The sequence below is a fragment of the Brevibacillus sp. FSL K6-6036 genome (genome assembly GCF_037964015.1).
Lineage (GTDB): Bacteria > Bacillota > Bacilli > Brevibacillales > Brevibacillaceae > Brevibacillus > Brevibacillus borstelensis.
The window spans coordinates 1,067,501-1,182,843 of sequence record NZ_CP150173.1 but is presented as its reverse complement, the minus strand read 5'-3'; the positions used below and the strand labels follow the sequence as shown (position 1 = coordinate 1,182,843).

Here is a 115,343-nt window from a genome sequence, read left to right as displayed (position 1 = left end):
ATTTATACGTTCCCTTTTTATATGCTTTGATCATGGTAATTCTCCTTGTCATTTCGCTTTTGTTGGTCGTACCCCAAAAATACAGCAGTTGGGGCTGAGCGGATTTGGACGCAAACCGCTTCAAACATTCAATCATCGTCAAGCCATAAGGAGTCGCTGCTTGTTCTCCGAGAACCTCCAGAACGCAGGCATCGCAGGCGATCTCCCTGGCCGCTTTCATTCTTTTTACACAGATCCACACGAGCGGATTCATCCAGTGAATCGCCAGGACAAAGCTGCTGAGCGTATTCCACCACATGTCTTTTCTTTTGCAGTGGGCCAGCTCGTGTGACAAAATATGTAGTAGCTGGGAGGGGGCCAACTCTTTCACGACCGCTTCCGGGACGAAGATCCACGGATGAATCAATCCGGCGATAAACGGGCTTTTTGCATAGTCCCCTGTGTACAGCGGGATTGGCTTCTTTATACCGAATTTCCTTTGACATTCATCCATGACAGACAAGATCTGCGGGTCTGTTACAGGCGTGAGCGTTTTGCGTCGATTTCTCAACCGGAACAGGCAGGCAAACAAATAGCCTATGAACACAATGGCCCCGGCAAACCAGATCGCCGATACGACTTGTACTCCCAGCGGATAGCCAACCTGCGAGAATTGACGTGCTTGCGTTTCATCCTGCAGCGCGATCGCTACAGGCTGCACATGATTTTTTTCAAGAGCCGTGCTATGATTGTTTTGTGGTATTTTATTCTCTTCGCTGTTTCGAGAAATGTCATGGGACAGGCTGCTGCCTTCCACATGAATCATCGAAACGGCATTTTTTATCGTTGCGGCAACATTAAATATGCTTGCCGGGCTGCTTGGCAAATCAGGCAAAAGCAGTCTGACCAACACGAGCAGCCACAGCGCATGCTGAAGGCGGGGACTCAGACGATGCCGAAACAATTTTTGAATGGCCATCACCAGCAGGACCACTGCGCTCGCCGCTAGTGTGGAATCGAAAAACCATAAAAAAACGTCGCATAGGATCTCCATGTGTTTGTACCTCAACGATGGCCTCCGGCATTTCGCCTTCTGTCGCTATCGTTTTTCTCCCTTTTTTTCCTCAAGTATCTTCTGCAGCTGCTCAATCTCCTTCTCGGACCAATCGCCCTCTTCCAAAAAGTTGGTCACCATCAGCTTTGCCGCTCCGCCAAACACTCTGTTTACAAACGATTTGCTTTCCGCTTTGACGCATTCTTTTTCGGTAACCGCCGGGTAGTACAGATAGCTTCTACCCGCCTTCTCGAATCCGATCGCCTTTTTTTTCACTAGCCTGTTCAGAAAGGTGCGAACCGTCTGATCGCTCCATTCGATTTCGGCCGGCAGTTGAGCTGCGATTTGCTCCGCGGTGAGCGGACTTTGCTTCCAAATCACCTTCATGATTTCCCACTCGGATTCGGATATTCTCGGAATGTTGGTCATATGCTTCACCTCCTATCGATTGGAAACCATTATTTACAAATGTAAATATAACAGCCGACTTCAAGTTTTACAAGCGTAAATTCATTTTGTTCAGGTCAGCAGCATCATGAAACAAGCTTGCGCAACAAAAAGCGGAGATGGCGTTCGAGGTGCTTCTCTTTAAACGAAAAAGCAGTAGCTGCGGCTTGAGCAGAACAATGGGATGGCAGTGCGGCTGATGTCCATTCTGTCTGGAACAAAAAAAGGGGCTGATCGCCCCATCTGCACTTTTTGCTTTCCCGTGAAAAAAATGTTCTTGTGATCTTCCCGTACTCTTACAAAAACCGCCGATGCACCTTTTTCCCGTCATACGTAAACTGTACAGGCCGATCCTCGATCACCGTTTCAAGATGGACATTTTTCCCCCACATGCGATAAATGTAAGGAATCGTCTTCTCCACGTATTTGACATCCAGCTCCAGTCCTTCAAAATGGTGCTTCAGGTACAGCTCGCCAGCCCGCAGGTAGTCGCCGTCGTGGACCATGACATACGGGAAGCCGCCATTGACGCGGGTAACGGCGAGACCATCCCGGACATCCTCCCATGCCTTGTCAGTCACGACCCACTCGTTCCCCTGCTTGCCAAACATGTACAGATCGAGCTTGCCGACCAAATCCTTGGTCAAGTAGTTGCGGATAAAGCTGATGTCAGACTCCAGCTCGCGGACTTCAAAAATTTTGGCGCGTCCCTGCCCCGGCTTCCGTCCGAAACGCTCCTGCTCCTCCTTGGTCGGATTGTCCCAGCGGCGTTCAATGTCTTCGAAAATTTTCAACCCCAAATGATACGGATTAATGCTCGTCGGCGAAGGCTGAATGACAGAGGAATGCAGCTTGGCAAATTCAATCGTCTCCGCTTCGGTCAGGTCCATTTCGCGCAAAATCCGCATGTGCCAGTAGGAGGCCCAGCCTTCGTTCATAATCTTCGTCTCCAACTGCGGCCAGAAATAGAGCATCTCATCCCGGACGATCGTCAGGACATCACGCTGCCAATCGTCGAGAATCTGGCTATGCTCCATAAGAAAGAGCAGCAGGTCTTTCTCCGGTTCTGGCGGAAATTTGCGCGCCGGCTTCTCCGGCTCCATCTTCTCTTCTGCACGGTCCAGCCGCCACAAATCGTCGTATGGGGTGCTGCGCTCCGCTTTGGCTGCCGGTTTATTCCCCGCCTCCTCTACCTCCCGCTTCCATCTCAGCTTGGGACGCAAGAGGCTCGGGTCGATGTGCTCCTGAACGGCCAGGCAAGCATCGAGCAAGGATTCGACCGCTTCCTTGCCGTGCTCGATTTCGTATTGGCGGATGCGCTCCGAGCTCGCTGCCATGCTCTCGACCATGTCCCGGTTGGTGTTGGAGAAGCGGGCGTTGTTTTTGAAAAAGTCGCAATGCGCCAGGACGTGGGCGACGATCAGCTTGTTTTGGATCAGGGTGTTGCCGTCAAGAAGAAAGGCGTAGCACGGATTGGAGTTGATCACCAGCTCGTAAATTTTGCTCAGGTTGAGGTCGTACTGCAGCTTCATTTTGTAAAAGGACTTTCCAAAGCTCCAGTGCGAGAAACGGGTCGGCATCCCGTACGCGCCGAACGTGTAAATGATGTCCGCCGGGCAAATTTCGTACCGCATCGGGTAAAAATCAAGGCCGAAGCCTTTGGCAATCTCCGTAATTTCGTCTATGGCACGCTCAAGTTCTTTGCGCTCTTCATTGGTCATTGTTGTCCCCCCAAGTCTTTCCGTCCTTATCTTATGTATATGGGGAGTGCTTGGGATTAGATGAGGGTTGCTGAGCAATTTTTGTGTGGGTAATTCGTTCGTTGTTTTATGAAGGCGTCACGTGAAAAAAAACTGTTGGTGATATTCTTCTGCTCTTACAGGCTTTCATCGAGGAATGAATCTAACTGAGTAATGAAATCTACGAAAGGATTGGAACCTTCATGAAAATCAGCATGGGAGAGAAAGGTACTGTTTATGCTGTATCCGTTTTTTTCAAACCCGTATTGATATACATTAATGGCCGGGAACATGCTGGAGTAATACTCCCTAAGATCATTTTCAGGCGAATTGTATCTGGCATCGCTGTAGCAGATACTGTGCTGCCACTGTGGGTGCTGAGGCCCGAGACGGGTACTTATGCTCAGCAGTACGATTGTTCCATCTGCTTTGTTTTTATATATGTAGTTTTTTTGCCGTCCGAATATGGATGTAGCGATGTCCTCTTGCTGCGGCCCCAGGATACTGTCTGGAACGGTTAATAGGTTATTGCTGCCTTTTACTACCTCTTCATAGTTGGCTCGTCTGAAGTCCTCTGCCAGCTTCTCTGTTAGTCTTTGAAAACGTTCACTGCTTTCCTCTGTAAAGACGTTCCCCGCATCAACCATATGAACTTTTGCAACGATGCTATAAGCAAATCCTCCTAAAATAAAGGCCGATATGTACCCAGCAATAAGCAGTATCACCTTGTATTTTTTCATGTAGTACCACCTCTAGTCTCGATCTTTTGGCGAAATAGTATATAAAACTATTAAAGCATGGTTTCTATTTTTGTATATAATTACCTGTAGGGCATCGATAGAATCCCCCCTACTACCATAACGTTGTTCTGGCACAACGAATTTTAATGAGAAAGCGAGTTTTGCCCAAATGGAAACCGACCGCGAGCCCCTTGTGAACAGATCGGTAGAAGCAATCCGCCGTTCATGTCCTGACTTGCCCATCACAAGCGCTGTCCCCATCAATCTCGGCCAAAACAACGACGTGCTGCTGGTAAACGACGAACTGATCTTTCGCTTTCCCAAATATGCAGAGGGGATCAGGAAGCTTCGCCTGGAGGTACGGATTCTGGAAAAGATTCAAAGCCGGGTCTCTCTGGACGTCCCCTGTCCGCTCTATCATTGCCTCGATTCCAATCAGGTCGGTCGGGCATTTGCCGGATATAAAAGGATTGGAGGAGAGCCGCTCTGGAAACGCCTCATCCACGCGGAAAACGCCCCTCGACTGGCAGGACAGCTCTCCCGATTCCTCGATAAGCTGCACAACTTGACTGTGGACGTTCTGGATATAGACGGTCTTGGGGCGGAAAATGGCGCTGCTGTTTGGTCAGACCTCTACGAGCGCATCAGAGAAAAGCTGTTCCCCTTTATGCGGCTGGATGCACAGAAATGGGTAGAGCAGCATTTCGAGACCTTTTTGCAGGATGAGACCAACTTTGCCACGCAGCCTGTACTGATCCACGGTGACGTCGGACCCGGGAATATTTTGTACGACAAAAATGATGACCGCATCACGGGAATAATCGACTTCGGGTCTTCCGGATTGGGCGATCCTGCCATTGATTATGCTGGTCTGATCGCCTCATATGGCGAGCCGTTTTTCAATGAACTGTTGAGGCATTCCCCGGACATCGAGGCACATTGGACAAGGGCCAAATTTTATAGGGGAACCTTTGCTCTGCAAGAGGCGCTGTTCGGACTGGAAAACAACGATCAGGCTGCGTTTCAAAACGGAATAAAAGGCTATACGTAGCGAACCGAAGCTCGTCCCGCTCTCGCCGAGAAAAACGGCGTCCTTCCCCCGGACGCCGCCATCGGCACAAGAACCCGTATCCCCGTTTTGTTGCAATTACCTCTGGATGATGTCGCGTACACCTGTATAGATAAGTGCAGCGGAAAATACCAGTATCGAGATAATGCCCAGTCCATCCACGACAGGGTTCAGGCCGGAGAGGAAGGAACCTTCCAGAGGCGTTTTCAGAAAAGCATAGCCTCCGACCAAGCCGCCAAGAAGCGAGAGCCATTTGTTCATCTGTGCGTCACCTCCCGTTCACCCAGCTCTAACTTCTGCTGGATTTACTACACCCTATGCGAGAGGTGGCCAAGCGGTTTAGACAGAAGTACAAGGCGTGTTCATCAATTTGCAATTGGGCATTGCTCTTCCTGTAAGGTACAATAGAAGCAGCGAGTCAGTTGAATTGACCATTTCCTCTTCAAAGGAGCGATATACGTTGCGTACCTTCTTATTGCTTGGCGCGATCAACGGTTTTTTGTCCGTTGCACTCGGCGCGTTTGCAGCCCATGGCTTGAAGCAAAAGCTGGATGAGTATTTGCTGGGCGTCTTTCAGACCGGCGTTACCTACCAGGCCACACATGCTCTCGCCTTGATCGCGGTTGCCTTGCTCATCAAGTTTTTCCCCGGTTCCTCCACATTGACCTGGGCAGGCTGGTGCTTCTTTTTCGGCATTGTCCTGTTTTCCGGCAGTCTCTATGCCCTCAGCTTGACCAACATCAAGGTGCTGGGTGCGATTACCCCGTTCGGGGGCGTGCTTTTCCTGGTCGGCTGGGCGCTGCTTGCCATCCAGGCGTGGAAAACAGCTTCTTAACCTACTCATTGTCTTTACACCATGCGGCTTCTTCTTCGACGGAGAAGCCGTTTTCCATTCTGCAACAGAATTCGGACTGCCGCGCCTCCCTGTTCGCCAGGCTGCCGCGATTTTGAGCAGACGCGGAATTGACATCTTCAGCGAAAATGCCTAGCACGGCACCCGGGCCTTTGCCATATCCTGTAGGTGAGTTTCCCCGAAGGAGCGAACCGGATGGCAAAACACCCGTTTTCTCATCAGCCGCCTTACTTTTACGGCATGACAGATATGTACATGCAAATGGGCTTTTACCCCTATCCAGGACAGACAGCCGAAGAACATCCCGATGCGAACGTTGGCATCCCTTTGCCCATGGCCATGGCCATGCAATGCAAATACTACCTCGGCCAGACCGAACCATTGACAGCGGGGGGCGGCACTTCTGCCTGGGCGGCGCTGGTCAATCCGCTCCGCTCTGAAGTCCATCTGTTCGTAAATGAGTATGTAATCACGAACCGCTCTGCCGCCTATCCGGCTGAAGCACAGCTTTGGTTCGGCAAAGCCGCTTCTCTCGGCAATCCTACCGTATCCCAGTTCGTCACACCCGGATTTGTGCAGCTCTCCCCCTGTCCACAGCCCCAAGGTCAGATCGTCTACGATACCGGCCCGCTTCCCATGAACGGCACTGCCTCGGCTACGCGGGTCGTCTCTCCCAGCTCATCCGTCGCCGCCGAAAAAACCGGCCATTGGATACTGGGTCCCGGTACAGCTCTGCTATTTTATTTTCCCGGGGAGGGAGAAGCTGTCGATTTGATCGTTTCGCTCGGATGGTGGGAGCAGCCGATGTACCGATAAAAACCGCTACACGTTGGCGGTTTTTTCGCGTCTTCATGCACATCCCAATCCAAGTCGCAGAACAGTCGGGAGGCCTTTGAAACGATAAAAGCTGTTGCCAGAAAACGACTCATTAGTCCGTTGCTATCCGCGGCTTCTGCCTTCGACCACCCAGGTAGAGAGTTGTCGCCAGCAGCACCAGATCAAGCTCATACCCGCTTTTGCCTCCGCTTCCTATCAAGCCGTTTTGCCATTTTACCGTAACAATGGCACCGATCATGATGGCTGCCAGCGCCCATGCCGCATAGCGGGTGGCGATACCGAGGATCAACGCCATTCCTCCGAGCAGTTCCACGGCCAGAACAGGATAAGCCAGCCATTCCGGCAAACCGTAGCTGACAAACGATTCTCCGACCGGCTCCATCCCCTTTTTCAGCTTCGCAAGGCCATGCGCCCAGAATATCAGTCCGGTTACGAACCGCAAAAATAGAAACGACGCCTGCTCGATCCCCTTTCCCCAAGAAACGGCTGCTGTGTCGTCTTCCTCCATCCGTTTCTGCATCTTTGCGACCTCCTTTTCTCTTTTTCTACTACTCTATGCTCCCTGTCGGACAAACAGGAAAAACCCGAACAGAAAAAGTCCGGGCTTTCGTGACGGATTCGGTGCTGCATATGGCTCTGATTCGGCTTCGACTCTGCATACCGTACTGCGTTCGTAATCTATTTGGCACTGCATACGATATTACACCAATATCTCACGTTGGCATCGTTCGTCCGGCTCAGCCTGCAGATACTGGACTGGCCAACCTGCGTTGCTTCTTTTCGTAAAGACTGCGCCCCGCTCCGTAAAACACGAGACTGATGACGGCGAGTGCCGCCATGACGAGGAACATGACCGGTCCCCCATAAGAGGATAAAATCATGCCGCCGGCCCACGGGCCCAAAAAATTGCCCAACTCACTAAAGCTTTGCGCTCCATAATAGGTTCCCCTCATGTGTGCGGGAGAAATCTGATCGATCTGGGCGTATTCTGCTGGAACGATCAGTATTTCACCAAGAGTAAATACAATCATCGCAATGATGAATGAGCTCCATTCCTGGGAAAAGGCAAAGCCAACCTCGCCTGCAGCCATCAAGAGCACTCCCCCGACCATCCGGCGAAACAGCGTTAAGCGCTCTGCCCATCTGGTCAAAGGGGCCTGCAGCAGCAGAACAGTCACTCCGTTGACGCTCATCATCACGCTGAATAAAGCCACGCCCTCCTTGATGTTCTGCTGCAGATACTGAGAGAGTGTGACGGACATCTGGCCATGTACCGTAACCAAGAGTACGCCTCCGAGCACAAACATCAGCAGGACGACATCGCGGCCAAGCACCTGCCACATCTTTGCAACTTGCGGTTTTTCCGCCAACTGGCCGGGCGCGTCCCCTACCCGGTACTTTTTGCAAACATACGAGAGCAATATGGCGAACAGCAAATAGGTCATGGCAGTCAGCACAAACGTGAAGCCGCTGCCCGCGATTCCGAGAAAAGCCCCCAGCATCGGCCCGATGGAGAAGCCCAGGTTGATCGCCAAATACCGGTTGGCGAAGACGCGAAACCGCTTGTCCTCCGGTGTCAAATCTCCCATCAGCGCTTTGGATACGGTACCGAAGAAGGCGCTGGCCAATCCCCTCAAAATACTGTTGAGAAGGAGTATGAACGGGTCGTTGGTGACGACAAATCCGGCGAAAGCGACTGCCATCAAAAGCATGGACAGAAGCATCAGCTTTCTGCGACCGAACAAGTCGGACAGCAGGCCGCCCAGAAATCCTCCGACCATTCCGGCCAAGGGACCGGCACCGATAATCACGCCGATCTCTGCAGGCGACAGCGACGTCGTCTCGCTCAGCATAATCGCCAAAAACGGCATGCTCATCGACTGCGTCAGCATGACGAATACGGTGCCTGCCATCAGCAGATGGACAACGGGATGTTGGGCGGCCCACGCTTCTTTCAGCCTGTTCATCGCTCGCTTCCTCCATCGTAGAAGTATTGCGACAACATGTCAGGCAGTTTGGCAAAGACCGCGTCCCGTATGCTATAGCCCTGCACCGTTGTACTGTCAGCGTAGTGGGCGCGGATCAGGCCTGCCCTGCGCAAAGCCGTGACATGGTGATGAACGGTGCTTTTGGCGAGCCCGACTGCTGCCTGCAATTCGCTCAATGTGCATGTTTTCTGGGCAAGCGTACGAAGGATGAGGAGGCGCTTCTCGTCAGCCAGGCATTGGGTAGTCGCCAATAGCTGCCTCACTGGGTTTTGTTTCACAATTTCTCCGTCAATGACCGGGTACAAGACCGTCGCCATGCCGCGATAAAAGTCAAGAATCGTGGTCGGTGTACAGTGAGCCTGAGGAACAAGCACGACGCGTTTGAGACTCTCTGTCGGCTCGATCCAGATGCCATTTGTCGCTTCATCGATCAAGAACGGCGCCTCGATGCTCTTTGCCCGCTCCCGCAAGTATCCCGCGCTTTCTTTCAAAGAAGCCAAAACAGCCTGCTCCTGACGGGAAAAGTAATGCTCATTCCAGCTAGACAAAAGCCTCAAGGAGCGATCACGAATTTCTCCCAAATTGAGTGGAATGGAGTCGACCCAGGGTGCCATCCGCTCATACATCTCTCCGGCAGGCAGCGAGCCCAGCCAGTCAAGGAATTCGCCGACCGTCTCCTTTCGGGGTGACTGTGCAGCCAAAAGAACGATCCGGTGGAGCACCTCCCAGCGCTCATCCTCCAGTTCTGCAGCAAAGGACGCTGGCAGCAGTTGTTTTGTTTTTTCTCTCCAGGCAGGTTCGAGAAAATAGCTTTTCACTTCCTTTTGATGGGTGTATGCATAAAAGCTGGTTATACATTCGTACACAGGAGAGAATTCGATATCTATAGAATACATATTTTTCATTCGATCACCATCGAATATTTATTTGATGATTCAACTTTACCCCTCCTGTTTGTTTTTTGTCAATAGGAGCACTGGATCCCTGGCGTCCTTCCCGTTTTGCATCTGGCATTACAAGGACGTGATGCGACTGGTTATCTGCTAATTTTTAAAATGTGAGTGCGTTTTTCATGTTGACGAATGTGAACAGGAAAATATATACTAAACACGATATTGATAATGATAATCGTTATCATATATTTACTTTGGAGGTCTCATATGAAATCTACAGTTATCAAACGTCTTTACAGTACAACCTTGATCACCGCTTTCCTGTCGGGATCGCACATCGCTCTTGGTGTTCCGTTTGCTGCACATGCCGAACAAGCTAGCGCAGACAAAGCAGCGCTTAGCGAGGTTAAACAGACGGATGCAGCGCCGTCAACGGTAAACCAGGCAAAACAGGCTGAGGCAGCGGCATTCACACGAAACCAGACTGAACAGGCAAAAGCAGCAGCATTGACGCTTGCTCAGGCTGAAGACATAGCGCTAAACAACAGCATCGATCTGGCCATGCTGCGGCTTGATGCCGATTCAACCTATTACAAGACACGCCAGACTTTGCAAGAAAAAGGCGCCATCAAGAGCGGCTCGATAAAAACGCTTGATCAGGCAAAAAAGAAGTACGAGGAAATGGCGAAGGCACGCAAGGACCTCGTCCATAGCCAGGCTGCGATGAAAGCACAAGAAAACACTTTGCGCCTGCAAGTGCAAAAAGCTTACCTTGACGCGCTGTTTGGCAAAGCACAGCTCGACTTGCAAAAGAAAAGCATCAAGCGACAATTCTGGTCTTCCGCTCCAAGTGAAGAAACGCAAAAAAACATCGAAAATCTCGAAACCAACCATAAACAAGCTTTAGCCAAGCTAAACGAACTGTTGAATGAGAATCCGTCCAAAGAGTGGAAGCTGGAGGCAGCCGATGACTTGACGAATGACAAACTGCCCGTTCTTGAGGAAATCCAGAAAGCCGCGTACGAAAAACGCCCGGACATCGTAAAAGCGATAGCCGAGAAAACATTTGCCCAGGAAAAAATCGATTACCTCAAAGATTATTCCGCTTTGAGTACATACCTCGGCAAAATGGCTAGAAACGACGGAAAAAAAGCGGAGCTTCTTTTGCAGCGAGCAAAAGCAAAGGCGGATCAGGAAATCGCGGAAAGCTACAAGAAAGCAGTTGCGGCCAGACAAGCTATGGAGGAAAGCGCTGAAAGCAGAAAATCGGCAGAGAAGCGTTATCGCGCCGTTCTGTCAAACTATCACAACGGGAAGGCGGCTCTTTCGGAGTTGGCCCAGCAGGAGAGCGAATTGTTGGAGCTGGAGACAAGGCATGTTGAATCCATCTACCAGTACAACACAGCGGTAGCTACCTTAAAACATTCGATCGGGTATTCATCGTATTAATCGTCCAACCAGCTATAAATACTCCCAACCTTTTTTAACGAACAGGTTGGGAGTTTCACATTCTCCCTCACAAACATCAATCAATGACAAAAAGGCTCCGGCAATTAGCCAAGGAGGATGGAAACAACACGGAAAAAAACACGGGACAGCTCCCGTGCACCAAGTCACACAAACGGCGGATTCCACATTTTCTTCCGCCAGCCCATTTTCAGAGAAACGACGTTTAGCTCCCGGTCCAGACGAACATCCACGCCAAAGGGAAGCTTGCGATCGTACCAGAACCGCACGTCGCTCCAGGTCACTTCATAACCGTCGTGAATCTCTTTCCACGTCACATGGACCCGCTGGGCAAACCCGAGAAAGGCCCTGACCCCGTCGACTCCCATCGTGGCCCGAATAATCTCATTCCTCTGCTCCTTCAGGTAAACCTCCTCTACATATATGTGCTGATACTCCACTTTTCCCGTATAGAAGTGGCGGTCCGTTTCCACGACAAACCTCCAGAAAAACGGATGAAAGCTGGGGATCACATGATACACCCCGTCCAGGCCAAACCGGCCTTTCACACGGCGAATCAGCAGCTGATGCTGGCAAGCCCGGACGGCAATATAGCCAAATGATGCCAGATAGACAATCGCGAAAATCGTTCCCGGCTCTCCGTGAAAGAAAATCCACCATACCAGCCCACCCGCATGCAGCACAAACAGGAACGGCTCGAAAATGGCCAGAATGTCGAGGTGGACCCAGCGCTGTGACAACGGACGCAGGCACTGGACGCCGTACGTATTCAGCATATCGAGAAAAACGTGGAGGATGACCGCAGCCAAAGCCCACCCATACAAGAGCCAGAGATGACCCCACAAACCGTAACCGGCAGACACCAGCAAGGAAATAACAGCCGGCCACAGGAACAATGCCGGGATTGAATGCGTAACCCCCCGGTGATAGCGGATGTAGGTTGTCTGTCCCTTGACCCGGACCACCGTGTCAAAGTCGGGTGCATTTGAACCAATCACAGTCGCAGCCATGACCGCTTGCGCCAATACCGGATCGCTCGCGACGCCCGGACTCAGGTGGGCAAGGCCCCCCAAAGTAACTCCCAGCAACAGATGACTTCCCGTATCCATGACGATCCCTCCCAAACGTTTTTTGCTGTACGCATAGCCTCCTGCAACAGCGCTCTCCCTATTTCCTTTCTCTTTCTCCCTCTCCCTCAACTGTACGGAACATTCGTAACTCCTGAATCAATGCAAGGTAAAGGTTTCTTTAAGAAAGCGAGGGGCTGTCCGATTTACGAGCGACAAAAAAACCGCCGGGGCATATACCCTGACGGTTCCTTTACTAGTAGCTGATCAACGCTGCCAGCAGCAGCCCCGCCGCAATGCTCAAGCGGGAAGCAAAGATGCCGACTGATACGTTTCCGTTTGGAATTTCCGAAACGACTTTAAATGGAGTGAGCCATTCAAACAGGTAAAAGACGAGAACCTGAAAAACGACCCCGACAATCCCCCAGAGCAAAAGGTCCAGCAGGTTTACGGAATGGTAAACCGCAGATCCGAGCACGATCGCAAGCCCGATGATTTTTCCCCCGAGATCATGGGCCGCCGCTTTGGCTGCAGCCATTTTTTTCGGATCGTCTGTCTGCGATCCATTCTTGATCAGTTCAAATTCCTTGTACGGAGTCGTAAAAGTAAATACAAAAATACCTACTCCCAAAATGGGAATGGTGACAGCCAAATAAGAAAGAAAGTTTAATAGATACCCCACTTGTGAGTCCATGTCGCTCTCTTCTCCCTCCTTTATTCTTGTAGGCCTACCGGCAAATAGTAGGACATGTTGTTGGTGATCGGCCCTCCGACACGGGCGATGATCGCGGATGCCTCTCCGCCAATCAAAAACGAGCCCCAGAGCAGCCGCCCTTCGCGTTGTCCTTCAGATGTTCTTACCGTAACGACGGGAAGCTCCACGCGCTTTTGGTAGATCATCTGCTGGTCCCAGTAAAACTCCTCCTGGTCCTTCTCTACGACGCTGCCTTCCGCATCGAACAGCACGACCCCGCCTCCTTCCCGCCCAAAGACAGGCTTGGTGACGTAATCGGCAACGCCCGCGAACCGGTTTTCAAAATAGGTCGGCAGCATATACGTTGCAACAATGTCATGCTCTTCCTGCGAAAAAAACTCGCCCGCTTCATGCAAATTCCAGATCAGGGCCTGAACAGCCTTGGACTGGAGCAAAAAGGCCGAAGGCGGATTGATAATCGCCAGCTTTTTATCTGCGATCAGCTGCAGCACATGCTCGCCGGTCGGGTAGCCGTCCTCGTCTCTCTCCTCTGCGAGCTTTTCCAGGGCATGCAGCCGGTATAGCACGTCAACAGGTGTCAGGTCCTCGCCCTCGAGCACGTACAGCCGGTCCTCAAAGACGCGCAGCTGCTCGAGTCCGGCAAAGCGGGCTGGCAACCCGGACTTTTCCAGAAGGTATTGCGTCGTCCCTTTGTCTTCTTCATGCCAGTCAAGCGCGCTGAACCAGATGTGCTTCGTCCGGTACCCCCGTTCTTTGTAAGCTTCCAGTATGTTCTGAAATGACGGAGCAAATCTCTTCTCCATCCCCCGGTTTGGGTTATTTACTCCAAAAGCATGGCAGACGTGCTCATTGACGCAAAAAGCCTCCACAATCCCCGTTGGGGTATCGCTGTTGTACTCCAGCATTTTCAACCCTTCTGCTGTCTGGGCAAAGTCGAAACGGCCTACGACCGTCGCAGGAATCTGCGGGATGGCGGTTCGCACAGCTCGCAGTGCCGGTTGCGGCACACCCAGCTCAAGCAACAGAGAGTCGTCTGCCTTTTGCAGCACGGGCACCGTTTTTGCGAAAATTACGGCCAATTGCTTCGTCGCCAAAGCCAATTCCTCGCGAAAGGAGCCTGTGATCAGATGAATGTCGGCCAACGCGTATTCTTCGCCGTACATCCAATCCCATGTAAACACGCCTTCCGTCCTCAGAGGACCGTATAAACGTTCCCGATCAATGTTGTGCGGCGCTGTCATCTCTCACCCCGAACTGGACGTTCCGGAGCTGCCGATGCCGCCCTTGGAACCGCTGCTGATGCCTGATGAGCTGCTCTTGTCTTTACTGCTGCTGGAATGGTAATAGTGAGAGGAGCTCGATCTCGAACCGCCCCCGCCATCATCACAATATCCATCATTGTCCGCGTCATAGCAATCGTCGTCATATCCCCCCGACGAGCAGCCGCTGATCGTCAATGCCGCAGCCACGAACAGTCCGACTACTTTAGCCGTCTTGGTTTGTGTCATCATCTTTCCTCCTACGCTGACGGCCGTGCGTAATAAACATACACGCGCCGATCTTCATCCACCTCTGCAGATGTCTTTTCCCATTCGCGACCGTTCAAAGTAATATAGTCGCTTTGCAACAGCAATAGAACATCGTCGTCATCCTTGAAGGAGTACGTATGTATAAGCGGGTATACATTGGTTCCTTCCTTGTACTCGCGCAACTCAATCTGAATGCTGCCCCAGCGTGCTGCCGCTGTATCGACGTAGTCCACGGCCTGCTCCTCCGCAGAATACCGGACATAAATGACGTAGCACCCCGGCTCAGTCGCGCAGGACGTCTTTTCAAACACGACGTGACCCTTGACCAGGTAATCGCAGGCAAACCGCAAGGAAATCTCGTCCTTGTCAATCCCGTCGTAATAGTACAAAACCGGATAATCCTTTTCCTCGTCAAGCAGACGGTATTCCAGTCGAGCCATCCTTTTCACCTCCACGTAACAGAATATCAATATTTACGGATATGGAAATGATTTGTTTCTCCTATTTTTGATAAAAAATGGTTTGGCAGCAGGACATTTTTGATGTCTCTGTACGCTCAAGCTGGCCCTTCCCATCGAAGGAAAACGTTCCGCACCAAAAAAGATCCGACCATTCACCGGCCGGATCTTGCTATTGGGACGTTTCCTACACCGTCTCTTTTTCCGTCAACCGCAGGAATTCATCGATGTCGGCTACCGCCAGATCGACGGCTGTCTGCCAGAACTCCACAGTCGTAATGTCCTCGCCCAGGTGGCGCATAGCCAGCTCCTCGACGGTCATCCGCCCCGTATCGCGCAGCAGGGCGTCGTACATGTCGGCAAAGCCGGGCCCTTCCTGCAGCGCGCGTGCATATACGCTCAGGCTGAACAGATAGCCGAAGGTGTACGGGAAATTGTAGAACGGATAGGTGGTGATATAGAAATGCAGCTTGGACGCCCAGAAATGCGGCTCGTACTCGGAGAGCGCATCGCAGTAGGCTTCTTTCTGCGCTTCGACCATCAGGCGATTCAGCTCGCCGACGCTGACCAGTCCTTTTTTCCGCTGCTCGTAAAAACGCGTCTCGAACAGGAAGCGAGCGTGGATGTTCATAAAGAAAGCGACGGTCTGCTGCAGTTTGTCCTCCAAAAGGGAGATGCGTTCCTTGTCGCTGGCAGCGTTTTTCACAGCCGCATCGGCGACGATCATTTCCGCAAAGGTGGACGCCGTCTCCGCCACGTTCATCGCGTAATTTTGCGCCAATTGCGGCAAACCGCTCATGACCTGCTGATGATAAGCATGACCGAGCTCGTGCGCCAGGGTCGATACGTTTTTCGCAGTTCCAGCGTAAGTCATGAATACGCGGGATTGGTTTCTCACCGGGAAGCTGGTGCAGAAACCCCCGGGACGTTTGCCTGCGCGATCCTCTGCCTCGATCCAGCCTTCCTCGAATGCACGGCGGGAAAATTCAGCCATCGCCGGGTGGAAACGGCCGAACTGCTCGAGGATAAAGGCAGCCGCTTCATCATAAGAAACCTGTTTATGTTCTTTGGAGATCGGTGCGGACACATCGTACCAGCTCACTTTTTCCACACCGAGCAGCTTCGCTTTCCGCTCCAGGTACGCAACCAGGCGGTCCTTGCGGTTGTTGATCGCCTGCCACATCGCATCGAGCGTTTTTTCCTGCATTCTGCCGATGTCAAGCGGCTCGCGCAGAACGGATTCCCAGCCGCGATGGCGGTACAGCGCGAGACGGAAGCCTGCCAAATGGTTGATCGCTTTGGCAAACAATTCTGCTTCTTTCGCCCAAGCTTCTTCCCACTTGGCAAATACGAGAGCGCGGACGGAACGATCCGGATGGTTCATCAGATTGGCCGCTTGACCGACTGACAGTTGTTTCGTCTCCCCGTCGATCTCCACTTCAATCGTCATGCGTCCTACGACTGCATTGGACAAATCCTGCCAGGCATGATATCCGTCGACAGCCAGATCGGTAGCCAGCATCTCCTGTTCAGGAGTCAGCTTTTCCTGAGCCCGTCTGCGCCGTTCGTTCAACGGAAAGGCGATCGGCTCCACATCCGGTAGCTGCAGGATCGCATTCCATGATTGCTCGTCAATGTTCAGCAGGTGAACATCCCATGTCGTCAAAACGGAGGCAAACGCAGCGGACAGACTTTTGACCCGTCCCCCGAGAAGCGTAGCCTGCTCGTCCCGGACGTTCTGGGCTGTCAGGCAGGAAATAAACGCCCCCGCTTCTTTCAGGCGAACCGCAATGCTTTGCACAGTAGCGAGTACGGCTTGAAACGGTGACGGCTCAGAAAGGGAAAGTCCTTTCTGTGTTAACTGAGCGCGCAGTGCGGCAACCTCGTCTTCCAGTTGGCCCAAAAATGTACGAAACGCTTCCGAGGCGCTTCCGCCTGGAAAAAACACATCCAAATCCCAACGCTGTGGTAATTGCTTTGTCATTATGTACCCCTCCCCCTGTCATTGTAACCCAATGGTTTCACCATGTGCAGAGTATTTCCAAATTTTTGTAGAAGCAAGGATGTCTTCATTTGCTGTCTCTATATTATAGGAAGAAAATATTTTGGGATGGAAGAAAAAATTTGATAAGAGAGCAAACATATCCGCCTCACGTCAGGAATGCGCCTGTCAAATGCGCAAGCTGTATCTATTAGGAAACGCTCACCACTGGGGATCGGGCGGAATGAAACAAAGAAAAGCCGTTTTCCCAAGTGGCAGGACAACGGCTTTTTGAAAACGATTTTTTAAGAACGGCTTTTTAAGTACGCCTTTTTGTACAGCAACCCATTTTCATTCGAAGGATTGCCCGTAGTAAAAGGTAGCAATCAGCCCGTCCCTTTTTTTCTAGCCTCGTAATAATCCAGCACAAACCGGGCGACCCGATCCCGGTCATTCACCGAAAACACAGGCACCTCTGGATGTGCAAAAGCATCCCAGCTGATCACAGCGACCACACCCGATACGAGCGAGAGCAGCTGCTGATCCTCCGGACGGCGCAGGACGACCATTTTCGGGTAGTTCTCCCGCTTGAAGCCTTCGACCAGCACCAGCTCGGCACCTGCTGCTGCCATCCGCTCGATCAGCTCTGACAAAGGCAGCGGCCGCTGCTCCAGCATCGCCGTTTTTGTCCGCGATGTGATCGTCACCAGCGAGGCTCCCGCTTCTCTGTACTTCCACGTATCCTTGCCCGGCTGATCCCATTCAAAGTCATGCCCGCCGTCGTGCTTGATGACGCCTACACGAATGCCAGACTCCTCGATAAGCGAGATCAGCTTGGCCATCAATGTCGTTTTGCCCGAATCGGAGTAGCCCACGATCTGCAGGACGACCGCTTCCCTCGCCATTCGTCACTCCTCCCTCGACCAGCCCGGCATGACATGACAGATGACCTCGACGACCTCTCCGGCCAGCTTGCCTCTGCCTCCTGGCGGAATAATGGCAAAGCATTCGCTTTTTGACATGGTGCAAAGGTTTCCCGCTTTGTCGTTCCAATCAGGCCATACGTACAAGCTTCCCTTTTCCTCCGTCAACTTCCCCCGCAAATACCGGGGATACGGGCAGGGCTTGTCGTACGTCTCGCCCAAAAAGGCTTTGATCCGCTTCGTTTGGACCTTGCCCTCACCCAAAAGCGACCGCAAAACAGGGAGCAGGAAAAGGTGGGCGCCCAGAAAACAAGCGCCCGGGTTGCCCGAAAGCGCGCAGATGAGCTTGTTTTGGTAGAGCAGCGCCGTGGTCGGACTGCCGGGACGGATCGCCACTCTGTTAAACAAAAGGCTCACATCCGGCTCGTCTGTCAGATAAGCCATGACATCGTAATCCCCCACGGAAACGCCTCCGGACGTGACCAACAAATCGACCTGCTCCAGGCACTCTCCGATGCGCTTCTTGGCGAGCGGCAATTCATCGGGAAGCCCTTCGAACAGGACCGGTATCCCGCCTGTCTCCGCGATCATGGCAGACAGCATGATGGCATTGCTGTTGCGAATTTTTCCCGGCACGAGCGGCTCGTCTACCTCCAAAAGTTCCGTGCCGGTCGACAGCAGGCCGACCCGGGGCTTGCGGACCACCGGCACCCGGGCGTAGCCGAATGTAGCCAGGATGGCAAGCGTACCTGCATTGATGCGCTCGCCCGCTTTGGCTACAACGCTGCCCTGCTGCATTTCCTCCCCCTGGCGCGAGAGGTTTTCACCCGGCGCAAGCTGGCGCTTGATTCTGACCTCCCGCGACATTTCACCCGGCTGCTCTGTCTGCTCGAACATGATGACTGCATTGGCCCCGGGCGGCAGCATCGCCCCGGTCATGATCCGGCTCGCCGTCCCCGGTGTCACTTCCTTTGCCGGTACATCGCCGGCCGCAATCGTTTCCACTACCTGCAGCGGGACGGGCTGCTCCACGGTAGCACCTGCTGTATCCTCCGCTCTCACGGCAAATCCGTCCAACGGGGAGCGGTCAAATGGAGGCAGATCGCTCGTAGCCGTAATATCTCTGGCCAAAATGCGTCCGTATGATTCGTATATGTCGACCTGTTCTTCCTCCAGCCTGCCCAGGTCGGTCAGCAGCCTGCCGACCGCTTCCTCCACGCTGATCGTTTGTCGCTGAAAGCGCATGGTTTGTTCCTCCTCCTAGATGTTCCCTGCCTCGCGTATCGCAAGCCCGATTAGCCGACGTCCACTTCCAGATCCTCCACCCGCTTTTCCGCGTACTTCAAATCCTTGCCTGCTGTAAATCGGTCCGCTTTTTCCACTTTCACAGTCGTATTGTATTCGGGAATGCCCGCGTACTTTTCGTAAACGCCTTTGGGAATGAGCACATTTCCCTCTGGCCAATACACCTGGATATTTCCCTGAAGCGTATCTGCATACTTCGCCTTGCCCTGAAACGTTCCAAACTGATTATACACGACGATCGGCTCCCCCTCCCGAATATGCAAGCTTTTGGCATCTTCCGGATGGATCAGAACGTCGTAGCGATCCGCGTCGTTAAAGGGGTCTCTCTCACTATATACCATGGAATTGAACTGCTTGCCTCTGCGGGTCGTGACGAAAAATTGACCATTCGGCCTCTGCAGCTCAGGCAGCTCGATCGGAATCAGATTGGCCCGCCCGTCGGGAGTCGGACAGACGCCGTCCTCGCACAACCACGCCCCTCCCCATTGGAAGACATCGCCCCGCTTTTTGAGATGCTGGATGCCGTCGTAATTCGGATTGGCCAGGGCGATCTCCTCCCGTATCTCCTGCGCGCTGGAAAACTGGATCAAGTGCTTGCGCTTGGGGTCTACACGGCAGGCCAGATCGACATAAATCTCCCATTCCGCCCGGGCCTCCCCGATCCGCGGCCCCTCTACCTCGGCGCTGAAATAGACCATCCGCTCCGTACTGGTCGAGGTGCCTCCCCCCGGCTGTTCATAGCGGGTCATCGCCGGCAGGACGATGACCTCCTCCTTGGCGTCCACCAGCGTAGAAGTGTTGAAAATGATGTCCTGATGCACCCGCAGCTCGACGTTCTCCAGACATTTCTTCATATAAGAAGGATCAGGCATCGTCTCGAGAAAGTTTCCTCCGCTGGTGTAAAACAGCCTCGTTTTCCGCTCGTGGCCGTTTGGGAGCAAAGCATTTTCCAGCGAGACGCCGACGATGTCCCCCTGCCACTTCGGAATCGAAAAGCCCCATATCTTCTCGAGCCGGCTCCAGCTTTTTTCATCAAAATCTCCTCCGGGCAGACTGAACGGGTCGGCTCCCATCTCGCCCGAGCCCTGTACCCCGGAATGCCCGCGGATCGGCATCACGCCGCAGTGCTTCCGTCCAATGAAGCCGCGCAGGATTGCCAGATTGGCCACCTGGGAGATGTTGTCCGTGCCAAAACGGTGCTGCGTCAAGCCCATCGACCAGACGAACACTCCTGATTTCGCGCGTGCCAGCAAGACGGCGAACTCCTTCATCCGCTCCCGGCTCGTTCCCGCCGATTTCTCCAGCGCCGCCCAGTCCTGAGCCAAGACATGCGCCTTCAATTCATCCAGTCCGTTTGCATGATGGGCCAAAAAGTCGTGATCGAGCGCCGCTCCCCGCTCGGCCTCCTCCATCTCAAACCAAATCTTCATGACTCCGTTCATGAAGGCGATGTCGCCGCCTATATTGACCTGATAAAAATCGTCGACGATTTTGGTGCCGAACAGAGCGCTGTCAGGGATGGACGGAATCCAGTACTTCTCCATCGCCGGCTCCCGGTACGGGTTGATCAGGATGATCTTCGTCCCCGCTTTCTTGGCCGCATACATATACTTGGTGGATACAGGCTGGTTGTTCGCTGGCACCGAGCCCCAAAAGACGAGCACATCTGTCCCGATCCAGTCCTGATAGTTGCAACTGGACGCTCCGATGCCCAGTGAGCGTTTCAATGCCGTTTTGCTCGGAGAGTGGCAGATTCGGGAGGAATTGTCGATATTGTTCGTTCCGAGGAAACGGGCCACTTTTGCTGCCGTATAGTACACTTCGTTGGTTATGCCGCGGGAGGTCAGAAAAAACGCCAGCTGCTTGGGAGAAATGCCTCTGATCTTGGAGGCGATGCGGTTTAAGGCTTCGTTCCAACTGATGCGGGCAAAGCGATTTTCACCAGGCTTGCGGGAGAGCGGGTAGGGGATGCGGCCCAGCTTGCGCAAATCTGCGCTGGACAGCTTCCTCATTTCTTCTACATTTTCAAGCCATTTCGGATCGATGGCGGGCATCGTATTGAGCCGCAGCACGTTCAGGCGCGTCGTGCACAGATGAGCGCCCTTCAGCGTCTGATCGGACAAGCCTGAGACACCGAGCGCACAGCCGTCGCACACTCCCTGCGTCAGGATGCGGTATGCGTATGCGAGGTTATCCCGATTCTCGTAGATGACCTTCACCGTATCTCGGATGTGATGCGGCTTTACCTTGCCAAGTCCCATTGGAACCAGAGATGCCCACATAGAAGGTTTCCAGGATGTATCAAGCTTGATGGGACCGTTGTGCTTCGTCTTTCCCATGACACTCGCTCCTTTCTTTTTAACGATTATTCCGCCGAAACAATCGTATTCCTTCCTATCCATCATCCGAAAAAAAGCGTTTTCATTATTTGCAAGAAAATAACCACCGCGAAACAGTCCCATCAAAGCGAAAGGAATGTCCACGGTGGTTCTTCGGCAGGAGCGCTACCAAGTACCTTGCGTGTGTGAGGCGATACTCCGTCTTGTCCAAACGCTCACAGGATCGCTGCTGCGCTCAGGCTTACGGCTCGTTTTTGAACTTTTTTTCGATGTCTTGGTCAAACACGAAGATGGACATCCCAAAATCGCGTTCAATGTCAATATCGACGAATAAATCCACGAGGGCCGCACCTAGAAATGCCTCCATGTCGATCGGACGGTTTTTCCGGTACATTTCCTTTACCATTTCCGTCCGGGCCGCACGGAGCATCTGTTTCCCTTCATCAGCAGTCGCAATGAACTTTTCTACCGGAGAGAGGTTCCCCTCCATCTCGCAAATCGCCCAATTTTTGCAAAACGTCGTGACGATTTTGCTCGGTCCCTTGCCCATGTGTCGCTTTCGGAAGGTTCTGACCAGATTGCTGAACTCAGCTTCATATTTATTCATCGATGCAAGTCACCTTTAACTAATTGATCTTACCTAAAACTTTACCACTTATCAGCTAGCCAGTTCAACAGCGTTTTCTTTGCGCTTCGCTTCTTCTTTCAGCTTTTTGATGTCGAGACGGACGATCAGCGAGATGACGAGAGCTACCACAAACATTGCCACAAATACGCTCAGCGTGCCGGTGTAGCTGCCAGTCTTTTCACGTACCCAGGCTGCAAAGATCGGACCAGCCAGTCCCGCTGCCGCCCATGCTGTCAGGATGTAGCCGTGAATAGCGCCCAATTGCTTCGTGCCGAACAGGTCGCCGATGTAGGCCGGGATCGAGGAGAAGCCGCCGCCATAGCAGGTCATGATGATGAACATCGCGATCATGAACAGCGTCTGGATCGTCAAATTCGGCAAAAGGAAGAACAGGACGATCTGGATCGCGAAGAAGGCGGTGTAGGTATTGGCACGGCCGATATAGTCAGACAGGGATGCCCAGCCGATGCGGCCGGCTCCGTTGAACAAGCCGTTCAAGCCAACCATGGTTGCCGCCATGCCGACAGACATTCCGGCAATCTCTTGCGCCATCGGAGACGCAACCGAGATGATCGCGATACCACAGGTCACGTTGATAAAAAGCATCAGCCACAGCCAGTAGAATCGGCGCGTTTTCACCGCTTCGTTGGCGGTCAGCTGGCACAGGTCCTTCTTAATCTGCTTTTGTCCCTCGCTTGCTTGTGCGGAATATCCTGCCGGCACCCATCCTTGTGGCGGCGGAGCCAGGTATTGAGCGGAAGCAAACATAACGACGAAATAAATGATGCCGAGAATAAAGAATGTATTCGCGATTCCTACGCTTTCGATCAGTGCTTGAATAATCGGTCCCGCAATCATCGATGCAAAGCCAAATCCCATGATCGCCAGTCCTGTTGCCAAACCGCGGCGGTCAGGGAACCATTTGACCAGCGTGGAAACCGGAGTAATATACCCGACGCCCAGTCCGATTCCGCCCAATACGCCGTAGCATATGTACAAAAGCGGCAGGCTTTCCATGCTGATGGCCAGACCCGAACCGGTAATACCTACGCCAAAAAAGATTGAAGAAAGAATGCCTGCCTTGCGCGGTCCGTGCTTCTCCACATAGTGCCCGAGGAATGCCGCGGACAGCCCCAGGAACAAAATTGCGATGCTAAACGTCAGCTGTACACTGGACAGCTCCCAGCCAAATTGGCTGGTGATCGGCTTGGTGAATACGCTCCACGCGTAAACAGAACCGATCGAGAGGTGGATTCCCACCGCAGCCGCTGCAATCAACCAGCGGTTTTTCACTTTCTGCTGCATGCCAATTCATCTCCTTCATCATCAACTTGAGAGGCGATACCGAAGCACGCCCCGAAAACAAGAAAAACTGCCGGTCCATCCTCGCTACTGGAAGCCGGAAACCGGCACATGGGCGAAAAGATGAAACACGACAGTTAATCATCAGCAGGGTCGCTACTTCAGCATCAACAGCTAGTGTTTGGTATTCACTTACAGGCAGTCCGACAAAAGAACCGGCGACAGGTACGCTATCCCGCGTCAATTTGTGAACTGTTTCGTAAAAAGGTGAAAATTCTGTGACAACCAAAACCTCAAATAGTATACTACCATGTGAGCGCTTACTCTACAATACGTTCCTTAAATTTTTTTTGATATAACGGTTCAAAAGGAGGCCAAGGCCAGTATGTCCGATTTGTCCAAAACAATTACGCGCCCTGTCCTGAAGGTACAGGTGGGCAAGTCCGAGTGGGAAGACGACGAGGTTGTCACCGAATACCCGTTGACGATTTTTCTCGGGGACGAGGAGTTTGCCACCATCGTCTGCACGCCCGCCGATCTGGAGGAAATGGTAATCGGCTTTCTTGCCGCAGAAGGCGCGATCCGCTCCTATGCGGACATCAAGCAAGTCACCATCGACGAGGGAAAAGGGTTCGCGTACGTCGACACCCATCAGAAGACCATGCTGTCCCAGAGCTTTTACTCCAAGCGCCGCATCACCTCCTGCTGCGGCAAAAGCAGGCAGTCGTTTTATTTCTTCAGCGACGCGCGTACTGCCAAACCGGCTGAAGACGGCGTCACCGTCACACCGGAGCAATGCTTGCAGCTCATGAATGTGCTGCAAGCCTCGTCCGACATTCACCGCAAGACGGGCGGCGTGCACAACGCCGCGCTGTGCACGCCGGACCAGGTGCTGCTCCAGTATTCCGACATCGGCAGGCACAATGCGCTGGACAAGATCTACGGGTACTGCCTGCGGGAAAATATTTCGACCGCCGATAAAATTCTCACCTTCAGCGGCCGGATCTCCTCAGAGGTTTTGCTGAAGGCGGCAAAGATCGGAGCGGGCATCATTTTGTCCAAATCGGCCCCGACCGACCTCGCCCTGCAACTGGCGGAGGAGCTGAACATTACGGCGATCGGCTTTATCCGCAATGACAGGATGAACGTGTACACGAATCCTCATAGGGTCATCGTACCGACAGCTTGAGCTTTGTGTAAAGAGAAAGACCGGGCCGTTACGGCTGCCCGGTCTCTCTTTTTTGCTTTTCCTGCAGGGCGATGCGGTATTCCTCCGGCGTATTGGCATTAAAAGCCGCCCAAGGGTCGAGCAAGCCGGGCGGAGTCGTCACCACTTGAAGCCCGCAAAGCACCTCCATCAAGCGATGCTGCTTCATTTGCAGCGCCTCCTCCCACCTCGGCTGAGACCTCCTGTGGTACAGCGCAAACAGCGGGTGCAGCCGCTCCTCCTTTACCACAATCGCATCCCATTCGCTTACCTCTCCAGCGTATTGAATCAAACGTTCGAGCTGTGTCCGGTCCGCAAACGGCAAATCGCAAGAAAGCACCAGCAATGCCTCCTCGCTGCGCAAACGAAACGCGCTGACGATCCCGCTGATCGGTCCCGCTGACGGCACCAGGTCGCGTGTGACCTCTACCTCTACCGCTGCTTCCGCTACCTCCGCTCCCTGGCCCTTCTCCCCTTCCCTCTGCAGGGCTTCCGGCGTATTGGACACGATCAGACAGGGCAATCCAGCCGCGTTCACTTCCTGCCGCAAATATTGGATCAGCGTACTCCCCTGCCATGCCAACAGCTCTTTGGGCTGGCCCATTCGGCTGCTTTTTCCTCCTGCCAGAATGACTCCGGCTATCGATTTCTTCCGCACGCGATCAATTCCTTTACCCAAAATATTCAACTCTATTATATTTTCACAGAGAAAAAAAGAATTAACTTTATTGTCGGTTTCTCGATACTATCAATATACTTCGAAGATAGCAAAGAAAGGAGCGGTCACATGCCATTTCTCAACAAATTATCCCTCGGAGCGAAAATGAATTTGCTATTCGTAGCCGCTCTGCTGCTGGTTTCCGCCGTTGTCCTGATAACGGCTCAAACACAGCTGGAGAGCGGCATCAAGACTGCTGCTCTGAATAAGGCCAAGTCGGATTTGGCGCTGGGCTATGGTTACCTGGATCAAAAAATTCCCGGAGCATGGTCGGTGCAGAACGGGGTCCTTTACAAGGGGGAGACGCGGATCAACGACAATTTCGAGCTGGTAGACGAGCTCGGCAAATTGACAGGCGGCGATACGGTCACGATCTTTTTGGGCGATACGCGGGTCACGACCAATGTCATGAAGGACGGACAGCGCGCAGTCGGCACAAAGGCATCGGACGTTGTCATTCAGACCGTCCTGACCAATGGCGAGATCTACCTGGGAGAAGCAAACGTCGTCGGCCATCGCTACCAGTCCGCCTATCAGCCGATTACAGACAGCAGCGGAAAGGTCATCGGCATTTGGTATGTCGGCGCTTCCCAGGAGTTGATCGACAGCACCCAGAAAAAGTTTATGGCGATTTTTGCCGGGGCATTGATCGTCGTGCTGCTCATTGTCCAAGCTGCGCTCTTCTTGTTTACCCGCCGCCTGAAAAAAAGATTCGGCACGATCACGGAAGTCCTGGAAAATGCCGGGAATGGCGATTTTACCCGAAAACTAAGCGACCCATCTGGCGATGAAATCGGCCGGATCGCAGTCTCCTACAATCACATGAGCGCCAAATTGAAAGAATTGCTCGACACCGTCGCGCTGACTTCGCGTGAGGTTGCCGCCTCCTCGGAAAATCTTTCTTCCAGCGCAGCACAGATTAGCGAAGCCTCACGCCAGATTGCGGAGCATGTGTCAGAAGTCGCGATCGGCTCCGAGGAGCAGGTGCAAAAAGTAAATAACGGCCTTCTGGCGATCACGGATATTTCCTCGAATGCCCGGTTGATCGCCGCGCAGTCAGAGGAAATATCCGCCGCGGCCATCCACACCGGCGCAAAGAGCGAAGAAGGCGATATCGCGATCCAGCAAGCTGTAAAGCAGATGGGGAACATCTTCCATACCATGAACCAGCTTTCGCTTGTCGTGCAGGAGCTCGGGCAGCGCTCCCAGGAGATCGGGCAGATTACCGACGTGATTACAGAGCTCGCCGGTCAGACCAACCTGCTTTCCTTGAATGCCGCGATTGAAGCAGCCCGGGCAGGTGAACACGGGCGCGGATTTGCTGTCGTTGCGGACGAGGTGCGCAAGCTTGCCGAACAGTCTGCGCGTTCAGCCGAACAAATCGAGCAATTGATCGTCAGCATTCAGGCTGAAGCGGAGCAGGCCGTACAGACGATGGCCTCCGGCAGCGCCGAGGTCGCCGAGGGAATCGAAACCGTCAACAATGCCGGCGCTTCCTTCGCCGAAATTCGCCAGTCGATCCTCTCGCTGACTGAGATGATTCGGGAAGTGTCAGGACGCGCCCAAAACATGTCGAGCACGACTGAATCCGTTCTCGATGCCGTGTCAGGGATCGCCGAAATTGCCAGCCTTTCTGCGAAAAAGACGCAGGCTGTTTCGGCCGCCTCGGAGGAGCAAACGGCTGCTATGCAGGAGGTGACCGCCTCGGCTCTCACACTAGCGGAGCTGTCGGAACAACTAAAGGTTCTGGTGAACCGTTTTCGCACGTAAATATCAAGCAACCGGGTGCTCGCCCGGTTTTTTATTATAAATATTCCCAAAATTGAGAGGATTCTATCTGCTGTTGTCGAAGTGGGTTTTGCATCTGTTTTTCTGCTTCCGTCTTGTGAATAAAACCCCGTCTACAAGGATTGGGGACCTCGTATTGCAACTGTTTTGCCTGCAGACAGGAGGAGAAATGCAAATGAGTTTATTGCGGGAATTCCAGGAGATCACGCAGCAGGTGGCCGAAGCCATCTCAGCCGCTTTGCAGATCGAGACGGAGATCGTCGATGACACGATGACGATTATCGCCGGGACGGGAAAGTACAAAGACCGCATCAACACCAAGGAGGAGGGCGGCGAAGTGAACGCCGGCTATTTGTACGGCCGGGTTCTGACCACCAACCAGCCGTTCTTCATCGAGGACGCCCGCAGCGATCCCTCCTACGATCCGTCCGTCCTGCAGGGGGTCACCGAAGAGCTGGCGGAGCTGTGCACGCCGATCCATTACAAAGGCGAGGTGATCGGCGTGATCGGCCTGATCGCCTTCACCGAAACCCAGAGGAGGCTGCTCATCCACAATCGGCTGCCGTACCTTACCTTTTTGCAGCGGATGACCGAGCTGCTCACCGGCAAGATCGCCGAGCAGGAAGCCTGGAACGAGTGGAAGAAGACGTTCACCCAGTTGGAAACCTTGATCGAATCCATCCATGAGGGCATTATCGCCATCGACGAGCGCGGATTGATCAGCAATTGCAACAAAACGGCCCAGCAGCTTATTCAAAAGAACAAACAGGAGCTCATCGGCACTCCCCTGCAAACGATTTGGGCCGACTCGCCGATGCTGCAAGTGCTTGAAACCGGCGTCGGCTATGTCGAGCAGGAGGAGATTTACCGCCTCGGGGAGCATGACATGCACTTCATCGTAACAGCCCGTCCCATCCGCGTGGCCGACCGGGTAGCGGGGGTTGTCGCCTCGTTTCGCCGGATGGCGGACATGCGTCGCCTCGCCTACGTCCTGACCAACGAGCACAAGGACCTGTACTTTTCGGAAATCATCGGCAAAAGCCGCTCCAAGTCGCTCGTGATCAAACAGGCGGAGCAAGTCGCACGCGGTACCTCCAACATTTTGATCACCGGCGAGAGCGGCACCGGCAAAGGCATGATAGCCGCCGCCATCCACTCCGCAAGCAACCGGCGGGACGGTCCGTTCATTATCGTCAACTGCGGGGCGATTCCCGAGGCGCTGCTGGAAAGCGAGCTGTTCGGCTATGTGGCGGGCGCATTTACCGGAGCCAAGCGGGAAGGCAAGGCGGGCAAGTTCGAGCTGGCCGACGGCGGCACCATTTTTCTCGACGAGATCGGCGATTTGCCGCTGCATCTCCAGGTGAAGCTGCTCCACGTCCTGCAGAGCAAGCAGGTCGAACGGGTCGGGTCCAACCAGCTAATCCCTGTCAACATCCGGGTCATCTCCGCCACGAACAAAAACCTCGAGGAAATGGTGCGAAACCGTGAATTCCGCGAAGATCTCTACTTCCGGCTGAACGTCATCCCCCTGCACATGCCGCCTCTGCGCGAGCGGGTAGAAGACATCCCGCTGCTCATGGATCACTTCCTGGCGAAGTACCGGGAGCTTTTAGGCCACCCGATTCTCGATTTCACCCCAGAGGTTCGGGCACTGTTCATGCATTATCACTGGCCCGGGAATGTCCGCGAGCTGGAAAATGCCATCGAGTACGCCGTCAACATGGAGGTCTCGCCGTACATCGGACTGGACAGCGTTCCGGTGCGCATCCGCCAGCACCACAGCGTCAGCGGCATCACCGGTCCCGGCGAAGCCGATCAGCCGTTGAAGGAGCGACTCCAGCGCCACGAGCGGCAAATCCTGTACAGCATGCTGCAGCAATACGGATATTCTCTGGAAGCCAAAAAGCTGGTGGCAGAAAAACTGGACATCGGCCTGGCGACTCTATACAGAAAACTGGAGGGACATAAACTTCTCAATGATGAGAAAGTATTCTAATTTCTAGGAAGCAACGGGCGATGATTTTCCTGCCTTCTGCTTCTTTTTTCGTGTCTGATCGACCTATATGTTGGAATATTCAAAATTGGCATTATTTTTGCTTGTAACAAGAGGTGCGAAAAGAAAAAACGAGGGGGGTTCCCATGCTTGGTCCTATGGTGGAGCTTCAAAACGTCGTCAAACGCTTTGGTCAACATACAGTCGTACACGATCTGTCCCTCCACATCCAGAAAGGTGAATTTCTCACTTTGCTCGGCCCCAGCGGCTGCGGCAAAACCACTACGCTCAGAATGATTGCCGGATTTGAACATCCGACATCCGGCAAGGTAAAGCTGGATGGCGAGTTCGTGCAGGATTTGCCTGCCTACTCCCGCGATGTCAACACCGTCTTTCAAAGCTATGCCCTCTTCCCCCACCTGAACGCTTACGAAAACGTAGCGTTCGGTTTGCGTGTCAAAAAAGTCGCCAGGGAAGAGATCGACCAGCGGGTCAAACAGGCTCTTCGCCTCGTTCAATTGGAAGAGTACGCCAGCCGCAAGCCGGAGCAGCTGAGCGGCGGCCAGCGGCAGCGGATTGCCATCGCCCGGGCGCTGGTAAACAATCCAAAGGTGCTGCTGCTCGACGAGCCGCTGGGCGCCCTGGATCAAAAGCTGCGCAAGCAGATGCAGGTCGAGCTGAAGCATCTGCAAAAGCAGCTCGGGGTCACGTTTGTCTTCGTCACGCACGACCAGGAAGAAGCGTTGACCATGTCTGACCGCATCGCGGTTATGAACAAGGGTGTCCTCGAACAGGTCGGCACCCCTGCCGACATCTACGACCGGCCTGCGACGCGATTTGTCGCGGAATTTATCGGCGAGACCAACCTGTTGACCGGAACAGTCAAACTGCGGGATTCCCGCCGGATGCTGATTGACTGCGGGGGCATGGAGGTAGCCGCGGCTTCTCTGCAGCTTCCCGAGAATGAGAAGGTGACCGTCGCGATCCGCCCGGAAAAATCGGCTCTCAGTCTTGCACCGGTAGAAACCGGGATTGACCAGCTCGTACAGCTTCCCGGCCGATTGACAGAGCGAATCTACTGCGGCGGAATAACGCGGACTGTCGTCACCTTGCCCGGGGGAATTCCCTTTGTCGCCGTGGAAAAAACGGATCAGCTCCTGCCGGTAAACGAAGGCGACGAACTATTCGTCAACTGGCAGCCGGAGCACGGGGTGGTGTTAACCCGATGAAGGCCCCTGTAATCGGCTCCGCCACCTCCAGCAGACCTGCAGCCACGACCCCGAACCGGCCTGTCCGCGATTACGGAAAGACCTGGACAATCGGGCCCATCCTGATCTGGATGAGTGCCCTTTTCCTGCTGCCGCTCATCTTGATTCTCGGCGTCAGCTTCTTTACCCGCAGCTCATTTGGCGGGATTGAACTGCCTTTGACAGTGGAGAACTACGTCCGTTTTTTCGACCCGCTCTACTTTAAAATTTTGTGGATTTCCTGTGTGCTGGCCTTTTTTACGACGGCGATTTGCCTCGTTCTCGGCTATCCGTTCGCCTATATCGTCGCCCGCTCTCCGATCAACTACCGCAACATTCTGATGCTGCTGATCATTGTTCCCTTTTGGACAAACTCGCTCATCCGAACCTACGCCTGGATCGTCCTTTTGCGGACCGAAGGGGTCATCAATACAATCCTCATGCAGCTCGGGATCATCAGTCAGCCCCTGCCGCTTCTGTACAACGAGACTGCCGTTCTGATCGGGCTTGTTTACACCATGCTGCCGTTTATGGTGCTGCCGCTGTACGCCTCGATCGAAAAGCTGGACAAATCGCTGCTGGAGGCGTCCTCGGACTTGGGCGCCAAGCCCGTCCATACCTTCTGGAAGGTGACCCTGCCTCTCACCGCGCCAGGGATCATGGCCGGTTCCCTGCTCGTCTTCATTCCGTCGCTGGGCCTCTTTTTCATCCCGGACCTGATGGGAGGAAGCAAGACCGTCCTGATCGGAAACCTGATCAAAAATCAGTTTCTCACCGCCCGCGACTGGCCATTCGGCTCGGCAAGCTCCATTATCCTGATGGGACTGACGCTGTTGTTTATCACAGCCTACATCCTGATCACCAAAGACAAAGAGGGAAAGGAGCTGCTCTAGGATGCGCTACTCGCTCGGCCGCAAATTCTCCGTTTTCTACGCTTCGCTTATCTACCTGTTTTTGTATATGCCCATTGCCATTTTGATTCTGTATTCCTTTAACCAATCCAAGCTGAATGCGGTCTGGACCGGTTTTACTTTCGACTGGTACGTAAAGCTGATGCAGAACAGCGACGTGCTGGAAGCGATGAAGACCTCTCTGATCGTAGCGCTGATCAGCACGCTGGCCGCGACGATGATCGGCACGCTGGCGGCCGTCGGGATGTACCGCTACCACTTCCGCGGAAAAACGGCTCTGGACGCGATGCTGTACCTGCCCATCGTCATCCCGGAAATCGTCATGGGGATCTCGATGCTCGCGCTGTTCGCCCAGTTGAAGGTGCCGCTCGGCTATTTCACCCTGATCGCAGCGCACATCACCTTTTCCGTTCCCTTCGTCGTTGTCGTGGTGCGGGCCCGGTTGGCCGGATTTGACAAAAGCATCGAGGAGGCGGCGATGGATTTGGGGGCTACGCCCTGGCAGACGTTTGTCAAAGTGACGATGCCGGTCATCGCTCCGGGCATTTTGGCCAGCGCGATGCTTGCTTTTACGCTGTCTCTTGACGACGTGATCATCAGCTTTTTCGTGGCAGGGCCTGCGAGCGCGACGCTGCCCCTGAAGATTTTCTCCATGGTCAAATTCGGCGTGACTCCGGAAATCAACGCTCTGTCTACTTTGATGCTCGTCGTCACACTGGCTATCGTCATCTTTGCCGAACGCATCCGGATGCGCAAGGAGTAGTTCAAACGCTCAGCTCTTGAGTTTCCATATTATTACAAAGGGGGATTTGATATGAAGCAAGGCTTTCGGAAAATAGTGGCGGCCGGCTTTCTGACGATCGCATTGACAGCGGCTGGCTGCAGCTCCACGCCGTCATCGCAAGGCGGAGAAAACGGTCTGGACAAAGAACTCAATGTGTTTAACTGGTCTGAGTACCTGCCCGACTCGGTCATCAAAAAATTTGAAGAGAGATACGGGGTAAAAGTAAACTACAGTACGTTTTCCTCCAATGAAGAGATGCTGGCCAAGGTTTCCGCAGGGGGCGGCATTTACGATCTGACGGTAGCGAGCGACTATTTTATCCAGCCGATGGCCAATCAAGGACTGATCGAGCCGCTCGATCTGAACAATATTCCCAATTTCAAGAATCTGGAGCCCGACCTCGTAAACAAAGAGCATGATCCCGGCAACAAATACAGCGTCCCCTACATGGGCAATACGGTCTCGCTCGCCTACAACCCCGACAATATCAAGACGAGCATCACCAGCTTTGCGGACCTGTGGAAACCCGAATTGAAGAGCCAGATCGTGATGGTGGACGATCAGCGGTTCATCCTCGGCATGGTGTTGAAAACGCTGGGCTACTCCGGCAACGACACCGATCCTGCCCACCTCGAGGAGGCCAAGCAAAAAATGCTCCAGCTGATGCCCAATATCAAGGCCTTTGACAGCGACAGCCCGAAGACGCTGATGATCAACGGCGAAGTGAACGTCGCCCTCGTCTGGGGACCGGAAATCGCGCTGGCACAGCGGGAAAAGCCGCAAATCACGACAGTCCTGCCCAAAGAGGGACTGATGATAACATTTGACAACTTCGTCATACCTGCAGGTGCGAAACACAAGAAAACGGCGGAGGCCTTCATCAATTTCTTGCTCGAACCGGAAATCAGCGCGGAAATCGCCAAGGATTTTCCCTATATCAATCCGAATACCGAGGCCCGCAAGCTGATCGACAAGGAGACGCTGGAAAATATCGCCATCTATCCCCCGCCCGAAGAGATGAAGCGGGTGGAAAGCCTGAAGGATATCGGCGATTCGGTTAAACTGTACGACCGCATCTGGTCCGAAGTAAAAAGCTCGCAGTGAGCTGGCGGCAGTGTCGCTATACGAATTGCTCCGCCCTCGCACATTAGTTGCCCGAGGCCGTGGCATATTGCGAAACGTCTCGACCAATTGCCCGAGGCCGTGCCACATAGGCGAAACGTCTCGACCAATTGCCCGAGGCCGTGCCGCATGGCGAAACGTCCCGGCTAATTGCCCCAGACCGTGCCACATAGCGAAACGTCCCGGCTAATTGCCCCAGACCGTGCTACATTGCGAAACGTCCCGGCCAATTGTCTAAAGGCCGAACCACATTTCAAAACGCCCAGCCTTGGATATAACCTTTCCTGAAGTGCACCCCTTAGAATGGACATTGGATTAAACCCCTGGTAAATCCGATGAAATTTAAGGGGTGCATTTTTTATGGTGAAAAAGGGGCAAACGTTTAGAAGTTATTCTCACGAATTAAAGGTGGAAGCCATACGACTGCATATCGAAGAAGGATGGACATACCGTCGAATCATGGAGCATCTGGGGATTCCGGACCGCCACCGGCTTAAAGTATGGATGAAAAAATATAAACAGTTAGGCGAATTTGGGTTGATGGATCAACGAGGTAGACGTGAAGAATATGTTGATCAAGATCGATATGTTAAAAAGCTAAAACGAGAGAACTCGATGCTAAAAAAGTGTTTGAAAATCTGGATGCGGGAGGTGCAGCCCATAAGTATGAGGCGATCAAGCAAGTAGCTGGTGAGTATACGACTAGTGAACTTTGCAAGCTGTTTGGAGTCTCAAGAAGTGGATACTATGCATACTTGAAACGGCAACAAGCGGACCGGGACAAGCCCGTGAAAGACCTCATCAAAGTAGTTTATAAGAAGTATGATGGTAAATATGGGTATCGACAAACCCAGCTGTTTCTCTTACGAGATCACGGGGTATGGGTCAACCATAAGAAGGTACTACGTCTGATGCAAGAAATGAAGCTCCGTTCTCGAATACGCCGCAAATATCGAGGTCACTATGCTTCAACCGAAGGTGGACGAGTCGCTGAGAATGTGATGCAGCGGAATTTCAAAGCGGATGCACCTAATCGAAAATGGGTAACCGATGTCACACAGTATCGTGTCGCGGATACGTGGCTCTACCTGTCTGCTATTAAGGATTTGTTTAATAATGAGATTGTGGCTTACCACATTGGAGTTCGCAACGACAATCAGTTGGTCCTACGGACCTTTGAGAAAGCCTTTAAAAAGACGAAAGACGTGACTGGACTGATCGTTCACAGCGATCAGGGATTCCAGTACACGTCCTACGCTTACCACGACATGTTGCCGAAGGTTGGCGCCCAAATCAGCATGTCTCGGAGAGGCAACTGTTATGATAATGCCTCGATGGAGAGCTTCTTCTCGCATCTCAAAACGGAAGGGCTCTACCCTTATGATATCCGAAGTGTGGATGAGGCACAAAGGCGAATTGAGGAATATATTCAATTCTACAACCAAAGTCGACCACAACGAAAATTAAAAAGGCTGACGCCTGTTGAATTCAGACGTCAGCTGTCGGTCTAACGGTCGGGTTTTTTCTTACTGTCCACTAAATGGGGTCTTGACCATCCAAGGCTGGGGCGTTTGTTATTTTCCGTGTGTCAACCTCACTCGAAAATCGCTTGCTTTGCTTCTTCTTTTCGGAAGATCTCCCGCGGATAGTAATTGGCGAGGGGAGGAATCCCGTTTTCTTGAAAATACCCGAGCTCGCACATTTCGTCGTTTTCCGGGTGAAGAGCGCCTCCGACAACCGCGCACTCAAAAACAACCGTCAAGTATTCCACCTGATGTCCGTTCGGGTATGTAAATCTGTGCTTTTCCCCGCCAAACACTCCGATGATTCTCTCCGGCTTTACCTCCAAACCGGTCTCCTCCAGCACTTCTCTACGTACGGCCTCCGCTGGTGTTTCTCCGATCTCGATCGCCCCGGCGATCAGGCCCCAATTCTCCTCGTTATGTTTGCGTCCAAACAGAATTTCATCTTTTTCATTGCGGATCATTGCAGCGACGCAAGGCATGAAAATCAGGCCGGGCCCGAACGCTTCTCTCAAATCTTTATAGTATTGAGACATCGCCATAACGGTCAGCTCCTTCTTTATTGGCATCTTTATCGATTGTCTGCCGCTCTAACAGTTCCTTGCGACGCCCCCGCTCTCCTGCCTATAAAGATCCGCCAACCGAATGAAAAAAGGAAGGGAGCATCCATAAACCGCTCCCTTCCTTTTTGCCAAACTACCGCGCCACTTTCATTTCTTTGGAAAGCTGGGCGATCCCCTCTTCAATGCAAGCCAACACGTAATCGATCTGTTCGTACGAAATGACTGCAGGCGGCTCGATGCGAATCACCGTCGCGTTGTTGATCGTACCGCCGACGAGGATTTTCTTGCCGAACAGCATTTTGGCCAGCGTATAGCCAAGGTTGTTGGTGGCGAACTCCATCCCGATCAACAGGCCCCGTCCGCGTACGTCGACCATGACCTCCGGGTACTGCTCCTTGATCTCGTTCAGGCGCAGCATGATGTAATCGCCCTTTTCCTTGGCCATCTGCGGGATGTTGTCGGCAAGAATCGTGTGAATGCCCGCGATAGCCCCCGCGCAGCAGAGCGGGTTGCCGCCGAAGGTGGAGGAGCCCAGCAGGAACGGATTTTCCTCCATTTTTCCCCACCATTTCTTCTTGGCGACCATGGCAGCGATCGGCATGACACCACCGCCGAAAGCTTTGCCCAGTGTCATGATATCCGGTACGACATCCCAGTGATCGACGCCAAACAGAGTGCCGGTCCGCCCCATGCCGGTCTGCACCTCGTCAACGATCAACAGACACTCGTATTTGTCACAGATTTGGCGCAGCCGCGGCAGGTAGTCATCCGGCGGAATATTCACGCCGCCCTCTCCCTGGATCGGTTCGACGATCACGCCAGCCACCGTTTCGCCAGTAGCGATCAGCATGCGAATCGCCTGCTCCACCGCGTCCGCATCCCCGAACGGAACGTGCTGAAAACCGGGAACGAGCGGCATGTACGGCTCGCGGAATGTAGATTTCCCCGACGCCGAAAGGGAAAAGAGCGTCTTGCCGTGGAAGCCTCTTTCCGTTGAAATGAAGCATTTTTTCCCCGTGGCCAGCCTCGCCAGCTTCAGGGCCATTTCGTTTGCCTCGGTACCGCAGTTTACGAGGTAGGAGTGCTGCAAATCTCCTGGTGTAATGTACGCCACCAGCTTGGAAAGATAGCCCCGCAGCGGGTCCACCATCTCTTGGCTGTGCAGAGCGTAGCGCTTCAACTGGGCCTCTACCGCCTTGACCACTTTCGGGTGGCGGTGGCCGAGCAGGTATACACCGTAGCCTCCCAGGCAATCAATGTATTCATCCCCCATCGTGTCGCGGAAAATGGCTCCTTCATCTTCCCACTCCACGACCGAATAGTCGGTCGAAACAGACTTGCGGTGCGCAAGTATAGCCTTGGTCACATGGTTGGTAAAGTTCTCGACCGAATCGCTTACAATTTTCTTTTTCTGTTCGACTGTCAGTGTCTCGCTTTCGATGAATGAAAGAATTTCACTGGCAAGCTCAAGAGATTCTTTCCGTGATTTGCGTTCCATGCACCTCATCCTTTCCGGTTTGGTTTTTCACCTTGGAGAAGTTGCAAGAACAATGCCAGCCGAAACAGAGAGAAATGCCCCCGATCTCCCTTCTTTTCATACAGAAATGCATAGTGAAATGAGAAATCGGCTTCTCATATTCAAGAATGACGCGCAATCATTCGCTTGATGATTGGCTCAATCCTTTCTTCGTTTCCTGTTCTTGAGAACTTTCGTGCGGAAAGGAGAAAGGCGGTTGACAATACTGTTTTTTATATTATAATAGATATCAAATAATAATTATTATAAATAAGGAGCGGATGAACAATGGAAAACCTGTATTCTGTACTAAATAAACAAGTAGCCAACTGGACGATCCTGCGCATGAAGCTGCAAAACTACCACTGGAATGTCAAAGGACCTGCATTCTTTACCCTGCACGACAAATTCGAAGAGCTGTACAACGAAGCTTCCGAACACATCGATACTCTCGCTGAGCGCATCCTGGCCCGTAACGGAAAACCCGTTGCCACATTGGGAGAGTGCATTCGAGACGCCAGCATCGAAGAAGCAAGCGACCGCGAGACTGCTGAAGAAATGGTTCAAACACTGATCGAGGATTTTACCACTGTAATCGATGAATTAAAAGACGGCATCAAGAAAGTGGAGGAACTCGGCGATGAGGGCACCGCAGACATGCTCCTGTCCATCCAGACCAGTCTCGAAAAGCATGTGTGGATGCTGAAAGCCTTCCAAGGCTAATCTTGCTGCAAGTGTGTTTTATTTCCTAATAGAGGAAGTTTATTTCCTGATAAAGGAAAAGAGGGCTTTTGTGCCGGAATGCACAACTGCCCTCTTTTTTGCTGCCCGTCTATGTCGCCAAAGAAAAAACAAGTTTTCTTCCGTCCTTTTGAACCTTGACCTGCGGCAAATGCTTGATCGTCTTGTGAATGCCAATGTACGGGCTGGCAAATTCGACTCCGCTCCGTCTTTTCAACTCATCACAGAGCTCATTCAACGTTAATGCCGACATCTCCCGCAAGATTGTTTCTACATGATTGGCTACAGTTTCATAGTCATGACGGGTATGCGTTTTTCGCCCTTTCAGCCGTTCCATCACTTCCACGTTCATGCCGACGGTTCCGTTCTCTGCTTCTTCCGCCAGCAGCGGTTCTTCATTGCCTTCCGCTTGGTCAAGCTCTCTTACTCGCGCCAAAATCTGCTTGATGTCAAGCCCGAGCTGTTTGTCTTGATCCACATATTGTCGGCGCAGCAAAGCCCGCTGTTCCAAAAGCGACTGCAGAGTCATTTGCAAAGCCTTACGTTCCGTGAAATATTCCGCCATAGCCTTCCCCTTTTTCACAATTATTTTGATATCCTTAATAATAATAGAATTATATGTAGTTGAAAACGGGTGATTTGTCAAACAATCAAACAGTGAATTAGGCGCGGCGCTGCCCAATTTAGGCGCACGATATCCGGGCATCTGCTTATCCTGATGATAGGCATGCATACTAGAAATACAGAGGATGGTTGCTTGATGGATTTTCACTTGACAGTCGTCGGCCTCCTGGTGGGATTTCTGGTCGGCCTGACCGGTGTAGGGGGCGCCGCGCTATTGACCCCGATCCTGCTCCTGCTGGGGATACAGCCCGCCATCGCTGTCGGAACTGATCTGGTCTACAACTCCATCACCAAGATTTTCGGGACCTGGCAGCATTGGCGGCAAAAAACCGTTCACTTTCCCATCGTGCTCTACCTTGCGATCGGCAGCATCCCGAGCGGCATTATCGCCGTGAATTTGATGAACTGGGTGCACCAGCATGTCCAAGGGGCAGACCTCATCCTGAAAAAAATACTCGGCTTTGTCCTCATCCTGATCCCCCTGGCCATCCTGGCCAAAAGCTGGCTCAGCCGCAAAAGTCCTTCCTGGAATAAATGGCAAAGCATGAGCACGCGCGAAAAGCGTACCCCGCTCATCATCATCGGCGCTTTTCTCGGCTTTCTGGTCGGCTTGACGTCCATCGGCAGCGGCTCGCTCTTTGCCATCGCACTCATGTATTTCTTTCAGCTCTCCGGCAAAGAAGTAGTCGGCACCGACATCGCCCATGCCTTTTTGCTGACCACGGCCGCTGGTCTGGCGCACATGAGCTTCGGCACTGTTCATTTGGCAACTGTCTTTTGGCTCCTGCTCGGCTCGGTGCCCGGCGTCTTGCTGGGAAGCCGCTTGTCCTGCAAGGTCCCCACCGTTTTCCTGCGCTATGCGATCTCGGTTCTCATCATCATCAGCGGAATCAAAATTATCCAAATATGACAAAAACCCTTCCCATACTGCAATCGGGAAGGGTTTCTTTTCTGTTATCGGCAGTTATTTCCCTTGTTCCAGCTCTTCGATCAAGGCGGACAGTTCGGCCCAGCGCTCGATCGCAGCCTCCAGGTCTGCCGCAACCTGCTGCTCTTCCGCGTACAGCTTCTCCACTTTGCCGTAATCGCTGCCTGCCGAGGCAATCTCCTGCTTGAGCTGCACGCTTCTCGCCTCCAGCGCGGCGATCTTGTCCTCGATTGTCTCCCATTCCTTCTGGTCCTTGTAGGAGAGCTTGCGCGTGCGGTTGTTTCCGCGTCCGGAGGCGCTTTTCTCGTCGGCTGCAGCCGCTTTGGCTTCCGCCTGCGCCTTCCCGGCTTTTCGCTTGTCCGCAGCTTCCTGCTCCAGCTCTCTGCGCCGGACCTCGAGGTACTCCGAGTAGTTTCCGGTAAACTGGCGTATCCGCCCCTCGCCTTCAAACGCAAACAGATGGTCCACGGTCCGGTCGAGGAAATATCGGTCGTGGGACACGGTAATGACAGCCCCCGGGAACTGCTCCAAATAGTCTTCCAAAATGCTCAGCGTCTGGATGTCCAGATCGTTCGTCGGCTCGTCCAAAAAGAGAACGTTGGGCTCTCCCATCAGCGTGCGGAGCAGATAGAGGCGGCGCTTTTCCCCGCCGGACAGGCGAGAGATCGGCGTCCACTGCAAATGCGGCGGAAACAGAAAGCGCTCCAGCATTTGCGAAGCGGTAATCACTTCCCCGTCACTCGTGTGCACGACCTCCGCCGCTTCCTTGATGTACTCGATCACCCGCAGCTTCTCATCCATCTCTACGTTTTCCTGCGTGTAATAGGCCAGCTTCACGGTCTGGCCCGTTTCCACCGTTCCGGCATCAGGGGCAAGCCGGCCGGCCAGAATGTTCAGCAGCGTCGATTTTCCGCTGCCGTTGGGACCGATGATCCCGACACGGTCTTGCGGCAGGACGATGTAGCTGAAATCGTCGATGAGCTGCCTAGGGCCGTAGCCTTTGCGAATGTGCTCAATCTCCAGCACCTTTTTCCCCAGGCGGCTCGCTCCCAACGCCATTTCCAGCTTGTCCGCCGGTCCGTCTACCTGTCTGTCCCGCAGCTCTTCCGCCCGCTGGACGCGAGCCTTCTGCTTGGTCGTGCGGGCCTTGGCCCCCCTGCGCAGCCAGGCCAGCTCCCGTCTGAGCAGATTCTGCCGTTTGCTCTCCGCAGCCGCTTCATTCTCTTCGCGTTCCGCCTTTTTTTCCAAGAAGGTCGCGTAATTGCCCTCGTAGCTGTAAAGCTTGCCGCGGTCAAGCTCAAAGATCCGGTTCGTGACGCGGTCCAGGAAGTAGCGGTCGTGGGTTACAAGCAAAAGGGCTCCCTGGTAGCGGGAAAGGTATTCCTCCAGCCACTCCACCGTTTCGTTGTCGATATGGTTCGTCGGCTCATCCAGGATGAGCAGGTCCGCCGGCTGGATCAGCGCGCGTGCCATCGCCACCCGCTTGCGCTGCCCGCCGGACAGCTCCTGGACCTGCTGGGAAAAATCGTGGATGCCGAGCTGCGTCAGGATCGTTTTTGCGAGCGTGCTCGCCTCCCATGCGTTCGCTGTATCCATCCGGCCTTGCAGGCTGAGCATCCGGGCCTGTTTCTGTTCATCGGCAGGATCTGCCTGCAGCTCCCCCAGCGCCTGCTCATATTCGCGCAGCAGCTGCATCAGCGGCGAGTCGCCGTAAAATACTTGTTCGAGGACGCTGGAGTTTTCCGCAAAGCTCGGGTTTTGCGGCAGGTACTCGACGCGGAAGTGATTGGCGTGGATTACTTTCCCGCTGTCTGCCGTGTCGAGTCCCGCGATTATTTTCAGGAGCGAGGATTTGCCTGTACCGTTAACGCCGATCAGGCCAATCCGCTGGCCTTCCGCGATGTGAAAGGAAATCCCGTCGAACAGGACCTTCTCGCCGTAGCCTTTGGAAAGGTTTTCTACTGATAAGATATGCATATTGTTCACCTGTGCTTTTAATAGGATAGGAGATGAATCGGTCCGAAATGGCTGCCTTCTGCATGTGCATGGCAGGCTGCCATCATTGCTTCGACCTGACTTCGCCATGTTTTTAGCCTGCTTTTTGCAGGCGCGAATGCCATTCCATTGCGAAAAGCAAAACAGCTAAGCGCGTCAGGATGATGCTACTTGCAAATCGTAACACGTTTTTCGCCGTTGTCCCAGAGACATGCCTGCTCATGCGAAGGCAGTACAGTACAGTACAGCCCCGCCGCTTCGTTTACGAGATCGAAGGAGACTGGCGAATGACAGCCACGCTCGACTCCCTCACGATCAGCCGAGGCTCGAACTGCACGCGTTCATATTCCCCGGCCCCGTTGTCGCGAATCCGCTTCAGCAAAAGCTCGGTTGCCAGGCGAGCCACTTCGCCCCCCATGATCGACACCGAGCTGATTTGCGGGCTTGTGACCGTCGTCCACAGGTTGTTGTCGATGCCCACGACCGCCACATCCTCCGGGACGCGAACTCCCAGCTCCTTGAACCGGTTCACGATCCCGATCGCCACCATGTCGTTTACCGCATAGATCGCATCCGGCATATGTTTCAGGCTGTAAAAGTAATCAGCCGCACGCACGCCTGTTTCAAACGAGAAGTCCTCGCCGAAATAGACGAGGGAAGGATCGACCTGCGGCAAAGACTGTTCATAGGCAAAGTAACGCTCCTCGATTTTGTTCTTGGGAGCACCCGCGTAAGCGATCCGGGTCCGCCCGATTTTGATCAGATGCTCCATGACCAGGCGGCCTTCCTGACTGGCCAGACCGACAACATCCGCTTTCACATTGTCATCGAGCTTTTTTCCGTAGTTGATGATCGAGACAGGTACGGTTGTTTTATTGATCAAGTCGACCAGCGTTTTGGGATAAGCCAGCGGCATGATAATCAGCCCGTCCACATGCAGCTTTTTCACCTCGCGCACGATCTCCAGCTCGGCCCGGGCGTTCCCGGAGGTATTGATCTGCACGACACGGTAACCGTGCTGCTTGGCAGTCTGCTCCACAGACCAGGCGATATCAGGAATGATTGCATTGCGGATATCCGGCACGGCCAAAGCAATTTGATTCGTTTGCCGCACCTTCAGGCTTTGCGCTGACGTATTCGGAACAAAGCCCATTTCTTCGATTATTTGCAGGATCAGCGCCTTTGTTTTCGGGCTGATCCCGCCGCTATTGTTAATGGCCCGGGATACGGTGGCAATCCCTACCCCTGCCTTCTTTGCTACATCTTCAATCGTTACTTTTTTCTTTGTGGCCAAGAGAGATGTCCCTTCCTTATTGGAATCGTTTTCTGCGATACGAACCAACGTCAGTCGCCTCGTTCTATTATATCATAGGAGGCGATGCTTTGACGGGAGGCGGGCTGCACACCGGGGCCTCGGACCCTGCTGCCGCAAAAAAGATCGACGCACGCAAAAGCATCCGTGATCAAGCTTTTCAGGAAGGTATTTTATTCCAACACTTTCATTCAAAAAGCACTTTGACAATGTATCAAACTTATGACATATTAATTTTCGGAAACGTTTCCTATTTTTCTTGCTGGACTCTATTTTTATGATCCGAACTGACAAGGAGATGGAAGATATGAAAGCGTTGCGCTGGCATGGCGTAAAAGACTTGCGTTTGGAAACGATTACGGAACCTCAAGCGCTCAAAGGGAAAGTCAAAATCAGAGTGGAATGGTGCGGCATTTGCGGAAGCGACCTGCACGAATATGTGGCAGGCCCGATTTTCATCCCGGAAGGCACCGCCCACCCGCTGACAAACGAAAAAGCCCCTATTGTAATGGGACATGAATTTTCCGGACAAGTCGTAGAGGTCGGAGAAGGTGTCACCTCCATCAAAGCAGGCGACCGCGTCGTCGTCGAGCCCGTCTTCGCGTGCGGGACATGCCCGGCGTGCAAGCAAGGCAAATACAACCTTTGCGACAAAATGGGCTTCCTCGGCCTCGCCGGCGGTGGCGGCGGGTTTTCGGAATACGTAGCCGTCGATGAGCACATGGTCCATAAAATTCCCGACAGCGTCTCTTATGAACAAGGCGCTCTGGTCGAACCGTCCGCTGTCGCGCTTTACGCTGTCCGCTCCAGCCAGTTGAAGGTCGGAGACAAGGCTGTCGTGTTCGGTACCGGACCGATCGGCTTGCTCGTCATCGAAGCACTGAAGGCTTCCGGGGCCTCGGACATTTACGCCGTCGAGCTGTCGCCGGAACGCAAGCTCAAAGCAGCAGAGCTGGGCGCGATCGTCCTCGATCCGAAAGAGTGCGATGTCGTCCAAGAAATTCACAAACGGACAGGCGGCGGAGCCGACGTCGCCTTCGAGGTGACCGGCGTTCCTCCTGTTCTCACCCAGGCGATCGAGTCGACCAAAATCGGCGGACAGATCATGATTGTCAGCATTTTCGAAAGAGAAGCGCCTATCAAACCGAACCACATCGTCATGAAGGAGCGGACCATGACAGGCATCATCGGGTACCGCGATGTATTCCCGGCCGTCATCAGCTTGATGGAAAAAGGGTTCTTCCCTGCCGAGAAGCTGGTTACCCAGCGAATCAAGCTGGATGATGTCGTGGAGCAAGGCTTTGAGGCTTTGTTGAAAGAGAAAAATCAGGTGAAGATTCTGGTGAGTCCTAGGTTGTAGGTGCAGGTGTTTTCGGGAAAGGTGCCCTTGGATCGGACTCAGGGGCACTTTATCCTGCTACATAGAAGCTTGTTAGCAAAAAAGGAGTTTCTTGATGTATGACGACCAGCAGAAGAAATTTTACAATTGAGGAAAAATGTTGAACCGTATTGAAAATTCCGAAAGAAGAAAATCCAATGAAGGTCGGCTGGATGTATCTGTACACCGTTATGGACTGGCATTCCCCCTATATCATCGATTGCAGCTATACCAGAGTCTGGGTTGGTTTCGTTGGGAGACCGTGAAACGGGCCTTATCGAGACGCAAGGCCGAAATTATCCGCAGTGATCAAAAACCATACCCGGTTGTTGTGTATAACCGAGATGCAATTCTGCAATCCACCAGACAATATGTAAAAGAAAACTAATTGCCGGGCAGTCGGATGTCACGCCAACCGCTTACATCACATTGACCGTATTGATTATTGCCCACAGCAACTACCGTGCCGTCCGTTTTAAGCCCGATCGTATGAGCGCAACCCGCCGCTACCGCCACAATATCGCGCCAGCCGCTTACATTGCATTGGCCATGCTCATTCCACCCCACAGCCGCCACCGTACCGTCCGCTTTCAGCCTGATTGTATGAGCATTGCCCGTATGAGCATTACCCGCCGCAACCGCCACCATGTCGCACCAGCCGCTTACATCGCATTGGCCATATCTATTATCACCCACAGCCGTCACCGTGCCGTCCACTTTAAGGACGACGGTATGACGATAACCCGCCGCTATGGTATCTTTAGGCAACCGTTTCACCTTTAACGCCGCTTCTTTCGGTAAAATTTTATCCATGTTTTACCTCCTTGAAAACAAGAGCTATAAACGGCTCTACTTCGAGCGGATGCCGTGAAATTCGGCTTCTCGGCGATCCACGCCTCCACCGCGGGCATTGCATCTCCTCCTTTCCTTGATCATAGCGATTCGGACACGGGCTTTCAACACACTAGCGATTTTGCATGGAGGTATTTCAATGGGGGAGATCTCTATTTCAACACGGTGCTACGAGTACCCAAAAGAAAAGCTTTCTCTGTGCTTACTCTTTGGCTACGTCCTCCATATGTGGACATTAACAAAGTGGTAGTATATGTGATATGCCATTAATTCCGCTTCATTTTATCAACAACTGATCAATTTCAATTAGGGGTAACAAAAAAGAGCGATGTGCAATACTTCACACCTAATATTTAAAAAACTGTCTTCACCTCTTGTAGCACTTTTCTTTTTTTCGCGAGGTCAAATAAAGAAAACCCCAGACGAGCGCGGATTACTCGTTTGGGGTAATAATCAATTAATTTCCCCTTTCCCCGTTTGGATCCGAAGAAATAAGGGACTAACTCCTCATAGACTGTTTTTTAGAACTACACAAATGCCCTAACATCTACATTCTCATCCCATTTTTAAAGGGAGACCTTTAAATAATTCGGGTCTGTCAAACTCAATCAACCAATATATGAAAAGGTTTCATCCCCCTAATTGGGCCATTTTTCGAAACCAATAGAGTCAAGGGCGAAAGGCGAAGCGAACCCTTGACGCGTTGGTGGAGAGAAAGATAATCCCTTCGGGGATGAAGCCTTTCATTTGTTAACGGATGTACGGCTGTACCCGATCTTCAAAGAAAACGGATAGCTGTAAGAGAATCTGGCCCCAGTTCTGAACTCGTCCCGTCCACTTTCGTAGAACATCCATGGTTACGAGATATAACATCTTCAAAAGGGCATCATCTGTGGGAAACATGGCTTTTCCTTTTGTCACCTTTCGAAGCTGTCGATGATAACTCTCGATCACGTTAGTTGTATAAATCAGCTTTCGAATCTCTGGAGGATATTTAAAGAAAGTGGCAATCTCGTCCCAGTTATTCCGCCAGGAACGAACCATCAAGGGATATCTACTGCCCCAGGTTTGTTCAAACTGATCGAGTTCTTCCAACGCGGCTTGCTCCGTTGGAGCCTTATAGATAGGTTTTAGCTCGGACGTGATCTTTTTGAGATCCTTATAGGAAACATACTTGATGGAATTTCGGATTTGATGGATAACACATTTCTGAATCTCCGTCTTCGGATAACATGCAGAGATGGCTTCTGTAAAGCCACGAAGATTATCGACGCTTGTAATGAGAATATCCTGGACTCCACGATTTTTCAGTTCGTTGAGGACATGCAGCCAGAATTTTGCCGATTCATTCTCCCCAATCCAGATCCCAAGCACATCTTTATGACCGTCAAGGTCAATACCAATGACCATATAGGCGGCTTTATTGACGATAGCTCCGTCCTGTTTTACCTTAAAGTGAATGGCGTCAAGGAAAACAACAGCATAAACCGCTTGCAAGGGGCGATTTTGCCACTCTTTGATCATCGGTACAATCTTATTCGTTACATTTGATATGAGCGTTGGTGAGACTTCGATGCCATAGAGCTGCTGCAGATGGTCTTGGATATCGCGTGTGGATACGCCTTTGGCATAGAGAGCAAGAATTTGATCTTCGATCCCTGTAACATTGGATTGATGTTTCTTTACAATGTTTGGTTCAAAATCACCCTCTCGATCCCGAGGGACTTGGATGTCAACATCCCCGTACTCAGAACGGACGGTTTTCTTGCTATACCCATTGCGGCTGTTGGTTGTCCGCTTGTTTTTCATGTCATGCTTGGCGTATCCAAGAGAGGACTCGATTTCAGCTTCCAGCATTTCTTGGATTGTGTCTGCGAATAGATCCTTTAACGCTGACTGTACGTCGTCCACTGACTTCATGTTTTTCTCTTTGATCCACTGCTTGATCTGCTCTTTTGACATCATAAAAATCTCCCAACCTTTCTACTCCTAATTGTAGTTTAGAGGTTGAGAGTTTACACAAAATATTTTACAGACTCTATTTAAAGAAAGTGCCTCAATAACTTCTCCCCTTCGTAGGCGGCTACAAGGGCAAAAAAGAAACCCCAGACGAGTTTGGATTACTCGTTTGGGGTTAAAAGTTGTTATTTTGCTTTGTAGTTTAACTCAATTCCTATTTTAGATAATACTCCCGATTCCACTAAATCAAATACAAAACGAACACCTTTTTCCGAAATATAATTTTCTTGATATTCATCTGACATAATACTATCGAGAGTCCACTTTACACCTTTATCTACTAATATCTTCCTGATAAAGTCCGTCTTTAGCATTTGCCTCTCAGGTATATTTTCTATTACCATTCTATTTGGTAGATTTAACTCTTCTTCATTAAAAGTGATTACAACTGTCTCTAATTTATTCTCTCGGAGACGAAATTCTAAACATCCATAAATCATAAATGTTGGGTAGGATTTTCTCTCGAGAGTATAGATTTCTGGTTCGCCTAGTAATTCGATAATTTTTTCTTCTGATTCACTTCCCTTAAAAATCCTCTCTATTCCAATTGTAACTAACTCCCAAAAATCAATTGTTATTTTCATTTCATCTTCTCCAGCGCTTTTATTAAGATTTTAAATTCTGCTCCCTTCATCCGTATGGAGAGTCTAGTAACGCCGACTTTTACATAGAATCTTAAATAAACCGCAAAAATTCCCCAGACGAATATCAAAATTATTCGTCTGGGGTTCCAATACTAGTCTTCAATTCCGCTACCCTTTACAACAAAATGCGAGTTCAGTTCTCCAGGGACAAAGAATCTCCAGAACTCCTCCTCTGATGAACTATCAGGGAATAATTCTAACAAATATCGATCACTAAAATAAACCTTTATACCACCAAGATCATCAGCTTCAATTTTATCCACTAATATATTTAAAGCCTTGAATTTTATAATTCGCTCATCATACCGATTCATCCCCGGTTTATCCCATACAAATTCTTCATCCTTTCCCACCCATTCCTTGTTGGGTATATATATGTCTTTCGAAGCAACAATTATTTCATGTTCTTTTGTGATCCTCCATGAGCATTGAACATTTAGGGTATGCTCTCCCACTCTTTTTTCAATACCTCTTAGAGAGGTTATTTTTTTTGTTTTACCGAAACTAAACCACGTTAGGTTCCCCGATCTTCCTGCATTCTCAACCGGTAATCCAATCAAAACCTGTAATTTTTTCTCAATTATTTTTTTCATTTTACACCTTTCTTTCAAAAATTTAAAATCTCCCTGCTTTTATTTCTTTTGCAATTTCTTCAATAGTATGGAAATCATAATTTTGTCCTGAAATTTCATCGTGTAATTTTCTTTGTTGATCTTTATTTAATTTATATTTGGTGACAATGTCTCTTACCTGTTTATTTTGAGCTTGATTATTTCTAGGGGTACCTTTGTATTGCTTCCCTATATTTCCTCCTTTTTTTGCAAAACTTAAGACGATTCCTGATCCAGATCTAACATTTTTTGCAAAATCAAGACCTGCTATAAAATCAGGAAACCCCATTTCAATCTGTTCTTTCATATAGCCTGACAGTAGCTTGTACTTGAGTCTCTGCTGTGTAGAACTTTCTAGACTATAGTAATAATCATTGTCACCACTTACCCATCTAACATAGCTGTAATCATCTTTGTAAGTAGACCAATAATCCGCTGAACCATTTCCTGGTCCAGATACGCCAATATATCCTTTGATCTTACCATTATCCAAAATTGGTCGACCTACAAAGTCCCTGTCTTCACCTAAATATATACTGCTGTCTGAATTACAATCTCCTCCGTGAGCATTTTTACCATTTGCGGAAACACAGTAGTTACCGGTTGGGTCAATATTAACTAACGGATTATTATGCACATACGTATACCGATTCAGTGTGAGCGGATTATCCACTTGCCCTTTATACGTATCCTCCGAAATAAACCGCCCCACCGTCGGGTCGTAGTACCTCGCCCGCAGATAGTAGAACCCGGTCTCGCCATCCAAGATCTCCCCGCTATAGGTAAACGGGTTGGACATCCCCTCCGTTTTCGCCGTGAGATTCCCCCACGTATCATACTCGTAGCGGTTTAGTTCCTCGCCGTTCTCCCCAACGACCTTCACGACATCCCCGTGGCTGTTGTACAGATAGTAGCCGCGCTTGTTCGCCGCAACGTCCTTTCGGGAGAGCAGCTCATTCCCCCAAATATTCTGGGCTTTCAGCTGGCCGTTTTTGTCCAGCTCCTCGATGACTCTGCCGTTCAGGTACACGTAGCGGGTTTCGCCGCCATCTGCTGTCTTCGTTGCACGGAGCCCATCCGGATAGTACGTATATTCCGCCTTGGCTCCCGTCTTTTCATTGGTGACGCCTCTCAGGCGGTTGCGCTCGTCAAAGGTGTAGGTGGCTGTACTTGGCATCGCCGGCAGCGTGCCTTCAAAGGTCATTCGGCTGCCTCGGCCGTTATACGAATAACGATTCTCCCCCGCTGGCACATTTTCCTTCGTCAAGCGGTCCACTTTGTCGTACTCGTAGCGGTAGGTCGTGCCGTTTCGCTCAATGCTTGTCACGTTGCCAAAAGAGTAGTTGTTCTTCTCTTGCCATACAGACGTGCCGCTCTTGAAGTGCTTCAGCGTGTCGACCTGGCCGAACGAATCCCGCTTGCGTACCAGGCTCACGCCGTTTGGATAGGTCAGGGTGTAGGTGTCTCCCGCGTCGCTGAGCTGGTAGTCATTGCGGACAGTTTGAGAGGAACCATTCGATCCCGGAATCGTCACCTCTTTTACCCGCATCGCGTCATCGTAGACGTAGGAAACCGCTGTATTTCCAGGGTAGATCAACTGATCCATCTGGTCGTCGGCGTCCGTATGGCGAATCTGATAGAGTCTGCCAAACGCCGTGAAGCTGTTCATCCGCAGGAACGGATCATAGGTGTAGAACAACTCGCGATATAGCGGGCTGCTGGACTGGATGTTTGGTCCGTTGCTGTTGGTTTCTTTCTTTACCAAAGACGTATTCGGGTAATACTCTTTGGTTTCCCGGTTTTTCACCGTACCGGCCTTGTCTTTCGTCGTCAGCTCGGACAGCTCGTAAAACGGCGTGTACGCGTACTCGTGGCGGTTGCCCGCTTTGTCCGTGAACACCGATACTTTGCCGTTCGGGGTGTAGCCGAATGTCTCCGTCGCCCCGGATGGAACGTCCGTTTCGCTGATTTTCCAGGAAAGCGCATTGTAGTGGTACTTGGTCGTCAGGGTGTTGTTTTCCGTTACCTGCACGAGATTGCCATATGGGTCGTAGCCGTAGCGGTATTCGTTCTTTTCAGGGTCGAGCAAATAGACGAGCTTGTCGCTTGGATTGTAGCGGTATGACCAGGAGCGCGACGCTCCGCTCTGTTCCTGCTCTGTCTTGCGCGAGGGCTGTCCGAATGCATTATAGCTATAGGCGGTGGTGCGTTTTTGCCCGCTTACCCACGCCTCATTCACTTCTTTTTCCAGCTGGCCGTGCCTGTCGTAAAACTGGATCGTTTCTAGGCCGTTTGGACCCAGGGTTTTGATCGTCTCTACCGGCAGATATTGGTTATTGAGCGAATCGACGAAAGTGTTTGCCCGCAGGTAGATCGTCGTGCCGATGGGCTCCTGTTTTTGCCAAAGCGTGCCGTCTTTATTGTAGACATACGTGGTCGCCCGGTTGTCCATGGCGTAGGGGGCACTGGACAGCAAGCGCTCTCCATCCGGCGAATACGTGTTGTACTGTAGTGGACGGATTTGGCCGTTGGTCCCGATCTGTCCTTCGTATTCGACTTCGCCGCCCGGGGTAAAATGGGTGAACCTCTTCGTGCCGTCCGGCAGGGTCATTGTCACCTTGCGTTGGTCGTCGTCGTAGCTGTAGGTGATCGCGCGGGTTTCTCCTTTATTGGCAAACTGTTCACGCTTCAGCCGTCCGAGGAAGTCGTATTCGTAAGTGGCCTGGCTTTGATCCGGATAGGTTCGCTGTGTGACTCTGCCCAGCTCGTCGTAGGCGAAGCGGTACGTCAGCCTTGTTTTGACGCCGGGGGAAGTTTCGACTTGCATGTTGATTTCGGTTGGTTTCAGGTCGTACCGGTCGTAGGCTGGAAAATTTTGGACCATGTTTTTATTGTCCAAACCGATCGTCATATGCTGAATAGAGGATATCCGCTTGTTCTCGTAGGTGTAAAAACGTCCGATTGCCTCGGTTTTGATGTCGGCACCATCCGGGTACGAATCGAGGATCGATTCTCCCTCAAGCAGCTTGTCGCTGTTGTACGTAAACGATTCCTTGTGAAAATGCTTCGGGTTGTCTGCGGCGGTGCGGCTCATCTCCGAAAGCAGGCGCAAGTAATATGTTGTGGGCGGCAAATACGTCCAGCTGGTCGTATTTCCTTTCGGATCGACGAGCTTTACCAGATCGCCGTAACTGTTGTATCTGTATTCCGTCACCTGAGCGTAGTCGGCCAGTCTGTTTTTCACCTGTTCCAGATTCTTCGCTTCCGGCGCGAGCAGGTACTGATACACGTCGGCGTCTTTCGTCATGGAAGCGGGCCTTCCCAAAAATTCGTAGGAGTAGCTGGGCTTGGTTTCCCTGCCGCGATACATGTGGCTTACGTACGATACCGGGTGGTAGCTGTACTTGTTCCCGTCTGCGGTCAAGTTGAGGCGGCCTTCGATTCTGTCTGTGTCTGCACCCGTCCCGATATAGGTTTCGACCGAACGGAGCAAGAAGTTTTTATCCGAATTGACGGCAAACGTCTTTTCCTGGCTGGGCAAGCCATCCTGTTCGATCCGGGAGACTGCGACCGTTCCGTCTCGTATCGTCTGATTTTTCAATCGAACAGAGGTGTCTTTCTTCGTTTTCCAAATCTCTTTACTGGTCATTGGATAGTAGATCGTTTTCAAATACGTTTCTGTGGACGGACGGTCTGGGTGTGGTGTCTTGGCAAAACGGATATTTACCGAAGTGACCGGATGGTATGTGACATAGGTCAGCTTTTCCTCATCGTAATAATTCCGAACAACGCCTCGGTTCAGAAAATCAGTTGCGCTAGAGAAATAGGGGCTGTAGGCATAGGTCATGGTCAAGCCTTCCACCGGATACTTCACCTGATGGAGAAGCTCGTAATTGACGTACCCCCGCTCATTCCAGTCCATATCCAGATACTCGGAACTCTCTATACCTTTATAGTCCAGTGGAATCTCTTTATTCTGCGCGGAAAAATAGTAGTTGGGACGAAGGTTAAACTCAGCTTTCCCAAAGACTTCGGAATCAAGGTAAGAGTATTCGGCAATGACCTTGCTTCCCCCTCCGTTGACATCGTGCTCGATGACACGGTCTGGAGTCGTGCCTGTTCCCCATGCGTACTCGATATGCTTCAGCAGCTTGCTTTTGGAGGTATCGGCATACACCTTCAGGCTTTTTCTCGTTAACTCGATATACCGTCCGACGCTATCGGTAATCTGTATCGGATCATTGTTATACGGAATTTTGTAGACAATGGTATCGCCGTATGCATTCCTTTTGGTGATGACATCAACAGGGGAAGGATCGTAAACGCCCTCCCTGGTGAAGCTGTAGTGGTAGCCGTTGTAATCGACCCAAGCGATCGACTTGACGCCATTTGTTGGATTTTGGTCTTTGGAATAGAAATGCATCGACGCTCCTTTGTAGGGATAATTCACCCAATCTTCACCGGAGCGTGAGGAAGATTCAAGCACCGTGCCATCATCCAGGGTGAAAACATAACGAAATTTCCCGGATGTTCTTCCGCATACGTAAGGTGGATTATTCTTATCAACGTAGTTGCACGCGATTCCATCTTCGTACATTTCTTCAGCCATCGGGATGTTCAGTCTCCAACCGAGCGGCATGTTGTACTTTTCCCAATGATTGTTGTTATAACTGGTTTTGTTGCCGCGTGTGCTGTAGTAGAAACGCTGTTCAATGGAATCAAACTGCGAATAGGTCCTCTCCAGCCTCAGATCCATCCCGTGCTTGCCTTCGAGAACCAGGTCCGTCTCCGTGATAGTGGACGTTCGGTAGACATCATCTACCGGCGAATCAATCGAACGCTTGTATTGATAGGTCAGCCCTGTCGGATCGTACACGGCATCCGGCAGGTCGGAGCTGAGCAGCCCGGCGTTTGCCGCTTTCGTTGTCGATGTCTCGCTTTCTTGCTTTGAAACGGCCATTTTTTCTTTCGGCTGTTTCGGTTCGGCCTGCTTTGCCTGCACGCTTTTCCACTTGCTGTAGTGCTCTGCGATAACCGGAACTTCCTTTGCCAGCCGGTTGTACGCATCAGCCGGAAGCTTCGCGATCTTGGCCATCACATCCCGATCGGTCCAGCCGTACTTCTCTACCTTTTCATTGTGGGACAGCAGCCGGTCCACCTGGGGATAAAACCAGGCGGCTACCTGCAGGCTGGTGCGATCCAGCTCAGCCTTCATGCGGATGATCGCGTCGGCGGCAAACGGGTCCCACTCCATTGCCCTGATCTCCTCGTCCTTATAGGAAGGAATTTCTGCCGGTTCGAGCGTCGTTTCGGCTGTCTCCTGGGCAGCCTTGGTGAATTGCGCCAGCCATTCCTTTGTGCTCGGCAGCTTCGTTGCGTCAGGGGCTGCATTCGCCTTGCCGCTATGGAGCAGCCCGTTTTGCACCGCCCCCTGGGCCTGAACGACGCTTGGAATCAGCAAAGCCGCCGACAAAAGCAGCTTGAAGCCGATGCCGATTGACTTGTTTCGTCTCATAGTTTGCCTCCTTTTCGTTCTTCTAGCGAACGACTTTTCGTATCAAATTTCCGTTATTGTCGTAGTAGAAATCGACGAGGACTTTGCCGTCCTGCTTCATCTGGACAAGCAGCCCTTTTTCGTTGTACACGTACTCGACGCCGAGGTAGCGGACAGCGAGCCTGGCGTGAACTGCTTTCCCGTTCCAGCCTGACACGCTGAGGAAGTAGTTCTGTCCTCCGTTCAGAAGCAGGGTGACACTGGAAAAGGGCGGCTTCTTGCCGTCGTCATTGGTCGCCAGATGGCGGGTCCGCTCGTAGTCCTCGTAGACCGAGAGGATCGTATCGCTGGTGCCCTCCGCGGGATTTCCCAGAAAATAGTCGGTGTAAATCTCATAGGTACCCGTCGCGGGCGGGGTAAATTTTATGAGCTGATACTGCGAGGCAGCGACGTCCAGATCCCTGGGTGCCTGCAGGGTGACAGCAGGCGTGTCGGTAAACGCAAAGGAGAACGGATTCGTCGTCACATCCTCCAGAGCCCCGACAATCGCCTCCTTGTAGATAGTCACGGATGCTTCGCCGGAATCCTTGTTTTCATGCGAGAGCGCTTTTCCGCTGAAACGGATTGCCAGCTGTTTATCGTTCAGTCTGACCACCTGGGTCTCCAAGCCTTCTGGAAGGTTGTTGAAGCTGACCCGGCGCGAGGAGACAGTTGGAGCAAATACGCTTCCCTCCAGTGTGATGATCTGCTGCTCCGCCACGCTGCCGTCGTTGGCTTCGGTTTCGTGCAGAATCGGGACTTCTGCGGACACATTCGGCTTGGATGCAGCCGTCAGCCTGGCGTGGACCTGGCCGTCGTTTGCCGAAGGAGCCACGTACAGGTAGTAGGTCAAGCCTTTTGTCAGATTGACGTCAAGCTCTGAAAAGACGGTATCTTCTGACGCATTGTCATTTCCGCCCAACAGTTTTTGCATAAGCTCATCCTCGAAAAGCAAAAGCAGCGTGTCGTTGGGCAATCCCGTCCCCGCATAAGGAGATGTGAAAAAGCGGAAATTTCCCGTCGCCGGAGCCGTAATCCGATAACCCGGCACCACGCCTTCCGGAACATCGATATCTACCGGCGTTCCCCATGCGAGCTCGGACGGGTTGCCGACAATGAGGTTGTATCGGTCCGTCGTGCTGAAGTGCTGATCCATGCTGAAGACGACAAAATAATACGTTGTCCCGGCTTTAGCCTCGAAGGCAACCTTCTCCGCCGCCCCCGGTTCGCGCCCGAGACTTGAGCCGACGTTTTTGCTGGTCCCTTCCATGACGATCAGGTCGTAGTTCTTGTCTTTCGGGACGGTAAGCTTGACCGTCAACATGCCGGAGTAGGTTCCGGAGTCATAGCGGTAATAATCGAAATCGGACTCTGTCGAAAGCAATGACAAGTAAGAATACCCGTTTTTTGCCGGGTAGGCTTCCGGATAGTCGTCATTCGGTTCAAACGTATCGCGGACCGCAGCCGCACCAGCTTGAGGCTGCCGTGCCGCACTAGCGCTTGTGTGTGACATCCTGTCCTTTTTTCTCTTGGAAATGTAATCAAGCGCTTGTTGCGTCCTTTCGGGGCTTTCCGGCTCAGGATTCGGATTGTAGCTCCTCTGAAACAATTCAATGATTTCATGCGCGTGGGCCGTCTGGCTAAAGCCGGGCATCGTCATGACCACCAGGATCAGGCACCCCCAAACAGCCAGACGCCTCCACTTTCCTATGCGTGTTGGTTTCACGTTACTCACCTACCTTTTCTTTGATATCGCGCAGCTCGCCGATAATCACGTCGTATTTTTCGCTGAACTTGTCCAGCAGGTCTTGCAAGCGGTTTTCCCGCTCCCGGTTGGCTCTCATCACATAAAACAAGAGCCAAACAAAAAGAGCCGCGAACGGCCCCTGCTGCAAGATCGACTCCAGATGCAATTCCTCCATCACTCATCCCTCCTTTCACACAATGTCACACTGCCATCGTAACAAGCAGAGGAAAAACATGTGTGCCGCATCCGTTTCGAAATCGTTTCACGCGGGACTCTCCTCTTCGTGATATACTTCCATGCCAAGCCCCCCGGCCAGCTTGCGAAACGCACTGCTGCGGGTCCGGTAGTACGATGAATGCGTCATATTCAGCATGATGTAGGCCTCTATATCCGTCCGGTCCTCGCCGTCAAACCAGCGCGTCCAGATCAGCTCCCGTTCCCGGGAAGACAGGCGATTGACCGCTGCGAGGATTCGCTCGACGTACTCCCGCCGCTCCTGTTCGATCGTCGCGTTGCGGACGGCTGCGTCCTCTGTGCTGCTGCGAAACTTGTTCGTGACCGTAGAGGGTGTTGAGTGCCAGCCCGCTGTCGTCCGTGCCTCGATCCCCGGATGAAATCCCATGCGAATAAAATCGCGCGCCAGATCGAGCGCTTTTTTCACTCTCCGCTGTGTAGCCGGCCAATTTACTTTTGCTGTAGAAAATGCAAACCATGTTTCCATCATCTCACTCCTCACTTACAGGATATTTGTACTTTTTCCACATTCATACAGGACAATCCGATCATAAAGTACAAGTATCTTGTTAGTCAATACATTTATCACAATTTTTTCATACACACTTCCCTAAATATCTCCAATCATGTACAATATAGTTGTACTCACTAACAGGAAGGACTGGTTCGTTCATGCTCTCCCAGCGCTTACGAACAGCCCGCAAGGCAAAAGGACTGACGCAGGAAGAACTGGCGGAAAAAGTCCAGACAACCAAAGGCACGATCAGCAACTACGAAAACAACCACAGTTCACCGCCAAATGAGATGCTGGCGCAGCTGGCAGACATCCTTCAGGTCTCCACAGACTGGCTGCTTGGCCGCGTGGACGATGAGCTTGCTTCCTCCTCTGCTGCCGCGGTCCAGAGCCACAACCGATCATTGGAGGATTTGCTGCAGGAAAAAATCGACGACCCGGATGACTATTATTTTCTCGACGGTTATCTGGAAGCGTCCGAAGAAGAGAAAAAAGAGATTCGCCGATACTGGTATGATTTGAAAAAACAGATGCGGGTTCATCAGGTGAAAGAATCCCGCACTCCATCCCTGTATGCGATTACGGAAAAAATAAAAAGAGAAAAATAAAAATAGCCCCTCTTAACAGGGGCATTCTTTCCGCCACAAAAACGAACAAACGTTCCCGAATCAAGGAGGTCGTCACTCATGTTCTCACTAGTCTCCGACGTCTTCGAGCCGCAGACCTGGCTAGAGTCGCGCGTCTATGATTTATTGGAGCTTCATGACATCAAGCAGCCGGAAGAGATTCACCTGACCGAGCTTTGTGCAGCGTACGGGATCGAGCTGTGGAACATCACCGGACGCAGTCGGGCGCATCCGCATCCCTATCTGCCCAACCGCTACGTGATCGCTGTAGACGAGCGCCTCCCTCTGCCTTCGAGACGGGAAAAAATCGCCCATGAGCTTGGACATCTGCTGCTGCATGAAGGAATCCAGCCGATAGGGAGCACATCGATGATCCATTGGCAGGAAGCGCAAGCGAATCACTTTGCCGAGCATCTGCTCATGCCGTTTCCGATGTTTGTGCCACTGCTGGAAAACTGCAACCGCTATGAGGCTCCCTTTTTGCTGGCCCGAATCTTTCGCGTTCCTCTCGCCCTGGCCCAAAAAAGATTCGACCGCTTGCTGGGCAGGCTTTACGCAAAAGGCCACCCCATCAATTGGTAATAAACCGATAAAAAGGAAAAAGGAGTTCGGAATGAAAAAAGTATTTTTGGCCGGAGACGCTTACAGCTCCCGCTTTTTTGACTTGTCTTTGGATGACGAAGAGCTTTCCTTGATGCCCTGGATTGCCGCAGCGAGCTATCATGTAGCCCGCTTTGCCTTGCTGATGCAGGACGACGGTCTTGCCGGACTCGGCATTTCCAGCGGAGATGCCCTGCTCATCTCTGATTTTTCCATGGAACCGATCACAGGCAGGCCCGTCCTCGTACGTCAAGAGGGACAGTATATCGTTCGTATTGCCAAAGAAGTCAATCCGGTAGAATGCGTTTTTACCTGCACGAACGATCTTCCGCCTCTGATCCTGCCCTCCGAAAACATACGCATTACAGGGGTGGTTTCCGGGATCATCTCTGAGCCGGCGATACACCGCGGAATCGACAGGCAATGAGACGGCTGTCATTTCATTTTCGATCCAATCCGGCGACCGTCGATTTCATCCATTCCTTCAGCACAGCGGCGGTCTGCTGCCACTGGTCTCCCGGGGGAATTGCGGCGGGCTGGTCTCCTTTTTGGGCCCCATAGCTTCCGAATTGAGCATGATTGCCCCCGGGAATCTTCAAGTAGACCGTATTGTCAGGGAGATACTGACGGGCCATTTCATAGGCCGAGCTGTTCACCACACCGTCTCTTGATCCGATCAGAGACAGCACCGGAATGGTTTTTTCCTTCAAGCTCCCTTTTTGATCGGGATACGATGCCAGAAAAAAAGTCCCCAAGACACGCTCGGGATGACTGGCTGCATACCGTGAGGCCATCGTCCCGCCGAGTGAATGCCCGCCGATCACGAACGGTTCCTCCGGATAAGCCAGCAGCACATCATTCGCACGGTCAACCCCGGTAAAGGCAAGATTCAGCGGCATTTTCACAATAACGGTCCGATGGCCGGACATAGCCATCAGCCTGGCAAGAGGCGCATAGCTCTCCGGACCGACCAATCCGCCCGGATACAGGATGATCCCGGGAGGAATATTTTCACCGCCTTCAAAGACGATCAGCCCCCCTCGTTCAGTTACGTTGACGCCATCCCCGTCGCGCATAGCCTGCATCGCGGCATCATCCGGCTGATACGGATCGAGATACCAGGCGGCAATCGCTACCAGTACAGCCACGGCCACAAATACATAGATCAAGTAGCGGATAAAGTTTTTCCTCATCACTGTTCCCCCCTCTCGCATTGACTCATTTTTCCTATCAGTAGTATGCACTTTCATTGAAATCGTTTTCTCGATTTTTATTGACAATGAGATTCGACTATTTTTATAATGAATTCAGAGAATACGAAATAGGAACACTGTTCCTTATTATGGAACAATCAGGAGGTGGAGAAAGATCAAGACTCCAAGAGATACCTCTTCGGTTCAATCCGTCGATAGAGCTCTGCACATTTTAAACCTGCTCAAGGAAAATGTGGACGGCTTGGGTATTACTGAATTATCCAACCGGATGGAACTCGCGAAAAGCACTGTACACCGCTTGCTCTCTTCCCTGAAAAACCAGGGATTCGTCAGACAAGACCCGCTTAGCGAGCGTTATCTTCTCGGTCTGAAGCTGATTGAACTGGGGTCGATCGTATCACAATCATTGGAAATACGAAAAATTGCCAACCCGATCATGAGCCGGCTGGTGCAGGAAACGGGCGAAACCTCCCATTTGGTCGTGCTGGAGGATGGAGAAGTGGTCTATATTGAAAAAATTGAAAGCCCTTACACCATCCGCATGTATTCGCTGATCGGCAAACGTGCCCCCGTTCATTGCACGGGTGTCGGAAAAGCGATCATTGCCCATATTCCGGAGAGTGACGTCAGAAAAATCGTCGAGCAGAAGGGTCTGAAGAAGTTTACCGAAAACACGATCACCACGATCGATGATCTGTTCGCGAATCTCCAGGAAATCCGAGAAAAAGGCTACTCGCTTGACAAAGAAGAGCATGAGCCCGGCATATACTGTGTCGCAGCTCCCATTCTCAACCACAATGGCGAGTCCGTCGCCGGTCTCAGCGTATCCGGCCCAACGATGCGCATGGATGAAGAGAAAGTGAAGTTTTGCATGGATCGCGTCGTCTTTTACGCTCGTGAAATCTCCAAACACCTTGGATTCCGAGGGTAATTTTTTTCACAGTATTTAGGAACAATGTTCCGCATTAAGGAACAAATGACTTATAAACAAATTGTCTACGCACTGCCCATGTACTGCTTTCAAAGGAACACTATGAACACATTCCTTAATTATTGGAGGATGACATCATGAAATTGAAAAGCATTTTCTCTGGTCTCGCCGCTACCGCTCTTATCGCATCTCTCGTCGGATGCGGTTCTGGCAACTCCTCTGCTCCCTCTGGCGATCAAGCAGCAGGAGAGGCAGAAGCGTATCCGAAAAAGCAAATCGAACTGATCGTTCCTTACGCAGCCGGCGGCGGAACCGATGCAGTCGCCCGGGCATTTGCGGACTCTGCGAACAAAGTTCTGCCCCAATCCATCGGCGTCGTGAACAAGACAGGCGGCGGCGGTGCCGTAGGCATGAGCGAGGGAGCCAAGGCAAAGCCGGACGGCTACAAGCTGACGCTGGTCACAGTGGAAATGACAACGCTTCCTCCACTCGGTTTGGCCACCTTCAAGCCGGATGACTTCAAACCGGTTGCCCGCCTGAATGCGGACCCGGCAGCCATTACGGTCAGTGCAGACGCTCCTTGGAACACGATCGAGGAATTTGTCGCCTACGCCAAGGAAAACCCGGGCAAGGTGCGTATCGGAAACTCCGGTACAGGCGCGATCTGGCATCTGGCTGCAACCGCGCTGGAACAGAAAATTGATACCAAATTCAACCACATTCCTTTTGACGGGGCCAATCCTGCTGTGACAGCTCTGCTCGGCGGGCACATCGAAGCTGTTTCCGTCAGCCCGGCAGAAGTAGCTGCACAGGTGGAAGCGGGCAAGCTGAAAATGCTGGCCGTCATGGCTGACGAGCGCCTGCCGAAGTTCAAAGACGTACCGACGATGAAAGAAAAAGGAATCGATCTGTCCATCGGTACATGGAGAGGAATCGCGGTTCCGAAAGATACACCGGACAACGTCGTCACCGTATTGAAAGACGCCGCGAAAAAAGTAACGGAAGACAAGGCGTTTACAGATGTACTGGAAAAAATGAACCTGGGCGTATCCTATGCTGACGATGCAGCCTTTTCAGAAGCTGTGAAAAAAGACAGTGAGCTGTTTACGAAACTCGTCTCCGATCTGGGGTTGAAAAAGTAAGAAGCGCTGGACACGGGCGATGCTGTAGTGCACTCCCCGTGTCCTCCGTTTTAGGGAGGGTAGCTCGTGAAGAAGACTGATCTGTTTGTCGGTATTGCTCTCATTCTTTTGTCCGTAGCGGTCTGGATCACGTCGGGGCAATTTCCGTCGGTCGGCGATACAGATGTCGGCCCCGGATTCTTTCCCCGCCTGATCGCCGGCGGCCTGATCCTGATGTCGCTGGTGCTGATCGCAGCCGCATTCCGTCCCGGACAGGCGGCCGAAGAAGCCGGGCCTCCTACGTCCTGGAGACGGACCATTCTTGGTTTTGTCTGTATGTTCGTATTTTTGGCACTCGTCTACCTCGGCGGTTTCCATCTGGCGACACCAGTGTTTTTGCTCGGTTTCATGTGGCTGTTCGGCTATCGGAAGCCGTTTGCGTCGATTCTCGTAGCCGTCCTGGTTACGCTGTTTATCTACCTCATCTTTGAAACAGTGCTGCAGGTTCCCCTTCCTGCAGGCGTCTTGTTCGAGTAGAGAATAAGGAGGGAACCGCATGTTTGATCTATTTGTAAACGGGTTAACGAACATCCTGACTGACCCCTTTGCCCTGCTGATGGCTGTCGTCGGCGTCATTATCGGGATCGTGGTAGGGGCTCTTCCCGGACTCACCGCCACCATGGGAGTCGCACTGATCTTGCCGATGACGTTTGGAATGGAGCCTGTCGCAGGTCTTTTGCTGCTGTCCGGCGTATATTTCGGCGGCGTCTACGGCGGCTCGATTACAGCGATTTTGTTGAAAACACCAGGAACTCCCGCAGCCGCGGCTACCGCTTTGGACGGCTATGCCCTGGCACAAAAAGGGATGGCGGGAAAAGCACTCGGTGCCGCGACTCTCTCCTCCTCTATCGGAGGCACGATCAGCATCATCATCCTGATGTTTCTCTCCCCTGTTCTGGCTACGATCGCTCTCGAATTCAGCGCACCGGAGACCTTTGCTCTGGCTGTATTCGGTCTTAGCATCATTGCCAGCATTTCCGGCAAATCGCTGGTCAAAGGACTGATTGCCGGTCTGGTCGGGCTTTTGCTCGCCACGGTCGGACTTGATCCGATCCTCGGCTTCCCGCGTTTCACCGGCGGCAGCGAACAGCTTTTGAACGGCGTCCCGTTCATTCCGATCATGATCGGCCTATTCGCCGCCTCGGAGGCGTTCAAGTCGCTCTCTGACATGAATGTAAAAGAAAAGGTCAAAGTGAAAATCGAAAAAATCGTACCGAGCTGGGGCGAATTCCGCGGCATTATCCCGACGATCCTCCGTTCGACCGGGCTTGGAACCTTTATCGGAATTATTCCGGGAGCGGGCGCCGATATCGCAGCCTTCGTGGCGTACAACGAAACGAAACGGTTCAACAAAGACAAAGAGCCTACGGACAAAAGCAGGATGGCTGGCGTTGCCGCATGCGAATCAGGTGCCAATGCATGTACCGGCGGCGCTCTGGTGCCGCTTTTGACACTGGGAATTCCCGGAGATGCCGTTACTGCTGTCATGCTCGGCGCTCTGATGGTCCAGGGACTGCAGCCAGGTCCGCTTCTGTTTAAAAACAACGGCGACCTCGTCTACACCCTGTTTATCGGGATGATCATCTGCTACGTGGTCATGTGCTTGCTCGGATTGTTCACGGCTCGCTACTTTGCCAAGGTTGTGCAAATTCCGAAAGAGATTTTGACCCCAGTCATCCTGGTTCTATGCATTGTCGGATCATATGCGATCAACAACAGCTTCTTTGATGTGTTGATCATGGCGGTAGCGGGTGTGATCGGCTTCTTTATGCAAAAACACGACTTCCCGGCTTCGCCGATCGTGCTGGCTCTGATTCTCGGCCCGATGGCAGAAAGCCAGTTCCGCAGAGCGCTAGCGCTTTCCAGCGGCAGCTACGATATTTTTTATACGCGGCCCATTCCGCTCATTCTTTTGCTGCTGTCGGTCATTACCCTGCTCACTCCGATCGTAAAAGCCATTTGGCAGCAGAGAAAACGCGCTCATCAATAACGCAGCCTGGAGGAAATCATGATGGACGTAGTCACTTTTGGAGAAACGATGGTACTGTTTACTCCGGAGAGCACTGGACTGATGCGCTATGCGCACACCTATACGAGAAAATTTGGAGGCTCGGAAACCAATTTTGCCATTGGGCTTGCCCGCCTCGGCCATTCTGTCGGCTGGATCAGCAGGGTAGGCAACGATGAGCTGGGCAAAGCGATGCTCTCGTTTGTCCGGGGAGAAGGGGTGGACACGAGCTGCGTCCGCCTTGATCCCGATGCGCCTACCGGCCTTTATTTCAAGGAAATCCGCAACGCCAGCGATGTCAACGTGTACTATTACCGCAAGGGCTCCGCTGCCAGCCGGATGACCGCTGCCGACCTCGACGAAGCCTATCTCGCGCAAGCCCGCTATTTGTTCGTGTCGGGGATCACGCCTGCGCTGAGCGAATCGTGCCGCGAGATGGTATTTGAAGCGATTCGCATGGCAAAAGCAAGCGGATTGACTGTCGTCTTCGACCCGAACCTGCGGAAAAAGCTGTGGACGGAAGAACAGGCCCGCGAAACGCTGCTTGCCATCGCCGCCCAGTCCGACATTATTTTGCCCGGACTGTCCGAAGGGACGTTTCTCTTTGGAGAAACCGATCCTGTCAAACTGGGAGAGCGATTCCTCAGCCTTGGTGCCAAAATTGTCGTTTTGAAGCTGGGCGAAAAAGGAGCCCACTACTTTACGCCAGAGGAAAACCTGCACATTCCCGGCTTTCATGTCGAGCAGATGGTTGACCCTGTCGGTGCCGGTGACGGATTCGCGGCCGGGTTTGTCTCCGGTCTGCTGGATGGCCTTCCGCTTCCCGAAGCGGTCAAACGGGCCAATGCTGTCGGTGCCATCGTCACGATGGTGAACGGCGATGTCGAAGGCCTGCCGGAACGCTCCGATTTGAAACGGTTCGTCGAATCGCCCGGCGAAGAAGTGATGCGCTAAAAGCTCGTTTTCGATAATGGGAAGGAGAATGTGAGATGACCAAACTAGAGAAAATCCTCGACAGCGGTGTCGTAGCTGTGATTCGCGGAGCGAAGCCGGAGAAGATCATGGCGGTGGCAAAAGCGCTCTACGAAGGGGGCGTGACTACACTGGAGATTACGGTGGAAACGCCGAAAGTGCTCTCTTTGATCGAACAGGTTGCCAGCGAGTACGGAGACAAGCTGGTTATCGGTGCGGGAACAGTGTTGGACCCGGAAACAGCCCGCGCCGCCATCATGGCCGGGGCCCAGTTCATCTTTTCCCCGACCGTGAATCCGCAAACGATCCAGATGGCCAAGCGCTACGGTGTCGTGAGCATTCCCGGCGCCCTGACACCGACCGAGATTTTGACGGCGTATGAGCACGGCGCAGACGTGATCAAAGTATTTCCGGCCAACGTATTTGGCCCCGGCTACTTGAAAGACGTGCACGGTCCGCTTCCGCACATTCCGCTGATGCCGACCGGAGGCGTCGATCTCTCCAATGCAGCCTCCTATATCAAGGCCGGCGCGGTCGCCGTTGGCGTAGGAAGCTCTCTCGTCAGCTTCAAGGGAGCGGTGGACGAGGCGTATCTGAACAGTCTGACCCAAACAGCGCGCCAATTCGTCGAGATCGTCAAGGCAGCGCGATCCTAGAGAGGAGTCGAAACAGATGACAAAACCGCTTGTTTTTGTCCCTCACCGCATCGCTGAATCAGCGCTTGCCCTGCTACGCGAGCGCTGCGAAGTGGATTATCGCGACATCGAGGAAAAGCTGGACGACGCATCGTTTGCAGCCGGTCTGCAGCGGGCCGACGGGTTGATGATCTACTCCCGGCACAAAATCAATGCCTCCGTCCTGGAAAAGGCTCCCCGTCTGCGGGTCGTCAGCAATATCGCGGTCGGTTACGACAATCTGGACCTTCCCGCATTGACAGCCCGCGGCATCCTCGCGACGAATACCCCGGACGTCTTGACCGAGACAACCGCCGATCTGACCTTTGCCCTGCTGATGGCGGCTGCCAGACGTGTACCGGAGGCTGACCGGTTTGTGAAAAACGGCCAATGGAATGAATGGCTCCCCAGTCTGATGCTCGGAAAAGACGTGCACGGCGCGACCATCGGGATCGTCGGGATGGGCAGGATCGGAGAAGCTGTCGCCCGGCGAGCCAAAGGCTTTGACATGAACATTCTGTACTTCAACCGCTCCCGCAAGCCGGAAGCGGAAAAAGCTCTGGGGGTACAGTTCACCTCGCTTGACGATCTGTTGTCCCGGTCCGACTACGTGGTGGTGATGACGCCATTGACCCCGGAAACAGAGGGCCTCATCGGAGAACGCGAGCTGGCTCTGATGAAAAGCGACGCCATTTTGATCAATACCTCCCGGGGACGTGTCGTCGATGAACAGGCCTTGATCCGTTCTCTGACGGAGCGCCGGATAGGCGGAGCCGGCCTGGACGTCTTCCAGATGGAGCCAACGCCAAAAGACAATCCGCTGCTTTCCTTGCCCCACGTGGTCACACTCCCTCATATTGGCAGCGCCACGAGGGAAACCCGGGAGAAGATGGCGCTCAAGGCCGCGCGCAACATGCTTGCAGGTCTTTTTGGGAAACGTCCGGAAAATTTGTTAAATCCTTCTTGACTCCGCTTTTTCAGCGTGATAATATCTAACCCATACGAAATCGGAAGGGTGACTTATGAACAATGGACATCTAATCCTGTCTCCATGAAAACAACCGTTTGAAAATAACCATGTCTGTGGGAAACGAAACGGTTTCTGGATAGGATTGGTATGGATGTTCATAGTCGCATGCATCTTTTTTCGGTGTCGACAGCTTGCTTGTTGTCGGTACGAGGATGCACTCCTGAAGGGTGAACTTGCTTCCCAGAATCTCAGAAGCATGGCACATTCCTTTGGATAGAAGGAAGCCCCTTTGAGCTGTTTTTGGGCTTATGTTTTGTCTTCCTTGCGATCACGATCTCTTCGCCTCCTGTCCAGGAACTTGGATGAGGAGGTTTTTTTATGCGAGAAAAAGGAATCTTTCGCAATAAAGTCATACAAACGATCCTGCTGTCTGCGCTGTTTTTGCAAATCGGCGTATGGGTCCGCAACTTCGCGATCCTGCTGTTTGTCATGCAGCAAACAAACGGCGATCCTTTGGCTGTCTCGATGATTTACGTGGCGGAATACGCTCCGATCTTTATTTTTTCCTTTATTGGCGGGACGTTCGCTGACCGTTGGCGCCCCAAGCGAACGATGGTCTGGTGTGATATTTTAAGTGCGCTGTCTATCTTCGGAGTCCTGCTTGCTTTTGTGTTCGGAACCTGGAAAGCGGTCTTCTTCGCGACGCTGATCTCGGCCATTTTGTCCCAGTTTTCGCAGCCGTCCGGCATGAAGCTGTTCAAAATGCACCTTCCTGCCGAGCAGATGCAAGCGGGTATGTCCATCTATCAAACGCTTTTTGCCATTTTCATGATCCTTGGCCCTGCCCTCGGGACGTTTGTGTTTCAGACATTTGGGATCGGTGTAGCAATCGCGGTGACCGGTGTCGCTTTCCTGCTCTCCGGCGCCGTTCTTGCGCGGCTGCCCGCCGACCACGTAGAGGAAAACGGGCAGCAGCCGACAACTCTATGGCAGGAAATGGTCGACGGCATCCGTTATGTGTTGAAAAGCAACATTCTGACAAAGCTGGGCTTATGCTTTTTGGCAGCGGGCCTAAGCATCGGACTCATCCAGCCTCTGAGCATTTTTCTCGTGACGGAGCGATTGGGCTTGCCTATGGAATCCCTCAAATGGCTGATGACAGTCAACGGGATCGGCATGATTGTCGGGGGTGCGCTGACCATGACCGTTGCCAAAAAAGCCTCTCCGCAAAAGCTGTTGGTCATCGGCATGCTGGTCAATGCAGTAGCCATGAGCATCGCGGGCTTATCGACCAACCTCTGGCTGACGTTGACGGCCCAGTTGTTCAACGGCCTGTTTATGCCTTGCATTCAGATCGGGATCAATACGATGATCTTGAAGCATACCGAGGGCGCTTTTGTCGGCCGCGTGATGGGAATCCTGAGCCCTCTCTTCACCGGAGCCATGGTTTTGACGATGAGTATCGCGGGTCCATTGAAAAAACTGCTCTCACTCGTCTCTGTTTTCGAGATGGCTGCGCTTCTGTTCATTGTCGGCCTGCTCTTCATCGTACCGCTTTTGCGGTCGCAAGCAGGTTCGGAACAAGAAGCTTCCGGTTGAACCTGTTGAATGACAAAATGAAACCACGCGGGAGAATTGCACCTGCGTGGTTTTTTGTATCCTGCCGGAAGAGTTCCGGTTTTTGGGTTTTTGGTTTTCGGGTTTCGGTTTTCGGGTTTCAGCTTTTCGTTTCTCCTCTATCGGAATATGCCGGCTAACCTGCTTTCCTGCTTTCTTGCTTTCTGGCTTTCCCGCTTCCAGCCTTTCCCCTACCCGAACGCCTGTGCAGCAATTGCGTACAAGTGGCCGTTCCTCTCCGGCAGCTTTTCCGCATTCCTGATCATGATCGGAGGCTGGCTCGCCTTTTGAAATCCGCACTGCTCCAGAAAAACCAGGAATTCTTCATGTCCAGACGGTACATCGATCCGCAGCTTGCCTTGATATCCACTCGCAAGCTGTTCCACGATTTGTTTCGCTCCCTGCAGGTCAAAAGCGACGATCGGGCCGAGAATCAGGTTGACCGGCCCCTCTACAGACAGGCCATAGCCAATGACAGCTCCATCCTGCTGCTTCAAGACGACGCCATTTTGCGCCTGCTGGATGCGATGAATCAAAAATCTTCTGCGGTCCGCGCCGACTGCGGCCTTGTCCAGCTCCACGATTTGCTCCAGATGCTCCCCGGTCAGCTTCTCTACAAATGTATCTCCTGTATCAAACGATGCTCGATGCCGCTGGTACGCTTCGCATAAGTATTTGTGCACGCAATCTACGGACACAAAGCCCATGCTTTCGTACATCGGCTTTCCCTCCGGTGTGGCGATCAGCATCAGGGCTGTATCCGCTGAAGTCGAGGCGGCATCGATACAAGCCTGTGTTACTTGTTTCCCCAGCCCCATCCCTCTGCATTCAGGATGAACGATGACCATGCCGATGGAGGCAAGCGTTTCGCCGTATGGAACAATCGCGGCGCTTGAGTACACTTTTCCCTGGTCATCACGGTGTCCGAATACTCTCCCTGCAGCAATGAGGGTTGCCAGCTCTGCTTCATGGTAATCCCAGCCTACCGAGGCAGACAGCTCGATCAGCCCCGGAATATCCCCGCTGGCAAGCTCGTCCAACCTCAATTCGTGCCGTTTGCTGACAGTCATGTTCTTTTCTTCTCCCTTTCTCCCGATCTTCCTGGATTTATGTGTCTTTCCTCTCCTTTTTTTGCCGCTCGCGAAAGCGCCGCACTTTCATCAGGTTGCCGCACGCCTTATCGTCGCACCAACGGCTGGAGCGGTTGCGGCTCTCGTCGTAATACACCCAGAGGCAATTGGCGTTTTCGCAGATCTTCAATCGCCGCAAATCGGTACCAGCCAGAAGCTCGGCGAAGGAAAGTGCGATTTTCCCTATGACCAGGTCCCATTCTTCGCCTCGTACAACCTCCTCTATTTGAAAGCCATCCGGCCGATGAACGATGCGGCGGCAGCTAGGCACAGCCGCAAGCACCTGATTGATGCCGACCAGATCGCTTGGATCAGGTGCTTGTCCTGTTGCCACCGCTTCCGTGACATTTCGCATCTGCTGCCGCAGTTCTCTCAAGCTCTGGAGCAGCATAGGGTCTGTAGGAAGGGGGACTTTCAGCTCCCACTTCGTCGAAAAATACTGCCACCATTCAGGCTTGCCAAGCCGGTCATCCCGCTGTCCGGACCCTCGCCAGTCTCTGCAATCGCTGTTGATAAAATCAAGACATATCCACTCCACGGAGTTTTTTCTCCTCTCTTGAACCACTCGCCAAAATATGGTAAGGTATTGTTTGTAACCACCAAAATGTATTTAAGTAGTTACAGGCGGTATTCTTCTCCAGATTCTACCTTCATTATACCGCCGTCAATCACTCTTTCCCAGATGAGGAGGACTTGCATGAACCGTATGGAGTTGCTGTTGCACGAGTGGGATTGTACATTCGCCAAAGAAGATTGGTATCCCCCCTTGAAAGACGCCTTGGCAGGACTCACCGCAGCCGAAGCAAGCTGGCGGCCGCCTGGCGAAGCTGCCAACACCATTTGGGAGAATCTGAGCCACTTGCTGTTTTACAAGGAACGGCTGCTTCACCGTTTGAAGGGCACCGAACAGCCTTCTACAGCTTCCACCAACGACGACACCTTTGCCCCATCCGGAGGACCAGAGGACGAGGAGGCCTGGCAAGCGGACGTCAAGCGGATGGAGACTCTCCACTATGAACTGAGAGACGTGCTCGCTTCCATTCCGGAGACCTCCTTCGATCAGCCGTCGCCTTCCAAGCCGTTGGGGCTGAGCGTATTCAGCATCATCATGCACGATGCGTTTCATACCGGACAGATTGTGCAGATCCGCAAACTGCAAGGCACCTGGCCCGCACGCAGGTCTTTTGATTAAGAATCCGCTTCCTAGACAAAAACCCAAACCCGCCCGGCTATGCCCTCATACATTGTAGGGAAGTTCATCGGAGCGAGGCGATTCCATGAGTCAAAAGTCCGAAGGTATGTCTGCTGACGATCTTGCTTTATTGGCGGCTGTGATTGTATTAATCGGAGACTTTCTGGCGCTATTGGCCTTGGTGCGGGAGCGGCAGGAAAAGACTAAGAAATGAAGAAAAGCCGTTGCTCGCGACAGCAACGGCTTTCATTCGTAAATGAAGGAATTCGCCCTCTGCTTTTAGTAAGGCGATCCTTCTTTGCTTTCATTGATCGGATCACCGGGCTTCGGTGTGATTCCATACTGAAACGGGTTGCCTTTGCCCGATGGAGCCTCTACCTCAACGGCCGGAAGCTTGTCGACTACCTGCTTGAATTCAGGCGCGTAATAGCTGGTCAGCTTGATTGTCGCCGTCATCCTGCTGTCTTTGGGGACGGTAAATTCATCCTTCTCCGCCGCAGCGACAGTGAATTCATCTACCCGCAAATATCGGGACAATCCCTGTACCTCCTTGAGGAAGAGGTACAGCTCATCGTATCCTCCCTTTACAGAAAGCGTGATCTCCACGCTTCCCAATGCGGTTTCCGGCAGCAGTCTCCTGAGCGTGTCTGCCGTGGGCATGGCAAGTGCAGCGCTGCGGTCCTTGGCATTGGGTTCAGATGCTATTCCTATTGCTTCCGCTGTACCTGTTTCCTTTTTGTCCGTATCTGAGTTTGTTTTCGGCTCTTTGGCTCCAGTTGACTCTTCGGCTGCTGTATCCGCCCCCTGCTCTTCTTTCGAAATGATCTGCTCCACCATGTCTTTCGTCGACAGCACTTTTGGCTGGGTAAAGCTGGCCGTAAGGATCTCGACCTTGCTGATCGTCTGGAGCTTGCCCAAATCCTTCACGAGCTGATCTGTATAGGGAGAGACGGGGATTGCCTCCGTAACCTTTGCCAATGCTTCCTCGGAAACGGTATCATCCTTCTTTTTCTCTGTATTCCTGCTGCTCAGCCCTTGCACCGTCGCTTGCAGCTGAGCCAGTTCTACCGTTAGCTTGCTCTTTTTTGCCTGCAACGGCGTGAGATAGATATAGTAGAAGACAGCGAGCAGGGCAAACAGCAAAGCAACAAACAAGAACAGGTATTGACGTGTTTTCTCAGCCATGTTCACTCTCCTACTTCTTCTGCTCTTGTGTACGTGCAGCAAGCTGCTTGTTCAGCACGCCCAGGTCCAGGGTGAGTACCTTCACTTCAAATGTAGCCGTGTAGCGGGGCAGGATGTCTCCGCCCACCGCACTCAACGCTGCCGAATGGGGCCTGCCTTTCTCGTCCACCGGCCCGGTCCACTTCACGGGTACGGAAGCGATTGTTTTTATCTGCGCTTCCCGTACGTATGGCGAAGCCTGCAAATTGTGCAGATAGGCGGCCACATCGTCATATTGCTCAAAGCGGCCGGTGAGCTGCACCGTGCCATCCAGGGCATAACTGATTTTCAGCAGCTTTCCCATCTCCGGCAGGTTTTCGGAAAAATTGTCGAGCAGGAGCGTTGTCGGGTAGAACAGATGCTGCATCTTCTCCGACAGCTCTACATAGTCTTGCAAAGTCGCTGTATTTGCTTTCAAGCCGATCCGCTTTTCCGCTGCCTGGACCATTTGTTTTTGCTGCGCGATTTCCTGCTGCAATCTTTCCACCGTTGCCTGATCGGCATAGTAGGCAAAGCCCATCCAAGCCGCCCCGATAAGCCAAAGCAGCCCTGTCGCGGAGAGCAACAGGACTCCGCCTCTAACCTTTTTCTTTTTTGGTAATAGGTTAATGGTTACCACTTGCGTCAACCTCTCAAGGTTAGTCCCGCCGCTGCCGTAAAGGCCTGAACATTCAGCGGTTGCGTATGCTGAAGGCGGATATGGTGGATGGGCAGAGGAACGATCTCAAAGCTCGTCATGCGATTTTTAAGAAGCTGGATGGTGTGCTCCAAATCGTCATCTTCACCGGTTACATAGATCGTCTGAATACGGGTCCCGTCATTTTTCATGCTGAACTGATAGAAGTTGATCACGCGGTCGACTTCCCTGACCAGATCAGCTACAAATAATGCATGGACGGCAGCAGCACCGTCTGTCCCCCCGGATGCGGAAGCCTGCTCATAATGGGCGAGATGGATCGGAATGTTTCGCAAAAACTCCGGAATATCGCTTTGAAAAATGCTGACGTTGACCGAATGCCGTCCGAGCTGCAGGAACATGAAGTCGGTTTTGTGGACTTCCCCGCTCTCCTCCAGCAGCCGGTACAGAGCAAGCGGTTCGATATCAACAGCCGTTACTTCGATATCGAGTACCTTCAACAATTCGATATATTGGTCGATCAAATCACCAGGAGCGGCAATCACCAAGTATTCATCCTCCGGCTGCGGCTCCTCCGCGAGGCTGTACTCTCCCAGCTCGTCCATCTCCAGCGACGGCGGCACTTCTCTGATCTTGTGAAAGTCAAAATAGGGCCTTGCAAAAGGAAGGTGAATGGTCGTCCCCAGCTCGATTTCGAGCAAAGAACGAATATCGTCCGTCGTCAGCTTGGGCTGAATGGTTTTTCGAATCACCACGGTTGACGTCGGAACGGAGAGAACCGCCTTCTTTTTGGAAAGCCGCAGCTCCTTCTTGGCTAGAGTCAGCTGTATTTTTACCCGCTCGATATCCGTGATCCGCCCGTTCTCGAAGGTTCCTTCCTCCAGCGGGATCAGACCTGCCTGCCGTATCTCCACGCCTGTGTCCGTTCGCCGTGCTTCTGTAAAGCGAAGCCCGTCTTCTTCCACGGCAATGCCGATACGAACGGGATTCGTCATAAAAGGGATGCGCAGTTTCATCCGCCTCTTTTCCTTTCTGTCAGCCCCAGAGCTGATGCAATTCCAGTTCCTGTGTTTGGGAAATCCGGTTCCTTAATGCATGCGCAAGCTTTCGCCCTGTCGATGATTATTGTGTTATAGGAAGCTTGCCACTTGACGAAATTCTTCATTTTTCGACACATTTCTTCTATCACTCACTTATTTTTCGACACACCTTCCCGGTCAACCTGCTGCTTAGCGGAAAAGGAAATTGCTATTTCATTTGCTGTCAGAAGAACACATCCACATACCAGCCGATGATCGCATCTCCTTTGAGATAGGCAAGCAGTGACCCGGCAGCGATGAATGGTCCAAATGGCACCTGCGTTTTCCTCACCGCCCCTCGAAAGAGCATAAGTATGATGCCAAACAGCGTTCCCAACAGAGCTGACAAAAAGATGGAAAGCGCCAGCAAAGGCAGGCCCAGAAACAGACCCACTACGGCAAACAGCTTGATGTCGCCTCCCCCTACACCGCCGCGGGACAGTACGGTGAGCAGGAAGAACAGGCCAAATCCGACTGCCATGGCGATCAAGTGCATCCAGTAGGGCTGTGTCGGGTGGACGAGCAGCCGGAGTATGAGAAACAGAGCCAGCGCAGGCAGAGTCACCTTGTCCGGGATAAGCCGATAGGCGAGGTCAGCCACGCTCACAATGACGAGCAGCGAGACAAACAGCAAACCCATAAACATTTCGGCGCTCCAGCCGTATGTGAGGTAGACAAGGGCAAATGAGATACCGCAGATGCCTTCCATGACTGGATAAAGCAGCGAGACTTTTGTCCGACAATAGCGGCATGCCCCCCTATTCAGCAAATAGGAAAGAACAGGGATCAGATCGAGGGGACGCAGCCTGGTGTTGCAGCTTTTGCAATGAGACAGCGGTTGGACAATGGATTCCCCCTGCGGGACTCGCAGACCGACGACGTTGAAAAATGAACCGAATACGAGGCCGAATACAAACAGGACGGCCGTAATCAGGTACTCCATGGCTTCTCTCCTAGTTGGTGGAACGGGTATAGTTTGCTTTGATTCAGGAAAAAACTTCCTGCACCGCATTGGGATGTAGGAAGTTTTTATTGGTTCATTTTGTTGCCCGTGTTTTAAAAAGCGCTCGTAGCCGTGGCTGTAGTGGAAGAAGCCTGTTTCCAGGCTCCCTCCGGTTCCGCCCTGCATAGAAGCGGGGCCTGTACGCGCCGAGGCGATTCGGGTGGGAGCGTCAAAGTCGGACAGCTTTAGGGTCAGGGTCACTCAGAGGTGACGCTCCTGTTTCCTGCGACTCGCTGCTCTGCTGAGCCAGGCTGGACAAGTCGTACATCAGGAAACAGGCTTCTTCGGCGAGCGTTTGTTTTCTCAATAGATATATATTCTCTTATAAATCTTGAGTTGATTTTTTACTTTTTACCATCAAGGTATACTTTGTCTCGATCCAAGGCACTAATATCTTCATCTACAAAAACCCTATCTCCTTCCTGCAACTTTACTTCAATTACTTGCTTCGTAATTTTTGTATCATTGTCCTCTTTAGCGGTAATTGTGACTTCGCTTTTCTTAACATCGTAAGTTTTATCTTCCCCTGGAACCTGAATGTCACTAATAAATCCTTCTTTTTGCAACTCTTCCAAGGTATAATCCCCAGTCGCTTTCCCTTCAGCAGTAGCTGCCATTCTCGCCGCATTTGCCAACATTTGCGCATTCGCGATGTGCGCATCCTTGCGGCTATTTTCAATGATATTTCCTACTGACGGAATCGCAATCGCCGCAATAATCCCCAAAATCACCACAACGGCGAGCAGTTCGACCAGCGTAAGGCCTCGTTGATCCTTCAAATAACGTGTAAACATATAAGTTCCTCCCCACAATATCCTTCATGCCTAGCGTACTTTACCAAAAATCTCAAACATCGGAATCATGATGGCAAGTACAATCGTACCCACAATCGCCGCAAGCAGGACGATCATCAATGGTTCGATCAGCGACTTGATTTTGTCAACGGCACTGTCCACCTCCGCCTCGTAGAAATCAGCTACCTTTTCCAGCATCTGATCCAGCGATCCGGTCTCTTCTCCGATGGCGATCATGCGTGAGACGAGCGGCGGGATTACCCACGCACGCTTTAGCGGCTCGGATAGCGGCCTGCCCTCGCGCAAGCTGGTTTTTGATTCATGCACGGCTTGACTGATAATCTTGTTGCCAACGACGTCTTCTACAATCGTGAGTGCTTGCAAAATCGGCACCGAGCTGGAAAATAGCGTACTCAGCGTCCGGCTCATGCGGGCCAATGCGCCTTTTTGCATAAGTTTGCCAAATATCGGCAATCTCAGTGTAGCATAATCCACAAAATATCGTCCATAAGAAGTATTGACAATAATGCGAAATACAAAATATATGCCAATTAGACCTATTGCATATAGGTACCAAGAACTAACTACGCTTTCACTAGCTGCCATGACCATCTGGGTCATCGCGGGAAGCTCGGCGTGAAAGCTGGCGAACATCGAGACAAAGGTAGGCACGATGTTGATCAAAAGGTACATCGTTACGGCAATAGACAAAATCCCGACTGTGATCGGGTACATCATCGCCGACTTGATTTTTTCCCGCGTGTAGTGCGACTTTTCGTAGTAGGTAGCAAGCCTGTCCAGGACGATTTCCAGACTTCCCGACGCTTCCCCGGCCCGAATCATGCTGAGAAACATTGCTTCAAAGACCTTCGGATGCTTGCCGAACGCCTCAGACAGCTGTCCGCCCTTGCGAATCTCCGCTTCTACCTCCTCCAGTATCTTGCGCAAGACTTTACTCTCGCTTTGCTGGGCAAGAATATGGACGGAATCGACAATCCCGATCCCCGCCCTGATCAGGGTGGCAAGCTGGCGCAGAAATACGACGAACTCCTGCGACTTCACCGGCTTGCCGAAATGGATTTCGCGCTGCAGGAAGCCTTTCGCTTCCTGTTCAATCGAAAGCGGGGCCAGCCCTTGACGCTTCAGCTCAACGATGGCGACTGGCTTGGCGGCAGCCTCGATCTTCCCGCGCTTGCGCCTGCCTGTGCGGTCCTTCGCTTCGTAAATAAACGTCGGCATCTACTCTAGCGCCCTTTCATTCAAATAGTGTTGCGCGGCTTCGGGAGTAATCTGTCCCTTGTCCACTAGCTCTTTGACGGAGCTTTCCATCGTGTGCATTCCCAGTTCGCGTCCCGTCTGCATCAAGCTTTTGATTTGATGATTCTTCTCGCTGCGTATCAGGTTGGCGACAGCATGTGTATGAACGAGAATCTCAGTGGCGACTGCCCGGCCGCCCCCGACCTTCGGAAACAGGCGCTGCGAGACGATCCCGACCAGAACGGAAGACAACTGCATCCGAATCTGGGATTGCTTGTCGCCCGGAAAGACATCGATAATCCGGTCGATGGTCTTGGGCGCATCGGTTGTATGCAGCGTCGCGAGCACCAAATGTCCCGTCTCCGCCGCTGTGACTGCTGTCGAGATCGTCTCCAGATCCCGCATCTCGCCGACCAATATGACGTCAGGGTCCTGCCGCAGCGAAGCCCGCAGTCCGCTGGCAAAATCTTTGGTATCAAAGCCGATCTCCCGCTGATTGACCATGGAGAGCTGATGCTTGTGCAAATACTCGATCGGGTCTTCCAGCGTAACGATATGCTTTCTCATCGTCCTGTTCATGTAGTCGATCATCGCCGCCAATGTAGTCGACTTGCCGCTTCCCGTCGGCCCTGTAACGAGCAGTAACCCTTGGGGCTTGTGGCAAAGCTTCCGGATTACCTCCGGCAGTCCCAGCTCTTCCAGTGACGGGATGCCTGTCGGAATGACCCGGGCGACAAGCCCGATGCACCCGCGCTGGTGGTACGCATTGACGCGGAAGCGCGAGATGCCCGGCAGTCCGTAGGAGAAATCCAATTCTCCCTTTTCCAGAAAGGACGGATACAAATGCTGCGGGATCAGCTCCTTGGCCATTTCCTCGGTGTCGCTTGGCGCAAGCGGAGAAATGTCGAGCCGGCGCAGTTCCCCGTCAATCCGGAATACGGGAGAGGTGCCTACTGTCACATGCAGGTCCGATGCCTTTTTTTCAAAAGCGTATCTGAGCAGCTTTTTGATTTCGACGCCAGCCATCCGTTCTTACCCTCCTTGGCATTGATCCGGCCACTATTCCGGCAGTGCGATCCGGTAGATTTCTTCCAGGGTGGTCAACCCCTGTCTTACCTTCAACAGGGCATCGTCAAACATCAGCACCATCCCGTTTTTTACGGCGTGTCGCTTGTATTCGACAGCGGGGAGACGCTGAATAATCATCTGCCGAAACGCATCGTCCATGACGAAGCTTTCGTGGACCGCCAGCCTGCCGCGATACCCTGTCATGCTGCAACTGCCGCATCCCACGCCGCGCCAAATCGTCTCAATGCGCAGTCCGCGCTGGGAAAAGATCGCTTTTTCCTGCTCGGTGGCCGGCATCTCTTTTTTGCATTCCTTGCAGATACGCCGGACGAGTCGCTGGGCTACGACTCCGTTGAGCGAAGAAGCCAGCAAAAACGGAGGAATGCCCATATCCAGCAAGCGCGTAACGCTGCTCACGGCGTCGTTGGTATGCAGCGTGCTTAGCACCTGATGCCCTGTCAATGCTGCCCGGATCGCGATCTCGGCCGTATCTTTGTCGCGAATCTCCCCGACCATGATAATATCCGGGTCCTGACGCAGGATGGAGCGCAGCACGGATGCGAAGCTCATGCCGATTCCGTCGTTTACGTGCACTTGATTGATTCCGTCCAACTGATACTCGACCGGGTCTTCCACCGTAATGATATTGACATCCTCCTGGTTGAGGTGGTTGAGTGCCGCATACAGCGTGGTCGTCTTCCCGCTTCCCGTCGGTCCCGTCACCAGCATGATGCCGTTTGGCCGGTTGATCAAATTCCGGAAATAGGAGAGATTTCGATTGGTCAAGCCCAGCTTGTCTATTTCGATCAAGGCATTGGACACATCCAGGAGGCGCATGACGATTTTCTCGCCGTAAATGGTCGGAAGTGTAGATACCCGAACGTCGATCTCCTTGTAGTCCACATGCATCTGAATCCGGCCGTCCTGGGGAGTGCGCCGCTCCGCGATGTTGAGGTTGGACATGATTTTGATCCGCGCTGTCAAAATGCCGATCATGTGGCGCGGCAGCACGCGCTCGGTCCGCAAGACGCCGTCTACCCGATAGCGGATGCGGACCCCGTCCTCCTGCGGATCGATATGGATGTCGCTGGCACGCAGTTGGACTGCCTGTTCAAACATCTGGTTGACCAGGCGAACGATCGGGGAATCTTCATCGACGATGCGAGATTCTTCAATCTCGTCCGCCTCGATCTTTTCCATCAGCTCCTTCACCGAACCCTGCATGCTGTACATCCGGGAAATCGCACGCTGGACCTCGTCCCGGGTAGCAATGACCGGCTCGATGACAAAGCCTGTGCTGAGCCGCAGCTCATCGATCGCAAAGTAGTCGAGCGGATCGATCATCGCCACGGTCAGCTTGTTTCCCTCTTTTTTCAACGGAATGAGAGAATATCGTTTCGCCACCTCTTCCGAAACGATGCTGGACAAGGACGGGTCTATTTTGACGCGATACAGGCTGACGTGAGGGATTCCCAACTGGAATTCCAGAATCTCGATCAGCTGCTGCTCCGTAATGTAGCCCTGCTGCAGCAAATGATCCCCCAGCTTCAGCTTCGACTTTTTCTGCTCGACCAGCGCCTCCTGTAGCTGCTCTTCGCTGATCAGGCCGCTCTCGACGAGGATGTCCCCCAGCCGTTTCCTACCCATGCCCGTCACCTCTCAGGCGCGTCATGCAAAATAATGACGCCGTTGTTTTTCTCGACCTTTACCGCTGCTCCCGCACCAACCGAAGCTGAGCCTTGAGGAACGGCAGCCCCTGTATTTTCCGGCAAAGGGGCTATATCGGGAGGTCTTGCGCTGCTGCCTGTATCGGCAGGCGCGTAGCTATCCCCGTATGGCTTCACGCTTCCGTAGATGATTTCCGGCGGCAATTCCTCTTCCGCTTCGCTGCCGACCCATGGCTCCGCTTCCGCTTCTGTCGGCCAGTCTTCCTCCCGGCTTTTCGTTCCGACCGCTCCCACTTCTCTCGGACCGACAGCGATCACGTTCGGGACAGGCTGATACAGGTTGTCCGAGACGAGCACCTTTTGATTCAAACCTGGATCGTAGAGGAACACCTTTGCCCGCAGCCCTTTTTCCCCGACGCGCACGATCCGCTCCTGATTCGGTTTCATATCGCGGTCTACCCGAACGATCGTATCGGGGCTAAAGGTTTCGGTTGTTTCCGTCATGAGCTGCGGCTTGCCCTTCTCCGATGACTGACCGCTTCCGTAAAGAGCGACCCGTAGACGGCCCTGCTCAACCGCTGCATGGATATAGACCGGCGTCTTCATTCGATTGGCCAAGCGCAAATCCATATCCCGTCCGTTTACGAATGCTTCCAGTCCGATCCTTTGAAAATCGACCGGGCGTTTCGGGCTGTGCCGCTCCACCACGCTCAGAGAGCTGGTGAGCGCCGTTTCGTACAACGCAGAGGCTACCTGTACGGCGCTTCCGCCAAGGCCGTCGGGTATTGCCTGCCGTTCATCTATAAGCTGGTAGCCTTTTGCTGTCGTAAACGGCCCGGCAGCTTCATTGAAGGAAAACACCTGGTCCGGCATCAGGATGGTGCCATTAAGCAGGTCGGCAGCCCTTTTCACGTTCACCAGGCGAGAAGGTCCCTCCGTGCCAATCGTCCCGTTCCACTCGCCCAGCAAATCCACGCTTTTCTCCAGATCCTTTCGTGTGATTGCCGGCTCGTCCTTTTTCGCCTTGATCGGTATGCGCAGACCGTAGCGCAGGGTGCGAAACTCTGTTTCGACAGCCGAAACAGTCTCTTCCACATCGACCTGATAACCAGCCTGATCCGGTATCACGACTGCTTTATTGTTTTCGATTCGGAGTGTAGCCGCGACCGCTTTCCGGTCAATTTCGCCGGCGATGCGCTCCACCTGCCGAACCAGCTCGGAGCGGTCGTAGTGAACGGCCAGCGGTACTGTGCCGTCCGCTTGTTTCCCTGCCAGCCGCTGAAACCATCCTGCCAATCCCGCAGAATCGCGAGAGCGCTCAACGGCTTGCCGGATCGTCTCTTCTGCCTCGAAACGCAATCCCAGCTTTTCCTTGTCAAGTAAATAGGTGCGATCTTCGAGGGTAAGCACGGCGGGCATTCCGGAGAGGTCCTCAACCTTTCGTTTCACGCTGGCCCGCGCTTCTTCTATCGTCAGCCCGGCTAGCGAAAGGCCGGCTACCTGTACATCGGACAGCCTCCCGCCCGCCTCCGAATCCGGTTGGTCCCACAAGCCGGAGGCGAGCAGGGAGACCGCCCCGAACACACATGATTGGATAAGCAGGAGCGCAAAGGCCCCGCCAAACAACTTGTACTGTTTTTTTTCCAACACGATCCCGCTCACTTCCGATTTGATGTGTCCTGCTCATGCTTTGCTCCCGAGGCATGGCCCGGCGATGTTCCAGTGCCTGTCAATGTTCCGGCACCTGTCAAAGAAGGATCATCCACACGGTCCAGTTCTTCCTCGAACCGGCTCAACAGCCTGCCGGATTCATCATGCAAAGACCCGACCAGGGAGAGCTCCTCCCAAAAACGTTGTCCATCAGGGGACGTCGGCGGCTCCCCTGGCTCCGTTCCGGGTGAATCTGCGTCCTGCGAAAAGAAATCAGCGTTTATCGGCTCATCCGAAAATCTCCACCCAAAATCGTCCAAGTCCTGCTCCGCCGATTCTGCCGTCATTTCAGAACCTGCTTTTATCTCTGCCATTTCTATCTTCTCGATCTTCTCTATCTTCTCTGCCTTCGCTATCCTCTCTATCTTTCCGCTTCCCGTGTCCTCCTCCTCAAACTCAAAGAACGGCAAGGGTGATAAGCAATCCGCTTTCGTTTCATCCGCTGCATCATCCGTTTTCAAACCGGATTGTCTTCTCGTATCTATTCCCGTGTCTTCGAAGCTGCCAAACTCCGCAAAAGCTGGATCAGCAGCGTGGTAGTACGGGAACGCTTCAGCGGGGCTTCCCTGTTTTTCGGCCCATTCAGATTCATCTGCCGGTTTACGTTCCGGTTCAGGCCACGGTTTAAGCTCTGATTCAGGCTCTAATGCAGTCTGCGATTCGGTCCACCGCCCAGCCTCGACGCCGTCCGCTTCCTGCTCCATGGCAGCCGCAATCTCCTGGAACGCTATGCTCTGTCCCTGCTCATACCAGTAAAGCCGCTCTCCACGCTGATCAGGAGCAGTCAAATCTTTGGAAGCAGCAGCGTTTCCGCCACCAGGCAGCCCCTGCTGAGCAGCAGTATCGGCAAATACTTGAGCAGCGAGAATCCCGGTGTTTTCCGTAAAGTCATTTTTGGCAAAGTCTCTCGCAATGAAATAGGAAAGGAGCAGCGTGATCAGGATGGTTGCAACAGCCGTTTCCAACCTCCCGAAAAGAGACAGGGAAAATGGCAGGAGCGCTCCGAGCAGGAAGGCACCCCCGGAAGCTGTCATCACGGACAGCCGTTTACGAGAAAAGAGGCGGCGACGGAGCAGCAGGTACAACAGAAGGGTTAGAAGCAGGTACACAATGTAATAGCCGCTTAAACCTGATAGAAGCATAGGATCACCTGTTTTATAGCCAAAAGGCGTAGATCATAGTACATTAGTAGTAGATTAGCATAGTTCTTTGGTTGCATCCATTTTTATGCAATAACTTAATTTCGACAGGTTTCATGCATCTCCTCTAAAATTTTGTCGAAAAATATTCTCCCTCCCTCGAAATGTCACCTTTTATCCATATTGGAATACGCTTTCAACCGATTATCATGAAATACGAGAATTAGTAAGAAAGGAGGAATTGCGATCGTGTGGGAACAAAGCAGAAATGAAAACGGGATGACGCTGATCGAAGTGCTCGCTTCCATTGTCATACTCTCCATCGCTTTCCTATTGCTGAGCAATTTTCTCTTGCGCGGTCTGGAGCTTTCCGGAAAAGAGGACAGCAAGCTGGTTGCGATGAATCTGGCAAGGCAGTTGGCAGAAAGCTGGCGATCAGGGAACGGAGACTTGAAGACTGCAGCGCTCCCGGATGATTCCCTCCGAGACTATGCCTCCGACAAGCTTACTTATCCAAAGCTTGCGGCATTAACCGACCACCTGAAGAACAAGGAGATTTCCTTTCCCGATGTGGAGGTCAACGAAAGAATCTATCAGCCAAAGCTCTCTCTTTCTTTTCTGGACAAGCACAACGGCGGGTACAGGCTTGACGATCAAACGATGATCCTCATCACAGTTCGCGTCACTTCTCCCGAGGGACAGCAGCTTGCCATGCTGCAGACCGCCGTCGCCGATCCCCGGACAGGAGGAACAACGCCATGAAGCTGAGGACTCGAATCTCTCGCCTCCTGCGTGATCAATCGGGGATGACGCTGCTGGAAACGCTCGCCTCCCTGTTCATCTTTCTGATCATCCTGATCCCGTTAACCTCTGTCTACGTCTCAGGCGTCCAGGTCTTCAACCAGACGCGGGAACAGACCGACCTGCGCAATGTCGCTGACTTTGCCATCGGTGAAGTGATGCGGACTGTGCAGGGAGCGACTTATTTTGAACTGGAAAAAGACGGCGGTTCACTCGATTCCGAAAACGAGGAAATGGACACTTTGCGCCAGATCATGCAGAGCAAAAAGGCCGGCGAGCTGCTTTTGGCCGAACAGGGAGGAGCGGGAGCGGGGAGTAACGGAGCAATAGACGCGGAAGAAGGCACCCGAGAAATCGGCGTATCGCCCCAGTTCTCTACTGGCCTTGTCGTTTTCACCAGCTCGACTGTCTATGTCCCTTCCGATCAAGACTCTTCCGATGCCGAGTCCGGCAGCACGCAATCCTTTGTAAAACGAAATGTCTACCGCTTTACTCCCTCTGATCCTTCAGACGGGCTGGTCAAGTCATTTCGCTTTGAACCGGGTTATCTCGTCCGCGGACTCTTTTCGACCTCGGCGGACAACAAGACCTTGTCTCTCTATCTGGTGGTCGCACCGTACGGAGAAAGGGTTGTCGACCGCGACGGGCAGCAGATGAGGTTTCCAAATCTGGAGGAGGTCAGGGCCGAGCTGGAGCGAACAGAAGCATCCGGCAAAGTCAACAGCTACATTCGCCTGGTCAAAACGGAATTCGCCGTCTCCAATCTGCAGAGGAGTGAGTAGATGAACCGCCTCAACAACGAACGCGGAAGCGCGCTCTTGATCGTCCTGTTTATCGTCGTGCTGTTTACGGTGCTCGGGCTGTCCATCCTCAGCTACGTCGCGCAAAGCTCCCGGCAGCACGTATTCTCCGAAGACGAGATTCAAGGGAAAATGCTGGCTGACATGGGCCTGGCCTACTTTCAAAAATACGCCGAGCAAAACCTTTCCTTTGACGATGAGGAACTTGCACAAGCGCTGGAAGATGGGAGCGGCCAGGAAAAAATCAAGAACGTCCTAAGCAATATCGCCGCTGAAATGAACGACACCGACTGGGAGAAGGGCCCTTACAAGCAAACCATGCTCCCTCCCCTGCCGGACGGGACAGCCCAAGGCTTCGCCATCGGTTACCGCATTCTGGACGAAATCCGTTTGCAGAAAGATCCCGGACAGCCATACGTGCTGAAGCTGAAGGTCTCCGTGATCGGCATTCCGGCTCGCGGAAGCGAAGACCTGTCTGTAGTGAAAAGCCGGGTTCGCCTGAATTCTACCGTGTACATAAACACGATCGCCGCACCGTTTCATTATGCAGTCAGCACTCCCGGAGAGCTGCGCCTGTTCGGCGGCTCCAACATCATCGGCAATGTGACGGCTCACCATGTGGTCACTGCGACACACTACCGGTACAGCGAGGAGACCCCCGATGGGCAAGGCGCCGAGTGGACATCAGGCTCTTTTGAAAAGAACCTTCCATATTTGGAAGGCGTACTGTCACTTTCACAGAATGCGAATCGTTCCGGCGGACTGGTTAGCGGACTGTATCAGCTTGAGAGACTGGAGGAGGAGGCTCCTTCCGCTGCAACGCTCGCAGACGAAGCCGACCAGGCACTCATCTCTGACCGGCAAAGCCTGGCGTCGCTTTTTTCTCCCAAGACGCTGCCCAAAGACAGCAAAGAGACGCTTCTCTCCGCGCCATCGGACAGGCCGTACGAGCCCGGCTATGAGCCGCCCGTCGTGCAAAATACAATCGATTCGGCCAGGTCTCTGTCCTTCCCTGGAGGAGAGTCGACGAAACAATACATCTCTCAAATGATACGTGAGGGAAAAGCAAGCTCGCACGAAGAAAGAGTAGCAGCAGACGAGTCCGTTCAATTGGAAGAGCACAGCGGGGACTACGCGTATCTGAATGAAGGGTTCCGCCTCATCGACATTCCTACCGGAAGCGAATCCATCGCGATTCTGGCCGAAGACAGCAAGGAAGGCTTGGACGGCTCCTCCGCCGTATCCCTGACCGCCCGCTTGACCGGGGATGAATTGGCCGGGGGATCTGTGCGCAAGCTGTATATCGCACCTGCCTCTTCGGACGAGGATTCTTTGGCTACGGTTGAAATGGGCAGACTGGGCTCCTTCATCCCGGATGCGGACGCCTCCGAGAGAAACAGCGGAGAGCCCTTCACCTTTGAGGGAACGATCTATATCAAAGGAAATCTGGACATCGTCGGTGACATCCGCATCAACGGCACCATTTTTGTCGATGGCGATGTGCTGATCCGGGAGATTACCAACCTGGACGACAAGAATCTGGCGATCGTCGCAACCGGCAAGATCAGCCTGACCTCCCGTTACACCGAGGAGACCGATCATACGAGCAGCGTCGATGCGTGGAAATCGCTTCCGCCCATCTCGGCCTTTCTCTATTCGGAAAAGTCAATGGAAATCTACTCGGTTGCCTCCTTTAACCGCATCCAGGGCGGCATTGCGACTGGCGGCCCGTCCTCCTACATCGAGCTGAACACCAAACGAAACGAGGACGACCGTCTCGCCTCCCGTCTGGCCATTCAGTTCAACCGCAGGATTTTCGAGCAGGAGACCCCCGGCCTGCCTGTTGCCGAGGAGTTCTTCGTCGATCTGTACGATCTTCAGTACAGTCCCCACCCCGACGAGGTGGAGCTCGTTCCGTAAACGTTCAGTGATATCCTGAGCGAGTCCGGGGATGCTCGGCTTTTTCGGCCTTCCCCCTCGTCTCGCCCCTCCCCGTACGGGCCAAAAATAGAAACGACCCTATCAAGCCAAAAAGAACCTGAAGCCTTTCACAGCTCCAGGTTCTTTTTGCTAGTTCAAGTTGTTTTTCGCTTTGACGGTGACCGTTTCGATCTTCTGATACGGCCTGCTCTCCAATAGCTCGCCTGTTAAAGAGTGATAAATATTCACCTTCACAAAGATCGCGATCTGATACGTTTGACTTTGACCGGAGCTTGTCTTCAGGTTTTTGACGATTTTGTTTTGCTTCCCGTTCAGAATACTGGTTCCTTTACCCGCAACGATTTCTCTCAGCAAGTCCGCATCCCCATCGGAATCGCCAATCGCATATCTCGCTGCAGCCAGCTCCAGATCCTTCTCTGCTCGGAACGAATACCCGATCTCCACTTGAACAGCCCTGTTTTCCAAAGCTGCTGTACCGTTGTTCACTCTAACGTAAAGGTTGGGCAAATCATCATAATCCGGGTCACCCCCACCGCCGCCGCTTCCCGGTTTGGGCACTTCTATGATCGCCGTTTTTACGGTGGGAATCCCCAAATGGATGTCGCCATTCAGCGGATTTACCGCCTTTACAGCAACCGGCGTATCCACGTATTTGCCGTTCACTTTTACGTAATCGACCAAAAACTCTCCTCTTGCCTTCCCCTTGTCGTTCTTGTCGAAAGCCACCGGGAAAGACTGCCACTCGCCCGTCCCTACTCTGTAAAACCATTGCGTATGCTCGTCAACGGTATCCATGACAGGGGTGACAATGACTTTTGCGCTGTCCGGCAGCGTCAAGCCCTGGCTCAGTTCAAAATCAGGCGGAACGATAGGTTGTCCCAATGACACCTCGCGAACGACAATTTCATTTTCATCCGGTGTCCCATCCGGTTGGGCATAGTTTCCATCGCGGTTAAAGTCCTGAAACATCCCGACGACAAGCGTGGTCGGACCGGAGGGATTCAAGGGAATGCCGGTCGCCTTGTTGCCCAGATTAAAAGGAACCCACGGGGAGGATGCGCCCACCTCCGAAAGGTCGACACCGGGCATCCAGAAAAACTTCACGTCTTCCATGACCAGCGTTGTCGGCTCTGCCTTCAAGCTGCCCTTTTGATTCAATGGCGAACCCTCTCGCTCCAGTGTCGCTGCAAATGCCGTTACGGGATTAAACAGCAAGGTATTGCTCACAGGATCGGCCGATTTGCCGCTGGCGTTTTTCGCCTCTGCCTGGACAGGCGTCGGTCCCACTCTCAGCACTTCGCCGATTTCCTCGCCGCTTTTCTTGCGAGCCGCTTCCACTTCAAATGTATAGGTGACCTTTTGTCGCCCATCTCCCAAAGAAGACGGCTTTGCTTCATACAGCGCTGAGGCGGGGAGCTCAGCACCGCCAACCTTGACTGTCAGCTTCATCGGGAACGACTCTGGAAAATCGATGACTTCCGCCGTTACAACCGCTTTTTCCGGATACATCGCATCCCAGCCATTGTTCGCAGCAAGGTCGAGGACTGGCTTGCTCGTTACCGTAATCTCACTTGAGGAGGAGAATTTGCCGTCCGGTGTTCTGGCGGTAATGACCGCACGCCCTGGCTTCACCCCCGTGACGATGCCGTTGGAGGAGACTGTAGCGACCTTGCTGTCAGCAGACGTCCAGATCACGCTTTGATCGGCGTTGTCAGGCGTAATTCTGGCCTTCAAGCCGACCGTCTCCCCTACGAGGATCGAGGCTTTTTCCGGGGTGACCTTCAGTCCTGTCACTGGCGGAATATTCGTATCCACCTGCAGTGTCAAATTGTTGAAGAAACGGCTGTTGACCGCGTTTCCTTCCCGGTACGTCAGCTGCGAGTCGGACAGCAGGTACGTGCCGGTCCTGGTCGGCTTCACGGTTATGCCAAACGAAACGGGCGCAGCCTGATACACATCCCCTTTGCGCTCGTAGATGATGTCCGGAAGCTTCAGCTTCAGCGTCCCATTGTCGCTTCGCTTGCTCCACGACTTATCGATGCTCTCGATTGGCACCTCCGCAGGGAACGGCTCGGTCAGCGTAACGTCCGTGACGGCGAATGTCTCCGGCAGCGGACCATAGCCCGCAAAATTAGCGATTACCCTGTTGTTGACTACAGACAACCCAAAAGTGGCAAAGGCGTTGACCGTGACCGAATCGCGGCCCTTCAGCATATCGGCGAGCTGGCTTTCGTCTACCAGGGGAATGGTGATTTCCTTGACTCCCGAGCGGATCAAATCTTTCAGCGTGTCCAAAATGTCATCCTGCTTTGCGCTCGGTTCCGTAGTGAGCTGTTGGTTGACAGACACTTCGCCGCTATAGCCCGATCTCATCACACTGAGAAAATGGCTTTTTCCTCTTCCACCCAAAGCAAGTCCGCCGTTGTTCGAATTCCCCTTTCCGTTCACCTTCACTTTGTCCAGTTCATAACCGATGTCATAGCCTTTTGAGTAGACAAACGGCTGATTCAGCAAAAAGAACGGACGAATCCCCGTTGCTCTGCCGGCGGGTTTGTCGGCCAATCCCTCAGTCGAAAAGGACTTGGGCGTGACCGTGTAGCGGATTACACTCGTTTCCCCCAGCTTGATCGCCGATTTGGACAGGGAACGGGCGAGGTCCACCGATGTGAGCGGCGTATGGACCGTCACCTCGTATGTGCGTTTCGTCTTTCCGTCCTGCGCCGTGACGACGATCGTGACCTTGGTCGCACCCGGCTTGACCGGGATCACCTTGGGGGTGCCGCTCTGATGACCCTCTCCGTTTACGGTCATGCTCGCCCTGCTGTCTTCGAGCGTGGGGGTGATCGCAACAGTTTGGACATGGCTGTTCAAATGAACGTCATAGCTGCCTTGCGACCTGTCAAAGCCGGGCTCAAGCGGGACCAGTGTCTCCCCTTTTACCGTCAGATTTTGCAGGTAGGCGTTGTCGCTTGGCTGCGGGGCGAGCTGAAAGTCCAGTATAGCGGTGTCTCCTGCCTCAAAGTTTTCAATCAGCTTGAGCTGCGGGATGTACCCGTCCTTGGCCGCTTCCACAGAGACCAGACCTGCGGGGACATCCTGGAGGATGTACTCGCCTTTCGCATTCGTCACTGCCGAAACAATTCCCCCGGCAGATACGACAGCACCCGCGAGCGGCTTGGGAGGCGAGCCCGAATCCGTAACCTTGCCTTTGATCGTACCGGTGTGCTTGTACTCTCCGAGATTGATCAGCAGCTTGACAAAATCGATGGCTGCGCCGTCTCCGTACGGATTTCGCGTCGTCTTGTCATCGAGAAGGATGGTCAGGCTTCCGTCCTTCAAGAGCGGCAGGTATTCATCCGGAATTTGGACGCTGATCAGCTTTCCGATCGGCCCATGCTGGTTGAGCGAGTTGATAACGTTCTCCAGAAACGGCGCCCGGACGCCGTTCAGCTCGGCTGTATATTTGACCCGCCCCGGATACTTCCGCGGCTGATAGTCATTGATGAACATCTGGAGAATGGCCCCTTCGATCGGGGTGTTTTTCGTGTCAAAGGTTACCTTGATGGGAACGACCGGATTGGCTGTCTTGCTGTAATTGTTTCGGGTATAGCCGTCCGCCACATGATCATTGGCATCATTTTTGGGGTTCCGCAAATCCGGATATTGAAAGGAGCTGATCACCATCAGCTGGTCCGTTCCTGCCGGATCGGTCGGCTGGTGAGTTACTTTCGGATATGGGGCCCCTGTGCTTTTTCCCGAAAATGGATCGTAGCCGTTCGGCCAGCCTCCGCCCAGATTGTCGATATCCCCGACCCGGACCATCAGATCGGCCTCTGTCGTATCGTACTTTACGGCATACGGCTTGGACCAATCCCCGTTTAACGGATCGTTCGTGCGATTTACCGCCGACGCAGCCATAGCAGGACTGCTTGTCCATTCCAGCGAAAAACCGGTAAAGCAGATCAGAAATGCGAGGCACATCAAAAACAGTCGATGCAGACTCCGCTTCATGAAAACGGCTCACCTCTTTCCTTTATTTGCGTTCGAGCTGTGCAGTGTCTTTGAAGGGAAGACATCTAACATTCCTAATTATGGTACTATTTTACCATGAATAAAGACTCAGATGACTAGATGGTTTTTGTAGCATCTGTTACACATTTTTTTGCAGCCTGCGATCCCATTAGCTGTCATATCCACACCATAATCTTCATACTGTCAGAGCATGGCCCTCTTTTCCTTCGTACCCTTCTCCAGCTTCGATAAACCAAAAATAATAGACCGTCGCGATGTCCCGGACCTCACTGCCACAAAATCACACTTGATTTTAAAGGAAAAACCCATATACTTGAACCATAACATAATCTCATAGCAATTATCCTCATCAGACACGATGAGGATAGAGGTCGCGGCTTTTATATTATTCTGTACGAGATCCAGAGAAGATTGATGACTCCAGAAGAAGGAAAAGCTGCCGAAGTCTGCCGTGTATTCTCTGTACACACAGGCTGGGGCTGTACCCGACAAGGGACAGAACTGTCACGTTTGCCAGCCGAGCAAGCGTGGTGTGCTATCTTCCGTGAAGGCTTGGTGGGGATTGGATCATACCGCCCTTTTGCCGTTTTTGGCTTGTGGTGGTATTTTTATTTCCGGCCTTCCTTCCCGCAAATCAAGAGAAAGGTCGTGTTTTTATTTTATGTCTTCCAATCAATTGCAACGCGGATTGAAAGCCCGTCACTTGACGATGATCGCCATCGGCGGATCGATCGGTACCGGACTTTTCCTGGCGAGCGGCGGCTCCATTCACTCTGCCGGTCCGGGCGGTGCTTTGGTTGCCTATATAGCGATCAGCCTGATGGTCTTTTTCCTGATGACGAGCCTCGGTGAGATGGCGGCGTTCATGCCGGTATCCGGCTCCTTCAGCACTTATGCGTCCAAATTTGTCGATCCGTCCCTCGGCTTCGCGCTCGGATGGAATTACTGGTACAACTGGGCGATCACGATTGCCGTCGAGCTTTCAGCCGGTGCGCTCATCATGAAATACTGGTTCCCGGACACGCCGTCCATTCTCTGGAGCGCGCTTTTCCTCGTCCTTATGTTTGGCTTAAATATGTTATCAGTAAAAGGATACGGCGAATCCGAATATTGGTTTTCCTTGATCAAAGTAAGTACGGTCATCATCTTTATCATCGTCGGCGTATTGATGATTTTTGGCATTATGGGCGGCGAAGCAGTCGGCTTCCACAACTTTACCAAGGGAGATGCGCCGTTCAGCGGCGGCTTTATGGCGATGCTCGGCGTCTTCATGATCGCCGGCTTTTCCTTCCAGGGAACCGAGCTGGTCGGGATTGCCGCAGGCGAGAGCGAGGACCCGGCCCGCAACATTCCGAAAGCCATCAAGCAAATCTTTTGGCGCATCCTGCTGTTCTATATTTTTGCGATCTTCGTCATCGGGATGCTGATCCCGTACGACAATCCGAATCTCATAAACAGCGACATTACGGACATTGCAGTCAGCCCGTTCACGCTGGTGTTTGAAAAAGCGGGGTTTGCCTTTGCCGCTTCTGTCATGAACGCCGTCATTTTGACATCCGTCCTCTCGGCGGGCAACTCCGGGATGTACGCGTCTACGCGGATGCTGTATGTTCTCGCCAAAGAAGGAAGAGCTCCCAAGCTTTTTGCCAAAGTGAACAGCCGTGGCGTGCCGACCAACGCCCTCCTGCTGACAACGCTTATCGGGATGTTTGCCTTTCTGTCCTCGCTGTTCGGGGATGGCACCGTCTACGTCTGGCTCTTGAATGCTTCCGGGATGTCCGGCTTTATCGCCTGGCTCGGGATTGCGGTGAGCCACTACCGCTTCCGCAAGGCGTATCTGGCACAAGGCTACGATCTGAAGCAACTGCCTTACCGGGCGAAATGGTTCCCGTTTGGACCGATCCTCGCCTTCATCATCTGCCTCATCGTCGTGCTTGGCCAAAACTACACCGCCTTTACCGGCGAGACGATCGACTGGGGCGGCGCACTTGTATCGTACATCGGCCTGCCGCTCTTCATCCTCGTCTGGCTGGGCTACAAATACACGAAAAAAACCAAGGTCGTTCCGCTGCACAAAGTGGATTTGACCAACGAGCAATCATAAGCGGCGGCTCTCCTGCTCTCCTGCAATGATGTGCTCACCATCCAACAGGCAAGGCCGGGATCAGCTCCCGGCCTTTTTCCATGCACGCCAATCTTATTTGGCAGAAACCTTTTGGACAAAACGTCCCATCCGCTCCAGCGCCTTTTGCAGCTGTTCCAGCGAAGTCGCATAGGAGCAGCGAATATGGCCCTTGCCGCAGTCGCCAAACACATCACCCGGCACCACTGCCACCTTTTCCTCCATCAGCAGGCGTTCGGCAAATTCGGCTGCCTCCAGGCCCGTAGAGCGAATGGAAGGAAACGCGTAGAAGGCTCCCTCCGGCTCATGGCAGGCCAGGCCGATGTCCTGAAACCCTTGAACGACGAAATTGCGGCGCTGACGGTAGCTCTCCACCATCCGCTCCATGTCTGCCTGTCCGTGACGCAGCGCTTCCAAGGCAGCCATTTGAGCCATTACCGGCGCGCACAGCATCGTGTACTGATGGATTTTCAGCATCCCCGCAAGCAGGTCGGGAGAAGCGCAGACATAGCCGAGCCGCCATCCCGTCATCGCAAATGCCTTGGAAAAGCCGGAAATCAAGATCGTCCGGTCCTTCATCCCCGGCAGAGCCGCGATGCTGTCGTGCATTCTTCCATAGGTCAGCTCGGCGTAAATCTCGTCGGAGATGACCAGCAGATCCTGCTTTTCAATCACCGGAAGCAGCTTGCTCCACTCCTCGGCAGTCATCGTGCTGCCCGTCGGGTTGTTCGGGTAGCAGAAGATAATCGCTTTGGTCCGCGGGCTGATGTGGGCTTCCAGCTCCTCCGGCGTCAGCTTGAATTGCTGCTCAGCGTTCGTCCGCAGGAAGACAGGCTCCCCGCCAGCCAGCCGGATAACCGGCTCGTATGATACGTAGCAGGGCTCGACCACCAGCACCTCGTCGCCCGGGTCGATGATGGCGCGCAGCGCGATGTCAATCGCTTCACTGGCCCCGACAGTGATCAGCATTTCTGTCTCCGGATGATACGAAACAAAGAAGCGCTCCTCCAGGTATTTGTGAATTTCTTTTCTGAGCTCCAACAGCCCGGCATTGGACGTGTAGGCCGTATAGCCCCGCTCCAGCGATGAGATGCATGCTTCCCGGACACGCCAAGGAGTGACAAAGTCCGGCTCCCCTACGCCGAGCGAGATGACGCCCTCCATCGAAGCCGCCAGATCAAAGAAGCGGCGGATGCCGGACGGCTTGAGCGAAGCAACAGTTTGCGACAGGCGGTTTCGTAACACAGTGTGCTGACTCATGGGGTGACCACCATCCTGCGGTCCTCATCCCGGTCCTCAAACTGGATGCCGTCATGCTTGTATCTTTTCAAAATAAAGTGCGTCGCTGTCGATACGACCGAATCCATCGTCGCCAGCTTCTGCGAAACGAATGCAGCCACTTCCCGCATCGTTTTGCCCTCCAGCACGACAGACAAATCGTAGCTGGCTCCGGACATCAGGTAGACAGCCTGGACCTCAGGAAAGCGACAGATGCGATCCGCCACCTCGTCAAAGCCGACATCGCGCTTCGGCGTTACCTTGACATCGATCATAGCCGTGACGTACGGATGGTCCTCGACCAGCTCCCAGTTGATCAGCGCCGGGTATTTCACGATCACTTTTTCGTTTTCCAGCGCGGCGATGGCCTCTTCCACCTCCGCCTGCGATACTCCCATCAATCTGGCGATCTGTTCGGCGCTGCGACGGCTGTCCTCTTCCAGGAGCCGCAGCAGCTCGCGTTGCTTCTGTCGATCCATTTCCTTTCCACTCCATTCCATTCATGTTGTGTGCCCGTGAATAAAAAACGCCCCGGCAACCGACCCGGCTTTATCCGGATTGTCGGTTGCTGAGGCGATCTGTTCGCGGTACCACTCAGCTTTCTGTTTTCCTCACGAAAAACAGACTCATGAAGTCTTCCATAGACTTGCGACTGATAACGGAGTCCTGTCCGCTGCTTTCTACTGAACGGTTCAAAAGCAGAGCTCCAAGGCGGCTTCAAAGAGAGGTGACGGCCGCCTTCACAGCATTCAGGCAGGCTCTCTGGGCGTCAGTGCCCTCTTTTACTCTTCCTTTTCCAAGCGATATGTGGTGTTCATCTTTGCATTTCGGGAATGTCTCAGATTATAAAAAGTTCTCGGGCTGTTGTCAACAAAGGGTTGCCTGGGAGTCTCTTCCATCCCCCTTCACATCCCTTTGTTTATAAGCATTGAACAAGCTTCCGTTTTTTTCAACAATGCATAGGGCCAACCAAAAATCGCTTGCAGTGAATTGTTGCTGGACGTGGGACAAATCCGGCGCATATGCAACAAAAAACCAAATCAGCAACTGATTTGGCTCTCATGAACTATGAAAAATATCTTTTTATGAGCTTCCCTGGGAAAGCAAAATATTGGCGTACCAGGTGGAATGCCGCTGCTCATCCTCTGCTGCCCGCTGAAAAGCCCTTCTGATGCGGGGATCGGTAGCTCGCTCAACGATATCCCGATAAGAATCGACCGCCTCCAGCTCGTCGCGGATGGCCAGCTCTACGCCTCGTTGAAATGACTCGGGCGCCGGGACAGGCTCACGCAAAAGCTGCGGTTCCCGACCGGTCAACCGAGAATATAACTGCGAAAAGTTTTGCAGATGCTTGAGCCGTTCGTCCTTGATGATCGTAATCAAAACTTTCACATTTTCCGTAGGGGCTAGTTCTGCCAGGCGCGTGTAGAAATTTCCAGCCCGCTCCTCCCGATGGACTGCCTGCAGGATTTCCGCAGCCAGCGAGCGATCTGTTGTATCAACAGCCCTGCGTCTTCCGCCATCCTGGACAGGCAAGGGCCAATGAACATAGTTGACGGGGTATCCGTACATGCCTTCTACCTCCAGACGGTATAGGTGTTTATACCATAGCTTATGTCGCGCCCAAGAGGTGGTGCGCCCAACTATGCTCTCGCGAAAGGATTGCGTTCCCTACGCTTCCGCCCCCTTTAGCCATCCTGTCCGCTGCGTCCCTTCCAAGAGCCAGTCAGTTGTTTTGAACAGCAAGCAAGTAATGTTCAAAATCCCGCGTCGGCAGAGGCTTGCTGAACAAATAGCCCTGACCTTGATCACACCCGTTCTCGCTTAGCGCCGCTACCTGATCGAGCAGCTCGACACCTTCGGCGATGACGTTGAGATTGAGGCTTTCCGCAATCGTCACGATGGCTTTCACAATCGCCTGGCTTTCCTGATTTTGATGGATATCCTGAATAAATGAAGCATCGATTTTAATCGTATCGATTGGCAAATGTTTAATATAACTAAAAGAATTATAGCCTGTTCCGAAATCATCAATGGAAATTTGAACGCCTGATTCGCGTATCGCATGCAAAATGGTGATGGCTTCTTCCAATTTGACCAGTACACTTTCCGTGATCTCCAGCTCCAGCCACTGCGGATCAAGACCTGTTTCCTGAAGGATGGCTTCGATCACCTCGACCAGATTTTTCTGGTGAAGCTGGCGGGCCGACAGGTTTACCGATACTTTTAGCGGAGGAAATCCTTCCTCCTGCCAGCGTTTATTTTGCTGACAGGCACGGCGCAAAATCCATTCGCCCAGCTCGATAATCATACCCGTTTCTTCAGCGATCGGGATAAAGCGGTTGGGCGGAATCACACCCAGTTCAGGATGAATCCAGCGCACGAGCGCCTCCATCCCGGTCAGCTTCCCTGTAGACAAGTCTTTTTTCGGCTGGTAATAGATTTCAAAATGCTCCTGCGCTATCGCTTTGCGCAGTTCATTTTCCATCAGAATTCGCTCCAGCGTCTTAACCTCCATCGTCGGATCGAAGAACTCGTACCCATTTCGTCCCCTCGATTTCACTACGTAGAGAGCAGTGTCCGAGCGCTTCAGGAGATCATCCGTCTGTTCCCCGTCTTCCGGGAACATGGCGATCCCGATGCTCATGGACAAGGTAAAGCTCTGACCGGCTACCTCCAGAGGCTTGCGCAGCTCGCTTTGCAGTCGAAAGACAATCCCTTCCACCTCATCGCGCCCCGTGATATTGGGCAGGACAATCGTGAACTCGTCACCGCCCAGGCGGGCCACCATGTCATGCTTGCGTGTACAGCTTTTCAGCCGTTTCGACGCCTCCAGCAAAATCAAATCGCCGACGTCGTGCCCCCATGTGTCATTGATGTCCTTCAATCGATCCAAATCCAGGAACAGCACTGCGAGCTTGGAGCCGACCCGTTTGGCTTGGTTCAGCTCCTTGCTGAGATACTGCACAAACAGTCTGCGATTCGGCAAGTCAGTCAACGTATCATGGTAAGCCAGGTGATGAATCGTCTGTTCCGACTTCTTTCTCTCCGTAATTTCACGGCAAACCAAAACCAGTTTTCTTACATTTCCTGACTCGCTCATTACGGGAGTGATCGTCGTTTCGACCCAGATACATTTCTGCTCGAGCGTGCGGAGGCGGTATTCAATCTGCCTGCTCTTTCGGGCCGAAAACGTATGTTGAATGGCTTCGACCATAATCTCGCGGTCTTCTTCTTCGATCCAGGCGAGCAGATTGTTGACCCCGACATTACGGATATCGTAGCCGAGCACCGTTTCATGCGAGGGGGACAGGTATAGAAAATTTCCTTCCCGATCAATCACGGAGATCATGTCAGTCGTATTCTCCGTGATCAGCCGGTACTTTTCCTCACTCTGTCGGACTTCCTCCTCCATTTTTTTGCGTGCGGTAATGTCGTTTCGAATGGAGACGTACTGATACGGTTTGCCCTCTTCATCCAGAAACGGAACAATCGTCGTATCTACCCAGTAGAACGAGCCGTCCTTGGCCCGATTTTGAATCTCTCCGCGCCAGATCTCACCCGATCCGATGGTTGCCCACATGTCTTTGAAAAATTCCTTGGGGTGAAAACCCGCGTTCAGGATGCGATGATCCTGGCCGATCAATTCCTCCCGCAAATAACCGGAAATCTTGCAAAATTGATCATTCGCGTGAAGAATCGTTCCCCGGCGATCTGTAATCGCAACGATCGAGGACTGGTCGAGAGCGTACTTCACATCGGCAAGCTCTCGCTCCACCTCTTTCAGTTTGTCGGTTTGTTCCCGTGAAAGCTCCTTTGGCTCCCCCTGTTTCACAGAAAATGCGTCCGTACTCATGTTTTATCACCGATTCTTTTTATTGGATGCGCCAGCGCAAAAACGAATGCTCCGGCGGGTATACAAGAGCAATTTATTGAGATGCTTCATTTTACCTTACCATATCTATACAGGTTGACAACCAAATCGGAGGTAAGTTACGAAAAGTGTACGAATTGACAAAAGTTATTATCGTCATACCTCTCTTTTCAGCAGCTCCATTTTGACAACGCCGGAATTGGCATACAAGGCATGACCCGCCTCTTCTCTCCTTGTTTCATTAGAGCTTCAATCCAAATTCTTCTGACAGCCCGCTGATGCCTGCAGCCGTCACGCGAACAGCCCGCCCATCCGGAAGTCGCTCGATCCAGCCCAGCTCAAACAGCCGTTTGGTCAGCGAAGCCCCCAAGCTTCCTGCTACGTGATGGCGGCGTTCACTCCAGTCCAGGCATTGACGGGCAAAATGGCGGCGGCTTTTTGGGGGAGGATCGACCTCAACCCCCAGGGCCTGCAGCTTTGCTTTGCCTTCTGCACTCAACAGAAAGTCCTTTCCCGACTCCTGGATCAACCCCAATTCGAGAAGCCTGTCCGTCAAGGCCACGCCGATCTTGCCCGCGAGGTGATCGTAGCAAGTGCGTGCGTATTGCAAGGCCTTCATCTGGTCCGATTCCCGCAGCGAGCGTACCGGTTTCGGCACGGCAATTGCTTGCAACGCTTCCAGTGCATGCGCCACCTCGGGATTGGCGAGCCGGTAATAACGATGGCGCCCATAAGACTCCTGGCTCAGAAGACCGCCTTCTACCAGCTTGGCAAGATGAGAGCTGGCTGTCTGCGGAGTAATTCGGGCTATGCGGGCCAATTCGCTGGCAGGCAATGCTTTTCCCCCGATCAGACTGATCAGGATCGCTACACGGGACGGTTCTCCGATCAGCGAAGCGACTTCGACAATATCCGGACTTGAATTCACTTCTGCACTCCTCCTTCACATTGCATGCACACTTCGACATGAACCGAAGCGATTTTATACTATTCTAAAAGCAAGCTGCAGAGACATCCGCATCCTGCATTCATAGTTCGATAGTAATCAAAATGTAAAATCAATACAATACTGAAAAAATTGCTGCCTGATTTATCCATAAAATGGAAAAGCTGTTCTTTATCTCACCGGTTCCGGCCAGGCATCACAGTTTGAACTGATCACGGTCCGGGAGCAAATCTGCACCGTAAAATAAAATACACCTCCTAAAGCAGCATTGGATTTCATTTGCGATCTCCAATGCCTGCTTTAAGAGGCGCGCTTTCATAGCTGCAAGGCAGGTTCCTATTACTATCTTTGAGGTTCGCGATTTCTGTTTCTGCCCATTAAGCCTGCAAGACCAGCCAGGCCCAGCAAACCAATCCAGCCCCAGTCCGTATCATTGTCGGCAGCGGCTGTTCTGTACGTGCCCTGGTTTACATTATTGACGCCCGCATTACCGGGCCCACCTGCTCCGGTCATATTCCCGGGAGCATTGGTTCCCCCTACATTCCCTGTGCCTCCGGTTTCCGCGTTAGCGGTCAGTCCCATAGTTGCTGCCAGGACCAAAGCCAGTGCCAAAACGTTCATCTTTTTAAACATGAAGAGCCCCCCAAACTTTTTGTTGACTTGCTATTAGCCATATTTTCCATTGGAGGGGAAAAATATTCACTCCGCGACTGTCCGCTTCTGCTGAAGAATGCAATCAACCTGATGCGCAGAATCCAGTTTTTCTTGCTGTCGTTCCTCGGACTGTTTATGTAAATTCAGGCAAGGTTCATATGACTCCTATTTTATGGTATTATTACATCTGATTAAAAAAATTTTGATGGGAGGCTTTCTGTCCCTTGAATAATCGCTCGATCAATTTTTACATCATTGCCGTGTTGATCCTGTTGGCGTGTGCCATACCGACCATTGCCAAAACTTTTATCGACGTGCACCCACTGCGCTATCTGTTTGTCGTGATATTCGTTATTGGCATAATCGTCGGATACTTGCGCTATCTGATGAAGCTGAAAAAAGAGAGCATGCAAAATAAGAGCAAATGGCTGCGATACGGGTTTGTACTTCTCTTTGTCTTAGCCTACATGGCAATAAGGTATGGAGTACGGACTGTTGTCAGTTACGAGGTTTCCGGCGATGACTACGGCATCGTCATGGCTTTCTTTATTCTAGGCCTGTTTATTTCTTATTATGGTCTGAATCTGGTGCAGTTGTGGAAAGCAAAGAAGCAATAGGTCTCTCTTGAACGACAAGTTTTAAAAACCTAAGGAAGCTATGCTCATGAGAAAAATACGTCAATCCTGTTTGACAATGTCCTTAGCTCTCCTGCTGATTTCAGGCTGTGCTCCCGATGCTGGTGAACCTTTCAATCAGGCAACCATCCAAAACCCACTCAACGACTACCTCCATCAGGTTGATCAAACGGGGCGGGAAATTGAATTCAAACGCGTACAGACACATTCATTCACGTAAAAATCCGGGGATATCTACGCAGATATTCGCTACTCCTGCGGTGCAAAGCTTTGTGACCACGCATTGGTCCAGATTAAAAACGATGAACAGAAGGTTATCCACTTGCATTCCGGCAGCATTTTTCAGAGACATATTTTTTCCCCCGACGGCAACTATGTAGCTGTCCTATTGGGGAGAAATGAAGGGACGGAGGTTGTCAGAAACAGTGTCATGGTGATTCGCACAGAGCCATTTACCTTGGCAGAATTTCAAGGCAAAAACGAATTGGCCAGCATGTTGACTGCACCGGAGTTTACAATCCCGATCATTTCGCTGGATTGGGCAAATGACACAACGTTGAAAGCCGAGATACCCGGCACAGCAGATTACACATTTGAAACGTTGGCAACATGGGATCAGCATAGAAGCAAGACGATGGATGTTAGGTTGACAGTCAAGTAACGGAATGGATGTTGATGTATATTTCTCTCCATGTAAAAACGCCTCTCTCGAATTGAGAAAAGGCGTTTTTATTGCTTCTTGGAGCGATGTGAATATTTCGTGTTCACTGACGGTGGCCTCCGGAATTTCCAGATATTGGGGATAAATTTCATCAAAAGCTGCAAAACGAACGGTCAGGATAAAGAAATCGAAATGTGCCAAGGCACGATACTCTCATACGAAAACTAAGCAATTCAAAAGAAATGAGAACACAATCTGTGTGCTAGTATATTACACATAGTAATTTACTGACCATGACATCTAAAAAAGGAGGTTGAAAGCAGTGACAACCCCATCGAGCAAGAGGAGAACCGACACTGCTTCGAGAATCATCAAGGCATCCCCAAGCAAAATCTATGAGGCCCTCGTGGACCCGGTGGCTCTGATTTCGTGGCTGCCCCCAAAGGGGATGAGTGGCCAAATCTTAAAGTTTGAGGCTCGTGTCGGTGGATCTTATCAAATGTCTCTAACCTATCTCGATAAAGACCATTCAACCCGTGGTAAAACCTCGGAACATGCCGATGTCGTCAATGGTAAATTTTTAGAGCTTACCCCAGATGAGCGAATTGTACAAGCAGTAATTTTTCAGTCCGACGACCCCCAATTTTCAGGGGAGATGATCATGACATGGACTTTAGCAGCCGTTCCAGAAGGCACTGCTGTTACCATTCAATGTGAGAACGTACCTGAAGGTATTCGAAAGGAAGATCACGACGTTGGTTTAAGGTCTAGCCTGGAGAACCTCGCCGAATACATTGAATAATTCACTCAAGAAATACATCATTCATGCAGACGAGAACGACCGTTTAACGGGACAAACGGCATTCTAGGACGTCATTCTTACTCCTAGCTGCCGCTCTTTTTTGTCCAGTCATCGCTTAACGTCGTCCCCGATCAGGTTCGAGGCCGGCTCATCGTCCTGGCGTTAATAAATGCCGCCGGGACTTCCCGAGGGCCGTTGATGGATTACATGACAGTGTGAGTAATCACATTTGATTCACCTTCGTTCTTTCCACCTGTAATGACAACCTACACCGTGCGGGCGACTTTCATCGCACACAGCGTTCTATCAACGGATCAGAAGACAATGTACAACGGGCAAAACAAAGCATACAACAGCATGGAATCCGCGTCTGCTATCGAAGGTTGACTGCCTACCCGTTCTGGGAAAAAGGGAGCCGAAACAGCAGCTCCCCATGAAAAAACGCCTCCCCCCATTTGAGAAAAGGCGTTTTTATTACCTCTTGCAGAGATGCATTTACTTTGGATACCTTGACGTATTACTTCTCCCGCTACCTCACAATCTCTTCCTTCTTCCCAAAAAACGTCCGCAGCGCTTTGTATACCTCGCCTTTTTCCCTGATCACGCAATGCATGAACTTCGGGTCCTTGATGTGCCGATAAGCGGACATCAAAGTGGAGTGCCTGTTGTATTGGTTGACCTCCCCATACCCGAACATATTGCACCGCTCCATCAATTCCTTGACCAGCTTGACGCAGCGTTCATTGTCTGAAGTCAGGTTGTCGCCGTCGGAAAAGTGAAACGGATATATGTTGTACTGTGAGGGCGGGTAGCGGCTGTCGATGATTTCCAGCGCCTTTCTGTAGGCCGACGAACAAATCGTTCCCCCGCTTTCGCCCTTGGAGAAAAACACTTCTTCCGGCACTTCCTTGGCATCTGTATGATGGGCGATAAAAGCAATGTCCACCTTCTCGTACTTGGTCCGCAGAAAGCGAACCATCCAGAAAAAGAAGCTGCGGGCGATGTACTTTTCAAAAACCCCCATACTTCCCGACGTATCCATCATCGCAATGATCACAGCATTGGAGTGCGGCTTGATGATCTCCTCCCACGTTTTGAATCGCAGGTCGTCGTCGCTGATCCCCAGCTCCATGTCGCTGTACCCGGCCAGCGCATTGCGACGAATCGCCGCGATCAATGTCCGCTTTTTGTCAATATTGCCCATCAAGCCTTTTTTGCGAACGTCGTTAAACCGCGTCTCTTCGATCACGATCTGGTCTTCGTCCTTGCGCTGGAGATTCGGCAGCTCCAGCTCCGAAAAGAGCATTTCCTCAAGCTCTTCCACGGTGATTTCCGCTTCGAAATAGTCGACGCCCGGCTGGTCGCCGGCGCCCTGGCCCTTCCCGGCCCCTTGGGCGGGATCGCCGTCCTTGGCAATGACATCCCCTACTTTGGTGTCCCCTTTTCCTTGCCCGGCATGCTTTCCTTTTTGGAAGTTGTACCGCAGCCGGTATTCATCCAGAGAGCGAATCGGAATTTTAATCACGTCACGCCCGTTTGACATGATGATATTTTCTTCGCTGACCAGGTCAGGCAAGTTCTTCTTGATCGCTTCCTTCACCTTTTCCTGGTGGCGGGTTTGGTCCTGGTACCCTTTGCGGTGCAGCGACCAGTCTTCCCTGGAGACGACAAACGGTACCGAATCCTCCATAGGGTCCCCTCCTACTGGCGCAGCTGCGCCGAATTACTTCATCGTCAAGCCAGATCCAAAAGTGCCCTTTGGGTGCCCCCTTTTACCTATTCAGCAGACTGCCTACATATCGCAGCAGCTCGTTGGCACAAACAGGGCAATAGTGATGCTCATCGATCAACCTTCGCGTTACTTCATTGATCTTTTTCAATTGATGTTCATCCGGCGTTTTGTTGGAGGTCGTAATTTTGACGACGTCCTTCAAATCGGTAAACAGCTTTTTCTCGATCGCTTCGCGGAGCCGGTCATGCGTGCTGTAGTCAAATCGCTTTCCTTTGCGGGCGTATGCGGAAATCCGGATCAAAATTTCTTCACGGAATGCCCGCTTCGCATTTTCCGAGATGCCGATCTGCTCTTCAATGGAACGCATCAAGCGCTCATCCGGGTCCATCTCCTCGCCGGTGACCGGGTCGCGGAGCTTATTCATGTTGGCGTAGGCTTCCACATTGTCGAGGTAATTGTCCATCAGCGTTTTGGCGGACTCCTCGTAGCTGTAGACGAACGCCTTCTGAACCTCTTTTTTGGCCAATTCGTCGTATTCCTTGCGAGCCATGGAAATAAAGTTGAGATAACGCTCCCGCTGCTCCTTGGTGATGGACGGATGCTGGTCAAAGCCTTCCTTCAGCGCGCGCAGAATATCGAGCGCGTTGATGCACTCCGTATCCCGTCGGATCAGCGCGCTGGAGATACGGTTGATCACGTAGCGGGGATCGATGCCTGACATCCCTTCGTCAGCATGCTCGTTTCTCAGTTCGTCCAGATCGGAACCCTTGAAGCCCTCCACCGACTCGCCATCGTAGAGACGCATCTTTTTCAGCAGATCGGCTCCTTGTTTCTTTGACTCCTTCAGGCGGGTCAAAATGGAGAAGGTTGCCGCCGACCGCAGCGCGTGCGGAGCGATATGCACGTGTCCCAGATCAGACTGCTTGATCAGCTTTGCATATATTTTTTCCTCGTCGCTCACCCGCAAATTGTAGGGGATCGGCATGACGATGATGCGGGATTGCAGCGCTTCGTTCTTTTTATTGGCGATAAAAGCTTTGTACTCTGACTCGTTCGTATGCGCGACGATTAGCTCATCGGCAGAAATCAAGGCAAAGCGTCCAGCCTTGAAATTGCCTTCCTGTGTGAGCGAGAGCAGGTGCCAAAGAAATTTTTCATCGCACTTCAGCATTTCCTGGAATTCCATAAGGCCCCGGTTGGCCTTGTTCAGCTCGCCATCGAAGCGGTAGGCGCGGGGGTCCGATTCCGAGCCGTATTTCGTGATGGTGGAAAAATCGATGCTTCCCGTCAAATCAGCAATATCCTGAGACTTGGGGTCAGATGGACTGAAGGTTCCGATCCCGACACGCTCCGCCTCCGAGAAAAAGATTCGCCTGACGGGGAAGTCTTCAATACGCCCTCCGAACTCGGTTTCCAGACGCATGCGATTATAAGGAGTCAATTCCCCTTCGATCTTGATCCCCAGCTCTTCCTCAATTTCCGGTCTCAATTCATGCGGAATCAGATGGAGCGGCTCTTCCTGCATCGGGCATCCGTCCAGTGCATAAACGGCTCCCTCATCTGTCCGGGAATACTCCTCCAATCCCTTTTTGAGCATCGTCACAATCGTCGATTTCCCGCCGCTGACCGGGCCCATCAATAGCAAAATCCGCTTGCGTACATCCAATCGGCGGGCGGCAGAGTGAAAGTATTCCTCCACCAATCGTTCAATCGCGCGATCCAGACCAAAAATCTCCCGACTAAAAAAACGATAGGAGCGGCTATCGTCCTCGTTTTCCTCTACGCCGGCACTCTTGATCATATTATAGACGCGTGAGTGAGCAGTCTGGGCAATCTGCGGATTTTTACGAACCAGTTCCAGATATTCAGCAAATGTGCCTTTCCACATCATCTTTTCTTCTCGGGCCCGATGCTCGGCGATGCGCTTTAAAATGTCCATGCTCGTCTCTCCTCCCTCTTAAGCCCTCTCTCTTCGCGAACGACCATGTACTTTCATGTATATGTCCGCCAGCGGCCACGCATTCTTATCGAAGCTGCTCTCAACCAAAGACACGACATTTTTGCTGTCTTTTCCTATCTGTATGCGCGAAGACGACACATGTTTCAGCGAACTTGATGATCGGATAAGCGTTTTGGCATGGGCCTGTATCGCTGCCCGTTCCCTCTGGAAAACGGCGCCAAAAAATTCATCAGAATGACAGAAAGCGCTCTCCGTATTTCCCTTGCAAACAGGGAAGGCTAGGTTATAATGGGAGTAGTTTGGTAACGAAAGGAGCAGTCCAACATGGGTACGTTTATCGTAGGATTGGTCTTTGCCGCATTTCTGTTTTTCATTCTGACGGCAGGATATAACGAAGACAAGACCTGGAATCTGTAAGGCCAAGCCTTATTGAGGCTTTCCTTTTCACATCGCTCCCAGGAAAAAAACAGGCTGCCTTTGACAGGCATCCTGTTTTTTTTGATCGCGAAACTTGGATAGGCCAAGCTTTTCGCCGAAGCCTTCGCTCCCTTATCCTTTTGATCGAAAAAAAGGAGCCATCGAAACACGATGACTCCATTCCCCAAGACCCACTACGAGGGTTGTTACACCTGATTCTGTTGCTGAGCTGCTTGTTTTGGTGCTTGTTTTTCCTGTTGCCTTGCTTCTTGCTTCGCCTTTTGCTTTGCCTCTTTGCTCGCTTGCTTCTCTGCTTGTTTCTCAGCCTTTTTTTCGGCTTTATTCGCTGCTTTCATTTCGGCCTTTTTCGCTTTGATCGCTTCCTTCAGCTCTTTTGCTGTTTTTCCAGTTGCATCGGTCCCCAGCTGAGCCGCCTTTTCCTGCAGCTTGGCAATATGCTCTGCCTGTTTGGCTTGACGCTGCTGTTTGGTTTCGGCCTTTTTGGCCTGGATCATCTGTTTGATTTCCTTCGGAGTCTGGCCAGCAGATGTTTCTACCCCCGCTTTTCCGGCCTTTTCCACAAGCTTGGCCAGCTGCTGCTCGTGCTTTTCCGCTTGTTTTGCCTTTATGGCTGCCTTCACTTCTTTAGCCGTCTTTCCATCGAGCTGTATGCCCCACTTTTGGGCCTTTTCCTTGAGCTTGGCCAATTTCTCCGCGTTCAATTCCGCACGCTTCGCTTTGTAGGCCTCTTTCATTTGCTCGACTGTCATGTTCGTGGTATCAATGCCCCATTTTTCTGCGAGCGCTTTGATTTTGTCCAGATGCTGCTGGCGCGCTTCAGCCTTTGCCTGTTTCCCGGTGTTTGCAGGTTTGCTCGCTTTTGCATGAGCTGCCTTGTCCACGGATGGCACTTCCGCTGCGTTGACAACGGATACGCCTCCCAAAAGCAGGCTCAATGACAAAATGGAAGACACACATTTTTTCATCAAAACCCTCTCCTTCACTCTTGCCATCTCCAGATTTCCTGGTGCAGGAATAGAGTAGCCAAGAACTATGTGAAAATGATGGGATAACAATGAAAGATTGTGGCTTGTCTGCTGCAGCAGCAATATACGCAATCTGAGCATGCGCTTCTCCTACGGCGTACGTCGCTGGGTGAAAACCGTACGTGTGTCTCTCGGATTTTCTCGCCATGCGATCTGAACATGCGTCCCTTCCGACCTACGTCGCCGGCGCAATCTGAACGTGCTCCAATTCTGAGTTAAATTGCGGCGCAGTATGGCGGTGGTCCAACCACAAAAAGAGCAGGCACCTGGTACCTGCTCAATCTTTCAGTATAAATCGCTGCCTTCAGCATTACTTGGCAAACAGGCCTGTCCGCTCCGTGATCGCCGTATAAAGCTCCTCGAGCGTTCCCTGTTGATCGACTGGATATTGCGGCTCTCCGCGATCCTCCAGCCAATTTGTCACGAGGAACGTCTTCATCCCCACTTTGCTGGCGACCATATCTTCCTGCATGTGGTTGCCGACCATGACGCATTCCTCAGGCTTGACTCCCAGCTTGCTGCAGATCTCCTGGAAGTAGCCCGGATTCGGCTTGGTAAAATGGGACTCCTCGTAGACTGTGACCAGCTCAAAATCGTCCGGAGACAGTTCAATCCAGGCCAACCGGCTATGAATGGCATCACGCGGAAAAACCGGATTCGTGGCGACAGCTACACGATACCCTTGCTCTTTTGCCGCTTCAATAATTTTTTTCGCCCAAGGGGACGGATGCGTCAGATGGGAGAGCGATGGGAACACTTCTTGATAAAACTTGTCGAACAGCGGCCACAGCTCTTCCTTTGACCAAGGGCTGTGCTCTGCAAAGTATTCGATGAAGACTTGCTCATTCGTTTTTTCGGGGTCCTGGTTCATGATCATCGTTTTGGTCGCTTCCCAAATGATCCCGAGCAGCGCCTGACTATCGTAGTTATCCCCCATATACTGCCCCAGTTCCTTCAGGTATCCTTTTACGAACGGGTCCGTCCTCATTTCCAGCAGTGTTCCATCGAGGTCAAATAGGATCGTTGTCGTGTTCATGTACGTTCTCTCCCTTGTTTGGATGATTGTCAGGCTACGGGTCATGCTCGTTATTTGAGTCCGGGGAAGCCCAGCTGTCTGAGCCCTTCAAACAGGACAATGGCAGCGCAATTGGACAAATTGACGGATCGGGTGGCGCCGCTCATCGGAATGCGAATCGTCTGTTCCCGGTATCGGTCTGTCAACTCCTCCGGAAGACCGGTTGTTTCCTTGCCCAAAATGATATAATCGCCATCACGGAAGGAAACCTCCGTGTAAAGCTTTTCTCCCCACGTTTCCACGAAGTAAAACGTACCGGCGTTTTCCCCCTGCTCGCGGACGAAATGGTCGAAATCATCGTAGTGATGCACCTGTACCGCGTGCCAGTAATCAAGACCTGCCCGCTTTAAATAGCGGTCGTCTGTGGAAAAGCCGAGCGGATGAATCAAGTGCAAATGCGCACCCGTAGCAGCACAGGAACGGGCAATATTTCCCGTGTTGGCAGGGATGAGCGGCTCATGAAGGACGATGTGTAACGGCATAATCAAAAATCTCCTTGGTTACCGGACTTTCAAACATCCTCTATTATACATAAACAGACATAGGGAAGGCCACCCGCTTGCCCCGTTGGAATGGCTTTGTAACAGGCTCCGCGTTTAACACTGATTCGCTTCATCCGTTTTGTATCGTATCGCCTTTTTCATAAAACAAGTTTTTCTTATCATCCCTTTTTCATAAAATCCGCTATTCATCTCATCCTCTTAGGAGATCATCTTCTTATCGGATCATTCCTATCCAGCCGATTCTGAAGGAGGAAATCCGCCCACTCTTGCAATCGCAATAACCTTCACTTTCCAACAAGCGTGTAACGAACATTGCTTTTGAAGACGCCACTTCCTGTAACAAATCAGAGGTGTCCTGCATCAAAAAGAAAACGGGTATCGCACCGAAAGGGAGTGGCCTTGCAAATGCGTTTGTTTCGTTTCCTTGCCTTTATCGTCAGTCTGCTTTTTCTCCTTGCTTTATTTTGGATCAAGTGGCCGCAATTTTCTTTTTTCCGCACGCCTGAAGCCCTGAGTATGATTTCCGGATATTTGGCATTCCTGCTGATCAGCCTCACTTTGCTGCTCGGTCCAATCAAACAGTGGCTTGCGCGCTTTGCCCCCCAGCTTTTGTTGCTCCGAAGAGACTTGGGCATTATCGGCGGCGTGTGTGCACTGGTCCACGTCGCACTCGTCCTGTTTATTTTCGAAAAAGGGCCTCAGCTGCATTTTTTGCAAAGCGATATAACCGCAAAAGGGTGGCTCGGTCTTTTCTTCCTGGACGCCAGTGTCTACGGCGGCGGACTGTCTCCCAATTTTACTTTTACCGGCATAGCCAACTACATGGGTCTGATTGCCTTTATCCTCCTGTTCTGTCTCTGGATTACGTCTTCCCGCTATGCAGAGAAGCTGCTTGGCGGCTCCAGCTGGAAACGCATCCACATGAGCAATTTCCTGTTATTTGTCCTGGTCGTGTTTCACGCCCTCATCTATGTGAATTCGATAAAAGGCGAACCGCATACTCCGGGCGATTTTTTGTGGATAGCCGGAATTGTCGTCGCCATTCGTCTCATTGCCTTTGTAAAAACCGTCTTCTTGCGCCGGACAAAATGAATAAGGCCTCTCGCACAGAGAGGCCCTGTCTTGTTTATGGATAGCCAACAGACTCCGCATCCGATCACGTTCCACGGATGCGAAAAAAAGCGTACCGGATTTGCGGGGTATAGGCCGTCGAATCGCGGTAGTCCCAGTAACGCAGGCGGCTGTTGGTTGTATTTGCATTGACCAGAGGCATGTTGTTCGCGTCTTTTGCCACGACGATGGTATTGTGCTGGAATCGTCCGTCGCCGTTAAAATCATAGCAGATGATATCTCCCGGCTCCAACTGCTCGACAGAGGGCACTGCCACTGCCCGCATCGGCGGCCGGCCAGACTTTAAGAGCAAATATAAACTATGTGCCACCGTCCAGCTGTAGCTCCAGTTGGCACCTTTTCCGCTGCCCCGCATCCACCAGCCCTTCCCCTGTTCCCGGGAAAAAAGCATCGGAATCCCGCCTGCATGCAAGCATTGCGAGATAAAGTTCGTACAGTTATCAGTAAAGAGCGGATAGGCAGGATTGGCTGTATTCCAGTATCTCTCCGCATACGCGATAGCCCGACCCGAATTGTATCCTCCTGCTCCGTGCACGAAAAGAGTAGGGAGGAGATTATCCTCGGGTTCTTCTAGAGTTGACAGCGTTTCTTTCGTTTCGTCAGACAAGGCTCCGTCACCTTTGATTTCTTCGATATGATCGACATGCCATCCTCCGTCTGCGCGGTTCAGGATGACACGCAAAATTCTCTCTGCTTCCTCTACTCTGCTCTCTCCCTTTAATGTGTACCATCGCTGGACGTTCCAGCTCATGCAAAGCTGAATTTCTCTGCCCTTTTCCATCCAGAAGAGGGGGATGGCACGCCCGTGAACAGCGGTAGTAACCGCCCCTCTCTCCTGAAGCTGATCTTCCCAGCGCTGCCACTGTCTCCAAAAGAGCGATTCCCGTATTTTCCCTTCTTTCCAAAACGGCCAGATGCGTTCGTAACCCTGATCAACTCCGTAGCGGTGAACGTCATCCAGATAGTCCTTTAGAAACTGCTGCCATTCTTCTTGATTCACAGCCGCCGCTGAATCCTGCCGGTTCACCAATGCACTTCCTCCCCTCTTTCTAGTCTGTCCTGCCGGGCTCCTGTGCGTCCTGTCAGGCTCCTGTGTCTCCTGCCGGGCTCCTGGGTGTTCTGTAAAGCTACTGTGTGCCTGTAAAGCTACTGTGTGCCTGTAAAGCTACTGTCTGCCTGTAAAGCTACTGTCTGCCTGTAAAGCTACTGTCTGCCTGTAAAGCTACTGTCTGCCTGTAAAGCTACTGTGTGCCTGTAAAGCTACTGTGTGCCTGTAAAGCTACTGTGTGCCTGTAAAGCTACTGTGTGCCTGTAAAGCTACTGTCTGCCTGTAAAGCTACTGTCTGCCTGTAAAGCTACTGTGTGTCCTGTCAGGTAGCCTGTATCTCTCGTCAGGCGTCTGTTGTCTCTTCAGGCTCAGGCTCCAATGCGTCTTGTCACAAACCTGTACGTCCTGCCACATACCTTTTATTTCATGCATGCCTTCCATGCTGATAAAATATGATCCGACACATTGATTCAGAAGAAAAAGATACCAGCAGGAGCCCTCCTCCGCGGCTGTTTTTGGAACAGCCGGAAAGCCGAGTCACACTTGGATCTTTCTATTCTCGATGTTCCAGATGCTCGCAAAACCAATAAAAAAGCTATCCGGACTAGCGGATAGCTTTTGCTGATTCGATGGAAGGAGCGGGGTTTCCTGCTCCTTCCAAAGCTAATAGTTGCTCTTTAATGGATAAGCCGCCTCCGTAACCGACAAGCGCTCCATTTGAACCGATTACCCGATGGCAAGGAACGATGATCGGAATCGGGTTGCGGTTATTCGCCCCGCCAATCGCCCGGACCGCTTTTGCCTGCCCGATGGCCAAAGCGATCTCCTTGTACGATCTTGTTTCCCCATACCCGATCCGGGTAAGCTCATTCCACACAGCTTTTTGAAATGGGGTCCCGAACAGTACAATCGGAACGTCAAACCGCGTCCGCTTTCCGGCAAAATACTCTTCCAGCTCAGTTTGCACAGCCTGATTCAACGTAGCATCTTTCTCCAGATTTGCGCCGAGAAAGGTTTTGCGAGCCCACCGCTGCAGCAGAGGAAGCGCGGATTCCTCGTCTCCAAATTCAATATAGCACAGCCCTTCCTTTGTAGAAGCTAATAACAACGGTCCGATCGGTGAGTCCATGGTGGTGTAACCTATCGTTTGTCCCACTTTATCATTCCTCCCTTGCCGTTTTTTCTTCTCCTGTAAACGTGTGCTAACTGATCTCTTCCGTTTTTTCCCGGGAAACAGTCCCTTTCCGCAGAGAATGGACCTGCTGCAGCATCGAGATTCCCTTCCGAATCTCGGCCATAACTTCTTCCGATTGTTCCTGTTCTGCTGCCTTGTAAAGAGCCTCTGCTGCTGCTTCACCGCCAATTTTCCCAAGAGCCCATGCCGCTGTACCTCTGATCACTTCCCGCGGATCGCTTTGCATCAATCGGATCAGATCCGGTACAGCGGATTGATCCCGAAAGTGAGCCAAGGCGAGAATCGCATTTCGCTGAATAGGCTTTTTCCCTCGCCATGAAGAGGAGGAGTTGCCGAACTTTTGCTTGAATTCCTTGTTGCTCATCTGCAGCAGGGGCAGCAGCAATGGTTTGGCCAGCTCCGGGTCCGGCTGAAACTCGGGATGATGCTCAAAATGCAGGCCCCGGTTTTTGGGACAAACCGTCTGGCAAGTATCGCAGCCATACAATCGATTGCCGATCTTGCTTCGGTACTGATCGGGAATAAAACCCTTTACCTGTGTCAAAAAGGCTACGCATTTCTGCGAGTCCAGTTGTCCTCCCTGAACAAGCGCCCCGGTCGGGCACGCCTCCACACAAAGATTGCAGTCGCCGCAGCCTTCTTCTACCGGTGTATCCGGTGGCAGCGGAAGATTGGTCAGCATCTCGCCTAGATAAACCCAAGAACCGAATTCAGGGGTAATGAGCGCACAGTTTTTTCCCACCCAGCCGAGGCCGGCTCTTTCGGCGACCGCCCGATCCGAAAGCGCTCCGGTATCGACCATGGACTCAAGCCGGGCATGCGGCTCCAGTTGTCTGATGTAATCAGCAAGCTTGTCCAGCTTCTCCCGGAGGACATGGTGGTAGTCGGTCCCCCAGGCTGCTCGGCACATAATTCCTCGATACGCCCCCGGCTCAGACTTGGGCGGATTCTTCAGCTTGGATGGATAAGCCAGTGCGATCGAGATGATGGAACGAGCCCCTTCCAAACTCAGCGAAGGCTCGGTTCGTTTGTCCAAATCCGGCTCTTCAAAGCCGGATTCATAGCCTTTTTCCCGGTGCTCTACGAGACGCTGCTTCAAGGTAAGAAACGGGTCAGCGCTGGCAAAACCGATCTTGTCTATCCCCATTTCCTTGGCATAGCGGATGATGGCCTGCTTTGTGTCTTCCCAGTATTGGCGCTCGTTCACAGCTTCTTGATCGCTCCTGTTGCCAGCTCATCGCAGCGGTTGTTCCATTCATTGTCTGCATGCCCTTTTACCTTGACGTACTGAACGGTATGAATCTCCATCAGCCGCAGCAATTCCTTCCACAAATCCTGGTTTTCCACTGGCTGGTTCTTGCTGTTCTTCCATCCGTTTCGCAGCCATCCCTTGTACCAGCCTTGCTGAAAGCAATTTACCAAATAAGCGCTATCGCTATATAGAGTGACCTTGCAAGGCTCCTTGAGGACGGACAATGCCTCGATCGCGGCCTTCAGCTCCATCCGGTTGTTGGTCGTTCCCTGCTCGGCACCGGACATCTCCTTTTTATGTTCACCATACATCAACACGGCTCCCCAGCCTCCTGGGCCGGGATTGCCGGAACATGCTCCGTCGGTATATATCGTAACTTCACGCATCGTCAGGGAATCCCTCCTGTCTTCTTCTTATTGTATCGAAGGATAGTCGCGATCACAAAATTTTTTTGCTATACTACCAAAAAATGCTGTACGCAGGGAGTGATCGCCATGAAGGTACGGCTTGCCAAAGAGGTAGCCGGGATTCTTCCTTCGTTTTCGCTGGGAGTTATTCATTATACAGACGTTACCGTAAGCACTTCTCCAAAAATGCTTCAGGGACGGATTAATCTATTTGTGGAGTCGCTGCGTCTGGAGCACGAGCTGTCGCAAATTACGGAAATCGCAGGGGTTCAGCACTGGCGCTCGGCATTTAAACGCCTCGGCATAGATCCGGGCCGCTATCGCCCCTCCTCGGAAGCGCTGCTGCGCAGACTCCTCCAAGGGAATGCCTTCTTTTGGATCAACAGCGCTGTCGACGTAAACAATTTTTTCTCCATTCTGCAAGCCCTGCCTTACGGTATATATGATGAAGCACAGATACAGGGAGACGTCGTCTGCCGCTTGGGACAGGCCGCGGATGTTTACCAGGGCTTAAACGGCAGAGAAGTACATATGGAAGGCAAATTGGTTCTGGCCGACGAGCTGGGGGCATTCGGCAGTCCGATCGTTGACTCAAAGCGCACCCCGGTTTCCGAAGAAAGCAAGCAGCTGATGCAGGTCATCTTTTTCCATGAACAGCTTACACTTCCCGAGCGCGAGGAAATCATGGGGACGACAGCCAGAATGTTCACGGAAATCAACGGAGGCCTCGTTTCATCCTCGTACATCGTCACCGGCTGATCTGAAGCAACATCCCACGATATGTTCCCCGCAACTCTCAGGAAAAAGACGGCTCGTCACTCGGACTGGCCGTCTTTTTCCGCTATTTCTTCTGGTTTTTGCCGAAACACGACATGCTCCAGAACCAGGCTGACCAACACGCCAAGCAGTAATCCGTTTCCAAACAGGAAGCTGGCCAGGGAAGGAAGATGCTGCCAAGCTGTCGTCGGAACGAACATAACGCCGATCCCGACGAGGATTGAACTGCCTGCCACGGTAATTGCCCGAGTGTCCAGCTTGACGGAGGCGATGTCCTTCAAGCCGAAGCCAAGGAGCTGCGTGTAGGTAATAAACATGCCAGCATATGCGACAGGCGTAGGCAATGCAGCCAGGAACTGAGATACGGCCGGCAAAAGGCCGATCAGCATCATCCCTGCCATCGCTACCAAAAACGGGAGACGAGCTGCCATTTTGGTCGTTTCGATCACTGCTGCGGCGATCGAAAGCGGAATCATTCCGACAACACCGGATACACCGGACAACATGTGGGAAACGCCCGTAAATACCCCGCCACGGTTGTACTGGCTCACTGTCGGAGGTGTTTGGGTTGCTTTGCCCATCACATTCATGCTTGTTACCAGGTTGGTAAGCAGAACGAAGCCTGTCAACAGACTGGTCAACACCACGCCCCAGTCCCACCTCGGTTCACCCCAGAAAAACAGGGTTGGCATCACGATCCATTGATCCGTATGGCGTACCGGTTCCGTCCAGCCTAGCACAGCAAACAAGATCCAGCCGGCCGCCATCCCGAGCAGCACGGCAAAGCTGGCAAACCGCTTCGTTCGCAAAAATATCAGGACCAGAGCAACGATTAATACGGAAACCAGGGCGATCCCGGGACTTACTTCTTTCGCGTGCTGATAGCCAATACCCAGCATGCCCGATACGATGCTGCTGCATAAGGACACTGCCAGAAGCACCATGTATGTGCCTGAAACAAGAGGAGTAAACCAGCGTTGGATTTTTCCGATCCACCCGAGCAGGCCAAACAAAAAGAACATCGCACCGGCCAACAGCAGCCCAAGCTGGAACGACTGCCCGATTTCCCGCGGAGCGATACCCACACTGGTTCCGATTTGCGCCAAAATGATAAAGATTCCCCACCATAGCCCTGCCGGCCCTTCGATCATCGGATATCGATGGCCGATCCATACTTGCAGGAAGGACGCCAGTCCGACGAAAAACATGGTCTGCTGCATCAGGAGGCCGACCTCATCAGGGGTAAGTCCGTAAATGTCTCCAATCGCCAACGGTACGGCGACACTGCTGGAGACAGTGACGATCATCCATTGCAAAGCTGACAGAATGGTCGTTCCAAATGGAGGCTTCTCATGTAACCCATATCCCACTTCTCACACCTCTACTCTCGATTCCCATCTGCTGAATCACATCGCAGAATCCTACTCTTACGGCGTCGACGATCCTTCAAAAGAAAAGAGAAAGCACGCCATGGTAAGCGTGCGTTTTGTCTATGCCTTCAATAAGGATAGCATTCACTGAAGAGCGTCAGGGAATCCTTTTCGTGACCTAGTTATTTTAACATAAGAGGACGAAATGTGTATCTGTGAATCTGCTCCCGACCACATTTTGCAGAAAGGCGATTATGCTCATTTGCTTGGCTTTATTCTAACAAGGAAGCGGCTGAAGCACCTGTAGTCACAAATAAATCGAGAATATCTTTTGCCGTTTTTGCTTGTTCCGCTTGGCAGGAAATTTCCATTTTCAAAAACCTCTGGCTTCCTTCTTGGGAAAGGTGATGCGCCACACCAGAGATGTGATAACCGTCTGGAGAATCGGCGAGGAGATATTGTACGGTTGTTGGGGAGACCAGCGTCCTTTCTTTAAATGCAACTTTCGCAGAGATCGGAAATCCTTGTTCCTCTGCCCACTTCTCCTTGTCCGGGAAGTATGTTCCAATCGAGGTAATCGCGCATCCTTGGCATCCTCCGGCGTTGTCGGAGTAGTTGAGCTTCTGGTTCGGATCATGCGGATTAACCAGTTCGATGCCAATCGATCCATTTGCGCCAATACCAGCTTGCCCTAAGGTCCAATCCCGCGGTCCGATAAAAAATACGCTTCCTCCCCCCAACACATCCATCCAATACGCACCAAGCTCATCCTTGCTTGATTGCGGAATCGATAATGGAATCACCGGGTATGGCTTTTTGGGCCCAACAGTCTGCGGCTGGTCCCCATCGATGTAAAATTCAGCCTTAATCACTTTTAGCGGAAGCGAAGTGATCGTCTCTCCAGTTTTGCCTTGAAACGATACTTGGCCTGCTTCAATCATAAACGAAGCGGGCAGTTTTTCAGCTGCGTCCTCCTTTTGAACAGGTGAATCATTCAAAATAGCTGCTGCAGCTGCGGTAATCTCGCCAGGCTTTTCCGTATGCAATGCTGCCTGTGGCCCAGTGGAACATCCCACTGCTGCGAGAGACAAACCAACCATGAGCAGGTTCTTGAAACGTAACGCGCTTCTCTTTTCTTTCCCCATGTGTTACCCCATTCTTTTCCTATTTCGTATTCATTTTAAAGACGGTTCCCTTTGCTGTTTCGTTACGCAAAGTAAAGTGTGTAAAAATACTTTTGTATCGGAGTGTACGGTTTCCGCTCTGCCGCAGGTTTTGTTATCAGGTGATAGTTATCATGAAACATAAAAAAGAGGAACCCATAATGGATTCCTCCTTGGTCAAGCATATGGTGCCGGTAGAGGGACTTGAACCCCCACGGTTTCCCTCACGATTTTGAGTCGCGCGCGTCTGCCAATTCCGCCATACCGGCACTGTTCTATGGAGGAGGCACCCGGATTTGAACCGGGGATAAGGGTTTTGCAGACCCGTGCCTTACCACTTGGCTATGCCTCCGTATTATGCATCAAAATGATGCTTCATAAATAAAATTCTGTTATGGTTTCAATGGAGCGGACGACGGGGCTCGAACCCGCGACCTTCGCCTTGGCAAGGCGACGCTCTACCAATTGAGCTACGTCCGCAAAGTGGCTGGGGCACTAGGATTCGAACCTAGGCATGACGGAGTCAAAGTCCGTTGCCTTACCGCTTGGCTATGCCCCAATATGTGATTGAAAATGGGGCGATCGATGGGAATCGAACCCACGAGTGTCGGAGCCACAATCCGATGCGTTAACCACTTCGCCACGACCGCCACATAGTTGGCAGGGGCAGTAGGAATCGAACCCACACCAAAGGTTTTGGAGACCTTCGTTCTACCGTTAAACTATGCCCCTACATGGTGGCTCGGGACGGAATCGAACCGCCGACACGAGGATTTTCAGTCCTCTGCTCTACCGACTGAGCTACCGAGCCAAATTATATTTGCCATTATAACAAAAATGGCGGAGCTGACGGGACTCGAACCCGCGACCTCCGGTGTGACAGACCGGCGTGAACTCCAACTTCACCACAGCTCCATGCATTATAAGATTACATTTGGCTGCACTTGAAAAACTGCTGCCAATCTACTTGAGCAATGGTATGTACAAACGAGGATCAAGTAGAAAATTTGGTTGCGGGAGCAGGATTTGAACCTGCGACCTTCGGGTTATGAGCCCGACGAGCTGCCAGACTGCTCCATCCCGCGACGATGAGGGTGAACCGGTACGGAGAGATCCCCGTAGCCGATGCCTATGAACGAAGTATATGGTGGAGGCTGACGGGATCGAACCGCCGACCCTCTGCTTGTAAGGCAGATGCTCTCCCAGCTGAG

At 52.4% G+C, this 115,343-nt stretch carries 101 protein-coding genes, 10 tRNA genes, 1 pseudogene, 1 riboswitch and 1 other annotated feature (2 of these 114 running past the window's edge); of the genes and pseudogenes, 38 read left to right on the top strand and 74 right to left on the bottom strand.

The window, feature by feature from the left end:
• From NST37_RS06080 to NST37_RS06065, 4 genes are all read right to left on the bottom strand, one after another.
• Nucleotides 1-1,033, bottom strand: partial view of a M56 family metallopeptidase gene (locus NST37_RS06080; protein WP_003388169.1) — the 5' end (the start) only. 1,121 nt of this gene lie to the left of the window's left edge; only the first 1,033 of its 2,154 coding nucleotides appear in the window; its start codon is at nt 1,031-1,033; the stop codon falls past the left edge of the window.
• Between the two features lie 45 nt (nt 1,034-1,078).
• Nucleotides 1,079-1,462 carry a BlaI/MecI/CopY family transcriptional regulator gene (locus NST37_RS06075; protein WP_003388170.1) on the bottom strand — a complete coding sequence of 128 codons (384 nt, stop codon included), beginning with the start codon at nt 1,460-1,462 and terminating at the stop codon, nt 1,079-1,081.
• 314 nt (nt 1,463-1,776) lie between these two features.
• Entirely contained in the window at nt 1,777-3,201 is a 1,425-nt protein-coding gene (locus NST37_RS06070; protein WP_327970071.1) for a SpoVR family protein, read from the bottom strand.
• 155 nt (nt 3,202-3,356) lie between these two features.
• Nucleotides 3,357-3,959, bottom strand: a complete 603-nt coding sequence (locus NST37_RS06065; protein ID WP_339186426.1) for a hypothetical protein — start codon at nt 3,957-3,959, stop codon at nt 3,357-3,359.
• A gap of 169 nt (nt 3,960-4,128) precedes the next feature.
• Here NST37_RS06065 and NST37_RS06060 point away from each other — a divergent pair, with 169 nt between their 5' ends.
• A complete protein-coding gene (locus NST37_RS06060) occupies nt 4,129-5,010 on the top strand; it encodes a phosphotransferase (protein WP_339186424.1) in 882 nt (293 codons plus the stop codon).
• A 96-nt stretch (nt 5,011-5,106) separates the two neighbouring features.
• Here the strand turns inward: NST37_RS06060 and NST37_RS06055 are convergent, their stop codons facing one another.
• Entirely contained in the window at nt 5,107-5,289 is a 183-nt protein-coding gene (locus NST37_RS06055) for a hypothetical protein (protein ID WP_003388175.1), read from the bottom strand.
• Between the two features lie 199 nt (nt 5,290-5,488).
• On the opposite strand from NST37_RS06055, the gene NST37_RS06050 reads away from it, so the two are divergent.
• Nucleotides 5,489-5,863 (top strand): DUF423 domain-containing protein, encoded by a 375-nt coding sequence (locus NST37_RS06050; RefSeq protein WP_024983513.1) that lies wholly within the window; start codon nt 5,489-5,491, stop codon nt 5,861-5,863.
• Between the two features lie 213 nt (nt 5,864-6,076).
• Nucleotides 6,077-6,697, top strand: coding sequence for a DUF6143 family protein (locus NST37_RS06045; RefSeq protein WP_003388177.1), 621 nt, complete (start codon nt 6,077-6,079; stop codon nt 6,695-6,697).
• 112 nt (nt 6,698-6,809) lie between these two features.
• Here the strand turns inward: NST37_RS06045 and NST37_RS06040 are convergent, their stop codons facing one another.
• The 3 genes from NST37_RS06040 to NST37_RS06030 form a co-directional block, all read right to left on the bottom strand.
• Nucleotides 6,810-7,238: a DoxX family protein gene (locus NST37_RS06040; protein WP_003388178.1), complete on the bottom strand. Its 429-nt coding sequence runs from the start codon at nt 7,236-7,238 to the stop codon at nt 6,810-6,812.
• 217 nt (nt 7,239-7,455) lie between these two features.
• Nucleotides 7,456-8,685, bottom strand: a complete 1,230-nt coding sequence (locus NST37_RS06035; RefSeq protein WP_171505780.1) for an MFS transporter — start codon at nt 8,683-8,685, stop codon at nt 7,456-7,458.
• A complete protein-coding gene (locus tag NST37_RS06030; RefSeq protein ID WP_003388180.1) occupies nt 8,682-9,611 on the bottom strand; it encodes a winged helix-turn-helix domain-containing protein in 930 nt (309 codons plus the stop codon). The genes NST37_RS06035 and NST37_RS06030 overlap by 4 nt, the downstream gene beginning before the upstream one ends.
• 255 nt (nt 9,612-9,866) lie before the next feature.
• Between NST37_RS06030 and NST37_RS06025 the strand changes: the two genes are divergently transcribed.
• Nucleotides 9,867-11,048 (top strand): TolC family protein, encoded by a 1,182-nt coding sequence (locus tag NST37_RS06025; protein WP_003388181.1) that lies wholly within the window; start codon nt 9,867-9,869, stop codon nt 11,046-11,048.
• Between the two features lie 164 nt (nt 11,049-11,212).
• On the opposite strand, the gene NST37_RS06020 is transcribed toward NST37_RS06025, so the two are convergent.
• From NST37_RS06020 to NST37_RS05970, 11 genes are all read right to left on the bottom strand, one after another.
• On the bottom strand, nt 11,213-12,175 hold the full coding sequence (locus NST37_RS06020) for a metal-dependent hydrolase (protein WP_031932164.1): 963 nt from the start codon (nt 12,173-12,175) through the stop codon (nt 11,213-11,215).
• 214 nt (nt 12,176-12,389) lie between these two features.
• Complete coding sequence (locus NST37_RS06015; RefSeq protein WP_003388183.1) at nt 12,390-12,827, bottom strand: DUF350 domain-containing protein; 438 nt, start codon at nt 12,825-12,827, stop codon at nt 12,390-12,392.
• A 20-nt stretch (nt 12,828-12,847) separates the two neighbouring features.
• Nucleotides 12,848-14,089: a glutathionylspermidine synthase family protein gene (locus tag NST37_RS06010; RefSeq protein WP_031932163.1), complete on the bottom strand. Its 1,242-nt coding sequence runs from the start codon at nt 14,087-14,089 to the stop codon at nt 12,848-12,850.
• 3 nt (nt 14,090-14,092) lie between these two features.
• On the bottom strand, nt 14,093-14,359 hold the full coding sequence (locus NST37_RS06005; RefSeq protein WP_339186420.1) for a hypothetical protein: 267 nt from the start codon (nt 14,357-14,359) through the stop codon (nt 14,093-14,095).
• An 8-nt stretch (nt 14,360-14,367) separates the two neighbouring features.
• Nucleotides 14,368-14,817 carry a hypothetical protein gene (locus tag NST37_RS06000; protein ID WP_003388187.1) on the bottom strand — a complete coding sequence of 150 codons (450 nt, stop codon included), beginning with the start codon at nt 14,815-14,817 and terminating at the stop codon, nt 14,368-14,370.
• A 205-nt stretch (nt 14,818-15,022) separates the two neighbouring features.
• On the bottom strand, nt 15,023-16,819 hold the full coding sequence (locus NST37_RS05995; protein ID WP_024983519.1) for a M3 family oligoendopeptidase: 1,797 nt from the start codon (nt 16,817-16,819) through the stop codon (nt 15,023-15,025).
• A 383-nt stretch (nt 16,820-17,202) separates the two neighbouring features.
• Complete coding sequence (gene mobB, locus NST37_RS05990; RefSeq protein ID WP_339167473.1) at nt 17,203-17,721, bottom strand: molybdopterin-guanine dinucleotide biosynthesis protein B; 519 nt, start codon at nt 17,719-17,721, stop codon at nt 17,203-17,205.
• A 3-nt stretch (nt 17,722-17,724) separates the two neighbouring features.
• Entirely contained in the window at nt 17,725-18,984 is a 1,260-nt protein-coding gene (glp, locus tag NST37_RS05985) for a gephyrin-like molybdotransferase Glp (RefSeq protein ID WP_003388190.1), read from the bottom strand.
• Nucleotides 18,985-19,034: 50 nt separating this feature from the next.
• Nucleotides 19,035-21,383: an FdhF/YdeP family oxidoreductase gene (locus tag NST37_RS05980; RefSeq protein WP_003388191.1), complete on the bottom strand. Its 2,349-nt coding sequence runs from the start codon at nt 21,381-21,383 to the stop codon at nt 19,035-19,037.
• A 241-nt stretch (nt 21,384-21,624) separates the two neighbouring features.
• On the bottom strand, nt 21,625-21,990 hold the full coding sequence (locus tag NST37_RS05975; protein WP_003388192.1) for a DUF2294 domain-containing protein: 366 nt from the start codon (nt 21,988-21,990) through the stop codon (nt 21,625-21,627).
• A gap of 51 nt (nt 21,991-22,041) precedes the next feature.
• Nucleotides 22,042-23,316 (bottom strand): OFA family MFS transporter, encoded by a 1,275-nt coding sequence (locus NST37_RS05970; RefSeq protein ID WP_003388193.1) that lies wholly within the window; start codon nt 23,314-23,316, stop codon nt 22,042-22,044.
• 382 nt (nt 23,317-23,698) lie between these two features.
• On the opposite strand from NST37_RS05970, the gene fdhD reads away from it, so the two are divergent.
• Nucleotides 23,699-24,502, top strand: a complete 804-nt coding sequence (gene fdhD, locus NST37_RS05965; RefSeq protein ID WP_003388194.1) for a formate dehydrogenase accessory sulfurtransferase FdhD — start codon at nt 23,699-23,701, stop codon at nt 24,500-24,502.
• Between the two features lie 28 nt (nt 24,503-24,530).
• On the opposite strand, the gene NST37_RS05960 is transcribed toward fdhD, so the two are convergent.
• Complete coding sequence (locus NST37_RS05960; protein WP_024983522.1) at nt 24,531-25,178, bottom strand: molybdenum cofactor guanylyltransferase; 648 nt, start codon at nt 25,176-25,178, stop codon at nt 24,531-24,533.
• Nucleotides 25,179-25,307: 129 nt separating this feature from the next.
• On the opposite strand from NST37_RS05960, the gene NST37_RS05955 reads away from it, so the two are divergent.
• The 8 genes from NST37_RS05955 (at nt 25,308) to NST37_RS05920 (ending at nt 34,594) form a co-directional block, all read left to right on the top strand.
• Complete coding sequence (locus tag NST37_RS05955; protein WP_003388197.1) at nt 25,308-27,008, top strand: methyl-accepting chemotaxis protein; 1,701 nt, start codon at nt 25,308-25,310, stop codon at nt 27,006-27,008.
• 193 nt (nt 27,009-27,201) lie between these two features.
• On the top strand, nt 27,202-29,022 hold the full coding sequence (locus tag NST37_RS05950) for a sigma 54-interacting transcriptional regulator (RefSeq protein WP_003388198.1): 1,821 nt from the start codon (nt 27,202-27,204) through the stop codon (nt 29,020-29,022).
• A 143-nt stretch (nt 29,023-29,165) separates the two neighbouring features.
• On the top strand, nt 29,166-30,248 hold the full coding sequence (locus NST37_RS05945; RefSeq protein ID WP_003388199.1) for an ABC transporter ATP-binding protein: 1,083 nt from the start codon (nt 29,166-29,168) through the stop codon (nt 30,246-30,248).
• Between the two features lie 110 nt (nt 30,249-30,358).
• Entirely contained in the window at nt 30,359-31,159 is an 801-nt protein-coding gene (locus NST37_RS05940) for an ABC transporter permease (RefSeq protein WP_141334252.1), read from the top strand.
• Nucleotide 31,160: 1 nt separating this feature from the next.
• Nucleotides 31,161-31,940 (top strand): ABC transporter permease subunit, encoded by a 780-nt coding sequence (locus NST37_RS05935; RefSeq protein ID WP_024983525.1) that lies wholly within the window; start codon nt 31,161-31,163, stop codon nt 31,938-31,940.
• 51 nt (nt 31,941-31,991) lie between these two features.
• The gene (locus tag NST37_RS05930; protein ID WP_024983526.1) at nt 31,992-33,065 is read left to right on the top strand and encodes a spermidine/putrescine ABC transporter substrate-binding protein; all 1,074 of its coding nucleotides are present in this window, start codon (nt 31,992-31,994) and stop codon (nt 33,063-33,065) included.
• Between the two features lie 378 nt (nt 33,066-33,443).
• On the top strand, nt 33,444-33,770 hold the full coding sequence (locus NST37_RS05925; RefSeq protein WP_024985204.1) for a helix-turn-helix domain-containing protein: 327 nt from the start codon (nt 33,444-33,446) through the stop codon (nt 33,768-33,770).
• Nucleotides 33,710-34,594 carry an IS3 family transposase gene (locus NST37_RS05920; protein ID WP_155808033.1) on the top strand — a complete coding sequence of 295 codons (885 nt, stop codon included), beginning with the start codon at nt 33,710-33,712 and terminating at the stop codon, nt 34,592-34,594. Before NST37_RS05925 ends, NST37_RS05920 begins: the two co-directional genes overlap by 61 nt.
• Nucleotides 34,595-34,677: 83 nt before the next feature.
• Here the strand turns inward: NST37_RS05920 and NST37_RS05915 are convergent, their stop codons facing one another.
• Nucleotides 34,678-35,148: an NUDIX domain-containing protein gene (locus tag NST37_RS05915; protein ID WP_003388201.1), complete on the bottom strand. Its 471-nt coding sequence runs from the start codon at nt 35,146-35,148 to the stop codon at nt 34,678-34,680.
• 154 nt (nt 35,149-35,302) lie between these two features.
• Complete coding sequence (locus tag NST37_RS05910; RefSeq protein ID WP_024983527.1) at nt 35,303-36,667, bottom strand: putrescine aminotransferase; 1,365 nt, start codon at nt 36,665-36,667, stop codon at nt 35,303-35,305.
• Between the two features lie 306 nt (nt 36,668-36,973).
• Between NST37_RS05910 and NST37_RS05905 the strand changes: the two genes are divergently transcribed.
• Entirely contained in the window at nt 36,974-37,408 is a 435-nt protein-coding gene (locus NST37_RS05905) for a DNA starvation/stationary phase protection protein (protein WP_003388203.1), read from the top strand.
• 109 nt (nt 37,409-37,517) lie between these two features.
• Here the strand turns inward: NST37_RS05905 and NST37_RS05900 are convergent, their stop codons facing one another.
• On the bottom strand, nt 37,518-38,198 hold the full coding sequence (locus NST37_RS05900; RefSeq protein WP_227278045.1) for a hypothetical protein: 681 nt from the start codon (nt 38,196-38,198) through the stop codon (nt 37,518-37,520).
• Between NST37_RS05900 and NST37_RS05895 the strand changes: the two genes are divergently transcribed.
• Complete coding sequence (locus tag NST37_RS05895; RefSeq protein WP_003388205.1) at nt 38,187-38,960, top strand: sulfite exporter TauE/SafE family protein; 774 nt, start codon at nt 38,187-38,189, stop codon at nt 38,958-38,960. The two genes, NST37_RS05900 and NST37_RS05895, sit on opposite strands and share 12 nt — an antisense overlap.
• A 54-nt stretch (nt 38,961-39,014) precedes the next feature.
• On the opposite strand, the gene NST37_RS05890 is transcribed toward NST37_RS05895, so the two are convergent.
• Both NST37_RS05890 and NST37_RS05885 read right to left on the bottom strand, forming a co-directional pair.
• Complete coding sequence (locus tag NST37_RS05890; RefSeq protein WP_311067723.1) at nt 39,015-40,955, bottom strand: ABC-F family ATP-binding cassette domain-containing protein; 1,941 nt, start codon at nt 40,953-40,955, stop codon at nt 39,015-39,017.
• Nucleotides 40,956-41,235: 280 nt separating this feature from the next.
• Complete coding sequence (locus NST37_RS05885) at nt 41,236-42,267, bottom strand: LacI family DNA-binding transcriptional regulator (protein ID WP_031932156.1); 1,032 nt, start codon at nt 42,265-42,267, stop codon at nt 41,236-41,238.
• A 325-nt stretch (nt 42,268-42,592) separates the two neighbouring features.
• On the opposite strand from NST37_RS05885, the gene NST37_RS05880 reads away from it, so the two are divergent.
• Complete coding sequence (locus NST37_RS05880; protein ID WP_024983531.1) at nt 42,593-43,645, top strand: 2,3-butanediol dehydrogenase; 1,053 nt, start codon at nt 42,593-42,595, stop codon at nt 43,643-43,645.
• Nucleotides 43,646-44,065: 420 nt separating this feature from the next.
• Here the strand turns inward: NST37_RS05880 and NST37_RS05875 are convergent.
• The 8 genes and pseudogenes from NST37_RS05875 to NST37_RS05840 form a co-directional block, all read right to left on the bottom strand.
• Nucleotides 44,066-44,476: pseudogene (locus NST37_RS05875) on the bottom strand (chromosome condensation regulator); the annotation flags it as partial.
• Between the two features lie 789 nt (nt 44,477-45,265).
• Nucleotides 45,266-46,480 carry an IS256 family transposase gene (locus tag NST37_RS05870; protein ID WP_251247396.1) on the bottom strand — a complete coding sequence of 405 codons (1,215 nt, stop codon included), beginning with the start codon at nt 46,478-46,480 and terminating at the stop codon, nt 45,266-45,268.
• Nucleotides 46,481-46,659: 179 nt separating this feature from the next.
• On the bottom strand, nt 46,660-47,118 hold the full coding sequence (locus NST37_RS05865; RefSeq protein WP_243014611.1) for a hypothetical protein: 459 nt from the start codon (nt 47,116-47,118) through the stop codon (nt 46,660-46,662).
• Nucleotides 47,119-47,270: 152 nt separating this feature from the next.
• On the bottom strand, nt 47,271-47,771 hold the full coding sequence (locus NST37_RS05860) for a hypothetical protein (protein WP_172920234.1): 501 nt from the start codon (nt 47,769-47,771) through the stop codon (nt 47,271-47,273).
• 22 nt (nt 47,772-47,793) lie between these two features.
• A complete protein-coding gene (locus NST37_RS05855; RefSeq protein WP_339186416.1) occupies nt 47,794-53,304 on the bottom strand; it encodes an RHS repeat-associated core domain-containing protein in 5,511 nt (1,836 codons plus the stop codon).
• Between the two features lie 22 nt (nt 53,305-53,326).
• A complete protein-coding gene (locus tag NST37_RS05850; protein WP_172920236.1) occupies nt 53,327-55,048 on the bottom strand; it encodes a hypothetical protein in 1,722 nt (573 codons plus the stop codon).
• Nucleotide 55,049: 1 nt separating this feature from the next.
• Complete coding sequence (locus tag NST37_RS05845) at nt 55,050-55,244, bottom strand: BhlA/UviB family holin-like peptide (RefSeq protein WP_003392110.1); 195 nt, start codon at nt 55,242-55,244, stop codon at nt 55,050-55,052.
• An 87-nt stretch (nt 55,245-55,331) separates the two neighbouring features.
• Complete coding sequence (locus NST37_RS05840; RefSeq protein ID WP_339186414.1) at nt 55,332-55,793, bottom strand: ArpU family phage packaging/lysis transcriptional regulator; 462 nt, start codon at nt 55,791-55,793, stop codon at nt 55,332-55,334.
• Between the two features lie 182 nt (nt 55,794-55,975).
• Here NST37_RS05840 and NST37_RS05835 point away from each other — a divergent pair, with 182 nt between their 5' ends.
• The 3 genes from NST37_RS05835 (at nt 55,976) to NST37_RS05825 (ending at nt 57,470) form a co-directional block, all read left to right on the top strand.
• Nucleotides 55,976-56,425 (top strand): helix-turn-helix transcriptional regulator, encoded by a 450-nt coding sequence (locus tag NST37_RS05835; protein WP_003392113.1) that lies wholly within the window; start codon nt 55,976-55,978, stop codon nt 56,423-56,425.
• 78 nt (nt 56,426-56,503) lie between these two features.
• Nucleotides 56,504-57,025, top strand: a complete 522-nt coding sequence (locus NST37_RS05830; protein WP_003392115.1) for an ImmA/IrrE family metallo-endopeptidase — start codon at nt 56,504-56,506, stop codon at nt 57,023-57,025.
• A 31-nt stretch (nt 57,026-57,056) separates the two neighbouring features.
• Nucleotides 57,057-57,470 carry a hypothetical protein gene (locus tag NST37_RS05825; RefSeq protein WP_031933486.1) on the top strand — a complete coding sequence of 138 codons (414 nt, stop codon included), beginning with the start codon at nt 57,057-57,059 and terminating at the stop codon, nt 57,468-57,470.
• Between the two features lie 13 nt (nt 57,471-57,483).
• Here the strand turns inward: NST37_RS05825 and NST37_RS05820 are convergent, their stop codons facing one another.
• Nucleotides 57,484-58,236: an alpha/beta fold hydrolase gene (locus tag NST37_RS05820; RefSeq protein ID WP_031933487.1), complete on the bottom strand. Its 753-nt coding sequence runs from the start codon at nt 58,234-58,236 to the stop codon at nt 57,484-57,486.
• Between the two features lie 157 nt (nt 58,237-58,393).
• Between NST37_RS05820 and NST37_RS05815 the strand changes: the two genes are divergently transcribed.
• From NST37_RS05815 to NST37_RS05780, 8 genes are all read left to right on the top strand, one after another.
• Nucleotides 58,394-59,188 (top strand): IclR family transcriptional regulator, encoded by a 795-nt coding sequence (locus tag NST37_RS05815; protein WP_311135373.1) that lies wholly within the window; start codon nt 58,394-58,396, stop codon nt 59,186-59,188.
• 137 nt (nt 59,189-59,325) lie between these two features.
• Nucleotides 59,326-60,330, top strand: a complete 1,005-nt coding sequence (locus tag NST37_RS05810; RefSeq protein ID WP_003392124.1) for a tripartite tricarboxylate transporter substrate binding protein — start codon at nt 59,326-59,328, stop codon at nt 60,328-60,330.
• Between the two features lie 66 nt (nt 60,331-60,396).
• Complete coding sequence (locus NST37_RS05805; protein WP_024985521.1) at nt 60,397-60,846, top strand: tripartite tricarboxylate transporter TctB family protein; 450 nt, start codon at nt 60,397-60,399, stop codon at nt 60,844-60,846.
• 19 nt (nt 60,847-60,865) lie between these two features.
• Nucleotides 60,866-62,359 carry a tripartite tricarboxylate transporter permease gene (locus tag NST37_RS05800; RefSeq protein ID WP_003392128.1) on the top strand — a complete coding sequence of 498 codons (1,494 nt, stop codon included), beginning with the start codon at nt 60,866-60,868 and terminating at the stop codon, nt 62,357-62,359.
• A gap of 21 nt (nt 62,360-62,380) precedes the next feature.
• Nucleotides 62,381-63,331, top strand: a complete 951-nt coding sequence (locus NST37_RS05795) for a sugar kinase (protein ID WP_003392130.1) — start codon at nt 62,381-62,383, stop codon at nt 63,329-63,331.
• A gap of 35 nt (nt 63,332-63,366) precedes the next feature.
• On the top strand, nt 63,367-64,005 hold the full coding sequence (locus NST37_RS05790) for a bifunctional 4-hydroxy-2-oxoglutarate aldolase/2-dehydro-3-deoxy-phosphogluconate aldolase (RefSeq protein WP_024985520.1): 639 nt from the start codon (nt 63,367-63,369) through the stop codon (nt 64,003-64,005).
• A 16-nt stretch (nt 64,006-64,021) separates the two neighbouring features.
• Entirely contained in the window at nt 64,022-64,990 is a 969-nt protein-coding gene (locus tag NST37_RS05785; protein WP_024985519.1) for a D-glycerate dehydrogenase, read from the top strand.
• A gap of 381 nt (nt 64,991-65,371) precedes the next feature.
• A complete protein-coding gene (locus tag NST37_RS05780; protein WP_339186413.1) occupies nt 65,372-66,592 on the top strand; it encodes an MFS transporter in 1,221 nt (406 codons plus the stop codon).
• Between the two features lie 209 nt (nt 66,593-66,801).
• Here NST37_RS05780 and NST37_RS05775 read toward each other — a convergent pair whose 3' ends face one another.
• Together NST37_RS05775 and NST37_RS05770 are read right to left on the bottom strand one after the other, a co-directional pair.
• Nucleotides 66,802-67,680, bottom strand: a complete 879-nt coding sequence (locus NST37_RS05775) for a GNAT family N-acetyltransferase (protein WP_024985518.1) — start codon at nt 67,678-67,680, stop codon at nt 66,802-66,804.
• A gap of 37 nt (nt 67,681-67,717) precedes the next feature.
• Nucleotides 67,718-68,278 (bottom strand): ABATE domain-containing protein, encoded by a 561-nt coding sequence (locus NST37_RS05770; protein WP_003392145.1) that lies wholly within the window; start codon nt 68,276-68,278, stop codon nt 67,718-67,720.
• Nucleotides 68,279-68,437: 159 nt separating this feature from the next.
• Here NST37_RS05770 and NST37_RS05765 point away from each other — a divergent pair, with 159 nt between their 5' ends.
• Both NST37_RS05765 and NST37_RS05760 read left to right on the top strand, forming a co-directional pair.
• Nucleotides 68,438-68,932, top strand: coding sequence for a DinB family protein (locus NST37_RS05765; protein WP_003392147.1), 495 nt, complete (start codon nt 68,438-68,440; stop codon nt 68,930-68,932).
• 85 nt (nt 68,933-69,017) lie between these two features.
• Nucleotides 69,018-69,146 (top strand): hypothetical protein, encoded by a 129-nt coding sequence (locus tag NST37_RS05760; RefSeq protein ID WP_277614088.1) that lies wholly within the window; start codon nt 69,018-69,020, stop codon nt 69,144-69,146.
• 65 nt (nt 69,147-69,211) lie between these two features.
• Here the strand turns inward: NST37_RS05760 and NST37_RS05755 are convergent, their stop codons facing one another.
• The 10 genes from NST37_RS05755 to NST37_RS05710 form a co-directional block, all read right to left on the bottom strand.
• A complete protein-coding gene (locus tag NST37_RS05755; RefSeq protein WP_339186411.1) occupies nt 69,212-70,117 on the bottom strand; it encodes a hypothetical protein in 906 nt (301 codons plus the stop codon).
• Nucleotides 70,118-70,127: 10 nt separating this feature from the next.
• Nucleotides 70,128-70,721 (bottom strand): PilN domain-containing protein, encoded by a 594-nt coding sequence (locus NST37_RS05750; protein WP_051567462.1) that lies wholly within the window; start codon nt 70,719-70,721, stop codon nt 70,128-70,130.
• A gap of 59 nt (nt 70,722-70,780) precedes the next feature.
• A complete protein-coding gene (gene pilM / locus NST37_RS05745; protein WP_003392157.1) occupies nt 70,781-71,809 on the bottom strand; it encodes a pilus assembly protein PilM in 1,029 nt (342 codons plus the stop codon).
• Between the two features lie 247 nt (nt 71,810-72,056).
• Nucleotides 72,057-72,815, bottom strand: a complete 759-nt coding sequence (locus NST37_RS05740; protein ID WP_339186409.1) for a prepilin peptidase — start codon at nt 72,813-72,815, stop codon at nt 72,057-72,059.
• A gap of 404 nt (nt 72,816-73,219) precedes the next feature.
• On the bottom strand, nt 73,220-73,669 hold the full coding sequence (locus tag NST37_RS05735; protein WP_039071509.1) for a prepilin-type N-terminal cleavage/methylation domain-containing protein: 450 nt from the start codon (nt 73,667-73,669) through the stop codon (nt 73,220-73,222).
• 30 nt (nt 73,670-73,699) lie between these two features.
• Nucleotides 73,700-74,908: a type II secretion system F family protein gene (locus NST37_RS05730; RefSeq protein ID WP_339186407.1), complete on the bottom strand. Its 1,209-nt coding sequence runs from the start codon at nt 74,906-74,908 to the stop codon at nt 73,700-73,702.
• A complete protein-coding gene (locus NST37_RS05725; protein WP_003392164.1) occupies nt 74,909-75,952 on the bottom strand; it encodes a type IV pilus twitching motility protein PilT in 1,044 nt (347 codons plus the stop codon). It lies immediately after the preceding gene.
• Nucleotides 75,953-75,985: 33 nt separating this feature from the next.
• Nucleotides 75,986-77,641 carry an ATPase, T2SS/T4P/T4SS family gene (locus NST37_RS05720; RefSeq protein ID WP_024985513.1) on the bottom strand — a complete coding sequence of 552 codons (1,656 nt, stop codon included), beginning with the start codon at nt 77,639-77,641 and terminating at the stop codon, nt 75,986-75,988.
• Nucleotides 77,642-77,646: 5 nt separating this feature from the next.
• Nucleotides 77,647-79,311 carry a VanW family protein gene (locus tag NST37_RS05715; protein ID WP_339186405.1) on the bottom strand — a complete coding sequence of 555 codons (1,665 nt, stop codon included), beginning with the start codon at nt 79,309-79,311 and terminating at the stop codon, nt 77,647-77,649.
• An 8-nt stretch (nt 79,312-79,319) separates the two neighbouring features.
• Nucleotides 79,320-80,513: a hypothetical protein gene (locus NST37_RS05710; protein ID WP_339186403.1), complete on the bottom strand. Its 1,194-nt coding sequence runs from the start codon at nt 80,511-80,513 to the stop codon at nt 79,320-79,322.
• Nucleotides 80,514-80,759: 246 nt separating this feature from the next.
• On the opposite strand from NST37_RS05710, the gene NST37_RS05705 reads away from it, so the two are divergent.
• The 3 genes from NST37_RS05705 to NST37_RS05695 are packed head-to-tail and all read left to right on the top strand — an operon-like array spanning nt 80,760 to nt 84,031.
• Nucleotides 80,760-81,272, top strand: a complete 513-nt coding sequence (locus NST37_RS05705; protein WP_339186402.1) for a type II secretion system protein — start codon at nt 80,760-80,762, stop codon at nt 81,270-81,272.
• Complete coding sequence (locus tag NST37_RS05700) at nt 81,269-82,093, top strand: prepilin-type N-terminal cleavage/methylation domain-containing protein (protein WP_003392175.1); 825 nt, start codon at nt 81,269-81,271, stop codon at nt 82,091-82,093. The genes NST37_RS05705 and NST37_RS05700 overlap by 4 nt, the downstream gene beginning before the upstream one ends.
• Nucleotides 82,094-84,031, top strand: a complete 1,938-nt coding sequence (locus tag NST37_RS05695) for a hypothetical protein (RefSeq protein WP_327956176.1) — start codon at nt 82,094-82,096, stop codon at nt 84,029-84,031. It begins immediately after the preceding gene.
• Between the two features lie 150 nt (nt 84,032-84,181).
• Here NST37_RS05695 and NST37_RS05690 read toward each other — a convergent pair whose 3' ends face one another.
• Nucleotides 84,182-88,063, bottom strand: coding sequence for a cadherin-like beta sandwich domain-containing protein (locus tag NST37_RS05690; RefSeq protein WP_339186400.1), 3,882 nt, complete (start codon nt 88,061-88,063; stop codon nt 84,182-84,184).
• A 378-nt stretch (nt 88,064-88,441) separates the two neighbouring features.
• Nucleotides 88,442-88,630, top strand: a riboswitch (Lysine riboswitch).
• 115 nt (nt 88,631-88,745) lie between these two features.
• Between NST37_RS05690 and NST37_RS05685 the strand changes: the two genes are divergently transcribed.
• Nucleotides 88,746-90,188, top strand: coding sequence for an amino acid permease (locus NST37_RS05685; protein ID WP_003392184.1), 1,443 nt, complete (start codon nt 88,746-88,748; stop codon nt 90,186-90,188).
• A 93-nt stretch (nt 90,189-90,281) separates the two neighbouring features.
• On the opposite strand, the gene NST37_RS05680 is transcribed toward NST37_RS05685, so the two are convergent.
• The 6 genes from NST37_RS05680 to NST37_RS05655 all read right to left on the bottom strand — a co-directional run bounded on the left by NST37_RS05680 (nt 90,282) and on the right by NST37_RS05655 (nt 96,937).
• Nucleotides 90,282-91,466, bottom strand: a complete 1,185-nt coding sequence (locus tag NST37_RS05680; protein ID WP_339186398.1) for an aminotransferase — start codon at nt 91,464-91,466, stop codon at nt 90,282-90,284.
• Nucleotides 91,463-91,963 (bottom strand): Lrp/AsnC family transcriptional regulator, encoded by a 501-nt coding sequence (locus tag NST37_RS05675; protein ID WP_003392188.1) that lies wholly within the window; start codon nt 91,961-91,963, stop codon nt 91,463-91,465. The genes NST37_RS05680 and NST37_RS05675 overlap by 4 nt, the downstream gene beginning before the upstream one ends.
• Before the next feature lie 87 nt (nt 91,964-92,050).
• Nucleotides 92,051-92,292, bottom strand: a binding site (T-box leader).
• A 275-nt stretch (nt 92,293-92,567) separates the two neighbouring features.
• Entirely contained in the window at nt 92,568-93,056 is a 489-nt protein-coding gene (locus tag NST37_RS05670; protein ID WP_003392191.1) for a ferritin-like domain-containing protein, read from the bottom strand.
• Between the two features lie 154 nt (nt 93,057-93,210).
• Nucleotides 93,211-95,340 carry a bifunctional diguanylate cyclase/phosphodiesterase gene (locus NST37_RS05665; RefSeq protein WP_031933501.1) on the bottom strand — a complete coding sequence of 710 codons (2,130 nt, stop codon included), beginning with the start codon at nt 95,338-95,340 and terminating at the stop codon, nt 93,211-93,213.
• Between the two features lie 259 nt (nt 95,341-95,599).
• Entirely contained in the window at nt 95,600-96,286 is a 687-nt protein-coding gene (locus NST37_RS05660) for a winged helix-turn-helix domain-containing protein (protein WP_003392195.1), read from the bottom strand.
• 360 nt (nt 96,287-96,646) lie between these two features.
• Nucleotides 96,647-96,937, bottom strand: coding sequence for a WGxxGxxG family protein (locus NST37_RS05655; protein ID WP_003392197.1), 291 nt, complete (start codon nt 96,935-96,937; stop codon nt 96,647-96,649).
• Between the two features lie 245 nt (nt 96,938-97,182).
• Between NST37_RS05655 and NST37_RS05650 the strand changes: the two genes are divergently transcribed.
• The 3 genes from NST37_RS05650 to NST37_RS05640 all read left to right on the top strand — a co-directional run bounded on the left by NST37_RS05650 (nt 97,183) and on the right by NST37_RS05640 (nt 99,056).
• Nucleotides 97,183-97,575 (top strand): hypothetical protein, encoded by a 393-nt coding sequence (locus tag NST37_RS05650; protein ID WP_031933502.1) that lies wholly within the window; start codon nt 97,183-97,185, stop codon nt 97,573-97,575.
• Between the two features lie 340 nt (nt 97,576-97,915).
• Entirely contained in the window at nt 97,916-98,254 is a 339-nt protein-coding gene (locus NST37_RS05645) for a hypothetical protein (protein WP_339186396.1), read from the top strand.
• Between the two features lie 322 nt (nt 98,255-98,576).
• Nucleotides 98,577-99,056, top strand: a complete 480-nt coding sequence (locus tag NST37_RS05640) for an SRPBCC family protein (protein ID WP_024985504.1) — start codon at nt 98,577-98,579, stop codon at nt 99,054-99,056.
• Nucleotides 99,057-99,585: 529 nt separating this feature from the next.
• Here NST37_RS05640 and yhbH read toward each other — a convergent pair.
• The 5 genes from yhbH to trmL all read right to left on the bottom strand — a co-directional run bounded on the left by yhbH (nt 99,586) and on the right by trmL (nt 105,768).
• Nucleotides 99,586-100,746, bottom strand: a complete 1,161-nt coding sequence (gene yhbH, locus NST37_RS05635; RefSeq protein WP_003392207.1) for a sporulation protein YhbH — start codon at nt 100,744-100,746, stop codon at nt 99,586-99,588.
• 82 nt (nt 100,747-100,828) lie between these two features.
• On the bottom strand, nt 100,829-102,727 hold the full coding sequence (locus tag NST37_RS05630) for a PrkA family serine protein kinase (protein WP_003392210.1): 1,899 nt from the start codon (nt 102,725-102,727) through the stop codon (nt 100,829-100,831).
• A 644-nt stretch (nt 102,728-103,371) separates the two neighbouring features.
• On the bottom strand, nt 103,372-104,151 hold the full coding sequence (locus NST37_RS05625) for a hypothetical protein (protein ID WP_339186394.1): 780 nt from the start codon (nt 104,149-104,151) through the stop codon (nt 103,372-103,374).
• Nucleotides 104,152-104,521: 370 nt separating this feature from the next.
• Nucleotides 104,522-105,247 (bottom strand): HAD family hydrolase, encoded by a 726-nt coding sequence (locus NST37_RS05620; protein ID WP_003392214.1) that lies wholly within the window; start codon nt 105,245-105,247, stop codon nt 104,522-104,524.
• A 50-nt stretch (nt 105,248-105,297) separates the two neighbouring features.
• Entirely contained in the window at nt 105,298-105,768 is a 471-nt protein-coding gene (gene trmL, locus NST37_RS05615) for a tRNA (uridine(34)/cytosine(34)/5-carboxymethylaminomethyluridine(34)-2'-O)-methyltransferase TrmL (RefSeq protein ID WP_003392216.1), read from the bottom strand.
• Nucleotides 105,769-106,194: 426 nt separating this feature from the next.
• On the opposite strand from trmL, the gene NST37_RS05610 reads away from it, so the two are divergent.
• Nucleotides 106,195-106,881, top strand: coding sequence for a ferric reductase-like transmembrane domain-containing protein (locus NST37_RS05610; RefSeq protein ID WP_339186392.1), 687 nt, complete (start codon nt 106,195-106,197; stop codon nt 106,879-106,881).
• A gap of 64 nt (nt 106,882-106,945) precedes the next feature.
• Here the strand turns inward: NST37_RS05610 and NST37_RS05605 are convergent, their stop codons facing one another.
• The 4 genes from NST37_RS05605 to rnhA form a co-directional block, all read right to left on the bottom strand.
• On the bottom strand, nt 106,946-107,947 hold the full coding sequence (locus NST37_RS05605; RefSeq protein ID WP_003392221.1) for an amidase domain-containing protein: 1,002 nt from the start codon (nt 107,945-107,947) through the stop codon (nt 106,946-106,948).
• A gap of 625 nt (nt 107,948-108,572) precedes the next feature.
• Nucleotides 108,573-109,124, bottom strand: a complete 552-nt coding sequence (locus tag NST37_RS05600) for a methylated-DNA--[protein]-cysteine S-methyltransferase (protein WP_039071374.1) — start codon at nt 109,122-109,124, stop codon at nt 108,573-108,575.
• A 46-nt stretch (nt 109,125-109,170) separates the two neighbouring features.
• Nucleotides 109,171-110,370 carry a tRNA epoxyqueuosine(34) reductase QueG gene (gene queG / locus NST37_RS05595; RefSeq protein ID WP_141334229.1) on the bottom strand — a complete coding sequence of 400 codons (1,200 nt, stop codon included), beginning with the start codon at nt 110,368-110,370 and terminating at the stop codon, nt 109,171-109,173.
• Nucleotides 110,367-110,801: a ribonuclease HI gene (rnhA, locus tag NST37_RS05590; protein WP_003392226.1), complete on the bottom strand. Its 435-nt coding sequence runs from the start codon at nt 110,799-110,801 to the stop codon at nt 110,367-110,369. The genes queG and rnhA overlap by 4 nt, the downstream gene beginning before the upstream one ends.
• Before the next feature lie 108 nt (nt 110,802-110,909).
• On the opposite strand from rnhA, the gene NST37_RS05585 reads away from it, so the two are divergent.
• Nucleotides 110,910-111,581 carry a phenylalanine--tRNA ligase beta subunit-related protein gene (locus NST37_RS05585; RefSeq protein ID WP_003392227.1) on the top strand — a complete coding sequence of 224 codons (672 nt, stop codon included), beginning with the start codon at nt 110,910-110,912 and terminating at the stop codon, nt 111,579-111,581.
• A 56-nt stretch (nt 111,582-111,637) separates the two neighbouring features.
• Here the strand turns inward: NST37_RS05585 and NST37_RS05580 are convergent, their stop codons facing one another.
• The 12 genes from NST37_RS05580 to NST37_RS05525 form a co-directional block, all read right to left on the bottom strand.
• Nucleotides 111,638-112,969, bottom strand: a complete 1,332-nt coding sequence (locus NST37_RS05580) for a purine/pyrimidine permease (RefSeq protein WP_024985499.1) — start codon at nt 112,967-112,969, stop codon at nt 111,638-111,640.
• 272 nt (nt 112,970-113,241) lie between these two features.
• The gene (locus tag NST37_RS05575; protein ID WP_003392231.1) at nt 113,242-114,114 is read right to left on the bottom strand and encodes a DUF4850 domain-containing protein; all 873 of its coding nucleotides are present in this window, start codon (nt 114,112-114,114) and stop codon (nt 113,242-113,244) included.
• Between the two features lie 204 nt (nt 114,115-114,318).
• Nucleotides 114,319-114,401 (bottom strand) — tRNA-Leu (locus NST37_RS05570).
• Between the two features lie 9 nt (nt 114,402-114,410).
• Nucleotides 114,411-114,484, bottom strand: a tRNA-Cys gene (locus NST37_RS05565).
• 52 nt (nt 114,485-114,536) lie between these two features.
• A tRNA-Gly gene (locus NST37_RS05560) sits at nt 114,537-114,612 on the bottom strand.
• Nucleotides 114,613-114,616: 4 nt separating this feature from the next.
• Nucleotides 114,617-114,691 (bottom strand) — tRNA-Gln (locus tag NST37_RS05555).
• A gap of 15 nt (nt 114,692-114,706) precedes the next feature.
• Nucleotides 114,707-114,782 (bottom strand) — tRNA-His (locus NST37_RS05550).
• 8 nt (nt 114,783-114,790) lie between these two features.
• Nucleotides 114,791-114,864 (bottom strand) — tRNA-Trp (locus tag NST37_RS05545).
• A gap of 3 nt (nt 114,865-114,867) precedes the next feature.
• A tRNA-Phe gene (locus NST37_RS05540) sits at nt 114,868-114,943 on the bottom strand.
• 27 nt (nt 114,944-114,970) lie between these two features.
• Nucleotides 114,971-115,047: transfer RNA gene (locus NST37_RS05535), tRNA-Asp, on the bottom strand.
• Nucleotides 115,048-115,140: 93 nt separating this feature from the next.
• A tRNA-Met gene (locus NST37_RS05530) sits at nt 115,141-115,217 on the bottom strand.
• Nucleotides 115,218-115,277: 60 nt separating this feature from the next.
• A tRNA-Val gene (locus tag NST37_RS05525) sits at nt 115,278-115,343 on the bottom strand (it continues 10 nt past the right edge of the window).

Coding starts and splice junctions, on each gene's coding strand:
- NST37_RS06055 (WP_003388175.1), bottom strand. CDS start 5,289: ATGAACAAATGGCTCTCGCTTCTTGGCGGCTTGGTCGGAGGCTATGCT.
- NST37_RS05895 (WP_003388205.1), top strand. CDS start 38,187: ATGGATTTTCACTTGACAGTCGTCGGCCTCCTGGTGGGATTTCTGGTC.
- NST37_RS06060 (WP_339186424.1), top strand. CDS start 4,129: ATGGAAACCGACCGCGAGCCCCTTGTGAACAGATCGGTAGAAGCAATC.
- mobB (WP_339167473.1), bottom strand. CDS start 17,721: ATGGCGAGGGAAGCGGTCGTCCTGCAGATCGTGGGCTACTCCGATTCG.
- NST37_RS05910 (WP_024983527.1), bottom strand. CDS start 36,667: ATGGAACGCAAATCACGGAAAGAATCTCTTGAGCTTGCCAGTGAAATT.
- NST37_RS05585 (WP_003392227.1), top strand. CDS start 110,910: ATGAAGGTACGGCTTGCCAAAGAGGTAGCCGGGATTCTTCCTTCGTTT.
- glp (WP_003388190.1), bottom strand. CDS start 18,984: ATGCGCTTTCAGCGACAAACGATCAGCGTGGAGGAAGCGGTCGGCAGG.
- NST37_RS05835 (WP_003392113.1), top strand. CDS start 55,976: ATGCTCTCCCAGCGCTTACGAACAGCCCGCAAGGCAAAAGGACTGACG.
- NST37_RS05665 (WP_031933501.1), bottom strand. CDS start 95,340: ATGAGTACGGACGCATTTTCTGTGAAACAGGGGGAGCCAAAGGAGCTT.
- NST37_RS06035 (WP_171505780.1), bottom strand. CDS start 8,685: ATGAACAGGCTGAAAGAAGCGTGGGCCGCCCAACATCCCGTTGTCCAT.
- NST37_RS05620 (WP_003392214.1), bottom strand. CDS start 105,247: ATGAACACGACAACGATCCTATTTGACCTCGATGGAACACTGCTGGAA.
- NST37_RS05865 (WP_243014611.1), bottom strand. CDS start 47,118: ATGAAAATAACAATTGATTTTTGGGAGTTAGTTACAATTGGAATAGAG.
- NST37_RS05775 (WP_024985518.1), bottom strand. CDS start 67,680: ATGACTGTCAGCAAACGGCACGAATTGAGGTTGGACGAGCTTGCCAGC.
- NST37_RS05825 (WP_031933486.1), top strand. CDS start 57,057: ATGAAAAAAGTATTTTTGGCCGGAGACGCTTACAGCTCCCGCTTTTTT.
- rnhA (WP_003392226.1), bottom strand. CDS start 110,801: ATGCGTGAAGTTACGATATATACCGACGGAGCATGTTCCGGCAATCCC.
- NST37_RS05695 (WP_327956176.1), top strand. CDS start 82,094: ATGAACCGCCTCAACAACGAACGCGGAAGCGCGCTCTTGATCGTCCTG.
- NST37_RS05820 (WP_031933487.1), bottom strand. CDS start 58,236: ATGAGGAAAAACTTTATCCGCTACTTGATCTATGTATTTGTGGCCGTG.
- NST37_RS05740 (WP_339186409.1), bottom strand. CDS start 72,815: ATGGAGTACCTGATTACGGCCGTCCTGTTTGTATTCGGCCTCGTATTC.
- NST37_RS05810 (WP_003392124.1), top strand. CDS start 59,326: ATGAAATTGAAAAGCATTTTCTCTGGTCTCGCCGCTACCGCTCTTATC.
- NST37_RS05890 (WP_311067723.1), bottom strand. CDS start 40,955: ATGCATATCTTATCAGTAGAAAACCTTTCCAAAGGCTACGGCGAGAAG.
- NST37_RS05905 (WP_003388203.1), top strand. CDS start 36,974: ATGGAAAACCTGTATTCTGTACTAAATAAACAAGTAGCCAACTGGACG.
- NST37_RS06005 (WP_339186420.1), bottom strand. CDS start 14,359: ATGATGACACAAACCAAGACGGCTAAAGTAGTCGGACTGTTCGTGGCT.
- NST37_RS05670 (WP_003392191.1), bottom strand. CDS start 93,056: ATGTACGGATACCCCGTCAACTATGTTCATTGGCCCTTGCCTGTCCAG.
- NST37_RS05880 (WP_024983531.1), top strand. CDS start 42,593: ATGAAAGCGTTGCGCTGGCATGGCGTAAAAGACTTGCGTTTGGAAACG.
- NST37_RS05680 (WP_339186398.1), bottom strand. CDS start 91,466: ATGAGTCAGCACACTGTGTTACGAAACCGCCTGTCGCAAACTGTTGCT.
- NST37_RS05765 (WP_003392147.1), top strand. CDS start 68,438: ATGAACCGTATGGAGTTGCTGTTGCACGAGTGGGATTGTACATTCGCC.
- NST37_RS06075 (WP_003388170.1), bottom strand. CDS start 1,462: ATGACCAACATTCCGAGAATATCCGAATCCGAGTGGGAAATCATGAAG.
- NST37_RS05710 (WP_339186403.1), bottom strand. CDS start 80,513: ATGCTTCTATCAGGTTTAAGCGGCTATTACATTGTGTACCTGCTTCTA.
- NST37_RS05860 (WP_172920234.1), bottom strand. CDS start 47,771: ATGAAAAAAATAATTGAGAAAAAATTACAGGTTTTGATTGGATTACCG.
- NST37_RS06010 (WP_031932163.1), bottom strand. CDS start 14,089: ATGACAGCGCCGCACAACATTGATCGGGAACGTTTATACGGTCCTCTG.
- NST37_RS05845 (WP_003392110.1), bottom strand. CDS start 55,244: ATGGAGGAATTGCATCTGGAGTCGATCTTGCAGCAGGGGCCGTTCGCG.
- NST37_RS05830 (WP_003392115.1), top strand. CDS start 56,504: ATGTTCTCACTAGTCTCCGACGTCTTCGAGCCGCAGACCTGGCTAGAG.
- NST37_RS05930 (WP_024983526.1), top strand. CDS start 31,992: ATGAAGCAAGGCTTTCGGAAAATAGTGGCGGCCGGCTTTCTGACGATC.
- NST37_RS05655 (WP_003392197.1), bottom strand. CDS start 96,937: ATGTTTAAAAAGATGAACGTTTTGGCACTGGCTTTGGTCCTGGCAGCA.
- pilM (WP_003392157.1), bottom strand. CDS start 71,809: ATGAAACTGCGCATCCCTTTTATGACGAATCCCGTTCGTATCGGCATT.
- NST37_RS05755 (WP_339186411.1), bottom strand. CDS start 70,117: ATGGCTGAGAAAACACGTCAATACCTGTTCTTGTTTGTTGCTTTGCTG.
- NST37_RS06025 (WP_003388181.1), top strand. CDS start 9,867: ATGAAATCTACAGTTATCAAACGTCTTTACAGTACAACCTTGATCACC.
- NST37_RS06015 (WP_003388183.1), bottom strand. CDS start 12,827: ATGGACTCACAAGTGGGGTATCTATTAAACTTTCTTTCTTATTTGGCT.
- yhbH (WP_003392207.1), bottom strand. CDS start 100,746: ATGGAGGATTCGGTACCGTTTGTCGTCTCCAGGGAAGACTGGTCGCTG.
- NST37_RS05700 (WP_003392175.1), top strand. CDS start 81,269: ATGAAGCTGAGGACTCGAATCTCTCGCCTCCTGCGTGATCAATCGGGG.
- NST37_RS05995 (WP_024983519.1), bottom strand. CDS start 16,819: ATGACAAAGCAATTACCACAGCGTTGGGATTTGGATGTGTTTTTTCCA.
- NST37_RS05690 (WP_339186400.1), bottom strand. CDS start 88,063: ATGAAGCGGAGTCTGCATCGACTGTTTTTGATGTGCCTCGCATTTCTG.
- NST37_RS05630 (WP_003392210.1), bottom strand. CDS start 102,727: ATGGACATTTTAAAGCGCATCGCCGAGCATCGGGCCCGAGAAGAAAAG.
- NST37_RS05980 (WP_003388191.1), bottom strand. CDS start 21,383: ATGGGAAAGACGAAGCACAACGGTCCCATCAAGCTTGATACATCCTGG.
- NST37_RS05950 (WP_003388198.1), top strand. CDS start 27,202: ATGAGTTTATTGCGGGAATTCCAGGAGATCACGCAGCAGGTGGCCGAA.
- NST37_RS05870 (WP_251247396.1), bottom strand. CDS start 46,480: ATGATGTCAAAAGAGCAGATCAAGCAGTGGATCAAAGAGAAAAACATG.
- NST37_RS05685 (WP_003392184.1), top strand. CDS start 88,746: ATGTCTTCCAATCAATTGCAACGCGGATTGAAAGCCCGTCACTTGACG.
- NST37_RS05970 (WP_003388193.1), bottom strand. CDS start 23,316: ATGCAGCAGAAAGTGAAAAACCGCTGGTTGATTGCAGCGGCTGCGGTG.
- trmL (WP_003392216.1), bottom strand. CDS start 105,768: ATGCCGTTACACATCGTCCTTCATGAGCCGCTCATCCCTGCCAACACG.
- NST37_RS05720 (WP_024985513.1), bottom strand. CDS start 77,641: ATGGGTAGGAAACGGCTGGGGGACATCCTCGTCGAGAGCGGCCTGATC.
- NST37_RS06040 (WP_003388178.1), bottom strand. CDS start 7,238: ATGCAGAAACGGATGGAGGAAGACGACACAGCAGCCGTTTCTTGGGGA.
- NST37_RS05945 (WP_003388199.1), top strand. CDS start 29,166: ATGCTTGGTCCTATGGTGGAGCTTCAAAACGTCGTCAAACGCTTTGGT.
- NST37_RS05760 (WP_277614088.1), top strand. CDS start 69,018: ATGAGTCAAAAGTCCGAAGGTATGTCTGCTGACGATCTTGCTTTATTG.
- NST37_RS05940 (WP_141334252.1), top strand. CDS start 30,359: ATGAGTGCCCTTTTCCTGCTGCCGCTCATCTTGATTCTCGGCGTCAGC.
- NST37_RS05625 (WP_339186394.1), bottom strand. CDS start 104,151: ATGAAAAAATGTGTGTCTTCCATTTTGTCATTGAGCCTGCTTTTGGGA.
- NST37_RS05725 (WP_003392164.1), bottom strand. CDS start 75,952: ATGGCTGGCGTCGAAATCAAAAAGCTGCTCAGATACGCTTTTGAAAAA.
- NST37_RS06000 (WP_003388187.1), bottom strand. CDS start 14,817: ATGGCTCGACTGGAATACCGTCTGCTTGACGAGGAAAAGGATTATCCG.
- fdhD (WP_003388194.1), top strand. CDS start 23,699: ATGTCCGATTTGTCCAAAACAATTACGCGCCCTGTCCTGAAGGTACAG.
- NST37_RS05925 (WP_024985204.1), top strand. CDS start 33,444: ATGGTGAAAAAGGGGCAAACGTTTAGAAGTTATTCTCACGAATTAAAG.
- NST37_RS05575 (WP_003392231.1), bottom strand. CDS start 114,114: ATGGGGAAAGAAAAGAGAAGCGCGTTACGTTTCAAGAACCTGCTCATG.
- NST37_RS05790 (WP_024985520.1), top strand. CDS start 63,367: ATGACCAAACTAGAGAAAATCCTCGACAGCGGTGTCGTAGCTGTGATT.
- NST37_RS06065 (WP_339186426.1), bottom strand. CDS start 3,959: ATGAAAAAATACAAGGTGATACTGCTTATTGCTGGGTACATATCGGCC.
- NST37_RS05675 (WP_003392188.1), bottom strand. CDS start 91,963: ATGGATCGACAGAAGCAACGCGAGCTGCTGCGGCTCCTGGAAGAGGAC.
- NST37_RS05730 (WP_339186407.1), bottom strand. CDS start 74,908: ATGCCGACGTTTATTTACGAAGCGAAGGACCGCACAGGCAGGCGCAAG.
- NST37_RS05795 (WP_003392130.1), top strand. CDS start 62,381: ATGGACGTAGTCACTTTTGGAGAAACGATGGTACTGTTTACTCCGGAG.
- NST37_RS05800 (WP_003392128.1), top strand. CDS start 60,866: ATGTTTGATCTATTTGTAAACGGGTTAACGAACATCCTGACTGACCCC.
- NST37_RS05975 (WP_003388192.1), bottom strand. CDS start 21,990: ATGAATAAATATGAAGCTGAGTTCAGCAATCTGGTCAGAACCTTCCGA.
- NST37_RS06045 (WP_003388177.1), top strand. CDS start 6,077: ATGGCAAAACACCCGTTTTCTCATCAGCCGCCTTACTTTTACGGCATG.
- NST37_RS05935 (WP_024983525.1), top strand. CDS start 31,161: ATGCGCTACTCGCTCGGCCGCAAATTCTCCGTTTTCTACGCTTCGCTT.
- NST37_RS05735 (WP_039071509.1), bottom strand. CDS start 73,669: ATGTTTACACGTTATTTGAAGGATCAACGAGGCCTTACGCTGGTCGAA.
- NST37_RS05855 (WP_339186416.1), bottom strand. CDS start 53,304: ATGAGACGAAACAAGTCAATCGGCATCGGCTTCAAGCTGCTTTTGTCG.
- NST37_RS06070 (WP_327970071.1), bottom strand. CDS start 3,201: ATGACCAATGAAGAGCGCAAAGAACTTGAGCGTGCCATAGACGAAATT.
- NST37_RS06030 (WP_003388180.1), bottom strand. CDS start 9,611: ATGAAAAATATGTATTCTATAGATATCGAATTCTCTCCTGTGTACGAA.
- NST37_RS05840 (WP_339186414.1), bottom strand. CDS start 55,793: ATGATGGAAACATGGTTTGCATTTTCTACAGCAAAAGTAAATTGGCCG.
- NST37_RS05785 (WP_024985519.1), top strand. CDS start 64,022: ATGACAAAACCGCTTGTTTTTGTCCCTCACCGCATCGCTGAATCAGCG.
- NST37_RS05915 (WP_003388201.1), bottom strand. CDS start 35,148: ATGGCGATGTCTCAATACTATAAAGATTTGAGAGAAGCGTTCGGGCCC.
- NST37_RS05955 (WP_003388197.1), top strand. CDS start 25,308: ATGCCATTTCTCAACAAATTATCCCTCGGAGCGAAAATGAATTTGCTA.
- NST37_RS05610 (WP_339186392.1), top strand. CDS start 106,195: ATGCGTTTGTTTCGTTTCCTTGCCTTTATCGTCAGTCTGCTTTTTCTC.
- NST37_RS05780 (WP_339186413.1), top strand. CDS start 65,372: ATGCGAGAAAAAGGAATCTTTCGCAATAAAGTCATACAAACGATCCTG.
- NST37_RS06020 (WP_031932164.1), bottom strand. CDS start 12,175: ATGGATACGGGAAGTCATCTGTTGCTGGGAGTTACTTTGGGGGGCCTT.